Below are 89422 nucleotides of genomic sequence, written 5' to 3' on the forward strand. Positions count from 1 at the left end.
CCCCGGGGGCGCGACCGTTGCCTCCCGGGCCGCACCTCTGGCCCCTGCGGGGCTACGTTGTCACGTCCGCGTCCGGTCGCGGCGCCTCCGGCGGCCGGATCCCCGGTCCGCGCCCCTCAGCCGTCGTCGGAGGAGTGGCCGGGGAAGAGGTGGGCCGCGGGGTCGATGGCCACCGCGGCGTTGTTGACCGCAGTGGCGGCCTCGCCGAAGCCGACCGCGATCAGGCGCACCTTGCCGGGGTACTCGCTGATGTCGCCGGCCGCGAAGACCCTTGGAAGGTTCGTCGCCGTGGTGGAGTCCACGACGATGTGGCGCTTGTCGAGGACCAGCCCCCAGGTGGCGAGCGGGCCGAGGTTGGCGGTGAAGCCGAGCGCCGCCACGACGGTGTCGGCGGGCAGCGTGCGCCGTTCCTGCCCGGCCGGGGTGACGGCGACGCCGGTGACCCGCCCGTCACCGAGCAGGCGTTCGACCTGGGCGTTCACGATGAGCTCGATCGGCAGCGCCTGCACCTTGGCCACGGTGGCGGCGTGCGCCCGGAACCGGTCCCGCCGGTGCACCAGCGTCACCGACTTCGCCAGCGGGTACAGCGACAGCGCCCAGTCGAACGCCGAGTCGCCCCCGCCCACGATCACCACGTCGTGCCCGGCCAGCGCCTCCAGCCGGGGCACGAAGTAGCACACGCCGCTCCCGCCGAACGCCTCCGCGGCCGGCAGCGGCCGGGAACTGAAGCTCCCGAGCCCACCGGTGATGATCACCGACCCGCACCGCAGCGACGAACCGTCGTCGAGCCCCAGCACCGGCAGCCCGTCGTCGGTGTACACCAGCGTCTCGGCGCGCACACCCAGCCGGTAGGTCGGGTCGAACTGCGCCGCCTGCTCGACCAGCTGCGCCACCAGGTCCCGCCCGCGCACCGCCGGGAACCCGGCCACGTCATAGATCATCTTTTCCGGGTACATCGCCGTGACCTGGCCGCCCGGCTCGGGCAGCGCGTCGATGACCACGGTGGACAGTCCCCGGAACCCGGCGTAGTACGCGGCGAAGAGCCCGGTCGGACCCGCTCCCACCACCGCGACGTCCACGGCATGCATAGCGCGAACGGTAGGGTGACGCCCCTCACAGGGCAAGGGCGCTAAGGCTTACTTCAGGTCGTCATCGTCGTCATCGGCCTCGTCGGTCAGCGGATCGCCCTTGCGCCGCCGGAACGCGATCGCCGCGACGATCCCGCCGATGAACCCGAACAGGTGCCCCTGCCACGAGATCCGCTCGTCGGTCGGCAGAACGCCGATCAGCTGCCACCCGTAGAGCAGGCCGATCAGCAGGCCCACGGCGATGTTCCACCAGCTGTGCTCGACCACGCCGCGGGTGAGCAGCACGCCGAGGTAGCCGAAGATGAGGCCGCTCGCCCCGACGACCACGGTGCCGGTCTCGCCGGTGAACCACACGCCGACCCCGCTGATCACCGCGATGAGGACCGTCGACAGCCAGAACCGGCGCGGCCCCGCCGCCAGCACGAACGTCCCCATCAGGATCAACGGCGCGCTGTTGGCCAGCACGTGGGCGAAGTTGGCGTGCAGCAGCGGCGCGAAGACGATGCCGTCAAGGCCGGCGATCTCGTGCGGCAGGATGCCGCCCTGGACGTCGAGCCGACCGCCCATCAGCCTGCTGTCCACCAGTTCGATCAGAAAGAGAACCGGCACCACGGCGCACATGGCGACGAAGGCGCGGCCGACCGCGGCGTAGAACGCGTCTGTCCCGAAACGCTGACTCACGTACGAGTAGGTAGCAGGGGTGAGGCACCCCTGCAACGCGAGACGGTAGTGAAATCAGTAATTGTTGTGGGACTGGAAGTAAGCCCACGCCCCGCAGGGGGTCTTGTACCGGCCGCGGATGTAGTCCAGGCCCCAGCGGATCTGCGTCGCCGCGTTGGTCCGCCAGTCGCTGCCGTACTTGGCGAGCTTGCTGGCCGGGAGGGCCTGCGGGATGCCGTACGCGCCGGAGCTCTTGTTCTCGGCGGTGGTGCGCCAGCCGCTCTCCTTGTCCCAGAGCTTCTCCAGGCAGGGCATCTGGTCGAGCCCGAAGCCGAACTCCGACAGCAGCGCGCAACCGATCTGCTTGTTGCCGCTGTAGCCGTTGCAGTCGGCGGGAACGTTGACCGGCTTGCCCGGCGAGCCGCTCGGCTTCGGCGAGGCGGACTTGCTGGGGCTCGCCGAGGGCACCTTCTTCGCCTGTTCGGCGGCGGCGACGGCGGCCTCGTCGGCCTTGCGCTGGGCGTCGCTGCGGGCGGCCCGCTCGGCCTCCGCGTGCTGGGCGGCCATCTCGGCGAGCTGCTTGCGCTGCTCGGCGTCGGCGGCGTCGGTGTTGTTCGAGGCCGCGGCCGGGCGGTCGTCCGAGTCGTTCAGCGCCACTGCCGCGCCGCCGGCCACCGCTCCCACGAGGAGCAGGACCGCGAGCACGCGGAATGGGCCGACCCGGTTCCAGAGCCGGATCACTCGATGGTTCCCTCCGTCGGTGACAAGGGCCGGATGTCCCGCACAACTACGGCGAGTCACAACCGGTGCACCCGACGAGAGGCATCCCTGGCGCTCCCGGACGGGCGACGAACCGGGCAGCACACTCAGCACCGCTCCGGTCCGTCGAACACCCTGTCCCACGCTCGGGCAACCTGGCGACCCGAGCGCGGGACATTGTGAAGCAAGTCACATCACCATAATAGGTGATAGCAGACAATCAGGGAGAGAACGGCTGATCTTCCAGGAGGTCCGTGACTACCTCCGCGATGGCGGAGCGTTCCGAACGGGTCAGGGTCACGTGGGCGAACAACGGGTGCCCCTTCAACACCTCGATCACCGCCGCGATGCCGTCGTGACGGCCCACGCGCAAGTTGTCACGCTGAGCGACATCGTGCGTCAGCACCACCCGCGAGCCGGTGCCGATGCGGGACAGCACGGTGAGCAGGACACCGCGTTCGAGCGACTGCGCTTCGTCGACGATCACGAACGAGTCGTGCAGGCTGCGCCCGCGGATGTGGGTCAGCGGCAGGACCTCCAGCATCCCGCGCGCCACGACCTCCTCCATGACGTTGTCGTGCACCACCGCGCTGAGCGTGTCGAAGACGGCCTGACCCCAGGGGTTCATCTTCTCGGACTCGCTGCCCGGCAAGAATCCCAGCTCCTGCCCGCCGACGGCGTACAGCGGCCGGAAGACGACGACCTTCTTGTGCTTACGGCGTTCCATCACCAGATCGAGACCGGCGCACAGCGCCAGGGCCGACTTGCCCGTACCGGCGCGGCCGCCCAGGGAGACGATGCCCACCGAGTCGTCCAGCAGCAGGTCCAGCGCGATCCGCTGCTCCGCCGAACGCCCCCGCAGCCCGAACGCCTCCCGGTCCCCGCGGACCAGCCGCACCGTCTTGTCCGGGCCCACCCGTCCCAGCGCCGATCCGTTGCTCGACTGGAGCACCAGGCCGGTGTGGCAGGGCAGCCCCTGCGCACCCTCGAGATCCAGCTCCTCGCCCGCGTAAAGCTGCTTCACCTGGTCCTCGCCGGCCGGCAGCTCGACGATGCCGGTCCAGGTCGGGTCGCCGACCGGCCCCTGCCGGTACTCGTCGGCCCGCAGGCCCACGGACGCGGCCTTCACCCGCAGCGGCATGTCCTTCGTGACCAGCGTGACGTCGTTGCCCTCCGCCGCCAGCCCCAGAGCCACCGTGAGGATCCGGGTGTCGTTGGCCTCGTTGCGGAAACCGGGCGGCAGCACCTGCGGATCGGCGTGGTTGAGCTCGACGCGCAGCGTCCCACCGTTTTCGGTGATCGGCACGGGTAGGTCGAGGCGACCGTGTTGCACCCGCAGGTCGTCGAGGAACCGCAGCGAACGGCGGGCGAACCAGCCGAGCTCGGGGTGATGGCGCTTGGCCTCCATCTCCGAGATGACGACCAGCGGGAGCACGACCTCGTGCTCGTCGAAGCGGTTGAACGCCGCCGGATCGGAGAGCAGGACTGAGGTATCAAGAACGAAGACCCGGCGCTTTGGGGCGGCCTCCTCGGCCGTCGCCCGGGTGCGCGCCCGGGTCGTCCTCTTGCGGGGGGCGGGAGCCGGAGCGTCAGCGGCGCCGGCGGCCTGCGGGGCGGCGCCCCGCGAGCTGGTACGACGTACGGTCACGGAGCAACTCCAACGGGCGGACACCCCCACCCGTCCTCGCCGCGTCCGACCACCCGGCACGGGGTCGGGTGCGGACCCCGGGATGGAACGCCGGGACTGCCGGGCGGTGCGGGAAAACCCCGTTCCGCACTAGAACGCTAACGGGTGCGGGCACGTTCGGCCAGACACCGCGCGCGGCGATCCCGGTGCAGGTGGGGAGCGTTAACCCGGAGGAAACGCAAGGGGATCCGCCGGTTCAACGGACCCCCTTACACCGTCACTCCACGCCGAGGCGTGCCTTCAGCGCGTCCAGCTCCGCCCACAGCACTCCGGGCAGCCTGTCCCCGAACCTGTTGAACCACTCGGTGACCTGCGGAATCTCCGCACGCCACTCGTCGGCGTCGACCCGCAGCGCCGCCTCCAGATCGGCCTCGGTGAGATCCAGCCCGTCGGTGTCGAGGGACGCCGCCGTCGGGATCTTGCCCACCGGCGAGTCGACCGCGTCGGCGGTGCCCTCGATCCGTTCGACGACCCACTTCAGCACGCGCGAGTTCTCGCCGAACCCGGGCCACAGGAACCGGCCGTCGGCACCCCGGCGGAACCAGTTGACGTAGAAGACCCGGGGCAGCTTGCTCGCATCGCCGTCGACGCCCTTGCCCATGGAGATCCAGTGCGCGAAGTAGTCGCCGGCGTTGTAGCCGATGAACGGCAGCATCGCCATCGGGTCGCGGCGCACGACGCCCACCTTGCCGGCCGCGGCGGCGGTGGTCTCCGAGGAGAGCGTCGCCCCCATGTAGACCCCGTGCACCCAGTCCCGCGCCTCGGCGATCAGCGGGATGGTGGTGCGCCGCCGCCCGCCGAAGAGGATCGCGTCGATCGGCACGCCCTTCGGGTCCTCGTACTCCGGCGCCAGGATCGGGCACTGGTTGATCGGCGTGCAGAAGCGGGAGTTCGGGTGGGACGAGGGCTCGTCCGAGTCGGGCGTCCAGTCGCGGCCCTTCCAGTCGGTGAGGTGCGCGGGCGGCTCGCCCATGCCCTCCCACCAGATGTCGCCGTCGTCGGTGAGTGCCACGTTGGTGTAGACGGAATTGCCCTTGGCCAGCGTGCGCATGGCGTTGGGGTTGGTCCGCCAGTCGGTGCCGGGCGCGACGCCGAAGAGGCCGTACTCCGGGTTGACCGCGTAGAGCCGGCCGTCCTCGCCGAAGCGCATCCACGCGATGTCGTCCCCGAGCGTCTCCACCTTCCAGCCCGGGATCGTCGGCTCCAGCATCGCCAGGTTGGTCTTGCCGCAGGCCGACGGGAACGCCGCCGCGACGTAGTACACCTTCCGCTGCGGCGAGGTGAGCTTGAGGATCAGCATGTGCTCGGCCAGCCAGCCCTCGTCGCGGCCCATGGCGCTGGCGATGCGCAGCGAGAAGCACTTCTTGCCGAGCAGGGAGTTGCCGCCGTAGCCGGAGCCGAAGCTCCAGATCTCGCGGGTCTCCGGGAAGTGCGAGATGTACTTGGTCTCGTTGCACGGCCAGGCGACGTCCGCCTCACCCGGTTCCAGCGGGGCGCCCACGGAGTGCAGGCACGGAACGAAGTCGGCGTCGTCGCCCATGCGTTCGAGGACGGCGCTGCCCATCCGGGTCATGATGCGCATGCTCGCCACGACGTACGGGCTGTCGGTGAGTTCCACACCGAACATCGGCTGCTCCGCCGTGAGCGGCCCCATGCAGAACGGGATCACGTACAGCGTGCGCCCGCGCATGCACCCGCGGTACAGCTCGGTCATGACGCGTTTCATCTCGTCCGGCGCCATCCAATTGTTGGTGGGACCGGCGTCGGATTCGTCGACCGAGCAGATGAACGTGCGCTCCTCGACGCGCGCCACATCCGTCGGGTCCGTTCTCGCCCAGAAAGAGTTGGGCCGCTTTTCCGCATTCAGCCGGGTCAATACTCCGGCATCCACCAATTGGTCGGTGAGACTTTTCCACTCGTCGTCTGAGCCGTCGCACCAGACCACGCGGTCGGGTGTCGTCAGCGCTGCTACGTCGCGCACCCAGGCCAGCAGCCCGGCGTGCGAGGTGGGGGCCTGGTCGAGCCCCTTGACAGTTGTCGGAGCGGACATCGGGCATCTCCTTGCGGTCGAACCGACCTTGGGGGCACCGTTTCCCGCCCGGGTTTGCACGGGTACGACAACCCGGGCCGCGTGGCGATATCTACGCGACCGAACGGGAAACGGGGATTGGCCTGAGCGTAAACCCGCGTACCCGCTGGGAGCGTTTCCAACCTTGTGAAGATATGCACAAATACCGAGACTTTTGCGCGCGGAGGCGCATTGTCGAGCAATTCTGCGGCCTTCCGCGCACCTTCGCGCAAGACCTCGCGTGACGGCCGGTCGGCGACGCGCCGCGCCGCGCGACGGCGGTCCGCCGCGTACCCTCGACCGGGTGTCCACGCAGCAGCGACCCGGAGAGCAGACAGTGAGCCCTGTCGACCCTGACGAGCCCCACACCGTCGACATCGCTTCGGCGACCGCCGAGGTCAGCGCGGCCGATCACGCGCCCGACGTCGAGACCCCCCGTGGCCTCGGCCGCTTCCGGCACCTCGTGCACGAACTGGGCAAGTTCGGCACCGTGGGCGGCATCAGCTTCATCGTCGACACGGCGATCTTCCTGACCCTGCAGAAGGCGGACTTCGAGCCGCTGACCGCCGCCACCATTTCCATGGTGATCGCCGCGTCGGTGGCGTTCGTGGGCAACCGGTTCTGGACGTGGCGCGATCGCGAGCGCACCGGGCTACGGCGCGAATACAGTCTGTATTTCATCTTCAATCTGATCGGCCTGCTGATCACGCTCGCCTGTCTGGGCATCACGACCTACGGACTGGGCGCGATCTGGCCGGTTTTCAGCAGCGACGGCGCGGAATTCGTCGCCAAGCAGATCGTCGGAACGGGCCTGGGCACGCTGTTCCGCTTCTGGGCATACCGCAATATCGTGTTCAAGAAGTAACCCAGAGCCGATGTCACCCGACCGCAACATCGAGCGTCGTGCGTCCGGTTGACCCGTCACGTACAGTTGCCCGGTGCGCCTAGCCTCCATTACGCCGCAACGGCTCCGGTCCCTAGCGCCAGAAGCGTCGGCGTTCGCGCTGATCGGCCTCGCCAATACGCTCGCCTACTTCGTCATCGTCAACCTGACGGTCGGCATCGGCGCGGTGAAGGCACAGGTGATCGCCACGCTCATCACCACGGCGACGTCGTACCTCGCCAACCGGCACTGGACCTACCGGTCCCGGCCGAAGAGCAAGAAGCGCCGTGAGTACAGCCTCTTCTTCGCGTTCAACATGGCGGGGCTGGTGATCCAGTCGGGCGTCGTGGCCGTCGGCGAGTACGGCTTCGGGCTGACGCTCACCGAAAACCGGCTGTGGTTCAACTTCTTCACCTGCATCGGCGTCGGCCTGGCCACGCTGTTCCGGTTCTGGGCCTACCGCACGCTGGTCTTCCGGAAGCACCCCAGCGACCACGCCGCCCCGACGGGTGCCGCCGAGGGTCTGGCGGAGGTGCTGGAAGAGGAGTCCGAGGTCGGCCATCTCACCGGCAGGCTCGACGACGATCTCAGCCGGCTCGAGCGGCCGGCGCGCGCCGACAGCCGCGCCGACAGCTAGGAGACGTTCCCCTCGCGCAGGTCGCGGACCCGCTTCGGCGCGATCTCCTGCTCGTCCTCGGCCGCCATCGCGGCATACCGGGCCCGGTCGGCCTCTACCAGCTCGTAGAGGACCGTCTGGGCCCGTTCCACGCCCGGCAGGTCGATCAGGGCGAGCTGGCCCCGCTCACCGGCCGACTCGATCGTGAGCGTGCCGCAGCCGAGCATCCGGTCCAGCAGGTTGTGCGAGAACGACACGTCGTTGATCCGCCCCAGCGGGATGTCCCGCCCCTGGCGGGCGAAGACGCCCTCCCGGAAGAGCACCCGCTCGTCGGTGAACACGTAGTGCACGCTGCGCCACCGCAGCCACGGCCAGTAGGTGAGCCACAGCGACAGCACCAGCGCGATGACGGCCACCACGAGCGTCGCGACGCCCCACCAGAGCACCGCCGTGGCGATCACCGCCAGAACGGCCACCACCAGGAAGAACATCGGTCCGATCAGGGACTTCCAGTGCGGGTGCCGGTGGAGCACCACGCTCTCGTCGGTGGTCAGGACGCTGTCCGGAAAGGCCGCCACGGGCGTCAGGCTAACGCAAGTGCACGACATCACCGGCCGCATAAGCCACACCCGCCACCACGAGGCGGCCGTCGTCGTCGATGTTCTGCGCCGGGCCCTCCGCGACCGCCCCGCCGGGCAGCTCCACCCGGACGTCGCGACCGATCGTCGCGCAGTGGAAGAGATAGGCCTCCCGCAGCCCGCTCTCCTCGACGTCGCCCTTCGCGTCGTGCCACCGCCGGTACCAGCCCGCGAGGGAACGCAGCACCGCGCGCAGCACCGGCCCCCGGTCCGCGACGGCCGCGCCGGCGAGCGCGAGCGACGTGGCCGTCGGGACGGGCAGTTCCTCCGCGCGCAGCGACACGTTGAGGCCGATGCCGACGACGATCGCACCGTCGTGCGCCTCGACGAGGATGCCGCCGAGCTTGCGTTCGGCGACGAGCACGTCGTTGGGCCACTTGAGCACGGCGTCGATCAGCCCCACCCGCCGGACGGCCTCCGTGACCGCCACGCCGGTCAGCAGCGGCAGCCACCCGTAGCGGGCCGGAGGAACGGCGGTCGGCCGCAGCAGCGCGCTGACGGCGATGCCCGCGCGCGGCGGCGAGGTCCACTGCCGCCCCAGGCGTCCCTTGCCGGCCTCCTGGCTCTCGGCGCTGATCACCAGCCCCTCGGGTGCGCCATCGCGGGCCGCGGCCGCGACGTCGGCGTTCGTGGAGGCGGTGCGGGGCACCACCCGGACGTCCGTCCAGAGCCCGTCGGGCACCACCAGCGCCCTGCGCAGGGCCTCCGCCCGTAACGGAGGGCGATCAAGATCATGGTATGGGTTAACCATCCGGCTATTCTGACGACACTGAACGACGGTTAATATCCGGCGGGTGACCTCCCCGGACCGACACACCACCGCCGGTAAGCTCGCGGACCTCTCCCAACGCCTCGATGACGCCCTGCACGCCGGCTCCGCGCGTGCCGTCGAGAAACAGCATTCCCGCGGCAAGAAGACCGCGCGGGAGCGGATCGCCCTCCTCCTCGACGAGGGCTCCTTCGTCGAACTGGACGAGCTGGCCCGGCACCGTTCGACAAACTTCGGCATGGACGCCAACCGGCCCTACGGCGACGGTGTGGTGACCGGCTACGGCACCGTGGACGGCCGGCAGGTCTGCGTGTTCGCGCAGGACTTCACCGTGTTCGGGGGGAGCCTCGGTGAGGTGTTCGGCGAGAAGATCGTCAAGCTCATGGACCTGGCCATGAAGACCGGCTGCCCGGTGATCGGGCTCAACGACTCCGGCGGGGCCCGCATCCAGGAGGGCGTCACCTCGCTCGGCCTCTACGGCGAGATCTTCTTCCGGAACGTGCGCGCCAGCGGCGTCATCCCGCAGATCTCGATCGTCATGGGCCCCTGCGCCGGCGGTGCCGTGTACTCGCCGGCGATCACCGACTTCACGGTGATGGTGGACCAGACGTCGCACATGTTCATCACCGGTCCCGACGTCATCAAGACGGTGACCGGGGAGGACGTGGCGTTCGAGGACCTCGGCGGCGGTCGCACCCACAACACCCGCAGCGGCAACGCGCACTACCTCGCCACCGACGAGGAGGACGCGATCGGCTACGTCAAGGAGCTGCTGTCCTACCTGCCGAGCAACAACCTGGACGACCCGCCGGTGTACGACGCGAAGTCGAGCCTGGAGATCACCGAGGACGACCGGACGCTCGACACCCTGATCCCCGACTCGGCCAACCAGCCCTACGACATGCACACGGTCGTCGAGGCGGTGCTGGACGAGGGCGAGTTCCTCGAGGTCATGCCGCTCTACGCGCAGAACATCCTGTGCGGGTTCGGCCGGGTCGACGGGTTCCCGGTGGGCGTGGTCGCCAACCAGCCGATGCACTTCGCGGGCTGCCTCGACATCGCGGCCTCGGAGAAGGCGGCCCGCTTCGTGCGCACCTGCGACGCGTTCAACCTGCCGATCCTGACGTTCGTGGACGTGCCGGGGTTCCTGCCCGGGACCGGCCAGGAGTGGGACGGGATCATCCGGCGCGGCGCCAAGCTGATCTACGCGTACGCCGAGGCGACGGTGCCGAAGGTGACCGTGATCACGCGCAAGGCGTACGGCGGCGCGTACGACGTCATGGGTTCCAAGCACCTCGGCGCCGACCTGAACTTCGCCTGGCCGACCGCGCAGATCGCCGTGATGGGTGCGCAGGGCGCGGTCAACATCCTGTACCGCCAGGAACTGAAGGACGCGAAGGACCCGGTCGCCGAGCGCGCGCGCCTGATCCAGGAGTACGAGGAGACGCTGGCCAACCCGTACGTGGCTGCCGAACGCGGCTACGTCGACGGCGTGATCCGGCCGAGCGCGACCCGGGTCGAGGTGCTGCGCGGCCTGCGCATGCTGCGCACGAAGCGGGAGACGCTGCCGCCGAAGAAGCACGGCAACATCCCGCTGTGAGCCGCTGAGCGCGGCTACTCGATGCCCATCCGGCGGCGGGCCACCATCACCAGCAGGATCGCGGCCCCGATGCCGACCAGCCCGGAGCCGATCAGCGCGAACGGCAGCACGGTGAACGAGTTGAGCGCGCCCGCCGCCGTCTTCTGCCCGCCCTCGTCCTCGCCCTCGTAGACGAGCGTGACGGTGAGCGTGTACTCGGTGCCGGGCTGGTCCAGCGCGACCGTCGCCGGGAGCGGCAGCGGCGCGTTGCCGGGTGCCGGTTCGACCAGGAGGGCGGCCGCTTTGGGCCGGTCCGCGCCCTCCGGCAGGCTCACCGTGCACGGCGTCTTGTCGGCGAAGGAGAGCGGCGTGGGCAGTTCGGACGGGCCGCTCTCGTCGCCGGCCAGCACCGCCCGGCCGGCGGAGCCGTCGCCGCACGAGACGTCGACGACGGCGTCGGTGTTCTGGCCGGGGCCCTCGGCGCGCAGCGCCACCCTGACCCGGATGGCCGGCTGCTGCTGGTAGGTGGCGGTGCACTCGACGGCCGCCGTGGACGCGTTGACGTCCACCCGCAGGCTGAGCGAGTCCGCACCGGCGGCGTTGCCCGGCTGGCAGCCGAGGCCGGCCAGGCGCCAGGAGGCGTCGGCGGTGGAGACCGGCGGCACCGGCACCACGATGTAGGCCCCGAACGGCACCGACTGCGGCAGGTCGCCGGTGGCCGCCGTCGAGGTGCCCGGGTTGCCGGTGGTGGCACTGGCGCCCCAGCCGGGCTCACCGGAGTTCGACGGGACAAGAGCGAAACCGGCGGTGGCGACGCCGCCCTGCGTGACCACCTTGAGCGAGACGGTGGCCTGCCGGCGGATCACGCGCAGCACGCAGTCGGTCGCGACCCCGGCCCCGACGAGCGCCTGGAGCGTGCCGGACTGCACGGTCACCGGCGCGCCGTTGCACGTGGCGCTGGCGAGGGTCCACTCCTTGGCGTCGGCGACCGGCGGCTGGACGCTGACCGTGTACGCGCCGGGCGCCAGGCGGCTCAGGTCGGCGCCGGCGGCCGTCACGGCCGAACCGTCACCGCGCGGCTCCGCGACGAGCGCGCTGGAGGTGCCGGTGCCGTTGACCGTGACGCCGAACTTGCCGGCCCCGCCCTCGGAGTAGAGCCGCACGGTCAGGCCGGCCGCCGCGGCGGGCGGCTCGACGGCGTAGGCGCACGAGGCGGTCTCATTGGCCACGAGCGTCACCTGGGCGTGCCCGGTGGCCGGATCGGCCGCGACGTGCGAACCGGCGCAGGTCACGTCCGCGACCCGCCACCCGGCCGGCAGAACGGGCTGCACCTGGTGCTGCTCACCGGCGAGCCGCGCGAACGACGTCTCCGACGCGTCGGCCGTGAGGGAGAAGCCGCCGGCCTGGCTGATGCTGCCCTGGAAGCCGATCCGCTGCGGGTAGCCCACCGGCCGCGTGGTGCGCAGCTTGACCGCGAACGTGCCGGTGGCCGTGCTGCCGCGCACGTAGTAGGCGTAGCAGAAGACGTGCCGGACCCCGGCGGGGAAGGTGACCCACTGGACGTTGCCGGCGGTGCGCCCGTCGACCCCGCAGCGCAGCACCCCGAACGAGTGGCCGCCGGGCACCAGCGCACCGGTCGCGCCGCCCTGGAGCCAGAGCTGCCGGCGCGCGGTGAGGCGCAGCTGCTCGTCGGTGAGGATCGTGGTGACGGCGCCGGCGAGGGTGGCGCCGGTGGTCTTGCCGCTGCCGTCGAGCCGGGCCGTGCCGTCGGCGGCCGTGAGCGGCTCGCGCGGCGCGGTGACGGTGGAGAGCGGCCCGGTCTTCTCCCGCCCCGCGCCGAACGTGAACTTGGCGCCGGGCAGCGGCGTGCAGGCGTTGTCGCGCGCCTCGATGTCGGGGTCGACGGCCTGCCCCGGCGTGTAGGCCGTCTCGCGGCCGGGCTTGCCCGGGCTCTCGCCGTCGTCGTCGCGCACCTGGTTGGCCATGACCTCGCCGTAGGCGGCGCAGGAGCGCGCCACGAGGGTCACCCGGTAGGTCGTGGAACTGGAGCGCGCGAACGGGCCGCTCTCCGGATCGGCCGGGGCCGGGGTCGGCGCGGCCGACGCGGGGTGGACCGGGATGCCGAGCACCGCCAGGGCGCACACCAGCGCGGCAACCGATCGTAAGATCCGCGTTCGCACAAGATCACCCCCGGTGGTCCGATTTCGAGTATGGCCCCCCTTTCGGCCTATGCTTGGCATCGATCCCATCTCGAAAGGGGCACGCCGCGTGCACGAGCTGCGGTTCCACCGGGGTTCGCCGACGAGCGAGGAGCTGGCTGCCGTCGTGGCCGTGCTGACGGGGCTCGGCCGCGATGCGGGTTCTCCGTCGGATACGGCACCGGTGTCGCAGTGGCGGGTCAACGCGCGGCCCTCCGCCGGTCCGGGCAGGCCGGTCACGGGTGGCTGGCGAGCGAGCCGGCTGCCCCGCTGATTTTACTCACAAAACGGTCATTGGGTGCGCGGGTTCGTCCGCGACGCGACGTGCGTTAGCGTTCCTCGCCGTGACCTCATCGCACCGCGTGATCCTCGCCTCGGCCAGCCCGGCCCGCTACAAGCTGCTGCACGACGCCGGCATCACCGCCGAGAAGATCGTCAGCGGGGTGGACGAGAGCGTCGTGCAGCACACCGACCCGGCTCGCACGGCGGGCATGCTGGCCGCCCTCAAGGCGCAGGCCGTCGCCGCACAGGTCACCGGCCCCGCCCTGGTGATCGGCTGCGACTCGGTGCTCGCGTTCGACGGGGAGATCCTGGGCAAGCCGGCCGACGCGGCCGAGGCCACCCGACGCTGGCAGAAGATGCGCGGCAGGTCGGGTGTGCTGCACACCGGGCACAGCGTCATCGACACCGCGACCGGGCGGCACGCTCTGCAAGGAGCCCGGACGATCGTGCACTTCGCGCAGGTCAGCGACGCGGAGATCGACGCGTACGTGGCGACCGGCGAGCCGTTGCACGTGGCGGGCGCGTTCACGATCGACGGCCGGGGCGGCGCGTTCGTCGAACGCATCGAGGGCGATCACGGCACGGTCATCGGCCTCTCGCTGCCGTTGTTGCGCAAGCTGCTCACATCACTGGGGCACGACCTCACCACGCTTTGGAGTTGATCACATGTCCAACCGCACCCTCGGCCTCGACGAAGAGCTGCACGCCTACGTGGTGGCCCACGGCAGCCGGCCCGACCCGGTCGCCAGCGACCTGATCGACGAGACGCACGCCGTCCTGCCCGACGAGGCGGAGATGCAGATCGCGCCGGAGCAGGCCGCCCTGATCACGATGCTGACGAAGCTGGTGGACGCTCGGCTGGCCGTCGAGGTGGGCACGTTCACCGGGTTCTCGTCGCTGGCGATCGCGCGCGGGCTGGCGGCCGACGGGCGGCTCATCTGCTTCGACGTCTCCGACGAGTACACGTCGATCGCCCGCCGGTACTGGGCCCGCGCCGGCGTCGCCGACCGGGTGGAGCTGCGGATCGGGCCGGCGGCCGAGGGTCTCGCGGCGCTGCCGGCCACCAGGGAGATCGACCTGGCGTTCATCGACGCGGACAAGCGCAGCTACCCGACGTACTGGGCCGAACTGGTCCCGCGCATGCGCGTCGGCGGCCTGATCCTGGTCGACAACGTGCTGCGCGAGGGGCGCGTGATCGATCCGCAGGACGACAGCGACCGCGTGATCATCGAGTTCAACCGGGCGGTCGTCGCCGACCCGCGGGTGGAGGCCGTCCTAGTGCCGATCGCCGACGGCGTCACGGTCGCGCGCGTCGTGGCCTGACGTCCGCCGCTGCGCGGACCACAGGCGCGACACCACGATCGCCGAGCCGGCCAGCATCACGAAGACCAGGAGGAACGCGGGATGCGGGCCGGTCCGGTCGGCCACCCACCCGAGCACGAACGGCGCCAGCCCGAACGACAGCCCGACCGCATAGGCGGTGCGCCCCGCCGCCTTGTCCGGCTGGCCGTCGGAGTGCCGCACGGCGAGCCCCATCGCCAACGGGTAGTGCACGCTGTTGCCGAGCCCGCAGACCACGAGGGCGGTGATCGCCAGCCACGGCACGGTCGCCGCCCAGAACACGGCGAGCCCGGCCGTGCTGAGCGCCAACGCGCAGAGCAGGACCCCCGGCGCGGAGTGGCGCAGCAGCAGCCGCACGCCGACGAGCCGCCCGACGAACATGCCCGCGACGACGCCGGAGACGGCGGCCGTGGCGGTGCCGGGGGCCGTTCCGGCGTGGTCGCGCAGCACGTCCGCGGCCCACAGGCTGAACGACACCTCCACCGAGCCGGTGAAGAAGAGGCTGGCCCAGGCGAGCCGGTAGAGCCTCGGGAGCGGGCGTTCCGGCACCGGCGCCGCGTGCGGGTCGGCCGGCCGGGACAGCCGCAGGCGCGCCGTCACCAGGGCCAGCGCGGCGGCGAGCAGCGCCGCCACGGCGAGCCCCGGCCGCCAGCCGAACCCCAGGGTGATCGCCCCGCCGACGATCAACGGGCTGATCGTGCCGACGCCGGCCGCGGCGGCGTTCGCCTCGCTGATCGCCGCGGGTCCGGCCGCCCCGTGCCGCTCGGCGAGGGCGGCGGTGGCCGTGTTGATGAGGAACGTGCCGGCCGTCCCGGCGATCAACACCGAGCCGATGGTGGCGGCGGGCGCGTGCGACACCCACAGCCCGGCGACGCCGAGCGCGAGCCCGATCTGGCCCATGAGCAGGACGGCGCCGCGGCCGTGGCGGCGCACCAGGCCGGAGAAGACGATGCCGCCGAGCATGCCGCCGACGGCGAGCGCGGTGCCGTGCAGGCTGGCGACCGCCCGGCTGGTGGCTTGCTCGTCGCGCAGGAGGGGTACCACGGGTCCGAAGCCGTAGAGGAAGTACCCGTAGATCGACAGCTGGCCGTACATGACCCAGGTGAGCTTGTCCCTGGTAAGGGCGAGACGCACGAGCCGACGTTACCTCTGAATCGATCCAGAAGGAACGGGCCGACGTCGGAAATCGCCGGTGGCTAAACTGCCGTTCAGTCGGGGGGACACGTCGGGAGGGCTCCATGCGCAAGGTCCTGGTGGCAAACCGGGGCGAGATCGCGGTCCGGGTGATCCGCGCATGCCGCGACGCCGGATTGGGCAGCGTCGCCGTGTACGCCGACTCCGACCGCGACGCCCCGCACGTCACGCTCGCCGACGAGGCCTACGGGCTGGGCGGCGACACGGCCACCGAGACGTACCTGCGGATCGGGAAGCTGATCGACGTGGCCGTCCGTTCGGGCGCCGACGCGGTGCACCCGGGCTACGGCTTCCTCTCCGAGAACGCCGACTTCGCCCAGGCCGTTCTCGACGCCGGCCTGACCTGGATCGGTCCCACCCCGCAGGCGATCCGCGACCTCGGCGACAAGGTCACCGCCCGGCACATCGCGCAGCGGGCCGGTGCCCCGCTGGTCCCCGGCACCTCCGACCCGGCGAAGGACGCCGACGAGATCGTCGCCTTCGCCGAGGCGCACGGGCTGCCGGTGGCGATCAAGGCGGCGTTCGGCGGCGGCGGGCGCGGGCTCAAGGTGGCCCGCACGATCGAGGAGATCCCCGCGCTGTTCGAGTCGGCGACCCGGGAGGCGGTCGCGGCGTTCGGGCGCGGCGAGTGCTTCGTCGAGCGCTACCTCGACCGGCCGCGCCACGTGGAGGCGCAGGTGCTCGCCGACACGCACGGCAACGTGATCGTCGTCGGCACCCGCGACTGTTCGCTCCAGCGGCGCCATCAGAAGCTGGTCGAGGAGGCGCCGGCGCCGTTCCTGTCGGACGAGCAGCGCGCCACGATCCACTCCTCCGCCAAGGCGATCTGCCGCGAGGCCGGCTACCACGGCGCCGGCACCGTGGAGTACCTGGTGGCCGCCGACGGGACGATCTCGTTCCTGGAGGTCAACACGCGGCTGCAGGTCGAGCACCCGGTGACCGAGGAGACGGCCGGCGTCGACCTGGTGCGCGAGCAGTTCCGCATCGCGGCCGGCGAGCCGCTGCGCCACACCGAGGACCCGACGCCGCGCGGGCACTCGTTCGAGTTCCGGATCAACGGCGAGGACCCGGGCCGCAACTTCCTGCCCGCGCCGGGCACCGTCACCGCGCTGCGCCTGCCCTCCGGGCCGGGCGTGCGGGTCGACGCCGGCATCGTCGAGGGCAGCGTCGTCGGCGGCAACTTCGACTCGCTGCTGGCCAAGCTGATCGTCACCGGCGAGACCCGCGAGGAGGCGCTGCAGCGGGCCGCGCGTGCGCTGGACGAGTTCGTGGTCGAGGGGATGGCGACGGCGCTGCCGTTCCACCGGGCGGTGGTGCGGGACGCGGCGTTCACGGCGTCGCCGTTCGACGTGCACACGCGCTGGATCGAGACGGAGTTCGTCAACGAGATCGCGCCGTTCACCGGCGGCGCCCCGGCGCACGAGCCGGAAGAGCGGATGACCGTCGTGGTCGAGGTGAGCGGCAAGCGGCTGGAGGTCTCCCTCCCCTCCGGTTTCGCCGGGGGAACCGGCACCGCCCCGGCCGCCGGCACCGCACGGCGTAGAAGGGCCGGTGGTCGTTCCGGTGCGGCCGGCGCCGCGGCCGGTGGCGACGCGCTGGTGAGCCCGATGCAGGGCACCATCGTGAAGATCGCGGTCAGCGACGGCGACGAGGTGTCGGAGGGCGACCTGATCGTGGTGCTCGAGGCGATGAAGATGGAGCAGCCGCTCAACGCGCACAAGGCGGGCACGGTGAGCGGCCTGTCGGCGGCGGTCGGCGAGGTCATCACCGCCGGCGCCACCATCTGCCTGCTGTCCTAGTGAGCAGGGCCGTCAGATCGGCTGCGGCTCGTAGACCTGGACCTCCAGGGTCAGCTGGTCGAAGTGCGCCTTGGCCTCGGGCGTGACCGGCACCGCGATGACGGCCGTCCCGTAGGCCACGATCTCCACCCCGGAACTGGTGAAGTCCCGGTTGTCGAAGCGCATCCCGAGGACCGCGGTGGCGCCGCGACGCTTCGCCGCCACGATCATCTGCCGGATGGCGCGGGCCCTGGTCTGCACCAGCACCTGCGCCATGTCGCCCTTGGCGCCGGTGCGCGGGGAGCGCAACCCCGACGCGAACGGGTTGCGGGTGGACGCGGTCACCCCGAGCACCTCGCCGAGCACCACCCGGATGTCATACCCGGGCAACGTATCCGTCGTGACAACCAACACGCGCCGAGCGTAGAACGGTTAAAGCGGCATTTCGCATGCTTTCACCAGGTAAGGCAATGCTTGCTCGCGTTCCTGCCCCCGCACCGAGGCACCGCCGGACGCGGCCTCCCGTTCGCCGATCACCGCCTGGAAGGGCACCCGGCGCTCCGCTGCCTGCCGGATCCGCGCTCCCAGGGTGCCGTCGTACCAGACCTCGACGCGTAGCCCCCGTTCGACCGCCCGGTCCGCGAACTCCCGCGCCGCGTCCGCCTGCCCCGGACCGACCGGCAGCACCACCGCCTGCACCGGCGCCACCAGGCGGGAAGCGCACCGTCGTGCACCTCCAGCAGGTGGGCCATGAGGCGTTCCATGCTGCCGAGCAGGCTGCGGTGCACCATCACCGGGCGGCGCCGTTCGCCGTCGGCGTCCACATAGGACAGACCGAACCGCTCCGGCTGGAAGAAGTCCACCTGGACGGTCGAGAGGGTCTGCTCCCGTCCGGCGGGGTCCACGATCTGCACATCGATCTTCGGCCCGTAGAACGCCGCCTCCCCCGGCTCCTCGTCGGCCCGCAGCCCCGCGCCGGCCAGTCCCTCGCGCAGCAGCTGCGCGGCGCGTTCCCACGGAAGCTCTTTGACGTATTTGTCACCGGCACCGGCGAGAGAGAGCCGGTAGCGCGCGGCCTCGATGCCCACGGCCCGGTGCGCCCTGCGGAGCAGGCCCAGCTCCCGCGCGATCTCGCCGGCAACCTGATCGGGACGGCAGAAGATGTGCCCGTCGTTGAGCGAGACGGCCCGCACCCGCGACAGCCCACCCAGGACACCCGAACGCTCCATGCGGTGCATCGGCCCCAGCTCGCCGACGCGCAGCGGCAGCTCCCGGTACGAACGCCCCCGGCTCGCGTACACCTGCGCGTGGTGCGGACACAGGCTCGGCCGCAGGAACAGCTCCCCCTCCCCGTCCGCCATCCCCGGGAACATCTCCTCGGCGAAGTGCGGCAGGTGGCCGGAGCGTTCGAACATCTCCCGTCTGGCCAGCGGCGGGGAGTACACGTGGCGGTAGCCGGCGCGGCGTTCGACCTCGTGCAGGTACGACTCGACGGCGTGGCGGGCGGCCGCGCCGTCCGGGAGCCAGATGGGCAGCCCCGCACCGACGAGTGGTGCGGAGTGGAAGTAGCCGAGTTCCCGGCCGATCCTGCGATGGTCCCTCATGACGCTCTCCTTGGCAGAGGGCGCCGCCGCACGCACAAGACCCCGGGCGGCGGGCGCCCGGGGTCTTGTGGAAGTCAGCTCACGCGACGACGACACCGGGTGGACCCGGCGTCGTCGTGCTCACGGCTGAACGCATGACATGAGGGTAGGGGCTTCTCCCGGCGGGGCGCACGCGCTTTATAGGGTCCTTGCGCTTACTTCGGAAGGGATGATCACGTGCCTGAGGGTCACACGATCCATCGACTCGCGTCGCGGCACCGGAAGCTGTTCGCCGGCAAGCCCGTGCGGGTCAGCAGTCCGCAGGGCCGGTTCGAGGCGGGTGCGAAGGCGCTCGACGGGCTGATGTTCACCGGTGCGCTGGCGCACGGCAAGCACCTGCTGCACCGGTACGAGGGCGACCGGACCGTGCACATCCACCTCGGGCTGTACGGCAAGGTGACGGACGGGGACGGGGCGCCGCCGGAGCCGTTCGGGGAGATCCGGCTGCGGATGTCCAACGACGCGCACTGGCTGGACCTGCGCGGCCCCACCGCCTGCGAACTGCTCGACCCGCCCGGCGTCGAGGCCCTCCTGGCCCGGCTGGGACCGGATCCGCTCAAGCGGGGCGCGGACTCGATCGCGGCGTTCGCGAAGATCGCGCGCAGCTCGCGGCCGATCGTCGCGCTGCTGATGGATCAGTCCATTGTGGCCGGTGCGGGGCTCATCTTCGCGACGGAGGCCCTGTACCGCGCGGGAATCGACCCGACCACGGCCGGCCGGGACATGCCCGCCGACGCGTGGCTTCCACTGTGGACGGACCTGCGCGCGCTGATGGCCGCGGCCGTCATCGCCGGCCGCATCGACACCGTGCGCGAGGAGCACACGCCGGAGGCGATGGGCCGCGAACCGCGCGTCGACCGGCACGGCGGCGAGGTGTACGTGTACCGGCGCACCGGGCAGCCGTGCCTGGTCTGCGGCACGCCGGTGCACCAGGACGCGCTCGGCGGCAGAAACCTGTACTGGTGCCCGACCTGCCAGTCGTAGCCTGTGCGGCATGGTCGCCGCGCTGGAGCTCTACCTCGACCACATCGCCGAACGCCGCGTGCGGGTGCTGTGGGAGGCGCTGGAGCGCGAGGGCGTCCAGTCGATGCGTGACCTGCTCGGCGGCCGGCACCGCCCGCACCTCTCGCTCGCCGTCGCCGACGAGCTGGACGCCGCGGCCGTCAAGGAGGCCCTCGACGGCTACGACCCGGCTCCGCCGCTGCGCGTGCAGTTCCTCTTCACCGGCTGGTTCGTCGGCCGGGTGCTGTGGCTCGGCGCGGCCCCCAGCGTCGCCCTGCTCGCCCACCAGGCCGAGGTGTGGCGGCGGCTCAGCGTGGCCGGGATCCCGCTCTCGGAGAAGTACACGCCGGGCGCCTGGGTCCCGCACTGCACCGTCTCCATGCGGGTGGCCCGCCCCCTGGTGACGGAGGCGACCCGGCGCTGCCTGGAGGTGCTGCCGATCACGGCCACGGTCCGGGCAGCCGCGGTGGCCGACCACGCCCGGGACCGCTACGACCGCCTCTAGGCGATCTCGTGGAGCATGAGCTGACGGGCGGCCTCCGCGATCGAACCGGTGAGCGACGGGTAGATCGTGATCGTGTGCGCCAGTTCGTCGACCGTGAGCCTGTTCTCCACGGCCATCGTGATGGGCAGGATCAGCTCGCTCGCCTTGGGCGCCACGACGACCCCGCCGACGATCGTCGAGGTCGCCGGCCGGCAGAACAGCTTGATGAACCCGTCCCGCAGCCCCTGCATCTTGGCCCGCGCGTTGCCGGACAGCGGCAGCATCACCGTGCGGGCCGGCACCTTCCCACTGTCCACATCGGACTGGGTGACGCCGACGGAGGCCAGTTCGGGGTCGGTGAAGACGTTGGCGGAGACGGTGCGCAGCTTCAACGGCGCCACGGCCTCGCCGAGCGCGTGCCACATCGCGATCCGCCCCTGCATGGCGGCCACGCTCGCCAGCGGCAGCACGCCGGTGCAGTCGCCCGCGCCGTAGATGCCGGGGACGTTCGTGCGGGAGACCCGGTCGACCGTCAGGTAGCCGCCGTCGCCGACACTCACGCCGTACTCGGTGAGACCCAGGTCGGCGGTATTGGGCACGGAGCCGACACACACCAGCACGTGCGAACCGCTGACCTGCCGGCCGTCGGCCAGCGTCACCACGACCCCGTCGGCGGTCCGCTCGGCGCCCTGGGCGCGGGCGCGGGAGAGGATGTTCATGCCGCGTTCCCGGAAAACCCGCTCGATGGCGCGGGCGGCGTCGGGGTCCTCGTGCGGCATGACGTGCTCGCGGCTGGAGACCAGCGTGACCGCGACACCCATGGCCAGGTAGGCGGAGGCGAACTCGGCACCGGTCACGCCGGAGCCGACCACGATCAGGTGGGTGGGCAGCTCGGTCAGGTCGTACACCTGCCGCCAGTCGAGGATCCGCTCCCCGTCCGGAACGGCCGTCGGCAGTACCCGCGGCGTCGCGCCGGTGGCGATCAGCACGGTCGTGGCGTCGATACTGCGGGCCGGCCCCTCCGCCGGAGTGATCTCCACCCGGTGGGTGTGACCGAGCGTATCCGCACCGAGACGCGCACGCCCCGCGACGACGTCGACGCCGGCCTTGACGAGCTTCGTACCGATGTCGGCGGACTGCGCCTGTGCGAGCCGTTTCACCCGCCGGTTGACCGATGCCGCGTCGACCGTCACCGAGTCGATGCCGCCCGAGCGGATGCCGAACTCCTCGGTGTCCCGATACCCGGTCACCACGTCGGAGCTGGCGATGAACGTCTTCGAGGGCACACAGTCCTCGAGCACGCAGGCCCCGCCGGGACCCGCCTCCTCGATCAAGGTGACCTCGGCGTCGAGCTGAGCGGCCACCAGCGCCGCCTCGTACCCCGCCGGCCCCCCGCCGATGATCACGACCCGGTTCACCTTTGTTGCCCCCTTTAGGTGCTTCCTCGCCGGACGATCACGCCCGACACGCTCCGTACTATTCTCCCCCATCGCCTCGCCCCGCTATCGTCATCGCCGTGCGTCTTTACGCCGCCTACGGCTCAAACCTGGACCCCGGGCGAATGCGGGCCTACTGCCCCCGTTCGCCGATGATCGGCATCGGCTGGCTGGAAGGCTGGCGGCTGACCTTTGCCGGCGAGGTCGAACTGGGCTGGGAAGGCTCGGTCACGACCATCGTCGAGGCACCCGAAGACCGCGTGTTCGTGGCCCTCTACGACGTTCATCCACTCGACGAGAAGCAGCTCGACGAGGTGGAGGGCGTCACGGCCGGGACGTACAACAAGCTGCACCTGCGGGTCGCCACGCTCGACGGCGACGAGACCGCCTGGGTGTACGTGTACAGCGGCTACGAGGGCGGCCTGCCCACCGCGTGGTACCTGGCGGAGATCGCCACCGCGGCGGAGAAGGCCGGCGCCCCGGCCGACTACGTGCAGCGGCTGCGCGACCGGCCTACCCGCACCGCGCAGCCGTAAGGCTCAGCCGACCTCGACGGGCACGTCGTGCACGATGTTCGACGCGCCCTCGATCAGGTCGACGAGCTCCATGCGCTCCTTGGCGTCGAGCACGCGGTACGCCTCACCGGCCACCCGGTCGGTGAGCGCCTCCGCCCAGGCCCGACGACGGATCAGCGGCTCGTAGGCCGGGTACGGCGGCTGCCACCCGAACGCCGTCGCGCCCGTCTCGCCCTCCGGCCCCGCCATGATCGCCTCGAGCGGCGTGAGGTTGCTGGCGCGGATGGCGAGCACGTGTGCCGCGCCGCGATGTTCCCGCAGCAGATGGGCGAGAACGGCGGCCCGGGCGCCCGGGGCGTCGTCCGGGATCGGCATGGCGCGCCAGGCGGCGAAGAGCGGCATCCCGGTCGCGTCGGCCGCGACGACCACGCGCTCGGCCAGCTCGACGAGCCGCTCCAGCCCGTAGTAGTCGGAGAGGTTCTCCCGGCCCCAGCGGCAGCACTCGCCGAGATTGTGCCCGGCGACCACCACCGGGTCGGCGACGGCGCGGGCCGCCTCCCAGCCGTCCTTGACGGCCTCCGGCGCGATGAACCCGAGCGCGGCCGCTACCGTGTCCGAGCGCACGTCACCGAGCGCGCCACCGCGCCCGGCCACGTAGAAGGCCCAGCCGGTCAGGCCCAGCTGACGCGCCTTCTGCATGGTGCGAGGATCATGGCCGAAGGCGCCGCCGAGCTTGAGGATGGCCCGCTTTGCGGCCGCCGCTGCCTGTTCCGGTGTCACAGGGCCTGATTCTGCCCCCCTGGCCCATTGATGTCATTGCCACCCTCCAGGTCCGTCATTCCTCACCCGTCCGGGTCGACCGCGGTGACCGCCGCCAATGCCGCCTCCACCCGACGTTTTGCCAGGCGAACGGCTTGTTCGGCGGCCGTGCGGGCGGCTTCGGCCTCGGCGAGGGCGGTGCGGGCGGCCAGCAGTTCGCGATGCGCGGCCTGCTGTTGACGGCGCAGGGCGGCGGCGCGGCGGCGTTCCTCGGCGCGCTCGGCGGCCTCCCGTTCCTTGGCGGCGCGGCGGCGGTCGGCGGCCTCCTGGCGCTCCGCGGCCTCGCGCTCCTCGGCAGCCTCCCGCGCGGCCAGGGCGGCTTCCCGGGCGGCCAGAGCGGCCTCCCGTTCGGCGAGGGCCGCTTCCCGCCCGCTCGCGGCCCTCGTGGCGCCGGCGGCTCGGCTCCCGCCGCCGGCCCCCGCGGCACCGGCTCCCGGGGCGCTGGTGGCTCTCGTGGGGCCCTTGGCGGGGGCGAGGCCGGGCGTGCGGGCCGTGGCGGCGGGTCCGGGCGCGCGGGACCGCGCAGCGGCCGGGTGCCGGCTCCCCGCGTCGACCACGACGAGGCCGCCCTTGGCCCGCCGCCGGCCCGGGGCGGGCGACTCCGGCTCACCGTCGTCGTCGCCGTCGTCGCCGTCGTCGTCGGCCCACTCGTCATCGCCGCCGTCCGGCTCGAAACCGCCGTCGTCCGGGTCGAAGCCGTCGTCGCCGTCGGGCGGCTCGGAGCCGTCGCGCTCCGGCGCGCCGTCGGGTCCGGGTCCGTCGGCGCCGCCCTGGACGAGGCGCAGCTGCGGGCGGGGCAGTTCGCCGAAGCCGTGGTACTCGATCGGCTTGACCAGCCGTCCCAGGCGAACCTGCTCGGCCACGTCGGCGTCGGCGAGCGCCGCCGTCAACGTCCCCTCCACCTCCGCCAGCGGGAGCGCGTCGCGCACGCCCCGCCCGGCCGCCACGGCGAGCGCGCGGCTCTCCCGGGCCAGCGTGCCGACCAGTTGCCGGCGGCGCACGCTCAATTCACGCAGGTCGCCGCCGCGCAGGTTGCGCTGGGCGGCGCGCAGCTCGGCGGCCAGGCCCATCAGCTCGGTGATCAGGTCGGGGCGCTGGTGCGCGAGCAGGTTCACCAGCCAGGCGCCGACCGTGGGGCGGCGCAGGCCGGCGATCCGCTTGGCGAGGTCGCGGTCCCCGGCCGCCCGCGCGGCGCGCACCGACTCGTCCCGCGCGGCGGTGAACTCCTCCGGCGGCAGCGCGTAGAGCCGCGCCGCGACCTCGTCAAGCGTCAACGCTCTCCCCGGCGCCCAGGCGGGCGTACTCGCAGTGCGCCAGGTGGGTGAGCGCGCCGTCGTACACCTTGCTCGCTACGTCGTTGTGCAGCCCGTCGTGCAGCGCGAACGCCCGCCGCGGCTTGACCTGCCGGATGAACTCCACGGACTCGGACAGCTTCAGCCACGGCCCCGAGACGGGCACGAACAGCGTCTCCACCACCGCGTCGGTCGGCACGTCGAACGAGTCGCCCGGGTGGTACACGCCCTCGACGAAGAAGCCGAGGTTGGCCACCCGCGGCAGGTCGGGATGGATCATCGCGTGCAGCCCGCCGTAGGTGCGCACCGGGAAGCCGGCCGCCTCGAAGTCGTCGCCGGCCACCACCTCGGTCACGACGTCGCGCAGGTCGCCGAGCTTCGGTGTCACCTCCGGATGGGTGAACACGCGCACGCTCGGCCGGGCGGCCAGCGCGTCGGTCAGCTTCGCCACGTCGAGGTGGTCGAAGTGTTCGTGCGTGATGAGCACCGCGTCGACGCCGTCGAGGGCCGCGGACTCCGACAGGGCGCCGGGGTCGATCACCAGCACCGCACCGTCGCGTTCGAGGCGCACACACGCGTGCGAGAACTTGGTCAGCTTCATTCGTGACCTCCGCGCTGTCCAACCGTGACACGGCCGGCGGAACCTCGGCATCCCCACCGGCGTCCGACCCGGCACGACAACCGCAATCTACCCCTGGGAGTACCCATGCGAAGCGGACGTTCACTGCGGCTCGCGGCGAAACTCGTGACGGCCGGTGTGCTGGCCACGCTGGCGCTCACCGGGTGCGGAGCGGACTCGAAGGACAGTGCCCAGCAGTCCTCGGCGGGCGCGCCGATCGAGGCGGACAAGCCCGACGACGCGGCCGGTGCGGGTCCGGCCCAGGGCGGCAACCAACCGGCCGGGGTGCCCTTACCCGAGCAGCTGCCCGACTCGGAGCGTTCGATCGTCTACAAAGGAACGTTGAACGTCCAGGTGTCCGATGTGGACAGTAAGGCGACCGAGGCGGTTTCCCTCGTGCGGGCGGCGGGCGGGTTCGTCGGCGCGGACCGGCGCAACAAGGACCAGATCGTGTCGACGGCCAACCTCACGCTGCGGGTGCCGCGGGACCGGTTCGCCGAGGTGCTCGACCGGCTGGCGAAGCTCGGCACCGAGACCAACCGCGACGTGTCGGCCGAGGACGTCACCGCGCAGGTCGTCGACCTCAACTCGCGCATCGCCACGCAGACCGCAAGCGTCGAACGGGTCCGCGCCCTGCTGGCCCGCGCCGAGTCGATCGGCGAGATCGTCACGCTGGAGGCGGAGGTCGCCAAGCGCGAGGCCGAACTGGAGTCGTTGAAGGCGAAGCTGAACAAGCTCGCCGACCTGACCGCCCTGTCGACGATCACGCTCATGCTCAGGGGCCCGGAGCCCGACCCCTCGATAACGGCCAACAACGGCTTCCTCGCCGGGCTGAAGGGCGGCTGGGAGGCATTCACCGGCTCGCTGACGGTGCTGACGACCGTGCTCGGCGCGCTGCTGCCGTTCGTGGTCGGGCTGGGGCTGCCGATCTGGCTCGTGGTGTACCTGCTGCGCCGCCGCCGGGATGCGCGAAGGCTCCCGGCGACCGAAGCCACCGGGAGCCCGCGGAACTCCTAGAAGGCGCCCGCCTGCAGGGCGGCGAGGGCGGTGTGCACCATCACCCGCACGCCGTAGCCGATCGAACGCTCGTCGACGTCGAACGCCGACTGGTGGATGTCGAACTTCACGTCCGACCCGGGGATGCCGACGCCGAGGCGGATCATCGTGCCCGGGACGTTCTCCAGGTAGAACGAGAAGTCCTCGCCGCCCATGCTGATCTCGGCCTCGACGACCCGCTCGGGGCCGAGGGCCGCGCCGGCGGCACCGGCGATGATCGCGGTCGCGAGCCGGTCGTTGATCACCGGGGGAACGCCGCGGATGTAGTCCACCTCGACGTCCGCGCCGGTGCTCGCCACCACGCTGTGGACCAGCTCGGTCACCAGCTCCGGGGCCTCGCGCCAGGCGTCGCGGTTGAGCACCCGCACGGTGCCGCGCACGACGCCCTCGCCGGGGATCGTGTTGGCGGCGTCGCCGGCCTTCACCGCGCCCCAGACCATCGAGATCCCGGCCCGGGCGTCCACGCGGCGATCCAGCAGCGACGGAACGTCCACGATGACCCGTCCGAGCGCGTGCACCAGGTCGGCCGTCAGATGCGGGCGGGCAGTGTGCCCACCGCGTCCCTTCACCCTGACCTCGACCTTGTCCGCGGCGGCCGTGAACGGCCCGGAACGCACACCGACGAGCCCGACCGGCAGCTGCGGTGCGCAGTGCAGCGCGAAGATCGCGTCGACGTCGCGCAGGCCGCCGGCGGCGATCACCTCGGGCGCACCGGAGGGCATCTGCTCCTCCGCCGGCTGGAACAGCAGCCGCACCCGCCCGGGGAGCTCGTCCTTCTCGGCGAGCTGCGCGAGTGCGAGTCCCGTGCCGAGCAGCACCGTGGTGTGCACGTCGTGCCCGCAGGCGTGACATACACCGTCCACAGTGGAGCGATACGGCACGTCCTTGGTGTCGGGCAGCGGCAGCGCGTCGAGATCCGCGCGCAGCGCGATCACCCGGTCGCCGGAACCGATGTCACAGATGACGCCGTTGCCCTTCGGAAGCATCCGTGGGCTGAGTCCGGCCTTCTTGAGCTCCCTGGCGACCAGCGCCGCGGTCTCGAACTCCTGGTTCGACAGCTCGGGGTGGGCGTGCAGGTGCCGGCGGACGGCGACCAGCTCCGCGCCCCGGGAGGCGAGCCAGCGGTCGAGCTGCCCGGGCAATGGATCGGCCCCGGGAGGAGTCTCGGGCCAGGACGACGTCAGCGAAGTGCCCGTACTGGGCACCGACAGCGCACTCGTCACGGTGAGTTCTCGTTCTCGCTCGTCTTGAGCAGCGCGCCCCGTGCGCGCCCCGGACAGCCTAGCCCCGTGGTGGTAACGGAGCGCAACATCATTCTCGTGATCAGTGGATCGCACTGGGTCACAAATCGCCTGGTGAGAGCCTTTTGTGGTTGCCGGCGATGCCAGTGTCGCATTTTTCCGCGCCGGCATGTGCCCCCACACCTCCTACAACGTGTTACGGACGGCGTAGTCACGGCATCTTCATTCGATCGTTACGCCGGGTCAGCCAAAATGGCGGGCTCACCGGCCAAGATGCCCGAGGAAGGACGCAGCGTGACGACTCGATACGCAGGCTGGCACGACCTGGGGGGTTCTCGCCGTACACGCCGTCCGTCACCTCCGTCCGGGAGCGACCTTGTGCTTTGCGCACAAATAAAACATCTTGTCGCATATATCCGGCCGCGGTCGGCAACGCATCGCCGGTCACCCGTTGACGTTCAACATTCCCGATCCGCGCTGGCCTAATCTTCCGACCCGATCTGTACCTTTGTCGCGAATTTGCGAAAAATGCTCCGGTCCCCTTTCGGGGACATCCCGCCGCCACGGCCCACCACACATTCGCATCCAACGTTCGGACGGACTGCCCTCGCCCGTCAGCCGGGCACGCGACACGGTCGGCATCGATGTGCGACCCGCCGGTGCGACCCGGGCCGACGCCGTCTAGCTGTGAGGAGCGGGGGGCCGCACGATAGGGTGGACCGACTCAATCGCCCCCTCCTGCGACGGTGCACAAGCCAGTGACGATGACGTGGCCCGGCGACTCCCCCGCCCCCGGTTCCCCGGCACCAGCCGGTGCGCGACCCGGGGGTTCTTCCAGCGCACCCGCGCCCGGCGCCGGTCAGGTCCCGCAGCGGACCTCGCCCTCGTTGCGCGCGCTGCACGCCGAGACCGTGGCGGGCGGCCTGCCGGCTCTGCCCGGTGAGGCGCCCGAGATCGCGCAGCCCGAGCAGGTATCCGACAGCTCCGCGGCGGCCGCACCGGCCGACCCGCCGGCGGCGCAGGGTCCCCGGGCGTCCGGAGCCACGGTTCCGTCGCAGTCGCACGGCGCGTCGCAGTCCCCGGCCGCCCCGCGCTGGCCCGGGATCGCCGTCGCCGGCGACAGCACCAACCACGGCGAGTCGGTGGCGCCGCGCGGCTCGACCTTCCGCCGCAGCCGAGCGGCGTCCGACGACCCGGTCTCGCCGGCCGCCGGCGACCAGCCGTCGGCCCTCTCCGCGCACGCCGGCCGGGAGCCCGGGCACCTCGGCCCGCCGCCCTCCGCGGGCCCCTTCGGCCCGCCGCCCTCCTCCGGCGGGCCGGCCGGCGCGGCACCCTCCTCCGGCGGGCCCTACGGCTCGCCCCCGCCCTCGTCCGGCGGGCCGTTCGGCGCGGCGCTCTCGTCCGGCGGGCCGTTCGGATCGCCCGCGCCCGCCCCGCGCAGCGGTTCGTCGAGCGGGGCACACGCCTCGCGCGGCGCCGAGCCGCCGCTGCCGTCCGCCCCGGTCCGGGCCGAGACGCCGCCGCCGCACACGCCCCGCGTGCCGACCCAGGGTCAGGGCAATCCGCAGCGGACCGCGCCGGGCACGGTCGTCGGCGGCCGTTACACGCTGCGGACCGCCATCGGGCACGGCGGCATGGGCACCGTCTGGCGGGCCTCCGACACCGTGCTGCGCCGCGACGTGGCCGTGAAGGAGGTCCTGCTCCCGCCGGGGCTCGCCCCGAGCGATCGCGACGCGATGTACCAGCGCACCCTGCGTGAGGCGCGTGCGGCCGCGGCCCTTTCCCATCCCGCGGTCGTTCAGGTATATGACGTGGTCACCGACGGTGGTCGTCCATGGATTGTCATGGAACTGCTCCAGTCGCGTTCCCTCGCCGAAATGATCGTGGAGGACGGCCCGCTGGCGCCCCGCGCGGTCGCCAAGATCGGCATCGCGCTGCTCGGCGCCCTGGAGGTGGCGCACGCGGCGGGCGTCCTGCACCGCGACGTCAAGCCGGCCAACGTGCTGATCAGCGCCGACGGCCGATGCGTGCTCACCGACTTCGGCGTCGCCCGGATGCCCACCGACGCCGAGCTCACCACCCCCGGCATGGTGCTCGGCTCGCCGCACTTCATCTCCCCCGAACGCGCCGTCGGTGCGGCGTTCGGGCCGCCGAGCGACCTGTTCTCGCTTGGCGTGACGCTGTACACCGCCGTCGAGGGGCGGCCGCCGTTCGACAAGGCGGACCCGTTCGAGACGATGCGGGCCGTCGTCGAGGAGTCGCCCGCGCCCGCCATGCGCGCCGGTGCGCTGGCCGGCGTGCTGTACGGCCTCCTCGAGAAGGACCCGCGCCGCCGGTGGGAGGTCGAGACCGCCCGTTCGGTGCTGCGCGACCTGCTCACCGGGCCGCTGGCCAGCAACGTCACGACCCACTACACCGACCCGTACGCGGTGGTGCCGCCGCGGCCGTTCACGCCGCCGACCGCGCCGGAGCCGCCGCCGCGCCAGATCGGCGGGCGGGCCATGCTCGCACCGGGCGAGACGGTCAGCGGTGCGCTGCGCCGGCTCAGCCAGGAGCGCAACCCCAACGCCGAGACCCAGCCGGTCGCCGACACCGCCGCGCCGCGGGTGCCGTCGGCGCCGCCGCTCGTGACCTCCACGCCGCCGCGGATGCCCCCGCCGCCGCGCCGTTCGGCCGACCAGACCGGGCAGATGTCAGCCGCCGACCTGGCCGCCGACGACACCGGGGTCGGCGCGCCGGCGGTGTCGGCGTTCCAGGTGGACGCGATCCCGATCGGCGCCCCGCCGCCCGGTGCGGCCACCGGCCGGCCGCAGGATCCCCGCGCGCCGCAGCAGCCGCCCGGCCGCCACGCCCGGCGACACGCCGCCGCGCAGCAGGAGTCCAGCGGGATGGCCGGTTACGCGCGGACCGCCGCGACCGCCGTGGCGCAGACCGCGGGCGTCGTGGCCACCAAGGCCGGGCCGCACGCGAGCCGTGGCCTCCGGGCCGCCAGGACAGCGCCGCGCTGGGCGCAGATCACCGCCGTCGTGCTGGCCGTCCTGCTTCTCGGCGGCGCCGTGTGGGCCATCGCCGGCCTCGGCGGCGACGACGACCAGAAGGGTGGCGTGGTCGCCTCGACCAAGCCGCCGTCCACCGGCCCCACGCTGGCCGTGCAGGAGTACAAGGACAGCCGCGGCTTCGCGTTGAACGTGCCGGCCACCTGGACGAAGAAGGCCTCCAACGGCAGCTTCGTCGACTACGTGGACGGCGCCAACGAGAATCGCAAGATCCGCATCAACGTCGAGGACTCGAAGGGCACCCCGAAGTCGTTCGCCGAGGTCGCCGAGAACGGGCTGAAGAGCAAGCCGGCGAGCTGCATCACGCCGTACAACCGGGTGTCCCTGCAGGACAGCAACCTCACCCTGGGCGGGCAGCCCGCCGCACAGCTGGAGTACACCTGCGGCGCCGGAGCCGAGATGCGGCACGGCGTCTGGCGCTTCACCGTGCAGAACGGCAAGGCGTACCACGTCTTCCTGACCGTGCCGGACGCGGAGTTCGCGGCGAGCATGGCGATCTTCGACGAGGTGGTCCGCTCCTACCGGTTCGGCGCGTAGGTTTCCCCGCATGACCGACGGGCTTGTCGAAGAGGCGTTGCGCTGGATCGAGGACGATCCGGACGAGGCCGACCGGGCCGAGCTGCGCGCCGTTCTGGACGGGTTGCCGGGCACACGCGCCGAGCTGGCGGAGCGGTTCGCGGGGCCGCTGACGTTCGGGACCGCCGGGCTGCGGGGTCCGCTGCGCGCCGGCCCCAACGGCATGAACCTCGCCGTGGTGCGCGCCGCCGCCGCCGGACTCGTCGCCTGGCTGGCCGCACGGGACGCGCAGGGGCCGCTGGTCATCGGGTACGACGCCCGGCGGGGCTCGAAGGCGTTCGCGGAGGAGACGGCGCGCGTGGCGACCGGGGCCGGACGGCCGGCGCTGGTGCTGCCGCGCCCACTGCCGACGCCGGTCCTGGCGCACCTCGTCCGCCGCCTCGGCGCAGCCGCCGGTGTGGTCGTCACGGCCAGCCACAACCCGCCCGAGGACAACGGCTACAAGGTGTACCTGGCCGACGGGGCACAGCTCGTACCGCCGGCCGACCGGGAGATCGAGGCGGCCATCCGGGCCGTCGGTCCACTGTCGACAGTCCCGTTGGGACACTCCGGCGAGGTACTGCCCGAGTCGGCTATCGAGTCCTATGTGGACAGTGCGGTGGCCGCGATCCCGGCCGGCGGGCCGCGCGGGCTGACCGTGGCGTACACGCCGCTGCACGGGGTCGGCGCGCCGGTGCTCTCCGCCGTGCTCGAACGGGCCGGGTTCGCCGCGCCGCTCAGCGTCGCCGAGCAGGTGAAGCCCGATGCGGCGTTCCCGACGGTGTCGTTCCCCAATCCGGAGGAGCCGGGGGCGATGGATCGCGTTCTCGCGCTCGCGGCGGCGAACGGCGCGGACATCGCGCTCGCGAACGACCCCGACGCGGACCGGTGCGCGGTCGCCGTGCCCGGGCCGTCCGGCTGGCGGATGCTGCGCGGCGACGAGGTGGGCGTGCTGCTCGCCGACCACCTGATGCGGCGCGGGGTCACCGGCCGCTACGCCACCACGATCGTCTCGTCGTCGATGCTGCGCGCCATGTGCGCGGCGCGGGGCGTGCCGTACGGGGAGACGCTGACCGGCTTCAAGTGGATCGTGCGCGCCGGTGACGACCTGGCGTTCGGCTACGAAGAGGCGCTCGGCTACTGCGTCGCCCCGGAGCACGTGCGCGACAAGGACGGCATCACCGCCGCGCTGACCGTCTGCGAACTGGCCGCCGGCCTGAAGGCGCAGGGGCGCACGCTGCTCGACCGGCTGGACGAGCTGGCGCGGGAGTTCGGGGTGTACGCCACGGACCAGCTGTCGGTGCGGGTCACCGACCTGTCCGAGATCGCGCGGGCGATGGAGACGGTGCGCCGCCGGCCCCCGGTGTCCATGTTGGACGAACCGGTGTCCGATGTGGAGGACCTGCTGCCCGACGCGGACGTGCTGATCCTGCGGGCGGACGGGATCCGCGTCGTGGTGCGCCCGTCCGGCACCGAGCCCAAGCTCAAGGCCTACCTGGAGGTCGTGGAACCCGCGGGCGACGACCTCGCGGCGGCCCGCGAGCGCGCGGCGGCCGGCGTGGCCGCGCTCCGCGCCGAGGTGGCCGCGTCGCTCGGCCTCATCCGCCCGTAAGTACTGGGGCGATACGCAGGTCAAGCGGCGCTCATAACCTGCGTACGGCCCCGGTACTTGGGGACGCGGGCCCGGCAGCGGAGTGGTCGAGCACGCGAAGCGGCTCGGCCCGGAGCGGTGCGGCCCGGGAGGCAGCGGTCGTGCCCCCGACGGGCCCGCGTCGATGAAGGCTCTACTCCGCGAAGCGGGGCATGCCGCCGAACTGGCGGTCGCCGGCGTCGCCCAGCCCCGGCACGATGAACGCGCGATCGTTGAGCCGCTCGTCGATCGACGCCGTGACCAGGCGCATCGGCAGGCCCGAATCGCGAAGGCGCTGCACGCCCTCCGGCGCGGCCAGCACACAGATCACCGTGACGTCCGTGCAGCCCCGGTCGACCAGCAGCCGCACGCAGTGCTCCAGCGACCCGCCGGTGGCGAGCATCGGGTCGAGCACCAGCACCGGCTTGCCGCTGAGGTCGGCCGGCAGCGACTCCAGGTAGGCGCGCGGCGCGAACGTCTCCTCGTCCCGCGCCAGCCCCACGAACCCCATGGACGACTCCGGCAGCAGCGCCAACGCCGCGTCGGCCATGCCCAGCCCCGCCCGCAGAACGGGCACCAGCAGCGGCGGGTTGCCGATCCGCGCACCCGTCGTCGGGGCCACCGGCGTCTCCACCGCGAACTCCTCCACCGGGAAGGCCCGCGCCGCCTCGTACACGAGCATGGTGGTCAGCTCGTGCAGGGCCGCGCGGAACGACGCGGAGTCGGTGCGCGAGTCGCGCATGTCGGTCAGTCGCGACCGGACCAGAGGGTGCTCAACCACGAGTACGTCCACGGCGCTCAACCTAGCGGATCGTCTGCGTAGACTCGGCCGCATGACCGCTGTCATCCAGCCCACCGACCTCAGGGCATACCTGCACGGCCTGCCGGGGGTCGACAAGGTGGGCGCGGAGCAGCGGGCCGCGATGCTCGGCACCCGTTCCATCAAGACGACCTCGAAGCGCGCGGCCCTGGACCTCGCGATCCGCATGGTGGACCTGACCACGCTGGAGGGGGCGGACACGCCCGGCAAGGTCCGGGCGCTCTGCGCGAAGGCGCGGCACCCGGGCGGCGACGCCCCGGCGGTCGCGGCGGTCTGCGTGTACCCCTCGATGGTGCCGGTGGCCGCCGAGGCGCTCAGGGGCAGCGGGATCCACGTGGCGAGCGTGGCGACGGCGTTCCCGTCGGGGCAGGCGCCGCTTCCGATCAAGCTCGCCGACACCCGCGCGGCCGTGCGCGACGGCGCCGACGAGATCGACATGGTGATCAACCGCGGGGCGTTCCTGAGCGGCCGCTACGACCAGGTCTTCGAGGAGATCGTGGCGGTCAAGGAGGCCTGCGGCGAGGCCCACCTCAAGGTCATCCTGGAGACCGGCGAGCTGGCCACCTACGACAACGTGCGGCGCGCCTCCTGGCTGGCGATGCTCGCCGGCGGCGACTTCATCAAGACCTCCACCGGCAAGGTGCAGCCGGCCGCCACCCCGGCCGTGACGCTGGTCATGCTGGAGGCCGTGCGCGATTTCCGGGCCGCGACCGGCCGGATCGTCGGGGTCAAGCCGGCCGGCGGCATCCGCACCGCCAAGGACGCGATCAAGTACCTGGTGCTGGTCGCCGAGACCGCCGGGGAGACCTGGCTGGACCCGGACCTGTTCCGGTTCGGCGCCTCCACGCTGCTCAACGACCTGCTGCTGCAGCGGACCAAAATGGCCACCGGCCGGTACTCCGGCCCCGACTACGTGACGCTGGACTGAGGCATGTCGTTCTTCGAGTACGCGCCCGCCCCGGAGTCCCGGTCCATTGTGGACATCCGGTCCTCCTACGGTCTGTTCATCGACGGGTCCTTTGTGGACAGTGTCGACGGGAAGACGTTCAAGTCGGTCAACCCGGCCACCGAGGAGCAGCTCGCCGAGGTGGTCGAAGGCTCCCCCGCCGACGTGGACGCGGCGGTCGCGGCCGCGCGGCGCGCGTTCGACACGGTGTGGGGGCCGATGTCGGGGGCCGACAGGTCCAAGTACCTGTTCCGGATCGCGCGCCTGATTCAAGAGCGTTCGAGGGAACTGGCGGTGCTCGAGTCCCTCGACAACGGCAAGCCGATCCGGGAGGCCCGCGACGTCGACCTGCCGTTGGTGGCGGCGCACTTCTTCTACTACGCCGGCTGGGCGGACAAACTTTCGCACGCCGGCTTCGGATCGGATCCGCGGCCGCTTGGCGTGGCCGCACAGGTCATCCCGTGGAACTTCCCGCTGCTCATGCTCGCCTGGAAGATCGCCCCGGCGCTGGCCTGCGGCAACACCGTCGTGCTCAAGCCCGCGGAGACGACGCCGCTGACCGCGCTGCTGTTCGCCGAGATCTGCCAGCAGGCCGACCTGCCCCCGGGCGTGGTCAACATCGTCACCGGCGCCGGCGAGACGGGTCGCGCGCTCGTGGAGCACCCGGGCGTGGACAAGGTGGCGTTCACCGGCTCGACCGAGGTCGGGCGGGCGATCGCACGCTCCGTCGCCGGCACCCGCAAGCGCCTCACCCTCGAACTGGGCGGCAAGGCGGCCAACATCGTGTTCGACGACGCCCCGATCGACCAGGCCGTCGAGGGGATCGTCAACGGCATCTTCTTCAACCAGGGGCACGTGTGCTGCGCCGGTTCGCGGCTGCTGGTGCAGGAGTCGGTGCAGGATTCCTTCTTGGACGCGCTGAAGCGGCGGATGTCGCTGCTGCGCGTCGGTGACCCCCTGGACAAGAACACCGACGTCGGCGCGATCAACTCCGCCGCGCAGCTCGCCCGGATCAGGGAACTCTCCGCCGTCGGCGAGGAGGAGGGGGCTTCGCGCTGGTCGCCGGCGTGCGAGCTGCCCGACCGGGGGTTCTGGTTCGCGCCGACGCTCTTCACCGGGGTGTCGCAGGCGCACCGGATCGCGCGCGAGGAGATCTTCGGGCCGGTGCTGTCGGTGCTGACGTTCCGGACGCCGGACGAGGCCGTCGAGAAGGCGAACAACACGCCGTACGGGCTGTCGGCCGGCATCTGGACCGAGAAGGGCTCCCGCATCCTCGCCGTCGCCGACCGGCTGCGCGCCGGTGTGGTGTGGGCGAACACGTTCAACAAGTTCGACCCGACGTCGCCGTTCGGCGGGTACAAGGAGTCGGGCTACGGGCGCGAGGGCGGCCGTCACGGGTTGGAGGCGTACCTTGCCTGAGCGTCTCGCCGTCCGCAAGACGTACAAGCTGTTCATCGGGGGCGCGTTCCCGCGAAGCGAATCGGGGAGGTCGTATCCCGTGTCGTCGCCTTCCGGCGAGACCGTCAACGCATCCCTGGCCTCGCGCAAGGACGCGCGGGACGCGGTGCGCGCGGCGCGTTCGGCGTTCCCGAAATGGGCCGGGGCGACCGCGTACAACCGTGGGCAGATCCTGTACCGGATCGCGGAGATGATCGAGGGCCGGCGTGAACAGTTCATCGCCGAGACCCGGGACGCGGCCGGCGTCGACGCCGCGATCGACCGCTGGGTCTGGTACGCCGGCTGGGCCGACAAGATCGCCCAGGTGCACGGCGGCGCCAACCCCGTCGCGGGCCCCTACTTCAACCTCTCCGCACCCGAGCCCACCGGCGTCGTGGCCGTCGTGGCGCCGCCCGACTCGCCGCTGCTCGGCCTCGTGAGCGTCGTCGCGCCGGCGATCGTCACCGGCAACACCGTCGTGGTGCTGGCGGCCGAGGACCACCCGTTGCCCGCGATCACGCTGGCCGAGGTGCTGGCCACCTCCGACCTGCCGGCCGGCGTCGTGAACATCCTCACCGGCCGCCCCGCCGAGACGGCGCCGTGGCTCGCCGCGCACATGGACGTCAACGGACTGGACCTGACCGGCGCGACCGACCCGGAGCTGGCGACGGCCTGGGAACGCGACGCCGCCGAGAACCTGAAGCGCGTCCTGCGCCCCTCCCCCGACGCGATCGACTGGTCCGCGGATCCGGGAACCGGGCGCATGACCACCTTCCTCGAGACAAAGACCGTCTGGCACCCCAAGGGGGTGTAAGCGGACTCACCCGGCGCGCACTAGGGTGGTGCACGCCTTGAACGCAGTCATAACCGGAGGTCGACGTGGCCCGCCAGCGGTCCGGATCGAGCAGCTCCCGCAATCCGCGGGGACCACGGGGGTCGCGACCGGCCTCCACCCGCCCGGCGGCGAAGTCGACGGCGGCACGGCCACCGGCCGACGCGCCGGAGACGGACGCACCCGACATCGACGCCCCCGAGGCGGTGACCGGGACCGATACGGCCGCTGCCGCGCCCGGCGCCGACGCGGCCGGGATCGAGGAGCCGTCGGCGCCCGACTCACCGGCGACGCCGGCCTCGTCGTCGACGCCCGCAGGGAAGTCGACGCCGGCCGCCAAGGCCACGCCGGCCACGAAGCGCACGCCCGCCGCGAAGAGCACGCCGGCGGCGAAGGCCACCCCCGCTTCGAAGAGCGCGCCCGCCCGGTCGGCGGCGGCGAAGAGCACACCCGCGGCTTCCGCCAAGGCCACGCCCGCCGCCAAGGCCACGCCCGCCAAGGGCACCCCGGCGGCCAAGGCCGCACCGGTGACGGTGACTCCGGACCCGGCAGTGGTGGACGCCGATGACGTTGCCGAGGCCACGGACGTGACGGAGACGCCGGCGCTCACCAAGCCCGCCGCCACCGCCGCGACCAAGCCCGCTCTCACGAAGCCGTCGGACGACGAGGACGACGACATCGAGGCCGCGGCCGACCTCGACGAGGACGACGTCGACGAGGCGGACGAGGACATCGAGGCCGAGTACGACGAGGACGACGAAGAGGAAGACGACGACGAGGAGCCGGAGGCCACCACGGCCGAACGCTCCGAGGCGACCGCCGCCTTCTGGTCGGAGATGCGCATCGCGCCCGTCGAGATCGCGCTGCCGAAGGGCCCCGGGTTCACGCTGCGCGCCTACCGCATGTCGGACGAGCTCGCTCCCGTCGAGGTCGTCGAGGAGGAGGACGAGTTCGCCGCTCTCCGCCACGACGACGAGGTGGACGAGGAGGAGTTCGACCTCGACGAGTTGGACCTCGGCGTCGAGCAGGTCGTGGAGGAGGAGGACGAGCCGCGCGCCCGTTCCGGCAAGCGGTCGCGCGACGACGACGAGGACGATGACGACCTCGACGAGGACGACGACCTCGACGCGGAGGCGGACGACGAGGACGACATCGACGCCGAGGCGGACGATGACGACGAGGAAGACGACGAGGACGAGGACGAGGACTCCGACGACGTCGACGCCGAAGCGGCCGACGAGGAGGAGGACGACGATGACGATGACGACGAGGAGAAGGAGCCGGCCGAAGAGGTTCCGGTGTTCCTCGGTCGTGGCGGCCGGCTCTACCTGTTCAGCACCGCGCAGGGGCTGGTCGACTTCGTCAAGTCCTCGGACGATCACGAGCTCGCGCAGCTCGACACCTGGGCGGAGCTGCGGGAACGGATCACCGTAGAGGACGTCGTCCCGGACCCGGAGGACCGCTACGAGCTCGACCTCGTCGTGGAGAACCTGCGCGGCGGCTCCGACGCCCTCGACTACGAACTGATCATCCAGGCGGGCGAGGCGGCGCGTGACCTCGGGTACGCGCTACGGTTGCAGGCTGTGGTGACGGCGTTGTCACCCGGCTCTCCGCTCGACGACATCGACGAGGCGGTGCGTACGGCCGACGGCGGCGGGGTAAGGGGTTTCCTGGCCCGCCGGAAGCTGCGGAAAATCGTGACAGATCAGACGGCACTCGGATGGCGCACGATTATTGGCAAGATCTCCGGGGCTACGGACTGGCGCGACTGACGATCAGCAGGGAGCATCGGTCCGGTGAACGTTGTGCGACCCTGTTCATCGGACCGAGTGACCCGGCCGGTCGAGCGGGTCGCACGGTAGGGCCCGCCAGAGGGGACAACCGTTCGGGCGGACCGGTATTGGGCCGGAACGGGTGATCGCTTTCGGTCTGACAACCGTGAATAGTGGCTGCTAACCGGCCTCACAGCAGCGAAGGATCGAAAAGGCGGAGGGACACGCCGACACGGTCTGCACGCTCACGACACCTGTCCCGGGAGGAGGACGACGCGGTGACGCTCGTTCGGGTCTATTGCGGACTGGCGTCTGCGGAAAGCGCCGTCGTCACCACTGACGTGCAGGCATGGCTGACGGTGGCGGTGGTCGACGACTCGGGCCGCCTCGTGGACATCTGCGAGATCAGTGACGACCCAGGGGGGTACGCCGAGCTGTGCGCTCTCTTCGCACAGCGTGGTGCCGGTTCAGGCGGTGTTGCCATCGCCACACAGGGTAACGATCATGTCGTCACCAAGTTGCTGGCCGCGGCCGGCAGGTACCTCTCGTTGAGCGACGAGTCCTCTGTGGACGATTACGCGGAACGCTTCGCCGACGACGAGTCTCCCGAGGAGATGCGCTCCGGCAGGGCCGAACGTCGCGCGGTCGGACTGGCCCGCGCGTTGCAGGCCGGCGTTCTGTCCGCCGTGCCGCAGGCGCCGCCCGGCGAGCTGCTGTCGTTGAAGCCGCTGCTCGCCGCGCACGACGCCGTCGTGACCGGACGGCGTTCGGCGGCGGGGACGCTGCGCGACGTCCTGCGGGAGCTGTACCCCGCGGCGCTGCGCGCCTACGCCGACCCGGCCGAGCCGGTGCCGCTGGCGGTGCTCGACGCGCTGCCGGAGCCCGGTCAGCTGGCCGCCGGCCGCACCCAGGAAACTCACATCGTCGCCCAGCTGGTCGAGGCCGGTGTCGCCGAACGGGCGACCGTCGCGGAGGCGGTCACCGCCCTGCGGGTGGCGATCTCGGAAACTCCCCGCCGGGCCGGTATGACCCGCGCCATGACGTCCGCCGTCGCGGAGTCGGTGCGCCAGACGGTCGCCTCCGTGCGGGCCTGCGACGCCGCCGCCGAGTCCATGGTCGAGGTCATCGCCGACCGGATGGCCGAAGCCGCCGTTCCGGGCGGGGACGAGCTGCCCGGGCCGACGCCGCTGCGCGTGGTGCAGGACGACGACCGCCAGTCGGGCGGCCGACGCCGCAGCGCCGCCTCGGCGGCCTCGCTCGTGCCGCCGGCCGATCACCCCGCGGAGCGCGGTGCGACGTTCGGTGGGCTCCGCACGGGCGAGCAGCGCACCGTGCCGGCTCCCGCCGCGGGCTTCGCCTCGCGCACCGGTGAGCACCGGACCGTTCCGGCCCAGCCGGCCGCCGGTTTCGCGTCGCGTACCGGTGAGCAGCGCACCGTCCCGGCAGCCGGGTTCGGACCCCGCACCGGTGAGCAGCGCACCGTCCCGGCGCCCGGATTCGGGCCTCGGACCGGTGAGCACCGGACCGTTCCGGCGCAGCCGGCCGCGCGTTCCGCGCCGACCGTGATCCCGTCGTCGAGCCGCCGCCCGCAGGGCCGGCCCGACCTCGACCAGCCCGCCGCCGCGGCCGTTCCGGCGCAGAGCCCGCCGGTCGAGCCGCCGTCGCCGCTGGAGCAGGCCGTGCGCCGCGCCACCGGGGCGACCGGCCCGCGTTCCGGGGTCGAGATGCCCGGGCCGCTGCCGACCCGTGGGCAGACCGCACCGCCGTCGGTCAGCGCCGAGTACCCGATGGTGGGGCACCTTCCGCCGGCCGGGCAGCTGCCGCCGGCGTCCGCTCCGCAGTCCGGGCCGCGGCGTCCCCCGTTCACCCGGGCGGAGCCGACCCTTTACACCACCGGCGAGTACAGCCGGCTGGCGGCGTCGTTCGACCGGGAGTCCGGCGACTCGACCAACGGTGGCGGGTCCGCCCCGGCACCGCGCCAGTCGCCCGAGGCGACCCGGGCCGCGATGCCGCCGGCGCCGATCATGCCCGTCGAGCCGCCGCAGCTGTCGCCCGAGGTGCCGGCTCCCGGTTCGCGGTCGACGTGGCCCAACACCGCCGACGGCACCCAGCCCGAGGTCGAGCCGGAGCCGGTGCGCAACGGCGTGACGGATGTACCGCGGCTGGTCGACCTGCCCCGGCAGCGTGAGGGTCGGATCGTGCCGCCGTGGCAGTCCGACGACCTGCCCGCCGAGCCGCCGACGTTGCGCCTCGTGGAGCCCGCTCCGCTGGCCGACCCGGCGCTCAGTTCGCTGCCGCAGGACTCCCGGCTCGACCCGCCGGCGCTGCGCCTGGTGGAGCCGGACCCGCCGCCCATGCGCGCCACCAACGGCAGCCGGAGCGCCGGCCTCGACCCGCTCGGTGACGCACCGGTGGACCTCAGCGCCGCGGACGACGACCTGCTGATCTTCTCGCAGTGCCGCTCGGCGTGGTTCACGGATCCGACCGAGGAAAACGACGCCGCCGAGGACGAACTCGACTGGGGCACCGCCGCCGACCTCGGTTGGCAGGCGGCACGACAGGCCGACCGGCCGGCCGTGGGCGCCGAGACGGGTGCCGGGCTGCCGAAGCGTGTGCCGCAGGAGAACCTGGTGCCCGGTTCGGCCATCCCGCCGCCGGAACGCCCGCTGCGCATCGTGCGCGACGCGGCCTCCATCGCGGCACACACCAGCGGCTACTTCAGCGGGTACCGGCGGGGCCAGGAGGTCGGCGGGTTCTCCGTCGGCGGCCGCCCCGGACGGGAGTCCTCGACGGGTTGGGACTTCGCCCGCGAGGCGTCCAACAGCCAGCAGTTCACCGCCAACGGTGGGCAGCAGGAGGAGTACGAGTACCGCTCCGCGCGCCGCTAGTCGTCAGTACGCGAAGAGGCCGCACCCACACCGGGTGCGGCCTCTTTCGTGTCCGCCCAGGGGTGCCGCACGATCAGAGGGCACCGAAAAGCCCGCCACGATCGCCGTGGCGGGCTTTTGAAGGCTCAGTCCTAGACCCGTTCGGGGGAGCGCGTCCGACGCATCGTGAGGACGTACTCGACGAGCGAGATCAGCACCTGCTTCGTCGACTCGCGGGTACGCGCGTCGCACGGCACGACCGGAACGTCGCTGGAGATCGCCAGCGCTTCCCGGACGTCGTCGGCGTTGTGGTACTGAACGCCGTCGAAGCAGTCGATCGCCACCAGGTACGGGAGGCGACGGTGCTCGAAGAAGTCGATGGCCGCGAAGCAGTCCGCCAACCGGCGGGTGTCGACCATGACCACGGCACCGATGGCACCGCGCACGAGCTCGTCCCACATGAACCAGAACCGCGTCTGACCCGGCGTACCGAACAGGTACAGGATCAGGTCCCGGTCGATGCTGATCCGGCCGAAGTCCATCGCGACCGTGGTCGTGAGCTTGCCGGGCACCTGCCGGGTGTCGTCCACCCCCACGCCGGCCGAGGTCATGACGGCCTCGGTTGTCAGCGGGGTGATCTCCGAGACCGAGCCCACCAGCGTCGTCTTGCCGACACCAAATCCGCCGGCAATAACGATCTTGGCTGATGTGACCCGCCCGGAGGCGGGGCGTGGCGTCATGTTAGAGCCTCCGAAGTCCACTGAGCACCCTCTCCAGCAGTTCTGTGCCCACCGGCTCGTTGTCGTCCAACGAGGCCGGCTCATGTACCGAGACCAGGCCGTCCTCCGCCATATCGGCGATGAGCACCCGGGCCACACCCAAGGGGAGATGCAATCGCGCCGCGATCTCCGCGAGCGACTGCACCCTGCCATCGCACAACGTGGCAATGTACTGCTGCTCCTGGCCATGGTTTCCGCCCGGCCGGCTCCCCGCAGTCCGGCCGCGCACCGTGGTCTCGATGAGCGCTTCAATCGCGATCTCAAGGGTGGGCCGGGTGCGGCCTCGGGTCACGGCGTATGGCCGCACAAGCGCGCCTGTTGGTTCGTCCCGATCCGCCATTTCGCCGTTCACCTCCTCAACGCTTCCGCATCCTGCACCAACCGCTTAATTTAGCCAAGCATCGATGCTGCGGGTCGCGGAGCCGGTGTCAAAGCGTCACCGACCCGGTCAACCAGCAGCGCCATTTCATAACCAACCTGACCGACGTCGCATGCCCGCGCGGCCAACACCGCGAACGACGAGCCGTCCGAGATCGACATCAGGAAGAGAAAGCCGTTGTCCATCTCGACAACGGTCTGCAGCACCGCACCGCCCTCGAAGCAACGCGAGGCGCCCTGGGTGAGGCTGACGAGCCCGGAAGCGATGGCGGAAAGCTGGTCGGCACGGTCCCGGGGCAGATCCCGGGAAGCCGCCAGAAGCAGGCCGTCCGCCGAGACCGCCACCGCGTGTGCGACACCTGGTACGCGATCGGCGAAGTTGGCGAGCAACCAACCGAGGTCCTGGGTCGATGTCATGCTTCGTGCTCCTTGCCACCCTGCGGGTTCCGTGCCCCTGCCTGGGACGCGCCGGAATCAGCGGTAGTCGGTTGCTGGCTGGTGCGTCCACGCTGGACGCCCCGGTGGTACGCGGACAGCAGGCCCCGGACACCCTCGGGAGTGCGTCGGTGCGCTGTCGTCGTGCTCTTCTCGATGCCGCCCGGAACGAGCTGCGACATCGGCACCCGCTTCGGCAGACCGGTCTCCGTAAGGCTGAAGTCCCGTTCCTCCACGATCGCCTCGGCGGCCTGCCAGCCCTCGTCGGCTGCCGTACGCCAGGTTACCTGCTCGCCCGGACCAACCCTGTCCCCCGGAACCGGACCGGTGCCGGGCTGTGACATCGCGGCGGCCGGAGCCATCGACGGGGCCGGCTCAGCGGGCCGCGACGGCGGCGTGCCGTACGGGCTGTCGGCGGTCGAGGGCGGGCTGCCGTACGGGCTGTCGGAGAACGGTGCCGCGTCGGCCGGGTTGGGCCCCCGCGTCGTGGGACGGGTCGGCAGCGCCGTGATACCGCCGGCGCGGCCACCCGAGGGCGGCGTGGCCGGCTGCTCCGAAGCGGCGGGAGCCGTGGGAGCCTGCCGTTCCGCCGAACCGTTGAGCGACGGCGCAGCCGCCGTGCCGTTGGCCGAGATCGCGGCCGGAGCCTCGATCGACGGCGCGTTTTCCGCGTCCATCGGCGACGGCCGCTTGGTGCTGAACCACTTGGACTCCACCGACCGGAAGATCGGCAGCTCCATGGTCTCGTCCATGGCCGGCATCGCGGCCAGCTGCTCCTCGCTCGGCAGCTCCGGGCGAAGGTTGCTGCGCGAACCCTGCGGCGGCTCCCAGTCGTCCCGCAGCCGCGGGATCTCGGCAGTCATGTCGACGGCCGGACCGAAGATCGAATCGGCGGCTGCCGGCTCGGGCTCCGGCGACGGCGTCGGCGCGACCGGCGGCCACGCGGGCGGCGGGGTCGGACCGGACGGCGGACCACCGAGGGGACCGGTCGGACGGGCCGGCAGCGGCGCCGACTGGCTGCCCGCGGGGGGCAGCGCCGGAGGCGGCGTGGCCGGACCGGCCGGCGGGCCGGAGTGGAACGCCTCGGGCGTCGTCGGACGCTGGCGCGGAATCAGCGAACCGTTGTCGCCCGCACCCTGGTCCGAAGAGACCTCGCCGTCGACGGTCCAGTGGTCACCGGCGCGACGCTGCGGGAGCGAGCTGTCCGGGGCCGGAACGGGCGGCGGAGGCATGGTGCCGTTGCCGTTGTTGGGCACGACCGGCGTGGCACCCGTCAGGTCGGACCACGGCGGCAGGGCACGCTGCGGGCCGGGGCGCGCCGGCGGAGGCGCGTCGCCGCCACCGCGCATCGGACGGTCGCCACCCGAGGGCGGCTTGCTGAACCCGCCGAACCCACCGGAGGCGGCGCCACCGGAGGTCGGCGCGGCCTGCGGCCGGGACGGCAGCGCGCCGTTGCCCGGGACGGGGCCGTTGTTGCCGACGAACGCACTGGGCGACGACGGGCCGACACCGGCCGGGGTGAGCCCGTTGGCACCCGCACCAGCGCTCTGGAAGCCGGACTGCCGGGTCGGAATGCCCTGGCTGCCCTCCAGCGCGAGTGCGCGGGAGCCGCTGGTCGGAGCCGGCTGCGGCGGGAGCGACGGCGGAAGCTGCCGCTCGGGTGCGGGGGCCGGGCCGGCACCCGCGCCCACCATCGGCATCTGCGAGGTGGGGGTCCGTCCGGCCATCGCCCGCTGGACCAGCACACCGGCCGGCAGGGCGATGTCGGCGACGGTGCCGCGTTCCTGGGCGCGCCGCAGTTCCACCTTGACGCCGTGCCGGGCCGCCAGCCGGGCGACCACGACGAGGCCCATCATTCGGGAGACGGCGACGTCCACGACCGGCGGGTTGGCCAGCTTGTCGTTGAGCTCGCGCATCTGGTCGGGGCTGATGCCGATGCCGCGGTCCTCGACCAGCAGCACGGCGCGGTCACCGACCCGACGGGCCTCCACGACGACGGCGGAGTCCGGCGGCGAGAACGCGGTCGCGTTGTCGAGCAGCTCGGCGATCAGGTGGACCATGTCGTTGACCGCGTGCGCCGCGATCTCGACGTCCCGGTCGATCGTGCCGAACTCGATGCGGGTGTAGTGCTCCACCTCGGACTGCGCGGCGCGGAGGACGTCCATGAGGGGCGCCGGCTCGCGCTGCACACGGGAGGAGTCGGCACCGGCGAGGACCAGGAGGTTCTCGTCGTTACGCCGCATTCGGGTGGCCAGGTGGTCCAGCTGGAACAGCTCGGCCAGGCGGTCCGGGTCCTCCTCACCGCGTTCGAGGCGGTCCAGGTGACCGATGAGCCGGTCGACCAAGATCTGCGAACGGCGGGCGAGGTTGACGAACATCGTCGCGACGCTGGCGCGCAGTTGGGCCTGCTCGGCCGCGGTACGCACCGCTTCGAGGTGAACGGCGTTGAACGCCTCGGTCACCTGCCCGAACTCGTCCCGGCTGCGCACCGGCAGCGGCTCCGAGATCTGGCGCGCTACCTGATCCGGCGAGGATTGGATGGCCAGTGCGGGATCGCGCAGTCGGGCCACCGCCTGCGGCAGGCCGTACTGGGCGACGGTGAGCGCGCCGTGGCGCAGTTCGCGCAGGGAGCGGGCCATCGACCGGGCGACGAGCCAGGCGAAGAGGATCGCCAGGAGCAGCATCGCCAGGAGCAGGCCGGTCTCGACGAGAACGGTGCGCTGCAGGTTGTCCCGCTCGATGGTGGCGCGTTCGACGATCGCCTCGTCCATCTCGTGCTCGACCTCGCGCAGCCGGTCGGCGTAGGCCGACATCGCGCTGTCCCAGTCGACCGCGGTGAACGTCAGGCCGGCGCCCTGGGCGGAGCCCACCTGGCCCTCGTAGAGAACGGCCTTGCGCAGGTCACCACCGGAGAGCGTCTGCTCGAAGAGCTCCTTCTGGCTGGGCAGCGCGTTTTCCTTGAACCGCGCCTCGGCCTCCTGGCGGAGCGCGATCCGGCTGTCGAACTCCTGCTGCAGCACGCTGGTCATGCCGCCTTCGCCGGCGGCGAGCGCCCGGAGCACGACGATGCGTTCCTGGGTGAGGAACTCCTTCTGCTCCGAGATCGCGTACGCGTTCTGCTGGTCGACGCTCAGCTCGGGCTCGTTGGTGAGCCGCGCGGAGGCCTGCTTGACCGAGAGAAGACCGTCGACGATCTCCTGGTAGCGGTGCGCCAGGTTGGACTGGGCGAGGCCCTTGTCGCTGCGCAGCTGCTCCCGGATGACGGGGATGTCGCTGAGCTGGCCGTCGACCTGCTTGAGCACCGGATTGGCGGTGTCGTCCACGTCCGCGACGGCGGAACGGCTGGACTGGTAGCCCTGCAGCGTCTTGTCCGTCTGCGGTGTGACCTTGTCGAACGCGGCCTTGGCCTCGGCCTTGCCCGCTTCCGGCGAACCGGCGAGCAGGATGGCGGCGGCGCGCTCGTTCTGCAGGTCGTGGATCAGCCCGCCGGCCTGCTCGGAGAGCCGGGACAGGGTGCGCGTCCGGTCGGCCCCGTTGGCGGAGTCGACGTTTTCGATGAGTCCCGCGGTACCCACCACGATCGTGGCGATCGTCGGAACGATCATGATCAGTCCGAGTTTGGACCAGATCGGTAGGTCGCGGAGCCGGCCCACCGGGTTGCGCAGACGGGAGAACCTGGGGTTCTCCGTCATCGGCCGATCGCTCACCTCACCGCCCCTCCATACCGGCGCCCACACTTGCCAGGGCAACCGTAACCGTCCGGCTCGATCCGGCCAGACCTCCGAGATTCCACCACGTCCGTTGCCCCAAAGAAAGCCCAGGATGCCCGGGATCGCATATGTATGGAGATGGTTGGACCGCGCGGTGGGCGGGGAAAGAACACGATTTGTCCTTATTAATTTCGGGACCAAAGCCCTTATTCGGACACCGTTCTTTGGTAGGAAACAAGACCAAAGCCCGTGATCCGGACACTAGCCCGAGCACTCGGAATGAGCCGACCGGACGATCCCGGTACCGCCCGTATGTTGACGCTGACTGGCGGTATGACGCGGACACGGTGTGCGCATCGGTTGCGCACACCGTTGGTACACCCGACAATCACGCGGCGCCGAGCTTGGCGTACCCTGGCTTGATCACATCGTTGATGAGCGCGAGTCGTTCGTCGAATGCGATAAATGCGCTCTTCATCGCGTTGACGGTGAACCATTGCAACTCGGTCCACCCGTAGCCGAAGGCGTCGCACAGCAACGCCATCTCCCGCGACATCGAGGTGCCGCTCATCAGGCGGTTGTCGGTGTTGACCGTCACCCGGAAGCGGAGGTCACGCAGCAGGCCGATCGGGTGCTCCGCGATCGACGGGGCCGCGCCGGTCTGCACGTTCGACGAGGGACACAGCTCCAACGGGATCCGCTTGTCGCGCACGTAAGCGGCGAGCCGGCCCAATGACCGGTCCGCCGGATCGATGTCGTCGACGATCCGCACCCCGTGACCGAGGCGGTCCGCCCCGCACCACTGGATCGCCTGCCAGATCGACGGCAGCCCGAAGGCCTCGCCGGCATGGATGGTGAAGTGGAAGTTCTCCCGCTGGAGATACTCGAACGCGTCCAGGTGCCGGGTGGGCGGGAACCCCGCCTCCGCACCGGCGATGTCGAAGCCGACGACGCCGCCGTCCCGGTAGCGCACGGACAGTTCGGCGATCTCCATCGAACGGGCGGCGTGCCGCATCGCGGTCAACAACGTGCCCATCCGGATCGGCTTGCCCTCGGCGGCCGCCCGCGCGGAACCGTCGACGAAGCCCGCCAGCACCGCCTCGACCACCTCCGGCAGCGTCAGTCCGCGGGTCAGGTGCTGCTCGGGCGCGAACCGCACCTCGGCGTAGACCACCCCGTCGCGGGCCAGGTCGAGGGCGCACTCGGCGGCGACCCGGTGCAGCGACTCAGCCGTCTGCATGACAGCGACCGTGTGGCTGAACGTCTCCAGGTACCGTTCCAACGAGCCCGAGTCGGCGGCCCTGGTGAACCACTCCCCCAGGGCGTCGGCCGAGTCGGCGGGCAGCTCGTGCCCGACCTCCGCGGCGAGTTCGACCACGGTGGACGGCCGCAGGCCGCCGTCGAGGTGATCGTGCAGTAGGACCTTGGGGGCGAGCCGGATCTCGTCATAGGTCGGTGCCATGCGAAGACCCTAGTGCGCGCCCGAAGGGATGGACGGGTGGATCAACGGATAGTCGACCTCCTGCGCTGCCCGCACTGCGGCGGCACCCTGTGTCCCGCCGACAGCGGGCTGCGCTGCAAAAAAGGGCACACGTTCGATCAGGCCCGGCAGGGCTACGTCGACCTCACCCCCGGTCGGGTCACGCACGAGGGCGACACCGCGCCGATGGTGCAGGCGCGCGAGGCGGTGCAGGGCGCCGGCCACTTCGCCTTCCTCACGGACGGGCTGCGCGACGTGCTCATGCCGTTCCCCCGGGGAGTGATCGTGGACGTGGGGGCCGGAACGGGGCATCACCTGGCCGCGCTGCTCGACGGCCGGCCCGACGACCTCGGACTCGGACTCGACGTCTCCAAGGCCGCGCTGCGGCGGGCCGCGCGGGCACACCCCCGGCTGACGGCCGTGCGGGCCGACGCCTGGCGGCGGCTGCCGCTGGCCGACCACGCGGCCACCACCCTCCTGAACGTCTTCGCCCCCCGCGACGGCGCCGAGTTCGCCCGGGTGCTGGCGCCCGGCGGCCGGCTGGTCGTCGTGACGCCCACCGACGAGCACCTGCGTGAGCTGCACCTGACGGTCCGCGTCGACCCCGCCAAGGCGGAACGGCTGGCCTCGACCCTCGCGCCGTGGTTCATCCGGGAAGATGAGGCGGGACTGCGCACGAGCCTGCGGCTGTCCGGGCAGGACGCGGCCGCGTTCGTGGCGATGGGTCCCAACGCCCACCATCAGCAGGCCGCCCGGCCGGCGGGCGGCACGGTCACCGCCTCGGTGCGGATCAGCACCTGGCGACGAGCGGAGGAGTGACGACGTTGGGTGCGATCGCGGGGGTCGGCCGCTGGTGCTTCCGTCACCGGTGGTGGGTGCTGCTCATCTGGGTCCTCGCGGTCGGCGCCGGCGGCGCCTCGGCGGGTGCCGTCTTCGACCGGCTGGTCGGCGACAACAACCCGCGGGGCGTCGAGTCGATCGAGGCGTTCGACGTGCTCGGTGCCGGCAACGAGTCCGGCGGCACGGTGGTCGCCCTGGTCGACGGCGTCGACGCCGCGTCGGCACCGGTGCGCAATGTCGTGTCACTGTTCGCCGAGGACCTGCGCACCGATCCGGCGGTCAAGGAGGTGGCGCACCCGTTCGACGGTTCACCGGCCGCGCCGGCGATGATCGCCCGGGACGGCCGCGCGCTGCTGATCAGCGTGGTGCTCAAGCCCGCCGAGGACGACCGGGTCAAGGGCGAGACCATCGACGGGCTGACCGGCCGGCTGGACGGGATCGCCGCGAAGCTGCGCGCGGCGGGCCAGCCCGACGCGAAGATCAAGGTCGGCGGCAACACCGTCCTCAACCGGGAGGTCAACCAGACCGTTCAGGTGGACCTGCAGCGGGCCGAGATCATCTCGCTGCCGGTCACGCTGCTGGTGCTGGTGGTCGTCTTCGGCGGGCTGGTCGCCGCCGGGCTCCCGGTGCTCACCGCCGCCTTCTCGGTCGCCGCCGCGATGACGGTTCTCCTGGGATTCTCCTACTTAACCGATCTCGACCAGAACGTCGTGACCGTCGTCACGCTGATGGGCCTCGGGTTGTCGATCGACTACGGACTGCTGCTGGTGGCCCGTTTCCGCGAGGAACGCGGTGCCGGGTTCGACCCGGAGGAGGCGACGGCGCGGGCGTGGGCGACGGCCGGCCGCACGATCATGTTCAGTGCGCTCACCGTGGCGGCGGCGCTGGCCGGGCTCCTCATGTTCGACATCTCGGCGCTGGCTGCCCTCGGCGCGGCCGGCGTCTCGATCGCGCTCATGGCCATGGTCACCTCGCTGACGTTCACGGCCGCGCTGCTGGCGTTCGCGCGCAACCGGATCAAGCCGGCCGCCGCGTCCAAGGACTCCGACGACCACGGCTTCTTCGCCCGGCTCTCCGGCTTCGTGCAGCGGCGTCCGTGGCCGGTCGCGCTGCTCACCGCCGCCGCGCTGATCGCCATGGGCCTTCCGCTGTTGACCGCCACCGTCATCCTGCCGCAGCTCGAAGGGCTCCCCGACGACCTCGAGTCGGTCCAGGTGGAACACGCCCGGACGGCCCGGTTCGGATTGGAGTCCGCGCCGACCGTGCTCGTCGTCGCGCGCACCACGCCGGAACAGCTCACCGCGTGGGCCGGCCGGTGGAGCACCGACGCCGCCGTCGCGGAGGTCCGCCCGGCGCGGGCCACCGGGCACGACATCTCCCAGGTGCAGCTCGTGCTCAGGGGCGGCGCGCAGGACGAGGCGGCCCAGGCGCTCGTCGAGCGGGTGCGCGACGACCGGCCGCCGGGCGAGTCGTGGGTCACCGGCGACGCCGCCATCCTGGTCGACCTGATGGACCTGATCTACGACGGGCTGCCGTGGGCGGTCGGGGTCACGCTGCTCGCGATGGTGCTGCTGCTGTTCGCGTTCACCGGGTCCGTCGTGGTCCCGATCAAGGCGATCCTGGCGAACGTCATCTCGCTCGGCTCCACGTTCGGCGTGCTGGTGGCCGTCTTCGAGTACGGGTACGGCGAGGACGTCCTGCACACGCTCACCATCGGCGGGCTGTCGCCGTTCATCGTCGTGATCGTGTTCGCGTTCGCGTTCGGGCTGTCGATGGACTACGAGGTGTTCCTGCTCGGCCGGATCAAGGAGTACGTCGAACGCGGGGTCGACTCCGACACCGCCGTGCGGCGCGGGCTGCAGCACACCGGCCGGATCATCACATCGGCGGCGCTGCTGATGGTGGTCGTGTTCGCCTGCTTCGCCGGCGCGCGGGTGGGTCAGATCGAGGAGGTCGGGCTCGGGCTCACGGTCGCCGTGCTGATCGACGCGACGATCGTGCGCTGTCTGCTGGTTCCCGCGACGATGACCCTCCTCGGCAGGTGGAACTGGTGGGCGCCGGCGCCGCTGCGCAGGCTGCACGAGAAGTTCGGGCTGCGCGAGGCGACGCTGCCGGAGCCCGGAGCCGAACGGGCACCGGTGGACCTCGTGAAGGCCGGCGACCCGAGGGACTGAGGGCGCTTTCGCACCACGCGGGAAAACTCCCACGGAGCAGGAGTGCCGTCTGCCGCTACGGTGTCGCGGGTGCAGCCATACCCGCAGGACCAGCGGCCCGCGTACGGATACCCGCCGCCCGGCTATCCACCGCCGCCCGGCTTCGCACCGCCACCGCCGCGCCGGCGTGGCCGCGGCGGGCTGGTCTTCCTGCTGATCGTGGTCGCCGTGGTGTGCCTCGGCGGGCCGGGCGTCACCGCGCTGGTCTACTTCACCCAGGAGAACGGCCCCTACAGCGCGATCCCCAGCGCCTGCCAGCTGATGAACGGCGACGTCGCCAAGCAGATCATCGGCGGGCTCTCCGGCGACCCGAAGGACGGCACCTACCGCTGCGAGTGGAACGGCACCGATTTCATCCTGCACGTCGAGGTGGACATCTATCACCGCGAGAAGTTCACGGACAGCGTCGAGAACGCGCAGGAGAGGTTCGAGTTCGCCGTCTATCTGGACCGACCGCAGATCCCCTCGATCGAGGAGACCCGCGTGGAGCAGACCTACGGCGTCGGCCAGGTGGGGCTGGTGTCCTTCACGGTCAAGCGGCTGGACAAGGACGAGTCGACCGACCTGGTGGCGGTGGGCCGCACCGGCAACGCCGTCATCAAGGTCTCCTATTTCAGGGTGGCCCGGAACGTCCCGAAGCACATGGATCCCGCGACCGCCGAGAAGACACTGCGCGACCTCGTGCCGACCGCCGAGCAGCTCTACAACGACGTCGCGGAGGAACTGCGCTAGGCCTCAGACGGAGAGGTCGATCTCTTCCCAGGTCAGCGGCGCGTCGTGATACGGCCCGTGGAAGACGACCGCCCACTCCAACGCCCACCGGCGCTGGCCGATCGTGTTGGAGTCGACCTGCCCGGGCAGGGGCAGCCGGCGGCGTTCGGACTCCAGATAGGCCCAGTCGAGGCAGTAGTACATGTCGAGCATGGCCGCGACCTCGGCCGCCCCGCGCGGTGCGGCGAGGGTGCGGGCGCGCCACTCGTTGAAGCGTTCCCCCTGAGGCAGAACGGGCAGACGGCGGGTGAGGTCGTCGACGGACGGGTACAGCGGATCGAGGTCCGGGGTCAGTCCCATCACCCAGGCCAGTGCGAAGACGGCCTCCAGATGCAGCGAGAACGCCATGGTGTCGCCCTTGTCGGAGACGACGAAGCGCCACTCGGGGCCGGTGAGCTGCTCCACGAGGCGCGCGTCGAGCAGCCACTCCATGGCCCGCTCGGGCGGCATGCCGAAGCTGCGGGCCAGCACGACGTTGAGAATCGCGACCCGTGCCTCGATCTCGGCGCGGGGGCGCAGGGCCAGCTCGTCGCCGGGCTCCCAGACCAGCGGGAACCCGGACGCGGGCACCGGCAGGCGCAACTTCTCGAGCACGTCGAGGCTCGATTCGCGAATCTCGACGGGGTCCGGTGCGGGTACGGTCACGGCGCCCTCCTCGGGAGGACTGTAACCATCGCCTGGGCGCAGCGACAACGATCGACTACCCTCAGTCACTCCCTCGCCGGTCGGGCCGGGTGACCCGCTCAGCGGTCCGTAATCGTCTCCAGGATCAGGGGCCCCTGTTCGGGCGCGGCGTCCGCGACGGTCACCGCCGCGACCGCGAGTTCGCGCGCCGCCGGGATTCGCTCCTTCTCCTGGGAACGCAGTTCGCACAGCACGTCTCCGGCCGCGACCCGGTCCCCCGGCCGGCGGTGCAGCACGACGCCCGCGCTCGCCGACACCGGATCCTCCTTGCGGGCCCGGCCGGCGCCGAGCCGCCACGCGGCGACCCCCATGCCGTACGCGTCGATCCCGGCGACGAAGCCGTCCCGTTCGGCGCGCACGAACTCCGTCTCCGGCGCCACCGGCAGCGCCGCGTCGGGATCCCCGTCCTGGGCCCGCACCAGCGCCCGCCACGAGTCCATCGCCCGGCCGTCGCGCAGGGCCTTCTCCGGATCGGCGTCGAGCCCGGCCGCGTCGAGCATCTCGCGGGCCAGCGCCAGGGTCAGTTCGACCACGTCGGGCGGGCCGCCGCCGGCCAACACCTCCAGGGTCTCCTCGACCTCCACCGAGTGTCCGATCGCCAGGCCGAGCGGGGTGTCCATGGCGGTCAGCAGCGCCCTGGTCGTGACGCCGTGCGCGGTGCCCAGGGCGACCATGGTGCGGGCCAGTTCGCGGGCGTCCTCGACGTCCCGCATGAACGCCCCCGAGCCGAACTTCACGTCCAGGATCAGCGCGGCGGTGCCCTCGGCGATCTTCTTACTCATGATCGAACTGGCGATGAGCGGGATCGCCTCGACCGTGCCCGTCACGTCGCGCAGGGCGTACAGCTTGCGATCGGCGGGTGCCAGCCCCTCCCCGGCGGCACAGATCGCCGCGCCGACCTCCGACAGCTGCGCCACGAACTCCTCGTTGGACAGCCGCGTCCGGAAACCCGGGATCGCCTCCAGCTTGTCGAGCGTGCCGCCGGTGTGCCCCAGCCCCCGCCCCGACAGCTGCGGAACGGCCGCCCCGCACGCGGCGACGAGCGGCGTGAGCGGCAGCGTGATCTTGTCGCCGACGCCGCCGGTGGAGTGCTTGTCGACGGTGGGGCGTTCGACGGCGGAGAGGTCGAGGCGTTCGCCGGAGGCGATCATGGCGGCCGTCCAGCGGGCGATCTCGCCGGCCGTCATGCCGCGCAGCAGGATCGCCATCGCCAGGGCCGACATCTGCTCGTCGGCCACCGCGCCCTTCGTGTAGGCGTCGATCACCCAGTCGATGGCGGCGTCGGAAAGGACCTTGCCGTCGCGCTTGGTCCGGATGACCTCTACCGCGCTGAAGCTGCTGCTCATGGGTGCGTCCTGCTCACGGCTTGTCGGGCGGGCTGACGGGCTTGTGCGGCGCGCTCACGGGTGCCAGTCCTCGGTCAGGTCCGCCGGGCGGGTCCCCGCGCCGGCCCAGTACGTGCCGCCCTGGCCGTCCACCACGACCACGCGCGGCGTGCGGGCCCGGCCCCAGGCGACGGCGTCGGGCGCACCGCCCCACACCGGCGCCTCCTCGATGATCGCGCCGCCCTGGTCGGCACTCCAGTAGCCGGTCCACACCTGCTGGCCGCCGGCCACGTCCGGGTGCAGGAAGACGGTGCCCGTGCCGACCACGTGCGCGAGCGTGGCGGGGACCCGTTCGGAGCGGTCGAGGCTGCCGGTGAGGCCGCCCGCCACCCCCTCGGTCGCCGCCGCCGCGGTCGCCACCCGGCCGAGGTCCACCTCGTCGAACGCGTACGGCAGCAGCTCGGCCATCGTCAGCGGCCCGCCGACGTGGTCCACCAGCAGCTTCGCGCCGCCGTGCTCCCACAGCAGCTGCCGGCACCGGCCGCACGGCATCAGCGGCGAGCCGTTGCCGTCGACGCAGGCGAACGCCACCAGCCGGCCGCCGCCCGAGGCGTGCAACGCCGACACCAGGCCGCACTCGGCGCAGAGCCCGACGCCGTAGGAGGCGTTCTCGACGTTGCAGCCGGAGATCACCCGCCCGTCGTCGACAAGCGCGGCGGCTCCCACGGGAAAGCCCGAGTACGGCGCGTACGCCCGTCGCATGGCCGCGTTGGCCGCGGCTCGCAGGGATTCCCAGTCCACGTCCACGCACCCGATCCTACGGCCGCCGGAATCCGCCGGTGATCTAGCTGCCTCGTCGGTACGGGACGCCGTCGGCCGCGGGTGGTCGCAGGCGCTGCGCGGCCAGGGCGAGCACCACGAGCGTCGTCACGTGCGGGGCGAACTGCACGAACGGCACCGGCACCCGGTCCGTCGCGAAGTACGTCACCGCCGACAGCACGCCGAACGCCACGGCCAACCCGCCCACGATGTACTTGCGCCGGTACAGCTGCCACGCGCCGACCAGCACCAGCAGCGCCGCGATGAGCAGCAGCAGGGCGTGCACCGACTCCGCGCCCCGGCGCAGCTGCACCGCGTCGATGTAGCCGAACAGCAGCGAACCCGTCGCGAGGCCGCCCGGTCGCCAGTTCCCGAAGATCATGGCGGCGAGACCGATGTAACCGCGACCGTTGACCTGGCCCTCGCGGTAGATGGACGCCGCGACCATCGACAGGAACGCCCCGCCGAGCCCGGCCAGCGCGCCCGAGACCACCACGCCGTAGTACTTGTACCGGTAGACGTTGACGCCGAGGGTCTCCGCCGCCTCCGGGTGTTCGCCGACGGAGCGCAGCCGCAGCCCGAACGGCGTGCGCCACAGGATGTAGAACGTCAGTGGCACCAGCAGCACGGCGATGACCGTCAGCACCGACACCTCGGTGAACAGGCCGCGCAGCACACCGGCGAGATCGCTGATCAGGAACCAGCCGCGCTTCTCCAGCGTCTCCAACCCGTCGACGCCCGGAACGGAGATCCGCGGCAGCTCCGGCACGGTCGGCGACTGGTTGACGCCGCCGCCCTCCGTTCCCTCGAACGCCAGCTGCGACAGGTACCGGCAGGTGCCGCTCGCCAGGATGGTGATCGCGACGCCGGAGACGATGTGGTCCACCCCGAACGTCACCGTGGCCACCGCGTGCAGCAGGCCGCCGAGCGCGCCGCCGAGCAGGGCGGCGACCAGGCCCACCCACGGCCCCCAGTTGTACGCGCCCCACGCGCCGAACCAGGTACCGAAGATCATCATGCCCTCGAGGCCGATGTTGACCACGCCGGCGCGTTCCGACCAGAGGCCACCCAGACCGGCGAGCCCGATCGGCACCGCGGCCTGCAGTGCCGCGCGGGTCGCCCCGCTGGAGGTGAGGTCGTCGGCGCCGGTCAGGACCCGCACCAGCGACAGCGCGACCAGCCCGCCCGCGATCATCAGCAGCACGATCGGCAGCCGCAGCCGGCGCTTCTTCGGCGGGGCGTCGTGCCCCGGCCCGCCGGCCGGCCCGGCCGGCTGGCTCGACAAGATGGCGTCCGCGGTCACGCTGAAACTCCCGTCGGGGCCGGGGTGGCGACACTCTCGCCGACCCGCTTCTGCTGCAACCGCTTCGTCACGTGCGAGGTCAGCTCGTACGCGACCACCACCGCGAGCACGGCCGTGCCCTGCATGATCGTGACCGTCTCCTTCGGGATCCCCTCCAGGTCGAGGATCTGCGCGGAACGTTCCAGGAAGCCCCACAGCAGCGCGCCGAACGCCATCCCGATCGGATGATTGCGCCCGAGCAGCGCGATCGCGATACCGGTGAACCCGAGCCCGCCGACGCTCTCCGTGAACGCGTGCTGCTCCCCGAACAGCTGCGGCAGGCCGACCAGCCCCGCGACCGCCCCGGAGAGCAGCATCGCCGCAATCACCATGCGCTTGGCGTCGACCCCGCTCGCGACGGCCGCGGACGGGTTGGCGCCGGCCGCCCGCAGGTCGAACCCGAACCGGGTGCGCCCGAGCAGGAACCAGTACGCGACCCCGACGAGCGCGGCCACGACGATGAAGCCGAAGACGCCGTCCTTCGTGCCGGACACGATCGGCAGGTCCGAGATCCACACGTCCTTCGGGAGGATCGGTGTGGTGACGGCGTTGCTCCCCGCGGCCTGCACGCCCAGCTTGTCCGTCGTGAGCAGGAACGCCACGAAGCCGCCCGCGATCGTGTTCAGCATGATCGTGGAGATCACCTCGCTGACCCCGCGGGTCACCTTGAGCAGCGCGGCGAGTCCCGCCCACGCGGCCCCGACCAGCATCGCGACCAGCACGATGAGCACGATCCGCACGACGCCCGGCACCGCGTCCATGAACGACGCACCGCCGAGCGCGGCGGCGAGCAGCGCGGCGATCCGGTACTGCCCGTCGACGCCGATGTTGAACAGCCCCATCCGGAACCCGATGGCCGCCGCCACCGCCGACAGGTAGTACGGCGTCGCCTTGTCGAGCATCGCCGCGATCGAACCGGGCTGCGACCCGTAGTCCAGCATCAGTTCGAACGTCGGGAAGACCTCCTTGCCGCCGACCGCGAGCACGATCGACGACACGACCAGCGCGATGAGGATCGCACCGAGCGGGGCGATCAGCGGCGGCAGCAGCCGGACCCAGTCGAAGCGGGTCTTCATGACGATCCCCGCGCAGGCGCCGGGGCGGCGCAGGCGCCGCCGCCTTCCCTCGTCGCTCCGGTAGCTACGCTCCCTCCGCTCCTCAGTCCAGGCGGCGTCGCGCCACCCCGCCGCGCGCTCATGCCTGCTCCCCCTTCGGCGCTTCCTTCTTGAGTTCCTCGACGGCGGCCGAGATGCGCTCCACCGCCGGTGAGGGCTGTTCCGCGGCGCCCGTCATCGCCAGGCCCAACTGCTCGGGCGTGACCGTCGCCGGATCGGCGTCGGCGACCAGCTTCCCGCGGTAGATCACCCGCAGCGTGTCCGAGAGGCCGATCAGTTCGTCCAGGTCGGCGCTGATCAGCAGCACGCCCAGGCCGTCGTGGCGGGCCTGCCGGATGTGGTCCCAGATGGCGGCCTGCGCGCCCACGTCCACACCCCGCGTGGGGTGCGCCGCGATCAGCACCTTCGGCGCGTGGCTCATCTCCCGGCCGACGATCAGCTTCTGCTGGTTGCCGCCGGAGAGGGCGTGCGCGGCGACCTCGATCCCGGGCGTGCGGACGTCGTACTGCTCGACGATGCGTTCGGTGTCCTTGCGCGCCGCGCCCGTCGTGAGCAGGCCGCGTCCGGAGTTCGGGGACTCGGTCTGGTGGCCGAGCATGCGGTTCTCCCAGAGCGGCGCCTCCAGCAGGAGACCGTGCCGGTGCCGATCCTCGGGAACGTAGCCGAGCCCGGCCTCACGCCGCTTGCGCGTGGACCAGGCGGTGATCTCGTCGCCGGCCAGTTCGACGGTGCCGGCGGCGGGGCGCATGCCCATGATCGCTTCGACCAGTTCGGCCTGGCCGTTGCCCTCGACGCCGGCGATGCCGAGCACCTCGCCCTTGTGGATGGTCAGGTCCACGCCGTCGATGAGCGTGCGGCCGGCCGCCGACAGCACGGTCAGCCCGCGCACGGTCAGGGCCGGCGTGGTCGTCACGGTCGACTCGCGCGTCTCCGGGCTGGGCAGTTCGCTGCCGACCATGAGGGTGGCCAGCTCGCGGGCGGTCACGTCGGCGGGCAGCACCGAGGCGACCGTGGTGCCGCGCCGGATCACCGTGATGGCGTCGGCGACCGACAGGACCTCGTGCAGCTTGTGCGAGATGAAGATGATGGTCAGCCCCTCGGCGGTGAGCTGACGCAGGTTGCCGAAGAGTTCGTCGACCTCCTGCGGGACCAGCACGGCCGTGGGCTCGTCGAGGATCAGGATCTTCGCGCCGCGGTAGAGCACCTTGATGATCTCGACGCGCTGGCGGTCGCCGACGCCCAGTTCCTCGACCAGGGCCTCGGGGTCGACCTCCAGGCCGTACTGGCGGGAGATCTCCCGGATCTTCGCCGTCGCCTTCCCGCCGATCCCGTACAGCTTCTCCGCGCCGAGGACGACATTCTCTTGAACGGTCAGATTGTCGGCGAGCATGAAGTGCTGGTGCACCATGCCGATCCCCGCGCCGATGGCCTGCTGCGGGGAGGTGAAGCGCACCGCCGAGCCGTTGATCCGGATCTCGCCCTCGTCGGGGCGGTACATCCCGTACAGGATCTTCATCAGCGTCGATTTGCCGGCGCCGTTCTCCCCGACGATCGCGTGGATCGTGCCCCGTCCGACCGTGATGTGGATGTCGGAGTTGGCGACGACGCCGGGGAAACGTTTGGTGATGCCGGACAGTTCGACGGCTGCGGGGGGTTCGGCGGCCATCTATCGCTCCTGGTGGTCGGAACACGACTTTGTATGTCAAGCGGTGCGGCGGCGAGGGGGATGACCCCTCGCCGCCGCGACCCTATGTGATGCGGAACGACTATGACGTCGGCGCCGTCGGCACCGTCACCTTGCCGTCGATGATCTGCTGCTTGTACTCGTCCAGCTTCGGCTTGATGTCGTCGACCTTGCCGCCGCTGGTGGAGTAGCCGACGCCTTCCTTCTTCAGGTCGAACGTCAGCGTGCCCGCGGCGAACGTGTTGTTCGAGACGCTCTTGACGAAGTCGTACACGGCGACGTCCACGCGCTTGAGCATCGACGTGATGATCACGTCCTTGACCGCGGCGTCAGCGGTGTTGTACTGGTCCGAGTCGACCCCGATGGCCAGCTTGCCCTTGGCCTTCGCGGCCTTGAACACGCCGGAGCCCGAGCCGCCGGCCGCCTGGTACACGATGTCGGCGCCCTGGTCGTACATGCCCTCGGCGACGGTCTGGCCCTTGGCCGGGTCGTTGAACCCGGAGCACTTGTCGGCCGGCGTCGAGATGTACTGCGCGAGCACCTTCGTGCCCGCCTTGGCAGCCGCGGCACCCGCCTTGAAGCCGGCCTCGAACTTCTTGATCAGCGGCGTGTCGCAGCCGCCGACGAACCCGACCGTGCCGCTGGTCGTCTTCAGCGCGGCGGCCGCGCCGACCAGGAAGGAGCCCTGCTCCTCCGCGAAGACCAGGCTCGCCACGTTGCTGCCCGGGACGACCGAGTCGATGATCGCGAACTTGGTGTCCGGGCACTCCTTCGCGGCCTTGGCCACGGGGCCGGTCGCGGGGTCGGCGCCGGCGTACACGAACCCGACCGCGATGACCGGGTTGTATCCCGACGTGCACAGCAGCTTCAGCCGCTCGTACTTGTCGTTCTCCGATTCGGTGGCGTTGGCGGCGAGGTCCTTCACCTCGACGTCAAGCTCCTGCTTCGCCTTGTCGAGCCCTGCCGCGGCGGCATCGTTGAAGGACTTGTCGCCGCGCCCGCCGATGTCGAACGCCAGCCCGACCTTGACCTTGGTCTTGCCGTCCCCGGTCCCGGAGTCGTCGTCGCCACCACCACAGGCGGAGACCCCGAGTAACAGAACCGCGGCACTGGCCACCGCGAGCAGCTGCATCCCACGCGCTTGGCGCAAGATGACCTCCTTCCCCAAAGCACCGCCTGGTTGCGGTGACCCAACGGACCGCAGCGTACGCCGCACGCAGAGCAGATCCGATGTTTGCTGCGAGGTTGGGAGATCCGCGTTACCGGAGCGTGACGTGGGCTCTCAGGTCCACAGGGTGGCGACGGCGCCGGTGACCAGAACCATGCCGAGCGTCGCCAGGAAATGGCCCTTGGCGACCTGTTCGCGACGGCGCGAGAAGAACACCATCACGAAAATCAATATTGCCAGCACAAGCTTGACCGCGAGCTTCGCGGGCGACGGCTGGGCGTCCCGGTCCGGCCACGGCGCGGCGAGGATCAGGCCCGTCACCACCTGAATGACCGCGCCCCACAGCATCGCGGGGTTGATGCGCAGCTTCCCGGAGACGTACTGCGCGATCGCGCCACCGAGCAACAGGCCGAAGCCGATGAGGTGGGCGTAACGGAGGATCAACCGAAGGGCTTCCACGGCGCAGAGTATGCCGCAGGCGCCGAATCGTCCCCGAACGCCGGTTCACGGCGGGGCGTTCGTTCTACGGTTTCCGTTATGCCACGCGTGTCCGACGAGCACCTCGCCGCCCGCCGCCAGCAGATTCTCGACGCCGCGCGGGTGTGTTTCGTGCGCAACGGGTTCCACGCGACCTCCATGCAGGAGGTGATCGCCGAGGCCGGACTCTCGGTCGGCGCGATCTACCGGTACTTCCCCAGCAAGACCGCGCTCATCATCGGCATCGCCGAGGACACCGCCGCCCAGGTCTCCGACCGGCTGGCGCAGTTCGTCAAGGCCCGCGACCTGTCGCTGGTCGACGCGATGGTGCTCGCCGCCGGCATCGTCGACGAGAACTCCGACGACGACGGCCAGCTCCGCCTCGCCGTTCAGCTGTGGTCGGAGGCCATGCGCGACCCCGCGCTCGCCGAACTGACGCGCGTCATCTACTCCGGCATCCTCGCCAACTACGTCGCCATCGCCCGGCACGCCGTCGAACGCGGCGACCTGCCGCCGCACGCCGACCCGGAGGGCGTCGGGGCGGTGCTCGGTTCGTCGATCATCGGCTACGGCATCGTGCGGCTCCTGACCGGCGGCCCCGACCTGGAGACCTACAAGGCGGGGCTGCGCGCGACCTTGACTCTCCCCTCACGGGAGACCGCACGATCGTCGGCATGAACATCGGCGAGCTGGCCCGTCGCACCGGGCTGTCGGTGAAGACCATCCGGTACTACTCCGACGAGGGCCTGGTGCCGGAGGTGTCGCGCACGGCGTCCGGGTACCGGCGCTACGACCAGGCGGCGCTGGTCCGGCTGGAGTTCGTGCGGACGCTGCGCGATCTCGGCCTCGACCTGGCCACCATCCGACGGGTCCTGGACCGGCAGGTCGACCTGCGCGCCGTGGCGCGGGCCCACGCGGAGGCGCTCGCCGCCCAGATCCGCCTGCTGCGGGTGCAGCGCGCCGCGCTGCGCGCACTCGCCGAGGGCGACACCACCCCGGAAGAGGTGGACCGGATGAACCGCATCGCCCAGGCCACGGCCGAGGAACGCCGAAGGCACCTCGACGACTTCCTCAACAGCATCTTCGACCTCGGCGAGGGCCCGATCGACAACGACTTCACGAGGATGATGCGCGGGGCCACGCCCGAGCTGCCCGACGACCCGACCGAGGAGCAGCTCGACGCCTGGCTGGAACTGGCCGAGCTGATGCGCGACGAGGCGTTCCGCGCGCGGTTGCGGGAGATGAGCCGGCGCAGCTTCCTCCCGACCCGGGACGACGACCCGGCCGCCGCCGTCAGCGGCCCCGACGCCAGGGCCTTCTCCGAGAAGATCTTCGCCCGCGTGCAGGAGGCGCTCGACGCCGGCATCGCGCCCGACTCGCCGGCGGCCGCACCGGTGGTCGACGACCTGATCGGCATCTTCGCGGAGGCGGCCGGCACGCCGGACACCCCCGAGTACCGCCGCCGGTTGCTGCCCTCGGTCGAACTCGCCTACGAGCCGAAGGCCGAGCGGTACTGGCAGCTGCTCGGCACCATCAACGGCTGGCCGGCGTTCCCGCCGCAGACGCATCTGTGGGGCTGGTTCGTGAGCGCCCTGCGGGAATCGTCGACCGACTAACGTCGTCACCATGGGTGATGAATGGTGGCGCAACGCGATCGTGTACCAGGTCTACCCGCGCAGCTTCGCCGACTCCGACGGCGACGGCGTGGGTGACCTGGCCGGCCTCCGCGAACGCCTCCCGCACATCGCCGACCTGGGCGCCGACGCCGTGTGGCTGTCGCCGTTCTACCGCTCGCCGATGGTCGACGGCGGGTACGACGTCTCCGACTACCGCGACGTCGACCCGATGTTCGGCACCCTCGCCGACTTCGACGCGATGCTCGCCCGCGCGCACGAGCTGCGGCTGCGCGTGATCGTCGACATCGTGCCGAACCACTCCTCCAGCGCGCACCCGTGGTTCCGTGAGGCGCTGGCGAGCCCACCCGGTTCGGCGGCCCGGGCGCGGTACCACTTCCGCGACCGGCCGAACGACTGGGAGTCCGTCTTCGGCGGCCCCGCCTGGACCCGCGTCGCCGACGGCCAGTGGTACCTGCACCTGTTCGACCCGGCGCAGCCGGACCTCAACTGGGACAACCCCGAGGTGCACGACCACTTCGCGGACACTCTGCGGTTCTGGCTGGAACGCGGGGTGGACGGCTTCCGGATCGACGTGGCGCACGGGATGGCGAAGGCGTTCGGGCTGCCGGACGCCGGCCACCCGTACCAGATGGCGTTGCGCAACAGCCTGCCGCTGCCCTACTTCGACCAGGACGAGGTGCTCGAGATCCACCGTTCCTGGCGCAAGATCCTGGACGGGTTCCCCGGGGAGCGCATCGCCGTCGCCGAGGTCTGGGCCGCCACCCCGGAACGCCTCGCGCGCTACGTGTCGCCGGGCGAGCTGCACCAGGCGTTCAACTTCGACTACCTGGACGCGCCCTGGTCGGCACCGGCGCTGCGGGCGGTGATCGAGCGTTCGGTGGCGTCGATGCGGGCCGTCGGCGCACCGCCCACCTGGGTCATGTCCAACCACGACCGGGTGCGCCACCTGACCCGCTACGGCGGGGCCGAAGCCGCCCGCGCCGCGCTGCTGCTCATGCTGGCGCTGCCCGGCGCCGCGTACGTCTACCAGGGCGAGGAACTGGGCCTGCCCGAGGTGACCGACCTGCCCGACGACGCGCGCCGCGACCCGATCTGGACCCGTTCCGGCGGCGCCGAACCCGGCCGCGACGGCTGCCGCGTCCCCATCCCCTGGGAAGGCACCGAGCCCCCGTACGGCTTCGGCCCGGGGGCGTCCTGGCTACCGCAGCCGAAGGAGTGGGCCGGCCTGAGCGTGGCGGCCCAACACCAGGACCCCACGTCGATGCTGACCTTCTACCGCCAGACCATTGCGGCACGAAAAAAGCACCTGCGGTCGGCCCCGCACACGATGGAGTGGCTCCCGTCCGAGGAGGGCGTGCTCCGCTTCCGCCGTCCCGGAGGGCTCACCTGCACGGTCGACGTGAGCGGCGGTCGCGTGGAGCCGACCGGCAACACGGTGATCGCCACGGAGACCGCGGCCTGGACCCTTGGGGACTGACCGCGGACCTGGCAAGCGGAGCCGGAGCATCGGGGCGCGCAGCCGCCCCGATGTGGAGCGCAGCGGGCTCGGCGGGAGCGACGGTCCGCACCACGGCGAACCGTCGCAAGGAAGCACCTAAAGCACTTGAAGCACTTGAAGCACTTGAAGCACTTGAAGCACTTGAAGCACTAAGCGGAAAGCCCTTCGGCGAGCTTCGCGCCGATGCGGGCGAATCCCTCACGCAACTCTTCCGGCGTAGGCGGCTCGGAGGGCGGGACCGAATCGTCCTCGTGATCGTGGTCGTGGTCGTCGTCCTCCGTGAGATCGTCCTCGGCCTCGTCGGCGGCGAGCCGGTTGGCGGCGATCTCGCCCTTGATCTGGTCGACGGTGACGGCCGGCTGCAGCGGCTCCACGACCGCCATAAGGTCCTCGTCGGCGACGACGGCCTCGGCCAGCGCCAGCGCGTGCGCCCGTTCGTACGGGCCGCAGACCACCGGCTCCCAGACCTCGTCGTCGTCCAGCGGGCCGAACGTGATGATCCACGGCAGGTTGAGCGCCGGGGCGTCGTCCGGCAGGTCCAAGGTCACGAGAGTTCCCACGCGGAACATCATTCCTTCTGCAGTCGGATCAGATGGGGATTACGCGCCGCCTCGGCGTCGGTACCGCAGTCGACTTCGACGGCCGGCCGGGTGGCGAGATCCAGCACCCTACCGTGCACGGACGTGGCGGCCAGCGCCGCGGCGAACAGGATCACGTGGTGCACCAGGTACATGAAGAGCAGCAGCCCGACGGCGGCGGCCGCGGCGGCGAAGTTCTCGTACGCCGGGTTGTGCTGGGTGCGCGAGATGAACCAGCGCCCGATCACCTTCATCACGCCGAACCCGACCACGACCAGCAGCGCCGACGGGATCAGCCGCCGAAACGTCATGCGCAGCCGCGGCACCCCGGCCAGCACGGCGGAGGCGAGCACCAGGTCGATCGCGGCGCCGAGCAGCGTGTCCGTCCAGTCCAGCGCGCCGGCGGTGGCCTGTTCGGGCAGGAAGTCGCCGGCCTCCTTGGTAAGCCGCTGCAGCACGCCGATGATGCCGCTCGAGACGGCCAGCGACGCCAGCAGCAGCACGCCGAGCCCGGCCAGCACGGACAGGTCCAGCAGCCAGCGCAGCACCGGATGGCCGGGCTCCTGTTCGAGGCACCAGATCGCGCGCTGCGACGAACGCAGTGTCTCCACCCAGGCGACCCCGGCGATGATCAGGCCGATCACGGCCAGCACCCCGACGCTCTTGCTGGCGTTGGTCAGCGACTGCGCCTCCAGCTGCGGCAGGTTGGTCGACAGGTAGTCCTGCACCGCGCGCAGCCCCGCGTTGTCGGCCCCGCCCGGGATGGCCCACCCGACGACCGCGAACGTCAGCACGCCCAGCGCGAACGCGGCGAAGAACGCGTAGTAGGCGTTCGCGGCCGCGAGGCGGGTGCCGTAGACGCCGTCGAACCGGTCGTAGCTACGCCAGAGGTGATCGACGACCGGCCAGCGGTCGCGAGCCGCGCGGGCGCGCTTGACCACGGCGTGTTCGAGCCGGTCGTAGTAGGCCATCACGCACGACGTCGGTGCGACGACGGCGGCGGCGCGGGACCGTCACCGAGGCGGTACTCGCGTTGCGGGCGCCATCGCCCCTCCGCACCGTGCTCGAACAGCGTGAACCCGTTGACCTGGAACTTCGCCTCGAATCCGGCCAGTTCCTCGAAGACCGCGTCGAGCGCCCCGGTCGGCACCTCCTGCCCGACGGTCACGTGCGGGTGATACGGAAACTTCAGCTCCCGGCGCACCGCGTCCAGCTCCCGCACGGCGGCCCAGAGCCGTTCGAAGTCGGCGACGCCGCCGGCGACGTTGACGAACACCACCTCGCTGCGCGGCCGGAACGTGCCCGTCCCCCGCAGGTGCAGCGTGAACGGCTCGTGCGCGGCCGCCACCTCGGACAGGTGCGCCTCGACGGCCGGCAGGTCGACGACGTCGATCTCGGTCGGACCGAGCACCGTCACATGGGCAGGAACGTGTGCCGCGGCCGGGTCACCCGTCTGTGCCCGCGCCCGCGTGAGCTGCCCGCCCCACGGTTCAGGGATGTCCACCGCGATCCCGATCGTCGTCCGCACGCCCGCCTCTTCACAGTCCTCTGTCCCCCGATCCCCCGTCCCGAAAACCCGGCGGCGGGGGTCAGCCGGCCCCACCGGCGGCGGGTGGCAGGAAGCCGACGCGGTCGTAGGCGCGGGCAAGCGTGACGGAGGCGACCGAACGGGCCTTCTCCGCGCCGGTGCTCAGCAGCTTGTCGAGCTGCGCCGGGTCGTCCTGGAAGAGCTTCACGCGCTGCTGCATCGGCTCGGCGAACGCGATCACGGCGTCGGCGACGTCCTTCTTCAGGTCGCCGTAGCCCTTGCCCTCGTAACCGGGCACGATCTCCTCGACGGAACGGTCGGTGAACGCGGCCAGGATCGTCAGCAGGTTGGCGACGCCGGGCTTGTTCTCCTGGTCGAAGACGATGTCCCGCCCGGTGTCGGTGACGGCGCTGCGGATCTTCTTGGCGATCCGCTTGGGGTCCTCCATCAGCTCGATCAGCCCGTTGGGCGTCGAGGCCGACTTGGACATCTTCGCGGTCGGCTCCTGCAGATCGGTGATCTTCGCGGCGGCCTTGGGGATGTACGGCGCCGGCAGCGTGAACGTCTTCCCGAACGTGCTGTTGAACCGCTGCGCCAGATCCCGGGTCAGCTCGAGGTGCTGCCGCTGGTCCTCGCCCACGGGGACGGCGTCCGCCTGGTACAGCAGAATGTCGGCCGCCTGCAGGATCGGGTACGTGAACAGGCCGACCGTGGCGCGCTCGGCACCCTGCTTCGACGACTTGTCCTTGAACTGCGTCATCCGGCTCGCCTCGCCCATGCCGGTGAGGCAGTTCATGATCCAGGCGAGCTGGGCGTGCTCGGGCACGTGGCTCTGCACGAAAAGCGTGCAGCGCTCGGGGTCCAGCCCCAGGCCGAGCAGCTGCGCCACCCCGTTACGGGTACGCGCCCGCAGCATCTTCGGGTCGTGGCCGGCAGTGATCGCGTGCAGGTCGACGACGCAGTAGAACGCGTCGTGCGTCTCCTGAAGCGACACCCAGTTGCGCACGGCCCCCAGGTAGTTGCCGAGATGGAACGAGTCAGCCGTCGGCTGGATGCCGGACAACACGCGGGGTCGAGCGTCGGACATGGAGGTCATTGTGTCAGCCGCCCGCCCGGAACGCCGCACCCCCCGTACGCGGGTCGCGGGCAACCGAGCGGTCCGTTCGGAGGTCTTCCATGCGAGGCCCGCGACGGATTGGATGCAGCTGTGGGGACTGGCGAGGAACTGGAGGCCCGTGAGGCGGTTCGCGCCGCCTACTCCGCCTACTACCGGCGCCTCGTCGCCGCGCTGTACGGGCTCACCGGCGACTACTCCGAGGCGCAGGACCTCGTGCAGGAGGCGTATGCCCGCGCGCTGGCGCGCTCGAAGCAGTTCCTCGACGTGGCCGACCCCGAGGCGTGGCTGCGCACCGTGGCGATCAACCTCGCCCGGACCCGGTTCCGGCGGCGCAAGCTCTTCGACACCCTGGTGCGCACCGGACGGGTCAACCGGCCGCCGGACACCGTGCCGGGGCTCGATCCCGATCGGGTCGCGCTGGTGACCGCGTTACAGCAGCTGTCCCGCGCCACGCGCGAGACCATCGTGTTGCACCATCTCGCCGATCTCTCGGTCCATGAGGTCGCCGAGACTCTGGGAGTTCCCGTGGGAACGGTCAAAGCACGGCTGTCGCGCGGACGGGCCATGCTGGCGACCCTGCTCGGCGACCGTTCGGTGGAGACCCCCGCGCCGCCCGCGCACCGGCCCGTGCCGGCGCAGCCCACCCGCACGGGTGTCCCCGCACCGGAGCCCGAACCGGGGAGCCACCATGCCTGAACTCGACTTCGCGGGACTGCGCGCGGAGGTCGAGAGCACCACCCGGCTACCCGAGTTCAGCGCGATCGACCGGCGTAGCCGGCGCACCCGGCGCCGCGACCGGACCGCGCGCGGCGTCGTCGCGGCGCTGGCCGTGGCGGTGCTGGTGCCGGCCGGCCTGGCGGGGCTGGACAGCGCGCCGCGCCGCGGCCCCTCGCCGCTGGAGCACGTCCCCCAGGCGACGCAGACCCCGGAGTCGCCGATCGTGACGACGGTGTACGCCGTCGCGGGGCTGAAGGTCGGCAGCCTGTGGGCCGCGATGGACTCCTGCCGCCCGGCCGACGGCAACGCGGTGTGCAGCCTGCAGGTCGTTCCGGTCGGGACGAGCGCGCAGGAGATGCGCCACCCGGTCGCCTACGACGAGGTGCGCCGCGACCCGACGGAGCAACTGCGCGAGGTGGACCTGCAGGTGCTGTCGCCGAGCGCGGTGATGCTCTCGGCCGTCGGCGCCGACGGGCGGCGGGTCTACCGGCGGATCAGCCTGAACAGCGGCGGCTACGCGATCGAGCCGGAGTACTCGGACCCGACCGGGCCCCGTCCGGGTGACCGCCTGGTGCAGTTGCAGCGCCACGGCCTGCCGTACTACGTGCGGCAGAACGACGACCGGGTGGTATCGCTCGCCACGCCGCCCACCCTTTCCGCCATGGACGTCGTGGGCTCCGTGCCGGACGGCGCCGGCTGGTGGATCACCGGCACCGACCCCGGCACCGGCGAACTGGCCGTCGCGACCAGCCACGACCAGGGCACGACCTGGACGGTCCGGCTGCTCGGGGTGCGCCCCGGCATCGGCGACCCGGTGCTGACGACGACCGACGGGCAGACCGCTTACCTGTTCGTGCGCACGGCGGCGGGGCTGCAGCAGCAACGCACCACGGACGGCGGCCGCACCTGGGAGTCGATCGGAACGGCGTCGGCGCTGCCGAGGCTCAGCGCCGGGTTCGACGCGACGAACAAGCCGTTCGGGGCGGTGCTGCGCACCGACGGGTCGATCCTGGTGTGGCTCGCCGACTCGCCGGGCGCCGTCTACGCGGAGAGCAGCGACGGCGGCCGCACGTACCACTCCACGAACGGCCCCGGCGGCCCGATAGTCGCCGTCTCCGACGGGTACGTGTCGATCAGTGATCCGCCGGCGATGTCCCGCGACGCGCACACGTGGACCCCGCTGCCGCGCCCCGCGGTGGTCCCCCCGGGCGGCGGCTGAGGCGCACCGGCGGCCTCAACGCGCCGGGCGGGTGAGCGCCACGCGGGAGACCCGGCGGCCGTCGAGCGCGCGCACCGTGAGCAGCCACCCGTCCAGCCGCACCTCGTCTCCCGTGACCGGCACCTTGCCCAGCCGCGCCATGAGGAACCCGGCGACCGTCTCGTAGGGTCCGGCCGGCAGCGCGAGGCCCACCCGTTCGGCGAAGTCGGAGAGGTTGAGCAGCCCGTCGACCTCCACGGCCCCCGCCGCCGGAACGGGCTCCGGCGCGGCGTCGTACTCGTCGTGGATCTCGCCGACCAGTTCCTCGAGGAGATCCTCGAGCGTCACGATGCCGGCCGTCCCGCCGTACTCGTCCATGACGACGGCGAGGTGATGGCGTTCCCGGCGCATCTCGGACAGGGCGGGCAGGACGCGTTTGCTGCCGGGCAGGCGCTTGATCTCCCGGGCCAGGTCGCCGACGTGCACGCACGGGTCGCCGGCGGGGCGCAGCAGCAGGTCGCGCAGGTGCACGAACCCGACGACGTCGTCGTGGCTGCCGTCCGTCACCGGAAAGCGTGAATGTCGCGCGCCGCGCACCAGCGTCAGGGCCTCCTCCAGGGAGAGCCTCGCGTCGAGGAACACCACCTCGGTGCGCGGCACCATCAGTTCGCGCACGTAGTGGGTGCCGGCGGCGAGCACCTCGTCGATCAGGCGGCGTTCCTCGCCGTCGAGCACGGTGTTGGCCGCGACCAGGTCACGCAGCTCCGCCTCGGTGAAGTCCTCGCGGCCGGCCGTCGCGGCGGCACCGGTGGCGCGCAGCACCAACCGGCGGAGTCCGTCCAGCCCCCGCAGCACGAATCGGGCGGTGATACGTCGCACCGGCCCTGGTACCCCCGACGGCACCGGTGCGCCCGGATGGCTGCCGGACATGGGTGAAGTGTAAGCGGATCGCCGAAAGGTAGTTTGTTGGCGTGAAGTTTCTGGTCACCGGCGGCGCCGGTTACATCGGAAGTGTCGTCTCCGCGCTCCTGATCGAGTCCGGCCACGAGGTGGTGATCCTCGACGACCTCTCCACCGGCCACGAGGTGGCGGTTCATCCGGCGGCGACGTTCGTGCGCGGACGGGTGCACGACGCGGTCGGCGACGTGCTCACGCCGGACTTCGACGGGGTGCTGCACTTCGCGGCGTTCATCGCGGCGGGTGAGAGCGTGCAGAAGCCGGAGAAGTACTGGGACAACAACTGCGTCGGTTCGCTGCGCCTGCTCGACGCGATGCGCGCGGCCGGCGTCAAGCGGCTGGTCTTCTCCTCGACGGCCAACGTCTACGGCGACCCGGACAGCACGCCGATCCCGGAGACGGCCGCCACCCGCCCGCCGAACCCGTACGCCACCTCGAAGCTCGCCGTCGACCACGCGCTCACCGGCGAGGCGACCGCGCACGGGCTCGCCGCGGTGAGCCTGCGCTACTTCAACGTGGCCGGTGCGCACCGCGCGTCGGACGGCACGTTCATCGGCGAACGCCACGACCCGGAGACCCACCTGATCCCGCTGGCCCTGCAGGTGGCGGCCGGTGTGCGGGAGAAGCTGCAGCTCTTCGGCGACGACTACCCCACGCCCGACGGCACGAACGTCCGCGACTACATCCACGTCTCGGACCTGGCCGCCGCGCACCTGCTCGCGCTGTCCACGATGGACGGTGGCGCGCACCGCATCTACAACCTCGGCAACGGCCAGGGGTTCAGCAACCGCCAGGTCATCGACGTGGTCCGCGAGGTGACGGGCCACCCGGTGCCGACCGAGATCGCCCCGCGCCGCGCCGGCGACCCGGCCGACCTGGTGGCGAGCTCCGACAAGGCCAAGCGCGAGCTGGGCTGGACCCCGGCGAAGCCCGCGCTGTCGGAGATCGTGGCCGACGCCTGGGACTTCTACCGCGCCACCCACTGACGATCTTGGGACCGCGGGCCTGGCAAGCGGAGCGGTCGATCACGCCGCAGGCGGATCGACCCGGAGCGGGCTCGGCGGGAGCGACGGTCCGCACCACGGCGGACCGTCGCAATAAGCTCCTTTATGAAGCTTCGATGATCATGCCGGCGCCGACGGTGCGGTTGGTTTGTTCATCAATCACTACAAACCCCCCCGTCGTGCGGTTGCGGCGGTATTGGTCGGCGAGCAGCGGGACGGTCGTGCGGAGCTTGACCCGGCCGATCTCGTTGAGCCCCAACTCGGACGCGGCCTCGTCGCGGTGCAGCGTGTTGATGTCGAGGCGGTAGTTGAGCGAACGCACGATCGCCCGCGCGTTGCGCGTCGTGTGCTTGATCGCGTACTTGCCGCCGACGCGCATCGGCCGCGTCTCGTCCATCCAGCAGATGAGCGCCTCGATGTCCTGCGCGACGGCCGGCGCGTTGTTGGGCCGGCAGATGAGGTCGCCGCGGGCGATGTCGATCTCGTCCGCCAGCCGCAGCGTCACCGACATCGGGGGGAACGCCTCGTCGACCGGTCCGGTCGGCGTGTCGATCGCGGTGATCCGCGAGGTGAACCCCGACGGCAGCACCATCACCTCGTCGCCCGGCTTGAGCACGCCGGAGGCGACCTGGCCCGCGTAGCCGCGGTAGTCCGGGAAGTCGCTGGACTGCGGCCGGATCACGTACTGCACCGGGAACCGCACGTCGACGAGGTTGCGGTCGGAGGCGATGTGCACGTGTTCGAGGTGGTGCAGCAGCGACGGCCCGTCGTACCACGGCATCTTCGGCGAACGGGTGACGATGTTGTCGCCCTGCAGCGCCGAGATCGGGATGACGGTCAGATCCGGGGCGTCGAGCTTGGCCGCGAAGGTGGTGAACTCCTGCGCGATCCGGTCGAACACCTCCCGGTCGTAGTCCACGAGGTCCATCTTGTTGACGCACAGCACGAGGTGCGGCACGCGCAGCAGCGAGCAGAGGAACGCGTGCCGCCGCGACTGTTCGACCAGCCCCTTGCGGGCGTCCACCAGGATCAGCGCGAGGTCGGCGGTCGACGCGCCGGTGACCATGTTGCGCGTGTACTGAATGTGCCCGGGCGTGTCGGCGATGATGAACTTCCGCCGCGGCGTGGCGAAGTAGCGGTAGGCGACGTCGATCGTGATGCCCTGTTCGCGTTCGGCGCGCAGGCCGTCGGTGAGCAGGGCGAGGTTGGTGTACTCGTCGCCGCGCTGCTTGGAGACCTGCTCGACGGCGGCGAGCTGGTCCTCGAAGATCGTCTTGGTGTCGTACAGCAGCCGCCCGATGAGGGTCGACTTGCCGTCGTCCACGCTGCCGGCGGTGGCGAACCGCAGCAGGTCCATGGCCGGGGCTTCCAGCACGGCGCTCATTAGAAGTAGCCCTCCCGCTTGCGGTCTTCCATCGCCGCCTCGCTGACCTTGTCGTCGCCGCGCGTGGCACCACGTTCGGTGATGCGGGTGGCGGCGACCTCCTCGATGATCTTCTCGACCGTGTCCGCGTCGCTGCGCACGGCCGCCGTGCAGGAGGCGTCGCCGACCGTGCGGTAGCGCACCCGCTCGGTCGTGGCGGTCTCGCCGGCCCGCGCCGGCAGGGTGGGGTGAACGCCGTACAGCATGCCGCCCCGGTCCACCACCTCGCGGTCGTGGGCGAAGTAGATCGACGGCAGCTCGAGCCGCTCACGGGCGATGTAGTGCCACACGTCCAGCTCGGTCCAGTTGGAGAGCGGGAAGACCCGGATCGACTCGCCGGGCGCCACCCGCGCGTTGTACAGCGACCACAGCTCGGGCCGCTGGTTGCGCGGGTCCCACTGGCCGAACTCGTCGCGGAAGGAGAAGACCCGCTCCTTGGCCCGCGCCTTCTCCTCGTCGCGGCGGGCCCCGCCGAACAGTGCGTCGAAGCGGTACTTCTCGACGGCGTCCAGCAGCACCGGCGTCTGGATCCGGTTGCGCAGCCCGTCGGGCGACTCGCGCACGAGCCCGCTCGCGAGGGCCTCGGGCACGCTCGCCACCACGAGGTTGACGCCGAGTTCTTCCACGCGCTTGTCCCGGAATGCGAGAACCTCGTCGAAGTTGTGCCCCGTGTCGACGTGCATCACCGGGAACGGGATCCGCCCCGGCCAGAACGCCTTCTCGGCGAGCCGCAGCATGACGATCGAGTCCTTGCCGCCGGAGAACAGCAGCACGGGCCGCTCGAACTCGGCGACCACCTCGCGCATCACGAACACGCTCTCCGCTTCGAGCGCGTCGAGATGACTGACCCGGTAACCGGTCGCGGCCATGATCGACCCTTTCGCATGAGGCTGGGGCACAATCCGACCAGTATGCCGCGCCTCGGGGGCCTCTGGCATCGTGCCGGTGCTCATTATATTGACCTCCATTAATATGCTCCCGCTCCCCGGCAGACCGCCGTCAACGTGCGCAGCAGAATGATCAGGTCGAGGGTCAGCGACCAGTTCTCGACGTAGCGCAGGTCCAGCCGCACGGCCTCCTCCCAGGGCAGGTCGGAACGCCCCGACACCTGCCACAGGCCGGTCATCCCCGGCCTGACCTCCAGCCGGCGCCGGGCGTCGGCGGGGTACTGCGCCACCTCCTGCGGCAGCGGCGGGCGCGGGCCGACCAGCGACATCGTGCCGCCCAGCACGTTGAACAGCTGCGGAAGCTCATCCAGCGACAGCCGTCGCAGCCACTTACCGGCACCGGTGATCCGCGGATCGTCCCGCATTTTGAAAAGCACGGCGTCCTGCTCGTTGAGATGCCTCAGCGCCGCCAACCGGCTCTCCGCGTCGGTGTACATCGTCCGGAACTTGTAGATCAGGAACTCCCGCCCGTGCCGCCCCACCCGCACCTGGCGGAACAGGATCGGCCCCGGCGAGTCCAGCCGCACCGCCAGCGCCACCCCGAGCAGGATCGGGGCCGCCAGCAGGATCAGGACCGCCGCCCCGACCCGGTCGAAGACGTCCTTCACCACGCGGCGGGCACCGGAGAGGCTCGGGTGTTCGACGTGCAGCATCGGCAGCCCGTCCACCGGCCGGATCGTCGTGCGCGCACCCGCCACGTCCATCAGCGAGCTGGCAACGATCAGGTCGACGTCGTCGCGTTCGAGCCGCCACGCGAGCCGGCGCAGCCGCACCCCGTCGAACTCCGGACAGCTCAGCACGATCACCGTGTCCGCACCGGCCTGGCGCACCGCCCTCGGCACCTCGGCGAACGTTCCGTAGACCGGGATGTCCGCGATCGAGCCCCGCCGCAGCGGCGGCAGGCACGCACCCGCCACGTCCAGCCCGTGGTACCGCTCGCGCCGCAGCTGCCGCGTGATTGCCACGACCGCCAGTTCGTGGCCGACGACGATCACCCGTCGCAGGCACTCGCCGCGCCGGCGCGCCCGGTGCAGCGCCTTGCGGCTGCCGAAGCGCATCAGCAGGCAGGCGGCCGTTCCCAGCGGCAGCGCCACCAGCACGTATCCGCGCGCGAGGTGCACGTCGAGCGCGTACGACCCGATCGCCACCGTCGCCGTGAGCGCCAGGCCGGCGCTGAGCACCCGCTGGTACTCCTCGGTGCCGACGAAGAGCAGCCGCCGTTCGTAGGCGCGGTTCACCGCCAGCGCCCCGAACAGCCCGATCGGCAGCAGCGCCGACAGCACGAGATAGGTGAGGTTGTACGGGGTGATCGGTTCGCCGAAGCGCACCTCGAACGCGAGAATCGCCGCGATCACCCCGGCCACCAGGTCCAGCGCCACCGTCCGCGCGAGATACCGGACCTCCCACCGCCGTCGCGGTCTCCGGTGCGCGGGCGCCGGCCGTCGCGGTACAGGCCTTTTCGATGGAACTACCGGGAGCCTGGCCGGGGCACCGACCGTAGCCACCGCGCGGGCACACGGGGCGACGCCGCGCGTCACCGGGACGGCCGGCGGAGTCTTGATCTCCCGCGTGAGTAGTTGGTCGGGCAGGATGATCCCGATGTCGGGTCGCCCGGCGGTCTCCACCCGGTCCGCCCGCCGGGCAACCCCTTCCCGCCCGCCCGTCCTGGGCGCGGCCGCCTCCCGTCCGGACGGCCCGGACGCGGTCGCCTCCTGCGTGGAAGGCCGGGGCACGGCGACGGCCGCCTTGGTCGCTCCCGGCGCCTCGGCATGCCGGCCGGCGCCGTGATGATCAGCGGCATCCCGGCCGCGCCGGCGAGCGGCACCGATCTCGCCCCGCCCGTGATCGGCACTCGACACATCGCCCCGGTGCACGGGCGGCGCCGCACCGCCCCGGGCCCGGGCGCCGGCCTCACCACGCTGCCGGGCGCCGCCCGGGACATCGCCCTGGTGGGCGGCGTTGCTCTCACCGCGCTGCCGACCGGATTCGGGCTCGCCGTCCCGATGCCGCGCGGGCACGTCGCTGCCGCGCTGCCCGCCGTCCCGAAGCAGCGCGGGCACGTCGCTGCCGCGCTGCCGGCCCGCACGGGGCCCGTCACCGAGGCGCTCGACCAGCGCCTCGGCGTGCCGGCCGGCGCTCCGCTCACCGCCGGCGGGGCGGACAGCGGCGGGATCGCCGGCGGGGCGGGCGGCTGCGGGGCCGGGGGCGGTTGCTTCGCGTGGTGGCCGCGTGGGGGACGGCTGGGGCGCGGGCGGGCGGGTGCTGCCCTCGCTGAGCAGGCGTGCGGCGACCGAGGCGTCGGCGGGCGAGGCCAAGGGGCCGTGCGGGCGCATCCCGTGGGCCGGGGGCCGCGATTCCGGCGCTGTGGGGGTGGGGGGCGTTCGGCGGGCGGCGTGGCGTGCTCCGCCGCCGATGGGCCGGTGCACCGGCGCCGCACCGCGCGCGTTCGGCCGCTCCGGCAGCAGAGCGTCCCCGGTGGTGCCGCGCACAGAAGGCGGGCCCGTGGGCGTGGTCCGGCCGGTGCCGTCCGCGGGGCCGCCGCGGGCGCGCCCGTCACTCCGCGCCGCCCGGGCGGACTCCGGAGAAGAAGGCGAGGGGCGGCGCAGTCTCCGGCCGTCGTGCCCGGCACCGACCGACACAGAGCCTCCTCGCACCGCCCGAACGCACCATTCGGACAAATGGTGCTTCAGCGATACAACGGAGGAACTTCGCAGAGCGTCACGCACTCATGACGAACGGAAGCTGTCAATCCCCGTGAAAGGCGTTCTGCGCCAGCTCCAGACCGCGGTTGACCAGTTCCTCGACCGAGTCCGCCGTGCGGTCGACCAGGAAGTCGATCTCCTTGCGTTCGGCCGCGCTGAAGTCGGAGAGGACGAAGTCGGCGGGGTCCTGGCGGCCCGGGGGCCGACCGATCCCGAAGCGCACGCGTAGATAGTCGCGCCCGCCGAGCGACTTGGACATCGAACGCAGGCCGTTGTGGCCGTTCTCGCCGCCGCCGCGCTTGAGCCGCAGCGTGCCGAACGGCAGATCCAGCTCGTCGTGCACCGCTACGACCTGCTCCAACGGCACCTTGTAGAAGTTGGCCAGCCCGGCGACGGCACCACCGGAGAGGTTCATGTACGTCAGCGGCTTGGCGAGCACGACCCGCGGGCCGCCGATGGAGAACCGCCCCTCGGCCGCGTCGGCGACCGCCTTCCGGTGCCGCCCGAACTTCGCCGACATCCGTCCGGCGAGCAGGTCGACCACCATGAACCCGACGTTGTGCCGGTGCTTGGCGTACTCCGGCCCGGGGTTGCCCAGCCCCACCACCAGCCACGGCGCCTCAGGCGTCGTCATCGCCGTTCCCTTTCGACCTCACACGTGCAGCGAAAATGGCGGAAGCCCGCGGGCCGAATCGCCGCGGGCTCCCAGATGCTACGTGGATCAGGCGTCGGCGGTCTCGGCCGGCGCTTCGTCGGTGGTCTCGACCGGAGCCGCATCGCCACCCGCGGCGTCCATGTCCGCCTCGGTCGGCGCACCCGTCACCACGGCGATGACGAGAGCCGGGTCGGCGGCCAGCTCGACGCCCTGCGGGAGCTTGACGTCGGCGGCGGTCACCTGCGAGCCCGCCCCCAGGCCGTCGATCGAGGCCTCGAGGTGGTCCGGCAGGCGGGTCGCGTCGGCGAGCACCGCGAGGCGGTCGTTTTCGTGCATGACCAGCGTGTCGCGGGCGGGCTCGCCGGTCAGCTGGACGGGGATGTCGACGGTGACCTTCTCGCCGCGCTTGACGATGATCAGGTCCACGTGATCGAACGTGTCCTTGATCGGATCACGCTGGATCGACTTGGCGAGCGCGAGGGCGGTGCCGCCGTCGCTGATCTCGATGTTGAACACCTGGGTCATGCCGCCGTGCCGGATGGCGGCGGCGAACTCACGGGCGGGCAGCGCGATGTGACGGGGCTTCTCGCCGTGGCCGTACAGCACGGCGGGCACCTTGCCGGCCCGGCGGGTACGGCGGGCACCACCCTTGCCGAACTCGGTGCGTGGCTCAGCGCTGATCTTTACCTCGGACACGGGAGTACTCCTGTTGCGGTCTTCTCATGGTTCGAGCCGGTCTGCGGTGCGCGGGCGAAGGTGCGGGGGACACAAAAGGCGCCCGAAGCACCGCGTCGATGACGGGACCCTCGGCGTGGCCCGGATCCAACTTCTCCGGGTCGCCCGGGCACCCTCGCCGTGGCAACCGCACTAGCCTACCCGAGGCGTGTCGCGCTTGAAGAATCGGCCTCGGTAAGAACGAGTTTCCGTCCGGCCCGATGGGATGCTGGTCCCGTGTACCGGGAACGGCCGTCCCGCATCTCCGGCGTCGTGGCGTGGCAACGAAGCACCGCGCCGGCCGCCGGCACCTGGCGCATTCTGCCGGACGGCTGCCTCGATCTGATCTGGCGGGACGGCGAACTCCTGGTCGCCGGCCCGGACCGCACGGCACATGTCATGTCGCCGACACCCGGCGCGGCCTATGCGGCGCTGCGCTTCCCGCCCGGCGTGGGGCCGGCGGTGTTCGGGGTGCCGGCGGATGTTCTGCGGGATCTGCGCGTGCCGCTGTCCGACGTGTGGACACCGGCCCGGGCCCGCCGCGCCGCCGACGCGATCACCGGCGCCGCGGACCGGATCACCGCCCTGGAGGATCTCGCGATCGGGCGACTCGTCGACTCCCGGCCCGATCCGGTCGCCCGGGAGGTCGCCACGCGGATCACGGCCGGCGCGCCCGTCGCGGTGATCGCATCCGACCTGCACCTCAGCGCGCGGCAACTGCTGCGCAGGAGCACGGCGGCGTTCGGGTACGGGCCGAAGGTGCTGGCGCGCATCCTGCGCCTGCAGCGGGCCGTGGCGCTGGCGCGGACGGCCCCGGCCGCGGACGTGGCGGCCGCCGTCGGATACGCCGACCAGGCGCACCTCTCGCGCGAGGTGCGCGACCTGGCCGGCGTCTCCCTGAGCGCGCTCCTGCGCTAGCCACTGCACGCGGACCTGGCAGCGGAGCGGTCCGCCGCGGGAGCAGCGGTAGTAGTCCGACGGACCGTGGCAATAAAGCCCTGAAAGAAGCTCTAAATTTGGGCGAAGAGATCGACAGCGTTGCCGTCGGGATCGAGGACGACGGCGTAGCGCTGGCCCCAGAAGGCGTCCCACGGCGCCAGGTGCCCCACGTAGCCGGCGCCGGTCAGCGCCGCGAAGACCTCGTCGACCTCGGCCGGCGAGTCGCACCGGAACGAGAGCGCCGTGCGGTGCCCGCCGCTGGGCGGGGTCCACTCCGGGTCGAAGCTCCGGACGGTCTCGACGGTGTCCCACGCCAGGCGCAGGCCGCCGGCAAGGGTGACCTCGACGTGCGGCTCGCTGTCGGCGGAGGCCGGCAGGTCGAGCCCCAACCGCCGGTAGAACGCCAACGACTTCGCCATGTCGGCGACGACGATTCCGATCAGATCCAAGGTGGGTGCCATGCGGGCGACGTTACGGCCGCCCGCCGGCGCACGTCTTGAACGGAACGGACACGCCGTCAGGCGATTCCCCCGAAGAGGGTGGTGATCGAACCGTCGTCGAAGACCTCCCGGATGGCCCGGGCGATCAGCGGCGCGATCGACAGCACAGTGATCTTGTCGAGCTGCTTCTGCGCCGGCAGCGGCAGCGTGTTGGTCAGCACGACCTCGCTGATCTTGCTGTTGTGCAGGCGTTCGGTGGCCGGGTCGCTGAGCACGGCGTGCGTGGCCGCCACGATCACGTCGGCCGCGCCCCCGTCGAACAGGATCTCGGCCGCGCTCGTGATCGTCCCACCGGTGTCGATCATGTCGTCGACGATCAGGCACACCCGACCCTCGACGTCGCCGACGACGCGGTTGGCCACGACCTGGTTGGGCTTGAGCGGATCACGCGTCTTGTGGATGAACGCCAGCGGGCAGCCGCCCAGCCGGTCCGTCCAGCGCTCGGCGACGCGCACCCGGCCCGAGTCCGGCGCCACCACGGTCAGCGGCCGGTCCCCGTACTTGTCCTCGACGTACCCGGCCAGCAGGTCCATCGCGAACAGGTGATCCACCGGCCCGTCGAAGAAGCCCTGCACCTGCGCGGTGTGCAGGTCGACGGTGAGCACCCGGTTGGCGCCCGCCGTCTTCAGCAGGTCGGCCATCAGGCGTGCCGAGATCGGCTCGCGGCCCTTGTGCTTCTTGTCCTGGCGGGCGTACGGGAAGAACGGCAGGACGACGGTGACCCGCTTGGCCGAACCGCGCTTGAGCGCGTCGACCATGATCAGCAGTTCCATCATCCACTTGTTGACCGGGTACGACATGGACTGCACGACGAACGCGTCGCAGCCACGAACGGAGTCCCGGTAGCGCACGAAGATCTCGCCGTTGGCGAAGTCGTAGGCGTCCATCGGCGTGGCCCGCACGCCCAGCACTCCGCCGATCTCCTCGGCGAACTCCGGGAACGCGCGCCCGGAGAACAGCATGAGCGACTTGCGGCTCTCTGCCCCGATGCTGCTCATCAGTCCGTCAGCTCCCCGATCTTGACCGGCGTTCGGCCGGGAAACCTCGGTAAGGGTCATCGATAAGCCCGTCTTCGGTTGTCGGATTCGTCTGCTTCACCGGCCACCGGCTTCCTCGCCGGCGCGGTCCCCACGGACGTCTCCCGACGCCGCACCCTCATCGTCGACCGGCCCGCCCGATGCCCGGGCCGCCGCGTCCGCCGCGGCGGTGCCCGGCCGGCGGCGAGCCACCCAGCCGTCGATGTTCCGCTGTTTACCCCTGGCCACACCGAGTGCGCCCGGTGGGACATCGTTCGTGATCACGCTACCCGCCGCCGTGTAGGCCCCGTCGCCCACCTCCACCGGCGCGACGAACATGTTGTCCGCGCCGGTGCGCGCGTGCGCGCCGATGACTGTCCGGTGTTTGGCTACCCCGTCGTAGTTGACGGTAACCGTGGCGGCCCCGACGTTGGAATGCTCGCCGACTGTGGCATCTCCGATATATGAGAGATGCGGCACCTTCGCGCCCTCGCCGAGCTGGGCGTTCTTGGTCTCGACGAACGTGCCGACCTTGGCCTTCGTGCCGAGTGCCGTGCCCGGGCGCAGGTAGGCGTACGGGCCGACGCTCGCGCCCTCCCCCACCGACGCGCCCTGCGCGTGGGTGCGCAGCACCGTCGCCCGCGCCGCGACGTCGGTGTCGATCAGGCTGGTGTCCGGCCCCACGACCGCGCCGGCGCCGACCGTCGTGCTGCCGCGCAGGTGCGTGTTGGGCTCGATCACCGCGTCCGGTTCGACCCGGGCCGTCACGTCGATCCAGGTCGTCGCCGGGTCGATGATGCTGACGCCGGAGCGCATCCAGCCCTCGTTGACCCGGTCCCGCAGCCGGGCCCGCAGCGCGGCCAGCTCCACCCGGTCGTTGCAGCCGAGCGTCTCGTCGGCGTCCGCCGTCCGGTAGGCCCGCACCGGTCGACCCGAGTCGACCAGCAGCGCCACGACGTCCGTCAGGTACTCCTCGCCCTGGTCGTTGTGCGTCGAGACCTTCGCCAGCGTCTCCTGCAGGAGCATTCCGTCGAACGCGTAAGCGCCCGCGTTGATCTCGCGGATCGCCAGCTCCTCCGGCGTGGCGTCGCGGTGCTCGACGATCTTCGCCACCCCACCGTCGACGGTCCGCACGATGCGGCCCAGGCCGGTCGGGTCGTCGACCTCGGCGGTCAGCATCGTCGCGGCGGCCCCGTCGCCCTCGTCGTGCAGCCGCTCCAACGCCCGCAGCGTCTCGGCGGTCAGCATCGGGATGTCGCCGTTGAGCACGATCACCCGACCCTCGGTGACCTTCGCGCTCTCCAGCGCGATGCGCACCGCGTGACCGGTGCCGCGCTGCTCCGCCTGCAGTGCCACGACCGCCTCGGGGGCGATCTCCGCGACGTGCGACGTCACCCGTTCGGCGCCGTTTCCGACCACCACGACGGTGCGCGCGTCACCCCCAAACGCTTCACCCACAGTAGCGAGCACGTGCCCCACAAGAGTGCGACCCAGAACGGGGTGCAGGACTTTGGGCAGGTCGGACTTCATCCGCTTACCCATGCCCGCGGCCAGAACAATCACCGTGCGCACGCGCACTCCCTCGGTGTCGGCCTGCGTGAACGGGGCCATGGTAACGACGCGGGAGGGGTCGATACGACCGGGGCGGCCGGACAGAGCGGGACGTTCCGCCACGTTAGGGAAAGCTCGGCGGCCAGGACTCGAACCTGGAATAGATGAGTCAAAGTCACCTGTGTTGCCGATTACACCACCGCCGACTGCGGACTCAGCGTAGCCAATCGGCCCGGCGGCCCGCGATCGGGATATCACCATCCCCGCCCGAACCCGTTCGGGGTCGACGGAAAGCCTCCGAAAACTGTCAGCGTCGCCGATGAGCGATCTACGCACCCGTAGGTTACGGTTACGTAGGTAAGGGGAGGTGGCCCCCGAGTCGTCCTCGGCCGAGTGAGCCAGGTTCAGCCCGCCACCGTCACCGCGCCGTCGTCGAGCGCATAAATCCCCGCCTGGAGTTGCCCGGGCATTTTCCAGCCCGAAAAGAGGGTCCCATGACGTCCGTTCTCGAATCGTCTGCCCGAAAAACGCCCAAACAGTCGAAGCCGATCCTTGAGGGAAACCGCTCCACGCCGGTGACGGTCGCCCTGTGGACCTTTGTCCTGGTGCCGTTCGTGGCGCTGCTGGTGTCGGTGCCGGTCGCCTGGGGCTGGGGCCTGACCTGGCTGGACGTCGCGATGTTCGTGGTCCTGTACGTGCTGGGCGGGGTGGGCATCGGCACCGGGTTCCACCGCTATCTGACGCACGGCTCGTTCCGGGCGAAGCGGTGGCTGCGGGTGGTGCTGGCGGTCGCCGGGTCGACGGCGGTCGAGGGCGGGCCGATCCAGTGGGTGGCGGATCACCGGCGGCATCACGCGTTCTCGGACCGGGAGGGCGATCCGCACTCGCCGTGGCGCTTCGGGGAGAACTTCCTGGGCCTCGCGAAGGGCCTCGCGTTCGCCCACATGGGCTGGCTGTTCAAGCGCGAACTGTCCAACCGTGAGCGCTTCGCGCCGGATCTGGTGGCGGATCGCGACATCGCGCTGGTCGACCGGATGTTCGGGTGGATCGTGGTGGCGTCGCTCGGGCTGCCGACGCTCGTGGGCGGGCTGGTCACCTGGTCGTGGCAGGGGGCGCTGAGCGCGTTCTTCTGGGCCGGCCTGGTGCGGGTGGCGCTGATTCACCACGTCACCTGGTCGATCAACTCCATCTGCCACGTGTACGGCGAACGCCCGTTCGCGACCCGCGAGGGCGACCGCGCGGCGAACTTCTGGCCGCTGGCGATCCTGTCCTTCGGCGAGAGTTGGCACAATCTGCACCACGCCGACCCGACCTGCGCCCGGCACGGGGTCGACAAGGGGCAGGTGGACATCAACGCGCGGCTGATCTGGGCGTTCGAGAAGCTGGGATGGGCCTCGGAGGTGCGCTGGCCGAAGGCCGACCGGCTGGACAGCAAACGCCTGGCGGCCACTGGCACGATGAACGGGTGATCGACCCCCTTGAGCCGATGACGAGTCCGCCCCCGACGCCGATCGTGCCGCCGCCGAAGAACTCGCGGGTGCGGATGTCCTCGGCACAGCGCCGGGAGCAGCTCATCACCATCGGCCGGCAGCTCTTCGCGGAGAAGGGCTTCGACGCCACCTCGGTCGAGGAGGTCGCCGCCCGCGCGAAGGTCTCCAAGCCGGTCGTCTACGAGCACTTCGGCGGCAAGGAGGGGCTCTACGCGGTCGTGGTCGACCGGGAGGTCCGTTCGCTGCTGGACCGGATCACGACGGCGTTGACCGCGGGGCACCCGCGCGACCTGCTCGAGCAGGCGGCCCTGGCGCTGCTGGACTACATCGAGGGCGAGACGGACGGCTTCCGCGTGCTGGTGCGCGAGTCGCCGGTGGGGTCGGGTTCGGGCAACTTCTCGAGCGTGCTCAACGACGTGGCCCACCAGGTGGAGCACATCCTGGGCGCGGAGTTCAAGTCGCGCAACTACGAGCCGAAGCTGGCGGAACTGTACTCGCAGGCGCTGGTGGGCATGGTGGCGTTGACCGGCCGGTGGTGGCTGGAGGTGCGCAAGCCGCGCAAGGACGTGGTGGCCGCACACCTGGTCAATCTGGCGTGGAACGGCCTGTCCCATCTGGATGCGAAGCCGACCCTGGTGACCCGGGGGAAATGAGCGCGGCGATCCCGTCGAGGATCCGGTCGAGCCCGAACGCGAACTCGGCCTCGTAGTCCTCCTCCTCGGCCTCGAAGACGCCGCTGGCGACGGCGCGGGCGAGCGCCGGGTGCTTCTCGGGGTCGACCAGCCGGCCGAAGTTCTTCCCGAACGCGTCGCCGTCGGGCGTGTTGTCGACGTCGGCGAGCTTGACGCTGAACGTCGCCTGGCCGTGCACGTACGCCGTGATGTTGAGGATCACGAGGAGCTTGACCGGCTCGGAGAGCCCGGTGCCGCCGAGCGCGCGCAGGCCGGAGTCCATCCAGTCGAGCATGGCGGGCGTGAGCGGCGGGCCGGCGTTGGCGATCTGCATGATCCACGGGTGGCGTTGGTAGCCGGCGTAGTTGGCCGCCGCCCAGGCGCGTAGCGCCGTCCGCCACTCGACTCTGCCGTCGTCGGGGTACACCGGGGCGCCGGCGGAGACCGCGTTCATCATCAGGATCAGCAGGTCGTCCTTGCTGCGCACGTGCCGGTAGAGGGCCATGGTGGTGACGCCGACGCGTTCGGCCACGCGGGCCATGGACAGCGGGCCGAGCCCCTCCTTGTCGGCGATCTCCACGGCCGCCGCCACGATCCGGTCGACGCTGAGCCCGGGTTTCGGGCCCCGGCGGGGCTGCTGCTGTTCGCCCCAGAACAGGGTGATCGCCCGCGGGAGTGCCGGTTCTTCGGTCATCGCCGTCCGTTTTCCGATCGCTGGTTGACGCCCCATCCTAAAACCGTGTATTACATACACAGCTAGTGTACGTGATACACAGTTAACGGAGGGAAGATGACGGACGTGATCGTGCGGGCCACCGGGCTCCGCAAGTCGTACGGGAAGACCGAGGTGCTGGCCGGGGTCGACCTGGCCGTCCGACGGGGGTCGATCTTCGCGCTGCTCGGCCCGAACGGCGCCGGCAAGACCACCACGGTGCGGATCCTGTCCACGCTCATCGACGCCGACGGCGGCACGGCCGAGGTCGCCGGCCACGACGTCCGGACCGAGCCGGCGAAGGTGCGCACCAGGATCAGCCTGACCGGCCAGTACGCGGCCGTGGACGAGCTGCTCACCGGCGAGGAGAACCTGCTGATGATGGGCCGCCTGCTGCACCTCCCGCGCGCGCCGCGCAAGGCGCGGACCGGGGAGCTGCTCGAACGGTTCGACCTGGTCGACGCGGCGAAGCGGCCGGTGAAGACCTACTCGGGCGGCATGCGAAGGCGCCTCGACCTGGCCGTGAGCCTCCTCGCCAGCCCCGAGGTGATCTTCCTGGACGAGCCCACCACCGGGCTCGACCCGCGCAGCCGCCAGGACATGTGGCAGGTGGTGCGGGACCTGGCGCGGACCGGCAGCACGGTCCTGCTCACCACCCAGTACCTGGAGGAGGCCGACCAGCTGGCCGACCAGATCGCCGTTCTCGACAACGGGCGGGTGATCGCCGAGGGCACCGCCGACCAGCTCAAGTCCACCCTCGCCGGCGAGCAGGTCGAACTGCACCTCGCCGACGCCGGTTCCTACGACGAGGCGACGCGGCTGTTCAACGGCACCGCCCTGCACAAGGACCCGGAACGGCGCAGCGTCAGCGTCGCCACCGGCGGGAGCGCGGCCGAGGTGCGGCTGCTGCTCAACGACCTCGCCGACCGCGCGATCGCGGTCGAGCGCATCACCCTGCGCCGCCCGACGCTGGACGACGCGTTCCTGAGCCTGACGGGGAACAAACGATGACCAATGCCTACTGGGCCGTCAGCGACGCGCTGACCATGACCGGGCGCGGCCTGCGCCACCTCACCCGCAGCATCGACTCGCTGCTCACGTCGATCATTCTGCCGGTGCTGCTGATGCTGGTGTTCGTGTACATCTTCGGCGGCGCCATCGCCGGCCGCGACGCCTACGTCAACTACGTGGTCCCCGGCATCATCCTGCTCTGCTGCGCCTACAGCTCCACGGCCACCGCCGTCGGCGTCACCAACGACATGGTCACCGGCGTCATCGACCGGTTCCGGTCGCTGCCGATCCGCGGCTCGACGGTGCTGACCGGCCACGTGGCGGCGAGCCTCTTCCGCAACGCCATCGCGACCGTGCTGGTGCTGGGCGTCGCCGTCATCGCCGGCTTCCGGCCCAACGCCACCGCGGCGGAGTGGCTGGCGGCGGTGGCGTTCATGCTGCTGTTCGTGCTGGCGATGTCGTGGCTGGCCGTCTGCGCCGGGCTCCTCGCCCGCAACGCCGACGCGGCCGGCGGCTTCACCTTCATCGCGCTGTTCCTGCCGTACCTGAGCAGCGCGTTCGTGCCGACGAGCACGATGCCGAAGGCGCTGCACGCGATCGCCGACCACCAGCCGATCACGCCGATGATCGAGACGCTGCGCGGGCTCCTGCGCGGCGCCCCGATCGGCAACAGCGCCTGGCTCGCGATCGCGTGGTTCGGCGGGATCCTGCTGGTCAGTTACGTCGGCGCCGGCCTGCTCTTCAAGCGGCGCACCGCGTAACTAGTGCGCGGCGGCGGTCGCCGTGGGGCCGACCTTCGTGTACAGCCCCGCCGTCGACAGCAGCGAGCCGATCACGAAGATCACGATGACGTTGGTCATCTCGAAGCCGAGGATGTTGGCGTCCGTGCGCATCAGGGCCAGCATCGCCAGGCCGATCCCCAGCAGCACCAGGCCGACCCAGTGGTTGACGTAGTGGTCGAGGTTGCGCCCGATCACCGTCGCCACCAGGGAGATCACGCCGAACACCAGGCTCAGGCCCGCGTACGCCGGATTGACCTGCTGGCCCAGCACGGTCGGCAGGTCCTCCCGCGCGTACAGGTCGAGGCCGCTCGCCTGCACGACGCCGATGATCCCGAAGACGAGCAGGTAGAGCGCAGCGATACCCGACAGCACCCGGTAGACGGGACGCAGGTGATGGTTCACCGGAATGTGCGCGAGGAACATAGCTCCATCTTCGCGTACCCGGTTTTTCCCTGCTCCCCGACCCCGGGTTTACAAAGCTTCATTGCGACGGTCCGTCGGGGGCACTACCGCTGCTCCCGCCGGGTCGCTGCGCTCCACGTCCGCGTGCGGTCAGCTGACGCGGTCCGCGACCTCCAGCCACTGTTCCTCGGCGGCCTCCAGCTCGGCGCGGAGTTCGCGGAGCTCGGTGTCGAGTTTGGCGACCTTCTCGTAGTCCGTGGCGTGGGTGGCCATGTCGTCGTGGAGAGCCTTCTCGCGCTTGGTCAGGCGGTCGACCAGTCTTTCCAGGCGCACGAGTTCCTTCTGGTCGGCGCGCAGGTCGGACTTCGGGCGCTGCGGCGCTTGCGCATCGGCCGGCGCGGTGGCTCCCGCGGGCGCACTCGTGGGGTCGAGTCTTTGGAGGTATTCGTCTACGCCGCCGGGGAGGTCGCGGAGCTTGCCGTTGCCGTAGAGGCCGAGCATCCGGTCGCAGACGCGTTCGAGGAGGTAGCGGTCGTGGCTGGCCACGATCAGCGTGCCCGGCCAGCCGTCGAGCAGGTCCTCCAGGGCGGCGAGCGTGTCGGTGTCCAGGTCGTTCGTGGGCTCGTCGAGCAGCAGGACGTTGGGCTCGGCCGCCAGGAGGCGCAGCAGTTGCAGGCGGCGGCGTTCCCCACCGGAAAGATCGCCGACCACCGTCCACAGTCGACGGTCGCCGAAGCCGAACAGTTCCGCCAACTGGGAGGCCGACAGCTCGCGGCCGCCCAGGACCACGCGGCGGGCGACCTCCTCGATCGCCTCCAGCACGCGGGCCGTGAGCGGCAGCTCGGTCAGCTCCTGGGACAGGTAGGCGGCCTTGACCGTCTGACCGACCCGGATCACCCCGTCCGTCGGCGCGTTCGTGCCGGCGAGCAGGCGCAGGAGCGTGCTCTTGCCGCTGCCGTTCGAACCGAGCAGGCCGATCCGGTCGCCGGGGCCGACCAGCCAGTCGAGGTCGTCGAGGACGGCCCGGTCGCCGAAGCGCACGCTGACGCCCTCCAACGAGTACACCTGCTTGCCCAGCCGCGACGTGGCGAGCCGCTGCAACGTCACGGTGTCCCGGGGCGGCGGCACGTCGGCGATGAGGGCGTTCGCGGCGTCGATGCGGAACTTGGGCTTGGTCGTGCGCGCCGGCGGGCCCCGGCGCAGCCAGGCGATCTCCTTGCGGAGCAGGTTCTGGCGGCGGGCCTCGGTGGCGGCGGCGACCCGTTCGCGCTCGGCGCGGGCCAGCACCCACGCCGCGTAGCCGCCCTCGTAGGCGTGCACCTCGCCGCCGGCCACCTCCCACGTGCCCGTGCAGACCGCGTCGAGGAACCAGCGGTCGTGCGTCACGACCACCAGCGCCCCGCGCAGCTGCTTCAGGTGTTCGGCCAGCCACGTCACGCCGGCGAGATCCAGGTGGTTGGTGGGCTCGTCCAGCACCAGAACGTCGAACGCGCGCACCAGCAGCGCCGCCAACGCCACCCGGCGCCGCTCGCCACCGGACATCGGCGCGATCGGCGAGTCCAGCCCGAGCGCGTGCAGCCCGAGCCCGTCGAGCACGGTGCGGACCCCGGCGTCGCCGGCCCACTCGTGTTCGGCCCCGAACTCGGCGGGCTGCCACGCGGAGCCGACCACCACGTCCCGCACGGTGGCGGTGGGCGGCAGCACCAGCGTCTGCGGCAGGGTCGCCACGCGCAGGTCGCGCCGGTGCGTGACCCGGCCGCTGTCCGGCTCCTCCTGCTTGGTGAGCAGGCGCAGCAGCGTGGTCTTGCCGGCGCCGTTGAGGCCGACGACGCCGATCCGGTCGTTCTCGTCGAGGCCGAGCGACACCGCGTCGAGGAGCGTGCTGTTGGGATACGCCTTCGACACCCGGTCGAGGTTGACGATGTTGGCCATCAGCAGACTCTCGCACCCGCGACGGGGCCGGCCGCGGTCAGCACCGTGCGGGCGACGTTCATCGCACCCAACTCGTCGGCGACGGCCATCGCGTGGCGGCTGTCGGCGCACAGGAACACGCAGGTCGGCCCCGAACCGCTGACCATCCCGGCGAGGGCGCCGCAGTCGAGGCCCGCCTCCAGGGTGTCCACCAGCGCCGGCCACAGCGAGAGCGAGGCGTCCTGGAGGTCGTTCGCCAGGGCGGCCGCCAACACCTCCGGGTCGCGCTGGCGCAGGGCCGCCATCAGCGCCTCCGGCGGCACGGCGTCGGTCAGCGGCAGCCCCGCCTCACGCAGCCGGTCCAGCTCCCGGTACACCTCGGGCGTGGAGAGCCCGCCGTCGGCGATGGCCACGACCCAGTGCCACGAGTGCGGCGGGGCGAGGACGGGGCTGACCCGCTCGCCGCGGCCGGTGCCGAGCGCGGTGCCGCCCAGCACGAGGAACGGCACGTCGGAGCCGACCGACGCGGCGATGTGCGCCAGTTCGTCGCGGCCGAGGTTGGTGTCCCACAGCACGTCGCAGGCGACCAGAGCGGCCGCCGCGTCGGCGCTGCCACCGGCCAGGCCGGCCGCGAGCGGGATGTGCTTTCGCAGGTGGAGGCGGGCGTGCGGCTGCCGGCCGGTGTAGGCGGCGAGGGCCCGGGCCGCGCGGATCACCAGGTTGGAGCCGTCGAGCGGCAGTTCGCCGGTGCCCTCGCCCTCCATGGTGAGCGTGAGCGTGTCACCGGGGCGCGCGGTCAGCTCGTCGTAGAGGCCGATGGCCTGATAGACGGTGGTCAGCTCGTGGTAGCCGTCCTGGCGCAGCGGCCCCACCTGCAGGTGCAGATTGATCTTCGCTGGGACTCTGACGCGCACCGGCCCCACCCGCGTCGGGCGCGGCCGTTCGTACTCGTCAGGATCCAGCGGCTCGGTCACAGCGCT

At 71.6% G+C, this 89422-nt stretch carries 78 protein-coding genes, 1 tRNA gene and 1 pseudogene; 32 read left to right on the forward strand and 48 right to left on the reverse strand.

Features of this window, described 5'->3' with window-relative positions; genetic code table 11:
* Positions 1-116 precede the first annotated feature (116 nt).
* From Val02_RS39765 to Val02_RS39785, 5 genes are all read right to left on the reverse strand, one after another.
* Positions 117-1088 carry an NAD(P)/FAD-dependent oxidoreductase gene (locus tag Val02_RS39765; protein WP_203904509.1) on the reverse strand — a complete coding sequence of 324 codons (972 nt, stop codon included), beginning with the start codon at positions 1086-1088 and terminating at the stop codon, positions 117-119.
* Positions 1089-1136: 48 nt separating this feature from the next.
* Positions 1137-1769 carry a rhomboid family intramembrane serine protease gene (locus Val02_RS39770; RefSeq protein ID WP_239153688.1) on the reverse strand — a complete coding sequence of 211 codons (633 nt, stop codon included), beginning with the start codon at positions 1767-1769 and terminating at the stop codon, positions 1137-1139.
* Between the two features lie 54 nt (positions 1770-1823).
* Complete coding sequence (locus Val02_RS39775; RefSeq protein WP_203904510.1) at positions 1824-2489, reverse strand: aggregation-promoting factor C-terminal-like domain-containing protein; 666 nt, start codon at positions 2487-2489, stop codon at positions 1824-1826.
* A 238-nt stretch (positions 2490-2727) separates the two neighbouring features.
* Positions 2728-4155: an RNA 5'-3' helicase PhoH2 gene (phoH2, locus tag Val02_RS39780; protein ID WP_203904511.1), complete on the reverse strand. Its 1428-nt coding sequence runs from the start codon at positions 4153-4155 to the stop codon at positions 2728-2730.
* Between the two features lie 256 nt (positions 4156-4411).
* Positions 4412-6244 (reverse strand): phosphoenolpyruvate carboxykinase (GTP), encoded by a 1833-nt coding sequence (locus Val02_RS39785; protein ID WP_203904512.1) that lies wholly within the window; start codon positions 6242-6244, stop codon positions 4412-4414.
* 322 nt (positions 6245-6566) lie between these two features.
* Here Val02_RS39785 and Val02_RS39790 point away from each other — a divergent pair, with 322 nt between their 5' ends.
* On the forward strand, positions 6567-7127 hold the full coding sequence (locus tag Val02_RS39790) for a GtrA family protein (protein WP_239153689.1): 561 nt from the start codon (positions 6567-6569) through the stop codon (positions 7125-7127).
* Positions 7128-7200: 73 nt separating this feature from the next.
* Positions 7201-7782 (forward strand): GtrA family protein, encoded by a 582-nt coding sequence (locus tag Val02_RS39795; protein ID WP_203904513.1) that lies wholly within the window; start codon positions 7201-7203, stop codon positions 7780-7782.
* Here the strand turns inward: Val02_RS39795 and Val02_RS39800 are convergent.
* The gene (locus tag Val02_RS39800) at positions 7779-8339 is read right to left on the reverse strand and encodes a PH domain-containing protein (RefSeq protein ID WP_239153690.1); all 561 of its coding nucleotides are present in this window, start codon (positions 8337-8339) and stop codon (positions 7779-7781) included. The genes Val02_RS39795 and Val02_RS39800 overlap by 4 nt on opposite strands.
* A gap of 10 nt (positions 8340-8349) precedes the next feature.
* Positions 8350-9150 carry a biotin--[acetyl-CoA-carboxylase] ligase gene (locus Val02_RS39805; RefSeq protein WP_203904515.1) on the reverse strand — a complete coding sequence of 267 codons (801 nt, stop codon included), beginning with the start codon at positions 9148-9150 and terminating at the stop codon, positions 8350-8352.
* Positions 9151-9184: 34 nt separating this feature from the next.
* On the opposite strand from Val02_RS39805, the gene Val02_RS39810 reads away from it, so the two are divergent.
* Positions 9185-10768 carry an acyl-CoA carboxylase subunit beta gene (locus Val02_RS39810; protein ID WP_239153699.1) on the forward strand — a complete coding sequence of 528 codons (1584 nt, stop codon included), beginning with the start codon at positions 9185-9187 and terminating at the stop codon, positions 10766-10768.
* A gap of 14 nt (positions 10769-10782) precedes the next feature.
* Here Val02_RS39810 and Val02_RS39815 read toward each other — a convergent pair whose 3' ends face one another.
* Positions 10783-12927 carry a hypothetical protein gene (locus tag Val02_RS39815; RefSeq protein WP_203904517.1) on the reverse strand — a complete coding sequence of 715 codons (2145 nt, stop codon included), beginning with the start codon at positions 12925-12927 and terminating at the stop codon, positions 10783-10785.
* Between the two features lie 88 nt (positions 12928-13015).
* On the opposite strand from Val02_RS39815, the gene Val02_RS39820 reads away from it, so the two are divergent.
* From Val02_RS39820 to Val02_RS39830, 3 genes are all read left to right on the forward strand, one after another.
* A complete protein-coding gene (locus tag Val02_RS39820; protein WP_239153691.1) occupies positions 13016-13219 on the forward strand; it encodes an acyl-CoA carboxylase subunit epsilon in 204 nt (67 codons plus the stop codon).
* A 70-nt stretch (positions 13220-13289) separates the two neighbouring features.
* A complete protein-coding gene (locus Val02_RS39825) occupies positions 13290-13889 on the forward strand; it encodes a nucleoside triphosphate pyrophosphatase (RefSeq protein WP_239153692.1) in 600 nt (199 codons plus the stop codon).
* Positions 13890-13893: 4 nt separating this feature from the next.
* Positions 13894-14550, forward strand: a complete 657-nt coding sequence (locus Val02_RS39830; protein ID WP_203904520.1) for an O-methyltransferase — start codon at positions 13894-13896, stop codon at positions 14548-14550.
* Here Val02_RS39830 and Val02_RS39835 read toward each other — a convergent pair.
* A complete protein-coding gene (locus tag Val02_RS39835; RefSeq protein ID WP_239153693.1) occupies positions 14503-15702 on the reverse strand; it encodes an MFS transporter in 1200 nt (399 codons plus the stop codon). The genes Val02_RS39830 and Val02_RS39835 overlap by 48 nt on opposite strands.
* A 104-nt stretch (positions 15703-15806) precedes the next feature.
* Here Val02_RS39835 and Val02_RS39840 point away from each other — a divergent pair, with 104 nt between their 5' ends.
* A complete protein-coding gene (locus Val02_RS39840) occupies positions 15807-17561 on the forward strand; it encodes an acetyl/propionyl/methylcrotonyl-CoA carboxylase subunit alpha (RefSeq protein WP_203904521.1) in 1755 nt (584 codons plus the stop codon).
* A gap of 12 nt (positions 17562-17573) precedes the next feature.
* On the opposite strand, the gene Val02_RS39845 is transcribed toward Val02_RS39840, so the two are convergent.
* Entirely contained in the window at positions 17574-17954 is a 381-nt protein-coding gene (locus tag Val02_RS39845; RefSeq protein WP_203904522.1) for a YbjQ family protein, read from the reverse strand.
* An 18-nt stretch (positions 17955-17972) separates the two neighbouring features.
* A pseudogene (gene thrS, locus Val02_RS39850) lies at positions 17973-19144 on the reverse strand (threonine--tRNA ligase).
* Between the two features lie 216 nt (positions 19145-19360).
* Here thrS and Val02_RS39855 point away from each other — a divergent pair.
* Together Val02_RS39855 and Val02_RS39860 are read left to right on the forward strand one after the other, a co-directional pair.
* Positions 19361-20167 carry an Fpg/Nei family DNA glycosylase gene (locus Val02_RS39855; protein WP_203904523.1) on the forward strand — a complete coding sequence of 269 codons (807 nt, stop codon included), beginning with the start codon at positions 19361-19363 and terminating at the stop codon, positions 20165-20167.
* Positions 20168-20177: 10 nt separating this feature from the next.
* Positions 20178-20690: a 2'-5' RNA ligase family protein gene (locus Val02_RS39860; RefSeq protein ID WP_203904524.1), complete on the forward strand. Its 513-nt coding sequence runs from the start codon at positions 20178-20180 to the stop codon at positions 20688-20690.
* Here Val02_RS39860 and Val02_RS39865 read toward each other — a convergent pair.
* Positions 20687-22087 carry an NAD(P)H-quinone dehydrogenase gene (locus Val02_RS39865; RefSeq protein ID WP_203904525.1) on the reverse strand — a complete coding sequence of 467 codons (1401 nt, stop codon included), beginning with the start codon at positions 22085-22087 and terminating at the stop codon, positions 20687-20689. The genes Val02_RS39860 and Val02_RS39865 overlap by 4 nt on opposite strands.
* Before the next feature lie 98 nt (positions 22088-22185).
* Here Val02_RS39865 and Val02_RS39870 point away from each other — a divergent pair, with 98 nt between their 5' ends.
* The gene (locus Val02_RS39870; protein WP_203904526.1) at positions 22186-22641 is read left to right on the forward strand and encodes a gamma-glutamylcyclotransferase; all 456 of its coding nucleotides are present in this window, start codon (positions 22186-22188) and stop codon (positions 22639-22641) included.
* Between the two features lie 3 nt (positions 22642-22644).
* Here the strand turns inward: Val02_RS39870 and Val02_RS39875 are convergent, their stop codons facing one another.
* The 3 genes from Val02_RS39875 to Val02_RS39885 all read right to left on the reverse strand — a co-directional run bounded on the left by Val02_RS39875 (position 22645) and on the right by Val02_RS39885 (position 25332).
* Positions 22645-23400 carry an SCO6745 family protein gene (locus Val02_RS39875; protein ID WP_203904527.1) on the reverse strand — a complete coding sequence of 252 codons (756 nt, stop codon included), beginning with the start codon at positions 23398-23400 and terminating at the stop codon, positions 22645-22647.
* Between the two features lie 62 nt (positions 23401-23462).
* Complete coding sequence (locus Val02_RS39880; protein WP_203904528.1) at positions 23463-24713, reverse strand: hypothetical protein; 1251 nt, start codon at positions 24711-24713, stop codon at positions 23463-23465.
* Positions 24703-25332 carry an MBL fold metallo-hydrolase gene (locus Val02_RS39885; RefSeq protein WP_203904529.1) on the reverse strand — a complete coding sequence of 210 codons (630 nt, stop codon included), beginning with the start codon at positions 25330-25332 and terminating at the stop codon, positions 24703-24705. The genes Val02_RS39880 and Val02_RS39885 overlap by 11 nt, the downstream gene beginning before the upstream one ends.
* A gap of 105 nt (positions 25333-25437) precedes the next feature.
* Between Val02_RS39885 and Val02_RS39890 the strand changes: the two genes are divergently transcribed.
* Positions 25438-26367, forward strand: coding sequence for a DUF4349 domain-containing protein (locus Val02_RS39890; RefSeq protein ID WP_203904530.1), 930 nt, complete (start codon positions 25438-25440; stop codon positions 26365-26367).
* On the opposite strand, the gene Val02_RS39895 is transcribed toward Val02_RS39890, so the two are convergent.
* Positions 26364-27629, reverse strand: a complete 1266-nt coding sequence (locus Val02_RS39895; protein WP_203904531.1) for an amidohydrolase — start codon at positions 27627-27629, stop codon at positions 26364-26366. The genes Val02_RS39890 and Val02_RS39895 overlap by 4 nt on opposite strands.
* 1637 nt (positions 27630-29266) lie before the next feature.
* On the opposite strand from Val02_RS39895, the gene Val02_RS39900 reads away from it, so the two are divergent.
* Together Val02_RS39900 and Val02_RS39905 are read left to right on the forward strand one after the other, a co-directional pair.
* Positions 29267-31240: a serine/threonine-protein kinase gene (locus Val02_RS39900; RefSeq protein ID WP_373318023.1), complete on the forward strand. Its 1974-nt coding sequence runs from the start codon at positions 29267-29269 to the stop codon at positions 31238-31240.
* 10 nt (positions 31241-31250) lie between these two features.
* On the forward strand, positions 31251-32870 hold the full coding sequence (locus Val02_RS39905; protein ID WP_203904532.1) for a phospho-sugar mutase: 1620 nt from the start codon (positions 31251-31253) through the stop codon (positions 32868-32870).
* A 172-nt stretch (positions 32871-33042) separates the two neighbouring features.
* Here the strand turns inward: Val02_RS39905 and upp are convergent, their stop codons facing one another.
* Positions 33043-33681 (reverse strand): uracil phosphoribosyltransferase, encoded by a 639-nt coding sequence (gene upp, locus Val02_RS39910; protein WP_203904533.1) that lies wholly within the window; start codon positions 33679-33681, stop codon positions 33043-33045.
* A 40-nt stretch (positions 33682-33721) separates the two neighbouring features.
* On the opposite strand from upp, the gene deoC reads away from it, so the two are divergent.
* The 5 genes from deoC to Val02_RS39935 all read left to right on the forward strand — a co-directional run bounded on the left by deoC (position 33722) and on the right by Val02_RS39935 (position 41583).
* Complete coding sequence (gene deoC / locus Val02_RS39915) at positions 33722-34636, forward strand: deoxyribose-phosphate aldolase (RefSeq protein ID WP_203904534.1); 915 nt, start codon at positions 33722-33724, stop codon at positions 34634-34636.
* A gap of 3 nt (positions 34637-34639) precedes the next feature.
* Positions 34640-36073: an aldehyde dehydrogenase family protein gene (locus Val02_RS39920; protein ID WP_203904535.1), complete on the forward strand. Its 1434-nt coding sequence runs from the start codon at positions 34640-34642 to the stop codon at positions 36071-36073.
* The gene (locus Val02_RS39925; protein WP_203904536.1) at positions 36066-36905 is read left to right on the forward strand and encodes an aldehyde dehydrogenase family protein; all 840 of its coding nucleotides are present in this window, start codon (positions 36066-36068) and stop codon (positions 36903-36905) included. Before Val02_RS39920 ends, Val02_RS39925 begins: the two co-directional genes overlap by 8 nt.
* A gap of 65 nt (positions 36906-36970) precedes the next feature.
* Positions 36971-38695, forward strand: coding sequence for a SatS C-terminal domain-containing protein (locus Val02_RS39930; protein WP_203904537.1), 1725 nt, complete (start codon positions 36971-36973; stop codon positions 38693-38695).
* A 278-nt stretch (positions 38696-38973) separates the two neighbouring features.
* On the forward strand, positions 38974-41583 hold the full coding sequence (locus Val02_RS39935) for a transposase (RefSeq protein ID WP_203904538.1): 2610 nt from the start codon (positions 38974-38976) through the stop codon (positions 41581-41583).
* A gap of 131 nt (positions 41584-41714) precedes the next feature.
* Here the strand turns inward: Val02_RS39935 and Val02_RS39940 are convergent, their stop codons facing one another.
* The 5 genes from Val02_RS39940 to Val02_RS39960 all read right to left on the reverse strand — a co-directional run bounded on the left by Val02_RS39940 (position 41715) and on the right by Val02_RS39960 (position 48326).
* Positions 41715-42302 carry a GTP-binding protein gene (locus Val02_RS39940; RefSeq protein WP_203904539.1) on the reverse strand — a complete coding sequence of 196 codons (588 nt, stop codon included), beginning with the start codon at positions 42300-42302 and terminating at the stop codon, positions 41715-41717.
* A 1-nt stretch (position 42303) separates the two neighbouring features.
* Complete coding sequence (locus tag Val02_RS39945) at positions 42304-42681, reverse strand: DUF742 domain-containing protein (protein ID WP_203904580.1); 378 nt, start codon at positions 42679-42681, stop codon at positions 42304-42306.
* Between the two features lie 50 nt (positions 42682-42731).
* Positions 42732-43136 (reverse strand): roadblock/LC7 domain-containing protein, encoded by a 405-nt coding sequence (locus Val02_RS39950; RefSeq protein ID WP_203904540.1) that lies wholly within the window; start codon positions 43134-43136, stop codon positions 42732-42734.
* Positions 43133-46846 (reverse strand): sensor histidine kinase, encoded by a 3714-nt coding sequence (locus tag Val02_RS39955; RefSeq protein WP_203904541.1) that lies wholly within the window; start codon positions 46844-46846, stop codon positions 43133-43135. The genes Val02_RS39950 and Val02_RS39955 overlap by 4 nt, the downstream gene beginning before the upstream one ends.
* A 406-nt stretch (positions 46847-47252) precedes the next feature.
* Positions 47253-48326 (reverse strand): adenosine deaminase, encoded by a 1074-nt coding sequence (locus Val02_RS39960; RefSeq protein ID WP_203904542.1) that lies wholly within the window; start codon positions 48324-48326, stop codon positions 47253-47255.
* Between the two features lie 36 nt (positions 48327-48362).
* Between Val02_RS39960 and Val02_RS39965 the strand changes: the two genes are divergently transcribed.
* The 3 genes from Val02_RS39965 to Val02_RS39975 all read left to right on the forward strand — a co-directional run bounded on the left by Val02_RS39965 (position 48363) and on the right by Val02_RS39975 (position 52129).
* A complete protein-coding gene (locus tag Val02_RS39965; RefSeq protein ID WP_239153694.1) occupies positions 48363-49163 on the forward strand; it encodes a putative RNA methyltransferase in 801 nt (266 codons plus the stop codon).
* Positions 49160-51358 (forward strand): MMPL family transporter, encoded by a 2199-nt coding sequence (locus tag Val02_RS39970; protein WP_239153695.1) that lies wholly within the window; start codon positions 49160-49162, stop codon positions 51356-51358. The genes Val02_RS39965 and Val02_RS39970 overlap by 4 nt, the downstream gene beginning before the upstream one ends.
* A gap of 69 nt (positions 51359-51427) precedes the next feature.
* Positions 51428-52129, forward strand: a complete 702-nt coding sequence (locus Val02_RS39975) for a hypothetical protein (RefSeq protein WP_203904543.1) — start codon at positions 51428-51430, stop codon at positions 52127-52129.
* A 3-nt stretch (positions 52130-52132) separates the two neighbouring features.
* On the opposite strand, the gene Val02_RS39980 is transcribed toward Val02_RS39975, so the two are convergent.
* From Val02_RS39980 to Val02_RS40015, 8 genes are all read right to left on the reverse strand, one after another.
* Complete coding sequence (locus tag Val02_RS39980; protein ID WP_203904544.1) at positions 52133-52813, reverse strand: DUF4272 domain-containing protein; 681 nt, start codon at positions 52811-52813, stop codon at positions 52133-52135.
* A 98-nt stretch (positions 52814-52911) separates the two neighbouring features.
* A complete protein-coding gene (locus Val02_RS39985; RefSeq protein ID WP_203904545.1) occupies positions 52912-54198 on the reverse strand; it encodes a thymidine phosphorylase in 1287 nt (428 codons plus the stop codon).
* A 54-nt stretch (positions 54199-54252) separates the two neighbouring features.
* Complete coding sequence (locus Val02_RS39990; RefSeq protein WP_203904546.1) at positions 54253-54984, reverse strand: cytidine deaminase; 732 nt, start codon at positions 54982-54984, stop codon at positions 54253-54255.
* A 37-nt stretch (positions 54985-55021) separates the two neighbouring features.
* Complete coding sequence (locus Val02_RS39995) at positions 55022-56299, reverse strand: ABC transporter permease (protein WP_239153696.1); 1278 nt, start codon at positions 56297-56299, stop codon at positions 55022-55024.
* Positions 56296-57414, reverse strand: coding sequence for an ABC transporter permease (locus Val02_RS40000; protein ID WP_203904547.1), 1119 nt, complete (start codon positions 57412-57414; stop codon positions 56296-56298). Before Val02_RS40000 ends, Val02_RS39995 begins: the two co-directional genes overlap by 4 nt.
* A 118-nt stretch (positions 57415-57532) precedes the next feature.
* Complete coding sequence (locus tag Val02_RS40005; protein ID WP_203904548.1) at positions 57533-59119, reverse strand: ABC transporter ATP-binding protein; 1587 nt, start codon at positions 59117-59119, stop codon at positions 57533-57535.
* Between the two features lie 100 nt (positions 59120-59219).
* Positions 59220-60287 carry a BMP family lipoprotein gene (locus Val02_RS40010; RefSeq protein WP_203904549.1) on the reverse strand — a complete coding sequence of 356 codons (1068 nt, stop codon included), beginning with the start codon at positions 60285-60287 and terminating at the stop codon, positions 59220-59222.
* Between the two features lie 132 nt (positions 60288-60419).
* On the reverse strand, positions 60420-60764 hold the full coding sequence (locus tag Val02_RS40015) for a hypothetical protein (protein ID WP_203904550.1): 345 nt from the start codon (positions 60762-60764) through the stop codon (positions 60420-60422).
* A gap of 78 nt (positions 60765-60842) precedes the next feature.
* Between Val02_RS40015 and Val02_RS40020 the strand changes: the two genes are divergently transcribed.
* Genes Val02_RS40020 through Val02_RS40030 form a run of 3 tightly spaced genes read left to right on the forward strand, consistent with a single transcriptional unit; the run spans position 60843 to position 63896 of the window.
* Positions 60843-61460, forward strand: coding sequence for a TetR/AcrR family transcriptional regulator (locus Val02_RS40020; protein ID WP_203904551.1), 618 nt, complete (start codon positions 60843-60845; stop codon positions 61458-61460).
* Entirely contained in the window at positions 61457-62398 is a 942-nt protein-coding gene (locus tag Val02_RS40025; protein ID WP_203904552.1) for a MerR family transcriptional regulator, read from the forward strand. Before Val02_RS40020 ends, Val02_RS40025 begins: the two co-directional genes overlap by 4 nt.
* A 10-nt stretch (positions 62399-62408) precedes the next feature.
* Positions 62409-63896 (forward strand): glycoside hydrolase family 13 protein, encoded by a 1488-nt coding sequence (locus tag Val02_RS40030; RefSeq protein ID WP_203904553.1) that lies wholly within the window; start codon positions 62409-62411, stop codon positions 63894-63896.
* 170 nt (positions 63897-64066) lie between these two features.
* Here the strand turns inward: Val02_RS40030 and Val02_RS40035 are convergent, their stop codons facing one another.
* The 4 genes from Val02_RS40035 to trpS all read right to left on the reverse strand — a co-directional run bounded on the left by Val02_RS40035 (position 64067) and on the right by trpS (position 67110).
* Positions 64067-64477: a hypothetical protein gene (locus Val02_RS40035; RefSeq protein ID WP_203904554.1), complete on the reverse strand. Its 411-nt coding sequence runs from the start codon at positions 64475-64477 to the stop codon at positions 64067-64069.
* Positions 64478-64485: 8 nt separating this feature from the next.
* Positions 64486-65466: a YhjD/YihY/BrkB family envelope integrity protein gene (locus tag Val02_RS40040; protein ID WP_203904555.1), complete on the reverse strand. Its 981-nt coding sequence runs from the start codon at positions 65464-65466 to the stop codon at positions 64486-64488.
* Positions 65466-66023: a 2'-5' RNA ligase family protein gene (locus Val02_RS40045; RefSeq protein ID WP_239153697.1), complete on the reverse strand. Its 558-nt coding sequence runs from the start codon at positions 66021-66023 to the stop codon at positions 65466-65468. The genes Val02_RS40040 and Val02_RS40045 overlap by 1 nt, the downstream gene beginning before the upstream one ends.
* A gap of 61 nt (positions 66024-66084) precedes the next feature.
* The gene (trpS, locus tag Val02_RS40050; RefSeq protein ID WP_203904557.1) at positions 66085-67110 is read right to left on the reverse strand and encodes a tryptophan--tRNA ligase; all 1026 of its coding nucleotides are present in this window, start codon (positions 67108-67110) and stop codon (positions 66085-66087) included.
* Between the two features lie 120 nt (positions 67111-67230).
* Here trpS and Val02_RS40055 point away from each other — a divergent pair, with 120 nt between their 5' ends.
* The gene (locus Val02_RS40055; protein ID WP_239153698.1) at positions 67231-67836 is read left to right on the forward strand and encodes an RNA polymerase sigma factor; all 606 of its coding nucleotides are present in this window, start codon (positions 67231-67233) and stop codon (positions 67834-67836) included.
* Positions 67829-69076 carry a sialidase family protein gene (locus tag Val02_RS40060; protein ID WP_203904559.1) on the forward strand — a complete coding sequence of 416 codons (1248 nt, stop codon included), beginning with the start codon at positions 67829-67831 and terminating at the stop codon, positions 69074-69076. Before Val02_RS40055 ends, Val02_RS40060 begins: the two co-directional genes overlap by 8 nt.
* Before the next feature lie 15 nt (positions 69077-69091).
* Here the strand turns inward: Val02_RS40060 and Val02_RS40065 are convergent, their stop codons facing one another.
* Positions 69092-69910 carry a hemolysin family protein gene (locus Val02_RS40065; RefSeq protein WP_373318024.1) on the reverse strand — a complete coding sequence of 273 codons (819 nt, stop codon included), beginning with the start codon at positions 69908-69910 and terminating at the stop codon, positions 69092-69094.
* A 116-nt stretch (positions 69911-70026) separates the two neighbouring features.
* On the opposite strand from Val02_RS40065, the gene galE reads away from it, so the two are divergent.
* Positions 70027-70998 (forward strand): UDP-glucose 4-epimerase GalE, encoded by a 972-nt coding sequence (galE, locus tag Val02_RS40070; protein WP_203904561.1) that lies wholly within the window; start codon positions 70027-70029, stop codon positions 70996-70998.
* A 121-nt stretch (positions 70999-71119) separates the two neighbouring features.
* On the opposite strand, the gene cysN is transcribed toward galE, so the two are convergent.
* The 5 genes from cysN to Val02_RS40095 all read right to left on the reverse strand — a co-directional run bounded on the left by cysN (position 71120) and on the right by Val02_RS40095 (position 77439).
* Positions 71120-72400 (reverse strand): sulfate adenylyltransferase subunit CysN, encoded by a 1281-nt coding sequence (gene cysN / locus Val02_RS40075; RefSeq protein ID WP_203904562.1) that lies wholly within the window; start codon positions 72398-72400, stop codon positions 71120-71122.
* Positions 72400-73308: a sulfate adenylyltransferase subunit CysD gene (gene cysD, locus Val02_RS40080; RefSeq protein WP_203904563.1), complete on the reverse strand. Its 909-nt coding sequence runs from the start codon at positions 73306-73308 to the stop codon at positions 72400-72402. Before cysD ends, cysN begins: the two co-directional genes overlap by 1 nt.
* Before the next feature lie 98 nt (positions 73309-73406).
* On the reverse strand, positions 73407-75701 hold the full coding sequence (locus Val02_RS48585) for a sugar transferase (RefSeq protein WP_308440050.1): 2295 nt from the start codon (positions 75699-75701) through the stop codon (positions 73407-73409).
* 430 nt (positions 75702-76131) lie between these two features.
* Complete coding sequence (pth, locus tag Val02_RS40090; protein WP_203904564.1) at positions 76132-76722, reverse strand: aminoacyl-tRNA hydrolase; 591 nt, start codon at positions 76720-76722, stop codon at positions 76132-76134.
* An 87-nt stretch (positions 76723-76809) separates the two neighbouring features.
* The gene (locus Val02_RS40095) at positions 76810-77439 is read right to left on the reverse strand and encodes a 50S ribosomal protein L25/general stress protein Ctc (RefSeq protein ID WP_203904565.1); all 630 of its coding nucleotides are present in this window, start codon (positions 77437-77439) and stop codon (positions 76810-76812) included.
* Between the two features lie 255 nt (positions 77440-77694).
* Here Val02_RS40095 and Val02_RS40100 point away from each other — a divergent pair, with 255 nt between their 5' ends.
* Positions 77695-78375, forward strand: coding sequence for a helix-turn-helix domain-containing protein (locus tag Val02_RS40100; RefSeq protein ID WP_203904566.1), 681 nt, complete (start codon positions 77695-77697; stop codon positions 78373-78375).
* A 92-nt stretch (positions 78376-78467) separates the two neighbouring features.
* Here the strand turns inward: Val02_RS40100 and Val02_RS40105 are convergent, their stop codons facing one another.
* The 4 genes from Val02_RS40105 to Val02_RS40120 all read right to left on the reverse strand — a co-directional run bounded on the left by Val02_RS40105 (position 78468) and on the right by Val02_RS40120 (position 81669).
* On the reverse strand, positions 78468-78857 hold the full coding sequence (locus Val02_RS40105) for a VOC family protein (protein ID WP_203904567.1): 390 nt from the start codon (positions 78855-78857) through the stop codon (positions 78468-78470).
* Between the two features lie 56 nt (positions 78858-78913).
* Complete coding sequence (locus Val02_RS40110) at positions 78914-79894, reverse strand: ribose-phosphate diphosphokinase (RefSeq protein WP_203904568.1); 981 nt, start codon at positions 79892-79894, stop codon at positions 78914-78916.
* A 96-nt stretch (positions 79895-79990) separates the two neighbouring features.
* Positions 79991-81484, reverse strand: a complete 1494-nt coding sequence (gene glmU / locus Val02_RS40115) for a bifunctional UDP-N-acetylglucosamine diphosphorylase/glucosamine-1-phosphate N-acetyltransferase GlmU (RefSeq protein WP_308440051.1) — start codon at positions 81482-81484, stop codon at positions 79991-79993.
* A 113-nt stretch (positions 81485-81597) separates the two neighbouring features.
* A tRNA-Gln gene (locus Val02_RS40120) sits at positions 81598-81669 on the reverse strand.
* A 288-nt stretch (positions 81670-81957) separates the two neighbouring features.
* Between Val02_RS40120 and Val02_RS40125 the strand changes: the two genes are divergently transcribed.
* Positions 81958-82932, forward strand: a complete 975-nt coding sequence (locus Val02_RS40125; protein ID WP_203904570.1) for an acyl-CoA desaturase — start codon at positions 81958-81960, stop codon at positions 82930-82932.
* A 17-nt stretch (positions 82933-82949) separates the two neighbouring features.
* On the forward strand, positions 82950-83606 hold the full coding sequence (locus Val02_RS40130; protein ID WP_203904585.1) for a TetR/AcrR family transcriptional regulator: 657 nt from the start codon (positions 82950-82952) through the stop codon (positions 83604-83606).
* On the opposite strand, the gene Val02_RS40135 is transcribed toward Val02_RS40130, so the two are convergent.
* A complete protein-coding gene (locus Val02_RS40135; protein WP_203904571.1) occupies positions 83539-84318 on the reverse strand; it encodes a TetR/AcrR family transcriptional regulator in 780 nt (259 codons plus the stop codon). The genes Val02_RS40130 and Val02_RS40135 overlap by 68 nt on opposite strands.
* Before the next feature lie 96 nt (positions 84319-84414).
* On the opposite strand from Val02_RS40135, the gene Val02_RS40140 reads away from it, so the two are divergent.
* Both Val02_RS40140 and Val02_RS40145 read left to right on the forward strand, forming a co-directional pair.
* Positions 84415-85347 (forward strand): ATP-binding cassette domain-containing protein, encoded by a 933-nt coding sequence (locus Val02_RS40140; RefSeq protein WP_203904572.1) that lies wholly within the window; start codon positions 84415-84417, stop codon positions 85345-85347.
* Entirely contained in the window at positions 85344-86108 is a 765-nt protein-coding gene (locus Val02_RS40145; protein WP_203904573.1) for an ABC transporter permease, read from the forward strand. The genes Val02_RS40140 and Val02_RS40145 overlap by 4 nt, the downstream gene beginning before the upstream one ends.
* Here the strand turns inward: Val02_RS40145 and Val02_RS40150 are convergent, their stop codons facing one another.
* From Val02_RS40150 to Val02_RS40160, 3 genes are all read right to left on the reverse strand, one after another.
* Positions 86109-86552, reverse strand: coding sequence for a DUF4383 domain-containing protein (locus Val02_RS40150; protein ID WP_203904574.1), 444 nt, complete (start codon positions 86550-86552; stop codon positions 86109-86111). It abuts the gene before it with no gap.
* 129 nt (positions 86553-86681) lie between these two features.
* A complete protein-coding gene (locus tag Val02_RS40155; RefSeq protein ID WP_203904575.1) occupies positions 86682-88463 on the reverse strand; it encodes an ABC-F family ATP-binding cassette domain-containing protein in 1782 nt (593 codons plus the stop codon).
* Positions 88463-89416 (reverse strand): 4-(cytidine 5'-diphospho)-2-C-methyl-D-erythritol kinase, encoded by a 954-nt coding sequence (locus Val02_RS40160; RefSeq protein ID WP_203904586.1) that lies wholly within the window; start codon positions 89414-89416, stop codon positions 88463-88465. Before Val02_RS40160 ends, Val02_RS40155 begins: the two co-directional genes overlap by 1 nt.
* Positions 89417-89422: the final 6 nt, after the last annotated feature.

This window comes from Virgisporangium aliadipatigenens (assembly GCF_016863615.1).
GTDB lineage: Bacteria > Actinomycetota > Actinomycetes > Mycobacteriales > Micromonosporaceae > Virgisporangium > Virgisporangium aliadipatigenens.

What these genes read in the sequence shown, in the direction of transcription:
- Val02_RS39765 (WP_203904509.1), bottom strand. Translation starts at nt 1,088, where the DNA reads ATGCATGCCGTGGACGTCGCGGTGGTGGGAGCGGGTCCGACCGGGCTC.
- Val02_RS39785 (WP_203904512.1), bottom strand. Translation starts at nt 6,244, where the DNA reads ATGTCCGCTCCGACAACTGTCAAGGGGCTCGACCAGGCCCCCACCTCG.
- Val02_RS39805 (WP_203904515.1), bottom strand. Translation starts at nt 9,150, where the DNA reads ATGGTTAACCCATACCATGATCTTGATCGCCCTCCGTTACGGGCGGAG.
- Val02_RS39830 (WP_203904520.1), top strand. Translation starts at nt 13,894, where the DNA reads ATGTCCAACCGCACCCTCGGCCTCGACGAAGAGCTGCACGCCTACGTG.
- Val02_RS39840 (WP_203904521.1), top strand. Translation starts at nt 15,807, where the DNA reads ATGCGCAAGGTCCTGGTGGCAAACCGGGGCGAGATCGCGGTCCGGGTG.
- Val02_RS39860 (WP_203904524.1), top strand. Translation starts at nt 20,178, where the DNA reads ATGGTCGCCGCGCTGGAGCTCTACCTCGACCACATCGCCGAACGCCGC.
- Val02_RS39885 (WP_203904529.1), bottom strand. Translation starts at nt 25,332, where the DNA reads ATGAAGCTGACCAAGTTCTCGCACGCGTGTGTGCGCCTCGAACGCGAC.
- Val02_RS39890 (WP_203904530.1), top strand. Translation starts at nt 25,438, where the DNA reads ATGCGAAGCGGACGTTCACTGCGGCTCGCGGCGAAACTCGTGACGGCC.
- Val02_RS39905 (WP_203904532.1), top strand. Translation starts at nt 31,251, where the DNA reads ATGACCGACGGGCTTGTCGAAGAGGCGTTGCGCTGGATCGAGGACGAT.
- deoC (WP_203904534.1), top strand. Translation starts at nt 33,722, where the DNA reads ATGACCGCTGTCATCCAGCCCACCGACCTCAGGGCATACCTGCACGGC.
- Val02_RS39920 (WP_203904535.1), top strand. Translation starts at nt 34,640, where the DNA reads ATGTCGTTCTTCGAGTACGCGCCCGCCCCGGAGTCCCGGTCCATTGTG.
- Val02_RS39940 (WP_203904539.1), bottom strand. Translation starts at nt 42,302, where the DNA reads ATGACGCCACGCCCCGCCTCCGGGCGGGTCACATCAGCCAAGATCGTT.
- Val02_RS39945 (WP_203904580.1), bottom strand. Translation starts at nt 42,681, where the DNA reads ATGGCGGATCGGGACGAACCAACAGGCGCGCTTGTGCGGCCATACGCC.
- Val02_RS39950 (WP_203904540.1), bottom strand. Translation starts at nt 43,136, where the DNA reads ATGACATCGACCCAGGACCTCGGTTGGTTGCTCGCCAACTTCGCCGAT.
- Val02_RS39955 (WP_203904541.1), bottom strand. Translation starts at nt 46,846, where the DNA reads ATGACGGAGAACCCCAGGTTCTCCCGTCTGCGCAACCCGGTGGGCCGG.
- Val02_RS39960 (WP_203904542.1), bottom strand. Translation starts at nt 48,326, where the DNA reads ATGGCACCGACCTATGACGAGATCCGGCTCGCCCCCAAGGTCCTACTG.
- Val02_RS39985 (WP_203904545.1), bottom strand. Translation starts at nt 54,198, where the DNA reads ATGAGCAGCAGCTTCAGCGCGGTAGAGGTCATCCGGACCAAGCGCGAC.
- Val02_RS40000 (WP_203904547.1), bottom strand. Translation starts at nt 57,414, where the DNA reads ATGAAGACCCGCTTCGACTGGGTCCGGCTGCTGCCGCCGCTGATCGCC.
- Val02_RS40005 (WP_203904548.1), bottom strand. Translation starts at nt 59,119, where the DNA reads ATGGCCGCCGAACCCCCCGCAGCCGTCGAACTGTCCGGCATCACCAAA.
- Val02_RS40020 (WP_203904551.1), top strand. Translation starts at nt 60,843, where the DNA reads ATGCCACGCGTGTCCGACGAGCACCTCGCCGCCCGCCGCCAGCAGATT.
- Val02_RS40025 (WP_203904552.1), top strand. Translation starts at nt 61,457, where the DNA reads ATGAACATCGGCGAGCTGGCCCGTCGCACCGGGCTGTCGGTGAAGACC.
- Val02_RS40030 (WP_203904553.1), top strand. Translation starts at nt 62,409, where the DNA reads ATGGGTGATGAATGGTGGCGCAACGCGATCGTGTACCAGGTCTACCCG.
- Val02_RS40040 (WP_203904555.1), bottom strand. Translation starts at nt 65,466, where the DNA reads ATGGCCTACTACGACCGGCTCGAACACGCCGTGGTCAAGCGCGCCCGC.
- trpS (WP_203904557.1), bottom strand. Translation starts at nt 67,110, where the DNA reads ATGTCCGACGCTCGACCCCGCGTGTTGTCCGGCATCCAGCCGACGGCT.
- Val02_RS40060 (WP_203904559.1), top strand. Translation starts at nt 67,829, where the DNA reads ATGCCTGAACTCGACTTCGCGGGACTGCGCGCGGAGGTCGAGAGCACC.
- cysN (WP_203904562.1), bottom strand. Translation starts at nt 72,400, where the DNA reads ATGAGCGCCGTGCTGGAAGCCCCGGCCATGGACCTGCTGCGGTTCGCC.
- cysD (WP_203904563.1), bottom strand. Translation starts at nt 73,308, where the DNA reads ATGGCCGCGACCGGTTACCGGGTCAGTCATCTCGACGCGCTCGAAGCG.
- pth (WP_203904564.1), bottom strand. Translation starts at nt 76,722, where the DNA reads ATGACGACGCCTGAGGCGCCGTGGCTGGTGGTGGGGCTGGGCAACCCC.
- Val02_RS40105 (WP_203904567.1), bottom strand. Translation starts at nt 78,857, where the DNA reads ATGGCACCCACCTTGGATCTGATCGGAATCGTCGTCGCCGACATGGCG.
- Val02_RS40110 (WP_203904568.1), bottom strand. Translation starts at nt 79,894, where the DNA reads ATGAGCAGCATCGGGGCAGAGAGCCGCAAGTCGCTCATGCTGTTCTCC.
- Val02_RS40125 (WP_203904570.1), top strand. Translation starts at nt 81,958, where the DNA reads ATGACGTCCGTTCTCGAATCGTCTGCCCGAAAAACGCCCAAACAGTCG.
- Val02_RS40130 (WP_203904585.1), top strand. Translation starts at nt 82,950, where the DNA reads ATGACGAGTCCGCCCCCGACGCCGATCGTGCCGCCGCCGAAGAACTCG.
- Val02_RS40135 (WP_203904571.1), bottom strand. Translation starts at nt 84,318, where the DNA reads ATGACCGAAGAACCGGCACTCCCGCGGGCGATCACCCTGTTCTGGGGC.
- Val02_RS40140 (WP_203904572.1), top strand. Translation starts at nt 84,415, where the DNA reads ATGACGGACGTGATCGTGCGGGCCACCGGGCTCCGCAAGTCGTACGGG.
- Val02_RS40145 (WP_203904573.1), top strand. Translation starts at nt 85,344, where the DNA reads ATGACCAATGCCTACTGGGCCGTCAGCGACGCGCTGACCATGACCGGG.
- Val02_RS40150 (WP_203904574.1), bottom strand. Translation starts at nt 86,552, where the DNA reads ATGTTCCTCGCGCACATTCCGGTGAACCATCACCTGCGTCCCGTCTAC.
- Val02_RS40155 (WP_203904575.1), bottom strand. Translation starts at nt 88,463, where the DNA reads ATGGCCAACATCGTCAACCTCGACCGGGTGTCGAAGGCGTATCCCAAC.